The sequence below is a fragment of the Gelidibacter japonicus genome, assembly GCF_010725055.1.
Lineage (GTDB): Bacteria > Bacteroidota > Bacteroidia > Flavobacteriales > Flavobacteriaceae > Gelidibacter > Gelidibacter japonicus.
Window position 1 is genome coordinate 1 of the sequence record NZ_BJKB01000010.1, and the last position, 115,343, is coordinate 115,343.

The window sequence follows — 115,343 nt, forward strand, 5'->3', positions numbered from 1 at the left end:
ATAACATATCCAAGTGTTTGTTAATCAGTAAAAAAGATACGAAAAAAGGAGTGAAAACACTACGGTTTACACTCCTTTTTATCTCTTTTTACCCCAATATTTTTAAGGGGACTTTTTCAGTGGCCTCTCATAATGATGGGCTTTTGCTTTAAAAAATTGAAACGATAATTATATAACTCTTACGTTTACTGCGTTCAAACCTTTTTTTCCTTCTGTTAAATCAAATTCTACGGCATCACCTTCACGAACTTCGTCGATCAATCCAGAAATGTGTACAAAATGCTCTTTGTTGTTGTCGTCTTCAGTGATGAAACCAAAACCTTTGGCATCATTGAAGAATTTTACGGTACCTTTATTCATAATACTTATTAATGTTATTTAAGCCGCAAAGGTATAGTTAATTTATTGATAAATAGGGTATTTAATTTTTTATTTTTTTTATTTTTAAATTTTAGCATTGGTGTTGGGCCGTTTAACTCATGGCGTTATCAATGGATTCCAACATTTTTTGTACGGGTGCTTGATAGTCGAACCAAGTAATATCTTCTTTTTTTCTAAACCAGGTCATCTGTCTTTTTGCGTATCTTCTTGAATTTTTCTTGATTTCAGAAACGGCAAAATCAAGTGGCCATTCCCCGTTCAAAAATTTAAACAATTCGCTATATCCAACCGTGTTAAGTGCATTTAAATGCTGTAAATGCTGCAATGATTTTACTTCTTCCAACAGGCCTTCCTCCATCATTTTATCAACCCGTGTATTGATTCGTTCGTAAATTATGGCTCTTTCTGCGGTCAAACCAATGGTTATGGTCTTAAAATCTCTTTTGATTTTTGATTTTTTTAAAAAGGAGGAGTAGGCTTTACCGCTACCAATGCAAACTTCCAAGGCTCTTATCACCCGATGCGGATTATCGATAGCCATGGTTTCAAATGCTTGTGGGTCCAAAGCTTTGAGCTTGATTTGCAGAGGTTCCAATCCATACTTCTCAAAGGTTTCGTTAAGTGTGCTCCTGATTGAAGGATCTACTGCTGGGAAATCATCCAGTCCTCTTATAATGGCGTCAATATAAAGCCCTGAACCACCAACCATAACGACGACGTCGTGACTCTCGAAAAGTTTACCCAAAGTATAAAGGGCCTCCTTTTCAAAAGCTCCAACGTTATAATCATCTAAAACCGATTTGTGATGGATAAAATGATGGGGTACGGCTTTGAGTTCATCTTTTGTTGGGGCAGCCGTACCAATTTGCATTTCTTTATAAAACTGTCTTGAATCTGCTGATAGGATTTCAGTTTTAAAATGTTGGGCAATGGCGATGCTTAAGGTGGTTTTACCTATCGCTGTTGGTCCAATAATATTTATGATATATTTTTGATTCAAGGCAAATGTGTTTTGATTAACGGTGGTGTTTAAGAATAATCGCTCAATGAATGCCCACAATTATAACAGTATTTTGCGTTGTCTTTATGTCTTTCTGCTGAGCAATTTGGGCATGCTTCTGTGTTGAGATCAATTGCCGGTGGTGTCGGTATTCCTGTGTGTTTACCCTTGTTTTGATAGACATATTCGGCCGATACAATTCCCGTAGGCACAGCAATAATACCATAACCTAAGATCATGATAAAGGAAGCTATAAATTGTCCTAAGGGTGTCACCGGTGTAATGTCCCCAAATCCAACCGTGGTCAAGGTTACGATACACCAATAGACGCTTACGGGAATACTTGTGAAACCACTGGCCTCTCCTTCAACAAGGTACATCAAGGTCCCAAAGAGGATACTTACTATAAATACTACAAATAAAAACACTAAAATTTTTGGTCGACTGGCCTTTATGGAATTGGCCAGCATATTGGAAGCCCCAAGATATCTGGCAAGTTTTAGAATTCTGAATACACGTAAAAGTCTCAAGGCTCTAAGAGCAATAAACACTTGCGTTCCAAAAAAGATTAATGAGATGTATTTTGGAATCGTTGATAAAAAATCAACTATGCCATAGAAACTAAAAATGTATTTAAAAGGCTTCTTTACAGATATAATTCTTAAAATATACTCTATTGTGAAAATGATGGTAATGATCCATTCGGCCACATTTAAAAAAGTGTGATAGCGGGCATCAAAACTTTTAATGCTCTCCAGCATGACAAAAACAATACTTGCAATAATGGCAATAAGAAGAACAACATCAAACAACCTCCCGTTTGGGGTGTCGGCTTCATAGATAATTCTATGAAGTTTGGCTTTCCAATTGGTATTGGGATGTTTATCGTGCATAAGTCCAAAAGTACTAAAAAGATTGCTTATTTTTTCTTTAACACCACTAATGAATTTGCTTGTACGTCCAACACTTTATCCACATAAGCTTTTAATATTGGATAGAATTCTGGGCCATAAAAGCTTTCTTTGAAATTCAACCTGAAGAACAGCATCAATTTCTGATCATTAACAGTGGTTTTTAAAATGAAATCCCCACCGTCGTTTGGTAATCTTTGAAGGATTTCTTCTGGTATTTCTACAATTTCATAAGTATCTCCAAGATCTAATTGAACACTGTAGAGATATGATTTTTTATAACCAAAATCAATGGGATAGGTGCGCTGTTGCAATTTAAAGGGATTTTCCTCGAAAAACTTATATATAAATGGGTTCAAATAAACCATGTCATTGACAGCACCATTGTTTTTTCTTTCAATATGAAAGGTCTCAGAAATTACTTCTGAGTTTTTTGCTGTGACTTGAACTTCACGGTTGCTCATATTGATATCAGATTGAAGATCTGCAATATGATCTATATATGTGCTCTCATTTTTGAAAAATGCCTTCTTTTTGTCCAAGGCATCATAACCCATATACTTTGCTTTTACTTTTCCTGATACGCGATCATTGGCGATTTTTAAATCTACCTGATACTGAATACTTGAAAATGTAGCCGGATCAATAGTAATCCATTCACTTCCTGATTTAAAATCGAGTAAACGACCATACTGATTTAAACATCTAAACGGCAACTCGCCAAAGCTTAAATAGGGATCTGTAGCGTCCAAAAAATACGTTTTTCCATCAATGGTGGCCTGAACAATGAGATAGTTGAATTCAGAGATTACCGGGAATAACTTGGTGGGCAATCCATTATCTCTTGTAGACAATAGTATTGGTCTGACGAAAATACCATGTTCTTCAAGAAGATTGTGAAGTAAAAGATTGATTTCAGAGACTTTTCCAGACTTTGATTTGATTAGGTTTTTTACGGAAACATCATTAAATATTTTGTATTCACCATTCCATACGTAAGTGTCTTGTACATACTTATAAATATCCTGTGCAATGCTCAAAGTGTTGTTTTTGTCGGTTAGAAAATCTCCCATCAATGGTTTTAGCGATGTGCTTTTGCTTATTTGCCTACCGATACTTGCATCCGATCTGAGTTCATTGTCGGCATCTTTCCAAGTCTTTGTAATATTGTTGACGGTGCCATCAAATCCTTTAAACACCCTTAGTTCATACTCAATTCTGGAAAGGTAGTTGTTCTTTGTAGTCATGAAGTCCTCTGCAATAAAGGCTGGGATATTGGACATGACATAAATTGTTTTGGCACAGTCTGCAGAAGAGTTTCTTGGACCACTCAAACAGTTCTTGATCACTACCGATTCTTCTTTGTCGAGTTTTTGATTGCCAACAAGTTTTATGTTGTATTCATAATTTCCTGGAATACTGGTATTGTACTCACTGTACAATTTAGGAATCTCATCCTGAAAATTCCAAGGATAATACTTATAAATAAAAGGAGACTCCAGTACGTAACTGTAGGTCAATACTGATCCTTCCTGGATATTCGGCAATGTGAATTTTACAATAGTATATTTATCATTATATTTTTCCTCAAATATATCATCGGTTTTTAACTCCGTCTTTGTGACTTCGCCGTTTTCGATATTGTAAGTGGTAGCGAAGACTTGAGTTACCTTTTCTTTACGATTGTTATTGTTGAAAAGATAAATTTTTGCTGTCGCCCATTCGAAACCGTGTCTGTTTAAAATTTTGATTTTTCTCTTAATTTCTGTTTTAAGTGAATAGGTGTTCTGATCGATATAACTATTGCCATGTTCATAAATCACCAATGCGTTGGCCGTAGAGTCTATTTCAAAAGTATTGGTTGAAATGTCACTTCTGCTGACTATAAACGAATCGGAATTGAAGCCGGATTGTCCAAATGAGACTGTGGTAAGAAACAGGAGGATAATAGGATAGAGATGTTTCATTTATTAAGCTCAATTATTTTGACCTGTTTGTTTTTTCTAAGATAGCTTTTAATGATGTGCCAAGCATCTTTATTATCTTCCATTGGTGTGATTATCGATTCCAATACTTTTTTATTGATAATTTGAAAATTGAGGTCGTAGTACCCCAAACCTTTAAAAACACCATTTTCTATGAGTAACACACTGCGCTCATCAAGTGCTCTTCCCTTGTCGATTATTAGCAGATCTCGATTTTCGTAACTGTTATTTAAGATCAATTCCTGTATTCGTAAATTGTAGTCGGCGGGGCTTTCTTCTTTTATGCAAGCTCCTTTGCATTCATCTATATGATATTTGAAACAGCTGGTCTTGGAAGTATCCAACCCTACCAATTTTGGACAAAGTTCATAATTTTCAATAGCCTTAAACATAAACTGCTTGCCGCTTTGGTAATTTGAAAAGGTAGTAATGGCTTTTTTTCGACCATCTATATGGTCAATTTTCAAGTTGATATATCCATTATCATCTGTAAATCTATAGAGAGCATGGGTGAAATTAGATCTTCTCATCGCTCTATTGAAAGAGGGTTTGTTTAATTTTATCTCAGCACTTTCCTTGAGCAAAGCCACTAATTCATTACCAGTTACTTCATAGGTCACAGCAGCCACTTGCTTTTGCATTTTTTTTGATTTTGGATTGGTACTTGTAAAATGCTGATTGACCCTATTTCGGATATTCTTGCTTTTGCCAATATAAATAATTTTGCCGTAAGTATCATGAAAATAAAAAACTCCTGTACTGGACGGTAGGCCATCAATCATTGATTTGAGATTGGTTGCCATTTGATATTTAGGCTCTGCCTTAACAGCATCTTGTATTATATGCTTGTTGAGGTCTTTGGCCAATAACAGTTTAAATAATTTGACCGTAGCAATAGCATCTCCTGAGGCCCTATGTCTATCACCAACCGGGATACCTAATGCTCGTGTAAGTTTACCCAAACTATAAGATTCCTGTTCTGGCATGATCTCTTGTGCCAATTCAACAGTGCATAGGGTCTTGCGCTTGAAATCAAAACCTAATCTACTGAACTCTGTGCGTAGGATACGGTAGTCAAATTCGGCATTATGTGCTACGATAATACAATCCTCAGTGATTTCTACAATGCGTTTTGCAACCTCATAAAATTTGGGAGCTGTACGTAACATACTACTGTTAATCCCTGTTAAGTTGACTACAAAAGGTTGAATTTCCCGTTCTGGGTTGACCAGACTGATAAACTGATCAATGATGGTCTGTCCATCAAATTTGTAGATGGCTATTTCAGTGATACCTTCCTCATTGAATTTGCCACCTGTGGTTTCTATGTCTAATATTGCGTAAATAATACTTGCTGTTTAAGGGTATGCTATTAAGATGTCTGTTGCTATTATAAAATCCTACTGAAGATTAATAATTCCTTTCGCCAAAAATATGGCTTCCAACTCTAATCATCGTACTTCCACATTCTATTGCCAATTCATAATCGCCACTCATGCCCATGCTAATGATTTCCAGCTGGCAATTTCCAATGTTAAGTGTCTTAAGCTCATCAAATGTTGTTTTTAGCTTTTTGAATTCTTGTTCAATTTGTTTTTGGTCACCGGTAAAAGTGGCCATCCCCATAACACCTACAATACAGACATTATTAAGTTCTGAAATATCTGGAGATTGTAAAATTTCTTTAGCCTCTTCAACAGTCATTCCAAATTTCGTGTCTTCTTCTGCAATCTTTATCTGAAGCAAACAATTAATCGTCCTATCATGTCTTTTGGCTTGTTTGTCAATCTCTCTTAATAATCTTAGACTATCAACGCCATGGATAAGTTTTACGAATTCGGCCATGTGTTTGACCTTGTTTCGTTGAACATTGCCAATCATATGCCATTCAATATCTTTTGGCATTTGGGCTTCTTTTTCGACCATTTCCTGGATTTTATTTTCTCCAAAAATTCGTTGCCCGGCATTATAAGCTTCCAAGATTTCATCGACCGTTTTTGTTTTTGAAACTGCTACCAAGGTGACATGTTTCGGTAATGTCGATTTAATTTGGATTAAATTTTCTTGTATACTCATTGTGTGTTTGTTATTGGATTATTTGTTGTGATGTTGCTATATGCATCGATTTGACAACAAACAAATTAATTTTTAAAATTCATAAATTGTAACGCCACTTCTCAGTTTGGGTTCAATAAAAGTGCTCTTGGGTGGCATCTTAAGTCCATCATCTGCAATGGTTTTCATCTCTTCAATACTGACAGGAAGCATCCCAAATCCAACCCTGAAATTACCATTATCTATCGAATTTTTCATCGAAACAATGTCTTTTTTGCCATTGATATAGCCAATTCTCTCATCATTTCTTAAATCATTAATCCCTAAAATAGGCTCCAGAATTGTTTTATACAAGATTTGGGTATCCAAAGCATCTAAAGAGCTCTCTATCTCATAACCTGTTTTCCGCAGGTGAAGCGAATAGAACTCACCGTCTAAGTACATGCTGAAATGATGTGTGTTTAATGGCTTATAAGGTGTTTGTCCTCGATTTTCAATCCGATAAAACATATCTAATTGTATTAAAAACTCCTCTTTCGTCAAACCGTTCAAGTCTTTAATGAGCCGGTGATATTCATGGATTCGCAAATCCGACTCAGGGATAAGATAAGCCATGAAAAAGTTATAGGATTCATTGCCCTTATGCGACTGGTTATTTGCTTTCAGGTCTTTATAAAGCAAATACGAAGATGCTGACCTGTGATGGCCATCGGCAATATATATAGTTTCCATCTGTTGAAATTCATATTCTATATTTTTTAATTGCTCGTCATTCTCAACTTTCCAAAGCAAATGAGTGTCTCTATAGGTCGTTGTGAATTCAAACTCGGCACGATCTTTTTGCACCTCTTCAACAATTTGTGCGATAACCTCATTATCAGGGTAGGTTAGGAGCACAGGTTCGGCATTAAACCCCACAGTTTTTAGATAGTCCTTAAAAATTATTTCTCTAAATTCAATGGTGTCTTCGTGCTTCTTGATGACATCGTTTTCATAATCCTCAGCGCTTGCTGCGGCAATAATTCCATTAAAGACTTGTTTATCTCTATCTGTAATTTGATAGACATAATAACAAGGTTTATCATCCTGAACAAAGATGGCGTCTTCTTTAAATTCCAAATATCTATTTCTGACAAGATTATAACGTGCCTCACCAGAAATTTGCTTATCGTATTTGTAGCCGGGATTGACAATGTGCAAAAATGAAAATGGATTGTCTCTCAACCGTGACTCACGTTGTTCCAAAGTATAGCTTTGATAGGCACGAGCAGCCACCAGACTTACTTTATCTCGTGTTGGACGTACAGCTTTAAATGGGATGATGTTGGCCATTTTTTTTAGGATTCAGTTTTCGGTCTCAGTTTTCAATGAATGGGCTCTTTGTTTAAGTCTCAGTTATTAGTCACGTATGAGACTGAAAACTGTGACTGTTTACTTTAAAAACTGCTCCGCGACCTTCTCAGCCTTTCTACTTTCAGAATAATCGTAAAAACCTTCGCCTGACTTGATTCCGAGTTTTCCCGCTCTTACCATATTGACCAACAATGGGCATGGCGCATATTTTGGATTTTTGAATCCGTCATACATCACATTTAGAATGGAAAGACAAACGTCCAATCCAATAAAATCAGCCAATTGCAGTGGTCCCATCGGGTGGGCCATTCCGAGTTTCATAACCGTATCAATTTCTGTTACACCTGCAACCCCATTGTAGAGGGTTTCAATAGATTCATTGAGCATTGGCATTAAAATCCGGTTGGCCACAAAGCCAGGATAATCATTTACTTCAACGGGATCTTTGCCTAAAGTTTTAGAAAGCTCCATAATGGTTTTGGTCACTTCATCACTGGTGTTATAACCACGAATAATTTCCACCAACTTCATAATAGGAACAGGGTTCATAAAATGCATTCCAATCACTTGCTTTGGTCGCATAGTGGCGGCAGCAATCTGAGTTATGGAAATAGAGGACGTGTTGGTCGCCAAAATGGTGTCTTTGGAACAGATGTCATCCAATTGCTTGAATATTTTAAGCTTTAATTCGCTATTTTCTGTAGCGGCTTCCACGACTAAATCGGCAGACTTGACACCTTCGGTCAGATCGGTAAAAGTCGAAATATTACTTAAGGTCTGTTGTTTTTGATCTTCGGTAATGCGATCCTTGGCGACCATCCGATCTAAATTATTCGTAATGGTTTCTATTCCTTTTTTGAGTGAATCTTCATTGATATCAATTAACTGGACTTTAAAACCAGTTTGAGCAAAGGTGTGTGCAATGCCATTTCCCATGGTACCTGCTCCAATTACGGCTATGTTTTTCATTAAAATATAATTTTTATTTCCTCTGTGAGGGACATCATGTTTTTACTTTAGTTGAATCTATGCTTTATGCCACTCCAGAAACGCCGAGATACGACTGGTTCTCTGGAGGTAGTAGTCATCTCATATATTGAATCACGTATTGCCAACTGCTAATGGAAGACGGCTTACGGAATCAAAACTGATCAATTATCATTGTGGCAACACGCAGAGCTTCGGTTCCATCATGAAGGGTGACAATTGGTTTCGTATTATTATTGATGGCATCTGCAAAAGATTCCAATTCATCCAAAATGGCGTTATTATTCGAGATTTCAGGGTTGTCAAAATAAATTTGCTTCTTCACACCTTCAGCATTTTGAAGGATCATATCAAAATCCCCTGGATTTATTGGTGCATCCTTCATTTTAACGACTTCACATTTTTTCTCTAAGAAATCGACCGAGATATAGGCATCCTTTTGGAAAAACCGTGTCTTGCGCATATTTTTTAATGAAATTCTGCTCGCCGTTAAATTAGCCACACAGCCATTTACAAATTCAATCCGTGCATTGGCGATGTCGGGTGTTTCACTAATAACCGAAACACCACTGGCTGAAATATTCTTGACTTTAGAATTGACCACACTTAAGATGATATCGATGTCGTGGATCATTAAATCCAATACTACTGGCACATCGGTTCCTCGTGGATTAAACTCGGCCAATCTATGGCTTTCTATAAACATAGGTTTGTGTATCTGGTCTCTAACGGCCTTAAATGCAGGGTTGAAACGTTCTACATGACCTACCTGCCCCTTTACATTGTTCTGTGCAACCAAAGCTCTGATGGTTTCAGCCTCTTCTACCGTATTGGTAATTGGTTTTTCAATAAAAATGTGTTTGCCTTTAGAAATCGCCAATCTTGCACATTCGTAATGAGACAGGGTTGGCGTTACGATAGAAACCACATCAACGGCATTGATAAGGCTTTCAATCGTATCAAAATACTTATATCCAAATTCGGTTTCAATTTTTTTTGCATTGGCTTCATCAGCGTCGTAAAACCCGACCAAATCGAATTTTTCAGATTGCTTAAGAAGGCGTAAATGAATCTTTCCCAGATGACCAGCACCAAGAACTCCAGCTTTTAACATAGACTATACGTTTTATACAAAAATAGCTTTTTTTTAAGGCAGAAAAAAGGAAATTGGAAAGAGAAAAAAGCTTGATGCATGAAGCTGAATGTTAGAAGTTTGTGACGGAAATCGAGATCCGAATAAATTGTCAAAATTGAGATGGTAAGACCTTTTTTAAGGAATTTGAAACAAACTACCGTGTTAAACACGACAATTTTAATCTGCCTTGGATATATTTTCAAAAAAATTAAAATTTCTCTGTCAGTCGGTGGATTGGGATTTTGAAATTTTTGATTTGGGTTTTGCTTTTTTTTGAAGTAGTTTAGCCAACAAACTTACCACCGCTTTGAAAGATACGTTTAAACATAAGGGCTTAAGACAGCAACTTGTTGAGATTATTAGAGATAAAGGAATTACTGATGAAAAAGTGCTTAAGGCCATCGGTAAGGTGCCAAGGCATTTATTTATGGACTCTAGCTTTTTGGATCACGCGTATCAGGATAAGGCATTTCCGATAGCGGCAGACCAAACTATTTCGCAGCCGTATACAGTGGCATTCCAAACTGAACTCATGCAGATCAAGCCTGGAGATACCGTGCTTGAAATTGGAACGGGGAGTGGCTATCAAACCGCCGTGTTATGTGAATTGGGAGCAAGAGTGTACAGCATAGAGCGACAACTGGAGCTTTTTAAAAGTACAAGTAAGTTTCTTCCCAAACTTGGCTACCGTCCTAAAAAACTCATTTTTGGTGATGGATATAAAGGATTAAAAGAAGAGGCTCCTTTTGATAGTATTATAGTCACAGCTGGAGCTCCGTTTGTTCCAAAACCCTTGATGAGTCAACTTAAAATTGGAGGCCGATTGGTAATTCCGGTAGGAGATCAGGTGCAAACCATGACTTTGTTTATCAGAAACGGACCAAAGGATTTTGAAAAACATGAGTACGGTGAATTCCGGTTTGTACCATTATTAGAGGACAAAAACTGATCGACCTGTGTATGTTAATGCACATCTTGCACGAGTTTTCACAAATCCGTTTGAATTGCAATCAACCAAAAAAGTAAATTCTGTTTAGTGTATCAATGGAACGGCCTTTCACTCTGTATGACCGCAAGCCTCCTTACGTTTAAGAATTATTGTCATTTCAAATAAGATTCTTTTCTTTTGAATTGATTAGTGTTGACACCGAAGAAAATCGTGACCTACAATATGATTTTTATACTTTGTCACAATTGCTATCAAAGTCAAAAGTTCTTTATTCAATAATATTCAAAAATTTTAACCCAAAAATCACGGCGTCGCCTTGATAGCCGTTTTGATAGGAACGCACATAATCCACACGTAAAAATCTGAATTTCTTAAAACCGATATTGTCAATCCCAATGGAATACTCTTGGTAAGGTTTGATGTTTTCTGTAGAGAAGACGTGCGCTCCAATTACGAAATTATAATTGAGCTTGTTCAATAAAGGCACGCGGCTTAAAAGCAACCCTTTAAAATCATGTTCGGCATGCATTTCTGCATAGGAAGTGTTGGTGCTCAACGCATAATATGGCAAATTGTTGAATACATTAAGATAGGTGCTTGAGGTGCCAACGTGCGTTTGATTGCCATTGGGATGGTAATAATCCATAAATCCGATATCCTCGGCATTAAAAAAAGCACCCGCTTTAAGATTATACTTAAAATCACCCTTATTGCCAATGCTAAAGCTTTGGGTCAATCTGGCTTTGAGCTGATCAAAATTATATTGTTTTTCTGAAGCTGCAAATCCTTTTTCATATCCTAAATACAAGGTGGGATATTTGCTGTTTGGGATATTGATCTTACTATCTGGGTAACTCATATATTCCTGACCAAAATTAAAACGAGTATTGAGGTTGAATTTTAAAAGTTGGTGCGTATCAAAAGAGGGAATGCCATAAACATTTGGATTCTGCGGATCATTACTTGAGTAAACGTCGTTCTTATCGTTAAAAAACACTTGATCTGTAGTGTTGATCAGTGCTTTTCTGCGCTCGTAAGCCAGGATACTGTATATATTGATGCCATTTAAAACTTCTTGGGTAAACCCAACTTGAGCAAAGCTTTTGTCGTAGATTTTCATGAAATTATTTTCAAAAAACAAGGAGCTTACTGAGTTGATCAATGGCGAAATGGGTTGGGCATTATTAAACTGCGGTGTTTCAACACCTCCGGATAATATCAAAAATGGCGATTTGATATTGTTGAATTTGTAGATAAAAGAAGCCGTTCCCCTTAGGCGTTCATCGGAAAATCCGTACTGTAATGACGCGTTTGCTGAAAAATAACGACGGTATTTATCTTGGTTTTTTCTGTAGTAAAAACTTAATTTTGAATTGTAGCCTTGGACGGCGTTAAATTGAAAGTCGGAGAGTGGTGAGCTGTACCCAACAGACCAATCTTCAAATGAATTTCGATGATTATATCCAAAGAGAATGTTTTGGATTTTGAATTTATTGTTCTTGCTGTCAATGGAGTCTAAATAGGGTTTTGACTCCCTTAGGGTTTGAATGCTGTCCTTTACCAAATAATCGTTGATTTCTTCATCAGTTAATGGAACGGGTCTGAAGTTATTCCAATAGATAGAATCCTTTTTGTTGGCTTCATTTTCAAAGGATAAAATTTCCTTTCCAAATGTTTTTTTTGTCAGTTCCGTAGTGAAATCATAATTGCTGTAAACTGCCGTAAACCGTCCATCGCCTTTAAACCCGAAGAGTGAATAACTAAATTCAATGCCTTGGGAAATCATAACCCAGATTTGGTCAGTGTCAGAATAGGAGAAGTTTTGTTTGATGGTAATGATTTCTGCCGGCGGGATTTGAGCTTGAATCCCAGTGATGCCTAATTCTAAAGCGTAAATCGTCCACTGATTTTCCACGATATAGATACTTCCAGAAAAGATCCGATCGTTTTCACGTCTCGGAATCACTTTGATTTTATTGATGAGATTGCCTTTATCATCATAAAACACACCTTCCAGCTTATATCTGTAATAGTTAAAAGCGTAATCGGAAATTGGAGAAATGATCTGATTGCCGAGTTCAATGGTGTTGTTGTAAAAGTTGAAATCGACATCACTGGCCGTGTTGAAACTAAAACCGTTATTATCGCCACTTACTTTTGAGGCGATAATCTTCTCCTTCAATTTATCTGGACGCATGTATTCAATTTCGGAAATGGTTTCGGATAGGTACAAAATACCACTTCTTGTAGAATCCAATCCCACCATAAAGTCGTCCATTTCTTGACCAAAGAACTTTTCAGGAGCATTTTTTATTCGGATTAAGCCGCGAGAGTAAAAATTGGCCTTAAAAGCATTGATCTTTTCCAAATTTACTTTTCTTGAAGCAATGGCTTTTCTCATGATGATATCTGCTGGGTTTTCATCAGCTTTGATCACTACTTCATTTAATGAAATTTGTTCTTCAGAAAGAGACGCATCCAAAATATATGGAAATTGTTCGATCTTGACTTCTTTCTTCACTGTTTTATAGCCCAAGAACTGAAATACAATGGTATAAGTACCGGGAGTGTTCAGATTGAGTTCGTAATAGCCCTCATTATTACTGGTGGTTCCGGTGAATGTGTTTTGTACATAAATGTTCACATAGGGTAGAGCATGATTCTTTTGATTTGTTATACGTCCTTTAATTTGAGAAAAGCATGGAGCACATAACAGCATTATTAAGCAAGCGAGTAAATTTTTAGCCATAAAGTTGGAGTTCAGTTCTATAGGCATATTCGGCATTAAGCAGCTTGCCAATAGGTGTTTCAAACTTAGTTATAAATATGGCTTGCGCCTGTTATAGCAATCTTAAATAAATCCATAAGATTTTTGGATCTGATATGATGGGTGTAATAATTACATATTTTAAATACCCTAAAACTTCTTAACTGTAGATTTTTTTAATCCGATCTAAGTTTCTCTTATTATCACGATCCCGAATAGTGTCGCGTTTGTCATAGAGTTTTTTACCTTTTCCTAACGCAATTTCCAATTTCGCGAAGCCTCTGTCATTAATAAACAGTCGTAATGGTACAATAGAATATCCTTTTATCTGAACGTCTTTATGAAGTTTTTTCAGTTCTTTTTTGTTCAATAGGAGTTTGCGTTCGGCTTTGGGTTTATGGTTGTTATAATTGCCAAATGCATATTCATCAATGTTCATATTGATGACAAAGAGTTCACCTTTATCATTAAATTCACAAAAACTCTCAGCGATAGACGCTTTGCTATTTCTAATGGACTTTATTTCAGTGCCGGTCAAAACAATTCCGGCTACATATTTATCCAACAGTTCATACTCAAAACGTGCTCTTCTATTTTTTATGTTAATGTGTTTCTGCATAGGAAGCCAAAGGTAAAACATTTAAGATAACTTTTGAAGAAGAGACATCTGTAATCTTTAAATTTACAGATTCATTTAAAAAAACTATTATGTTACGGAGTGTTTTGCTATGGTTCGTGTTGCTATCATTATTCAATTGTAAGGATAATGGTCCTCAAGTAAATAAAATTGAGTCGGCGGATGATATCATTAAAAAATCAATAGAAGTTGCTGGAGGGAATTTGTTTGACCGCTCCGAAATTAATTTCGATTTTCGGGATATACATTACAGAGCCATTCGTGATCATGGTAAATTCCAATTGGAGCGACGTTTTAGAGATTCGGTTTCCGAAATAAAAGATGTTTTGAGTAATTCCGGATTTGAACGTTTTAGAGAGGGTGAAAAAGTGCAACTAGTGGATTCGTTGGCTAACTTGTACGGGAATTCGGTTAATTCAGTGCATTATTTTTCTGTGTTGCCTTATAGTTTGGATGGGAAAGCGGTGCATAAAACCTATTTGGGGTCAAAAGAAATCAATGGCAAAGACTATCACAAAATCAAAGTCACTTTTTCAGAAGATGGCGGTGGCGAAGATTTTGATGATGAATTTATATATTGGATCGATAAAGAACAATTTTCAGTAGATTATTTGGCCTATTCATTCAAGGAAATTGACGATAGTTTGGGATTTCGGTTCAGGGAAGCCTATAATCCAAGAATAATCAACGAATTGCGTTTCGTTGATTATAATAATTTTAAACCCGCTTCTGCCGATGTCAATCTTGAAAAGTTAGATGATTTGTTTATTGCAGGCAAACTGCAATTACTTTCAAAAATTGAGCTTAAGAATATTCAGGTACACGTTCTTAATTGATAGTCAGCAATTGGTCAGATGCAATTCCGTTGATGATCGTAACAATATAGAGATTCCCATTATTTGAATCTTCAATATCATTGTACTTTTCATGCCCAATCACGGCATTCACAAAATCTGGGATGGTATTGCTATGGCCAACAATCAGAACCGTTTTTCCTTTAGTTGCTTCTTTAAAAGCTTCATCATAACCAGTATTGACACTATAAGTAATAATCTCTAAGCGATTGTTATCAGCGGTTGGTTGTGCGGTTTCCTTGGTTCTATTGAAGTCTGTGGAATACACAGCATCAAAAGGAGTGTGCTGCAAGATGATACTCCAATCTTGGGCTCTTTGATGACCTTCCTGGGTGAGATGGGCATCCTTTTCTGACGGATTACTACGATCTTTCTCGGCGTGCCGAATAAAATAATAGGTCGTGGTCTCCGTATGTGGTTTTTCTTGGGCTAAAGCATTTATTGAAAAAAATGTAATGCAAATAATGACGAGATAGCGTATCATGGGACAGCGTGTTTAGTTGAATGATTATGCCAGTTCCAAGGCGATTTCTATCATCTCCTTGAATGTTGTTTCCCTTTCCAATGAAGTGGTGCGTTCTCCGGTAACCAAGGAATCGGATATGGTTAGGATGCTTAACGCATTTACATTGTGCTTGGCTGCCACCGTATAAAGACCTGCAGTTTCCATTTCAACACAAAGAATTCTAAATTTCGACCATTTTCTGTAAGATTCAAAATCATCGGCATAAAATTCGTCACTGGTCAAAACATTACCAGCCTTTAAAGGGATATTTTTTGCTTTTGCTACCTCAACCGCTTTTTGGAACAAGTCAAAATCTGCTGTAGGTGCGTAATCCGCGCCACCAAAACGCAATTCATTAATACCAGAAGTAGAGGAGGCGGCCATGGCCAAAACAATGTCTCTTAACTTAACATCCGCCTGATAAGAACCAGCACTACCTACTCTTATAAGATTTTTCACATCATATTCTGTGATTAATTCATGGGCGTAGATAGAAATACTGGGAACTCCCATTCCTGTGCCCATTGCGGAAATAGATTTTCCTTGGTAAGTGCCAGTATAACCAAGCATACCTCTAATATTGTTAAAAAGCTTAGGGTTTTGAAAGAACGTCTCGGCAATCCATTTTGCTCTTAATGGATCTCCTGGAAGAAGAATGGTATCAGCAATTTCTCCTTTTTTAGCTTCAATATGTACACTCATGACGGGGGTTAGTTTAATCCTTAAAGATAAAGATTAATATTTAGCTGTGGCTGTTTTATTAGTCATCATTGCAACTCCAGATGAAGTTCCAATTCTGTCAGCACCGGCATCGATATATTTTAGTGCAGTTTCCCGATCCCTGATGCCCCCAGAGGCCTTTATTTTTGCTCGGTCCTTAACAATTTTCTTGATGATCTTCACAGCGGTCAAGGTAGCCCCGCTTTTTGAAAAACCAGTTGAGGTTTTTATAAAGTCAACCTTGGCGTCCAAACAAATTTCGCAGATTTTAACGATTTCGTTTTTAGAAAGTTCACTAATTTCAAGAATCACTTTGAGTGGAGTCTTACCAATTGCGGCTTTTACATCAGAAATATCCTTAAAAACAGCAACGTAGTTTTTACTCCTCAGCAATCCAATATTGATTACCATGTCAATTTCATCAGCGCCGTCGTTAACTGCAGTTTTAGCCTCAAAAACTTTTGCCTCAGTCGACATTGCTCCCAGGGGAAAGCCAACGACGCTCACAATCTTCACAGTAGATTTTGAAAGCAATTGTTTGGCCAATGCAACATAACAACTATTCACACAAACTGCATAGAATTCATATTTCTTTGCATCATTGCATAAATCAATAATCTGCCTTTCCGTAGTGCTTGGCTTTAAAAGTGTTTGTTCAATGAAATGATTGATGGTCATAATTCTTTTATAGGGTTAAGTGTCGCGAAAATACGATAAACGGTTATTTCTTTAAAGTATTTCATCGTTTATTAGACGAATGGTTAAAAAATAAAACGCTAAATCTATTAATCGGCTTGGTCTGAGATTAATAGGTTTTTGACATTTTTGATTTACGCATATCTATAAGATAGCTACGTTGCAGTTGTTTAAAAAGACTACCACAAATTGAGAACTGACTTACATTTATATTATGTTTAACATACTTTATTTTTATATTGTCCTCTAAATTGAATTGAGAGCATCTCTATTCAGTCTGAATGTATCAATTGTTCTAACGTCTATAGATGACTTATATTCGACAGTTCTGTGACAATTAATTGGGAACGAATAAAAGCGGTGAAAAATGGTTTTACATGAGCTCTTTTATTAGATTGCTCTGATGCAGCAGAAAACTGATCTGTTTAGACCTATATTGAAGGAGAATTCATTAATAATAAACCTTTCATCATCTTTTAAGTTGAATTTTATCATAATTTTCATGTCTCCTTCATTCTTTCAATCTCTCATTGTCTTGTTATTACAAGTTATAATATAACTGTTACTACTTTTAACTCATATGAAAAAAAACAGCACTCATCTTTTAAAAGACTTGTGCTGTTTCTAACCAACCAACTATTATGAAAAATCCTCTCGGACTTTTAAGCGCTGACATTGATATGCCAACGTTTGTGATTTCTAGACTTCATCGACCAATTGTTCTTGGTTTCTAAAGACTAGTTTGTCATTGAATGAATCTAATAAGACAATACTGTCAGTAGTAATTCTACCTGCAAGTAGTTCTTTGCTCAGTTCGTTTAATACCTCTTTCTGAATGACTCGTTTCACAGGTCTTGCTCCATATTCTGGATTATAGCCTTTCTCTGCAAGATACGCAATGGCCTCATCGGTAGCATCAAAGGTGATCCCTTGTCTATCCAACATTCTTGTTAAGCCCTTCAATTGTAATTCGACGATATCTATAATGTTTTGTCTTGTTAATGGTGTAAACATAATAATGTCGTCAATTCTATTTAAAAATTCCGGACGCACACTTTGTTTTAAAAGGCCCAATACTTCAATTTTTGCAGACTCAACAGCAGTATCAATATCCTTTGACGCTTCAAAGCGTTGTTGGATGATATCACTTCCCATATTGGAAGTCATAATGATGATGGTGTTTTTGAAATCGGCAAGACGACCTTTGTTGTCTGTCAAATGACCTTCATCCAAAACCTGTAACAAAATATTGAAAGTGTCGGAATGTGCTTTCTCTATTTCGTCGAGCAATACCACAGAATACGGTTTTCTTCTCACAGCTTCTGTTAACTGCCCACCTTCATCATAGCCTACGTATCCTGGAGGCGCACCAATTAAACGGCTGACACTGTGACGCTCTTGGTATTCGCTCATATCAATTCGCGTCATGGCGGATTCATCGTCAAAAAGATATTCTGCCAAAGCTTTTGCCAATTCGGTTTTTCCAACACCAGTAGTTCCTAAAAACAGGAAAGTTCCGATAGGTTTTTGGGGATTTTGCAATCCCGCGCGGCTCCTTCTCACGGCGTCACTTACGGCAATGATGGCTTCTTCTTGTCCAATGACGCGTTTATGCAATTCATCTTCAAGTTTTAAAAGTTTTTCTCTATCGCTCTGCAGCATTTTAGTCACAGGAATTCCTGTCCATTTTGCCACAACCTCGGCGATGTCCTCATAGGTAACCTCTTCCTTGATCAAGGAGCTTCCCGATTGGTTGGCTTGTAACTCCTTCTGAAGTTTTTCAAGTTCCTCTTGGGCTTCCTTGATCTTTCCATAGCGAATCTCGGCTACTTTACCATAATCGCCCTCCCGTTCAGCACGTTCAGCCTCTATTTTGAAGTTCTCAATGTCAGATTTTGTAGTTTGAATATTGTCCACAACTTCCTTCTCGCTCATCCATTTAGCATTCATTTCATTGCGCTCTTCTTTTAAATTGGCAAGTTCAGAACGTAGATTCTGTAATTTGGTTTCATCTTTTTCACGTTTGATGGCCTCGATTTCAATTTCCAACTGCATGACTTTTCTGTCCAAAACATCCAATTCTTCGGGCTTGGAATTGATTTCCATACGTAACTTTGAGGCTGCTTCATCCATGAGGTCAATGGCCTTGTCCGGTAGAAACCTATTGGTAATATAACGTTCCGATAATTCTACGGCACCAATAATGGCCTCATCTTTAATTCGTACTTTATGATGGGTTTCATATTTTTCCTTAATTCCACGTAGAATTGAAATGGCGCTTTCCGTATCCGGCTCGTCAACCATAACTTTTTGGAATCGGCGCTCCAATGCTTTATCCTTTTCAAAATACTTTTGATATTCATCAAGTGTTGTTGCTCCAATGGCGCGCAATTCACCTCTTGCCAAGGCTGGTTTTAGAATATTGGCGGCGTCCATGGCGCCTTGTCCTCCTCCTGCACCAACTAAAGTATGGATTTCGTCAATAAACAGCACAATATCTCCTTCGCTTGAAGTGACTTCCTTGATGACCGCTTTTAATCGTTCTTCAAATTCGCCTTTATATTTTGCTCCTGCAATAAGTGCCCCCATATCTAAGGCAAAAACCTGCTTGTCTTTTAAATTCTCCGGAACGTCACCATCTATGATACGATGGGCCAGGCCCTCAGCAATCGCGGTTTTACCGGTACCAGGCTCTCCAACTAGAATAGGGTTGTTTTTGGTACGACGCGACAAAATCTGAAGTATTCTTCTAATCTCTTCATCACGTCCAATCACCGGATCCAATCTGCCGTCTTTGGCCATTTGGTTGAGGTTCTTAGCGTATTTGTTCAAAGAATTGTAAGTGTCCTCTTGGCTTTGTGATGTCACACGATCGCCTTGACGCAATTCTTCAATACCCGCAGTCAGGGCTTTTTCAGTTACGCCTTGATCTTTGAGCATTTGAGCAATTTTACTATCCGATTTAAACACAGCCAAAAGCAAATGCTCGATGGAAACATAGTCGTCTTTCATCTTTTTGGCGATGATGGAAGCTTCGTTGAGCGATTTATTTGCTTCTCTTGAGAGCATGATATCACCACCAGACACCTTAGGAAAACTCTCTAATTGTTTGTCTAAGGTCTGTTCTAAAAGGTTCATGTTGACATTCAATTTTTTAAGAAGGAATGGCAATACGTTTTCGTCAACTACCGAAATAGCTTTAAAAATGTGCTCGTTTTCAATTTGTTGATGGCCAAAACCTTGCGCAAGTTGTTGAGCATGCTGGATGGCCTCTTGTGATTTTATTGTATAGTTGTTAAAGTTCATAATTTTTCGCCCAAATTCGGGGTATTTATATGTTAGTATTTTTATTTCATTTATTCCGCTCCATATATTTTGAGGGGAAACAATTTTGTATCGTTATTGTTCACGATGGTCATTTCAATTACCTTACCAAGTTAAAGCGCACGACAAAATGTCGCCTAACGTCAATAAAAACGCGACATTTCGTCAGTTTGTAACATATGCGGTTGTTGTTCGACTGTAGTATAAAGTTATTTAAAATTTGGGTGAATGGAGAGCTATTTAGAATATCTTTAACGCACAGGAAAATGGTGGTTTTTGAATAACGAACAAAGAACAAAGAACAAAGAACAAAGAACAAAGAACCAAGACGTATTAATATGAAAAAATGAGAGGTGAGAGATGGCGAACAATATGATGCGTTACAATAAACAACATCAACTGCCGACTGAATACGAATAGGGGCTAATCGCGTTTAATTAGGAGTTTTGAATCTTTACGTAGTTTTGTGTTTGTTTTATGGCCATTCGTGACATAGCTAACCATGGTTTGTTTTTTCATCACAGGGGAGCCAATTTCGGATAATGAAGATCAGAACAATCCATGGCAGAAATCAATCGGAAGTTCAATTTGAAAAATAAATAAAAACAATAAGAAATATATAATACTCATATGGGACTATTTAATAAATTATTTGGCGCTTCAACAAGCTCAGCAACAAACTCAGATCAATCGAAACAGGAAAACGAAACACCTTGGATTAATTTAAACTCCATGGAGCAATTGGATGGCATTGTCGAAAAATCTAAAACTAAGCCACAGTTTATTTTCAAACATTCCACTCGTTGTGGTATAAGCAGGATGGTGATCAGCCGATTTAAGAATGACTATCAAATTTCAGGTAATGAAGCCGATCTTTACTATTTGGATTTGTTGGACTACAGAGCGATTTCTAATGCGATTGCGGACAGATTTCAAGTCATGCACCAGTCGCCACAATTAGTGATCATCAAAAATGGGGTTGCCGTGGCCCATGAGAGTCATAGTGGGATTAATAATATAGATATGGAGAAGTTTATTTCATGAGGACGATCCATTGTGCTTGAATATAGAGAGCTTTAATCAAAATATAAAGTCAACATTATTTTGCCTTGTAAGCCACTGAACAAAAAACTCCCAAAATAATTTTCTGGGAGTTTTTTCATTTTAGTTCCGCATTTTATATGAATTGATAATCTGCTTTAACCTTAGCTTTAGGTCTTCTCCAGTATCATAAACCATATCGGCATTGGAAGGAAAAGGCAATCGCCTGTTGCGCAAAAGTTCCCGGTCCTGGGTGTTCAGTGCCCGTTCATCACCTTTTACCGTGGCGAAGAAATTTTCAAATACAAATTCGCTGCTGATTGGAAACACATCCAAAGTTTGGTTGTTTTTTAAATCGACATACACAACATCGGCAAGCACTTGAGTGGATTTGAATTGGTGATATTCAAAAAACCGTGCTTTTACATGGATGACATTGTCAATTTTGATATCATTTCCTAAGCTGTCTTTCATTACGTTCCCTTTGCTGTCCTTTTGATATTTCCAACCGTCCACAATCTGCTTTTCTCTAAGCATCTGCTTTTCGTTAAATCTTTCCGGAGAAATATTAATACGCTTCAACTGTAGGGCCATGGCATAGTCATAATCGATTCGCTTATCAGGAATGGCATGGTAGACGGTCCAAAATTGATTCAACCCATAGGTGTCAAAGTTCAATAGATCGTCTTCCAATCTCTTTGGGATGATTTGGTCAGTTTGGTTTTCAATGGTTACGATAACATAATCAGATCCAAGATTATGGGCCTCTTGCATTAAATTGCGTACATCTTTATATTTTGGGTTGATACGGTCAATATACTGAAATGTCGCGTAGGCTTCTTTAATGTCCCGTTTATTGTTTGAATCAATTAGCGACAATCCAGTTTCATACATATAAGCCGAAACTTCGTTGCGCGACTGCGCAATAACATGTGAGTAATCTTTAAAGTCCAAACGGAGTGGTTTGTTGCCGATTTGTAAAGGTAAGATGGGTTTGATCTTTTCTTGGCGAGCATTTAATTTGAGATAAATCTCGTAAATGTTTTTGTAATGCTCAGGATTGCCATCTTTTCGTAGGTGTTTGATGGTATTTAAATCACGTTCAACCGCTTTTTCGAATGCGTTTTTGAGCATTACCACAAAATCTTGTTTGCGCTCTTTGTTTTTGTTGTTTTCCAGTTTTCTTAAGGCGTCTTCAATTGCAAAATCATAATTTCCAGAATGAAGTGCTTTCTCGATCTGCTTTTTACCGCTGCAAGAAACAATTAATAAAATAAATATAGTGTAGAGTAATTTTGCTTTCATAAATCTGGTGAATAATTTGTTGAAGTTAAAGGATTCCAAAATACATGCCAAATGTAAAAGTCAGAAGTTGGAAGCTTAGAGCTTGAAGTAATTGATTAAATATAAAAAGCACGAAAATTAGTCGCTACCAATCTCCGTGCTTCCAACTTCGTGCTTCGTGCTTTCAGCTTCCAACTTATTGTTTTTTCTTCTTCTGATTGTAAACAGGCAGCAGTTGTGTTGACACATCGCCAAATCCAATTCTGGTGCCGTCTTTTTCACAATGGCCTCTCATGATGACCGTATCGTAATCATTGATGTATTTCCTTTCGGTGCCGTCCTTCATCTTAATAGGTTTTTCACCTCTCCAGGTCAGTTCCAGCATAGAGCCGTAGGAGTCTTCAGTAGGTCCGGAAATGGTGCCACTCCCCATCATATCACCTGAGTTTATAGGGCAACCGTTAATTGTATGATGCGCCAATTGCTGAGACATATTCCAATACATATATTTAAAATTGGATTTGCTCACAATTGTCTCTTTGGCGTTTTTAGGTCGTATTGCCACCTCTAAATTGATGTCGTATCCTTTTTTTCCTTTCGATTTTAAGTACGGTAAAAGTGGTTTGATCGGTTTTGGACCTTCTACTTTAAAAGGCTCTAAGGCATCAAGAGTGACAATCCATGGCGACATGGATGACGCAAAGTTTTTGGCTAAGAATGGGCCTAAAGGCACATACTCCCATTTCTGGATATCTCGCGCAGACCAGTCATTGAAAAGGACCAGTCCGAAAATGTATTCCTCCGCTTCGTTTACTGGTATGGATTCGCCCAAATCGTTGGCGTCTGTGGTGATAAAAGCCATTTCCAATTCAAAATCGATGGCCATCGAAGGGCCAAAAACAGGTTCAGTGGCACCGTCAGGTAAGGTTTGTCCTTGAGGTCTGTGCACCGGAATTCCAGATGGAATAATTGAAGAGCTACGCCCATGATAGCCTACCGGTATATGTAACCAATTTGGCATCAGCGCATTTTCAGCTCCTCTAAACATCGTTCCCACATTGGTAGCATGTTCAAGACTCGAGTAAAAGTCGGTATAATCACCTACATGAACAGGCAGCTGCATTTCTATTTCATCCAATCTAAAGCAGACAATTTCCTTGTGTTTGAGATTGCTTTTTAAGGTGGTGTTGTTACTGTCAAAAATATCAGCAATTCTATTTCTTACAGCACGCCATGTTTTCCGACCATCGGCAATAAAATCATTTAAGCTATCCTGAAGAAAGATATCGTCAGTCAATGGGATCCCGTCAAAATAACCTAATTGATGAAGAGCGCCCAGATCGATGGCAGTATCGCCAATTCGAGTACCAATGGTAATGATATCGTCCCGGGTTAAAAAGACCCCAAAAGGGATGTTCTGTATTGGAAAATCAGAGTTCTTTCCCACGTGAAGCCACGACGTGCGATCGGGGTTATTTGCTGATATAGACATAGTGTTGCTATTAATTTGTTTTATATTAAATCTATTCAAACCTACATATTTTTTTTAATTTAAAAACAAAAAAACACTTAAAGTTATGTTGTTTTTAAGGAAACTCCAATTCGATAAAATTCAGATGAATAATTCTTTTTTTGGCCTAGTTAACTATTGTATTTAGTATTTTTGGTGAAATTTGTAAAGAAATTATTAAGAATAAGATTCCTGCCTTTGCGGGAGTGACTAAAAATCTAACTTATGCAACGTGACCAACAAATATTTGAGCTCATAGAAGCTGAAAAAGAGAGACAATTAAACGGTTTAGAGCTTATTGCTTCAGAGAACTTTGTAAGCAACCAGGTGATGGAAGCCGCCGGATCGGTTTTAACCAATAAGTACGCTGAGGGCTATCCTGGAAAGCGTTATTATGGCGGTTGTGAAGTCGTAGATGAAGTGGAGCAAATTGCTGTTGATCGTGCCAAAGCCTTATTTGGAGCGGAATATGCCAATGTGCAACCGCATTCTGGAAGTCAGGCAAATACCGCTGTTTATTCTATGTGTTTAAAACCTGGAGATAAAATTCTTGGCTTTGACCTATCGCATGGTGGGCATTTGACTCACGGATCTCCCGTGAATTTTTCAGGGAAACTTTATGACCCTGTATTCTACGGTGTAGATAAGGCAACGGGGTTGATCGATTATAACCATTTGGAAGATACGGCCAAAAGGGAAAAGCCCAAGTTGATCATTGCCGGTGCCTCAGCCTATTCCCGTGATATGGATTTTAAAGCTTTTAGACAGGTTGCCGATAAAGTTGGTGCTTTGTTGATGGCCGATATTGCCCATCCTGCAGGATTAATAGCCAAAGGCATTTTGAACGATCCAATGCCACATTGCCATATTGTTACTACCACAACACACAAAACATTAAGAGGGCCAAGAGGAGGGATGATCATGATGGGAGAAGATTTTGAAAACCCATACGGAATGAAAACTCCCAAGGGCAATTTAAGAATGATGTCTTCCTTATTGGATTCTGGAGTTTTCCCAGGAAACCAAGGTGGACCTTTGGAGCACATTATTGCCGCTAAGGCCATTGCATTTGGCGAGGCTCTGACCGATGATTTTATGCAATACATGTTGCAGATCAAGAAAAATGCTGCGGCCATGGCACAAGCTTTTGTCGCCAAGGATTACCATATTATTTCGGGAGGAACGGACAACCACATGATGTTGATCGATTTGAGAAATAAAAATCTAACCGGTAAAACTGCTGAAGAAGCGTTGACAAAAGCAGATATTACGGTGAATAAAAACATGGTGCCTTTTGATGATAAATCGCCATTTGTGACTTCAGGTATCCGTATTGGAACTGCAGCAGTGACTACCAGAGGTTTGAAAGAAGCTGATATGTCAACTATTGTTGGTCTGATAGATGAGGTTCTAAGAAACCACGATGATGAGGCCAAATTGGATGCTGTTGCCAAAAAAGTGAATGTGATGATGAAAGGGAAACCTTTGTTCTCGTAGTTAAGATATGCCATTGTCAATCAAGCCTGACAGTCCCGATAGCTATCGGGACTGTCAGGTTTTTTATTCTTCTTCAAAAACGACATGTTGGTAAGCACCCAGATCAGGAGCAGCGGTGCGAGACACACTTAAAATATCCAAAGGCACTGAATTTGAAAATGGATTATTTCCAATGACATTGATCGCTGCGGATTCCTGTCCAATGATCAACTTGTTTTTTGACGCATCCATAAAGTCAGGCTCTTGATTGAATATTACGTTCTCATATAAAGCCATGTTGTCAAAATCATAATTTGGATCAGATCCAAACTTGTTATTGGGGTCGTGAAACCTGATTAGGCAATTGGTGAATTTAAAGTTGAAGGCGGCACCTTCCTCTTCTTCCAAAAGAAACTCCGGATTGTCATTTCCAAAAATAATACAGTTGTTGAAATTGGCTGCAGTCAATGCATTGGTGAGGACAGTGTCGTCTTCCAAAATCAAAAAATTATTGAGATATAATGAGGGGAATTGCCTAAAGCTACTGGACCAATAATTGGCAATGGTACAATGGGTAAAGTTATATGTTCCGCCATAAGTACCAGCAAAAGCAGATTGTCCAGCATTGTTCAACACAACATTTTCTGCGGTAATGGATGTGGCGCGTCCTAAGATTCCAAAATTGCTGGAATTATAGATTTTGGAGTTTTTGATTGTTAATTTCGGAATGGTAGCGGTAGGATTGTTTTCCGCTAAAATTCCGATGGTGGCATTTTTTATCGTTGCAAAATTGATATCATTTGCTTTGCTGCCTTGAAATAACCAAATGGTTCCCCATTGCCCTGGAATGTTATCAAACATGGGTTCCAATCTGTCGCTTTCAAAAATGACCTCGTTTGCCATTGTGGTTTGATCAGGACTGTATTGTCCATTGATCTTTAAGGACGCATTATTGGTTACCAACAAGCCAGAATTCGCATGGAAATGGACACGTGCGCCAGCTTCGATGGTTAAGGTTTTGTTTTCGCCAACAGCTGCATAGCCATAAATAACATAAGGCTTATCTTTTGTAAAGGTCAATTCGGCATCGGTTAAAAACCGGCCTTGAACGTTGGTCTCATCAACATTACCATCACCATCTACATCAAAAGTCAATGTTTCCACAATGCCTTGGGCATCTCGATTGGGATAAATAAAAACAGCATCCTTGACCAAGGTCACTAAATCCACTTTTTGAAAGTTGGATCCGCTGTCAAACTCGATGACATCGGTATATAAAAATTGATTGTTTGCAGTTACGACAGTTTGGATATCAAAAGTGGTCTCAATAAAGATATACATGCTGTCTTTTGCCAAAAGCTCTACATTCTGAAATTCTTTACCTGAAATGCCATCAACATTTAGCCTGTAGTTGGACGCTCGGCCTTGACCTAAGCGCAAGTTTGGGATGGAGATGTCTTTATTGCTGCGGTTATAAACCTTCAAATTGTAGGTGCTTGAACCAATATTGGTAAAGACGGTATCTAAATACACTGTATCCTTTGAAAAGGTTAAGGAGCCATCACTTGGTTCGAAATCGAAATCCTTGCGGCATGAACTCCAAAAAATCAAGGTAGAAATAGTAAGAATAAAATAAAAGTTTCTTTTCATTATCGCAATCAATTCATATTGAGATTCAAAAATATGACTTTTGGAATTATGAATCCATAACAACCACTTATTTAATTCCCAAGAGTGGTTTTTAACCTTTTCTCAAGTTTAATACCATGAAACTTTGCTTCAATATTGCAATAGGGTTAAAGGTTAAGCCCCTTTCTTCCAATTGCTGTCGGATTCATTGCAGTTACTTTAGTTTTTATAAATGTTTTAGACACGAACATGACCGTCCGATCAGGCGGTTACGCGAATGGTTATTTGCATTCACATATTCTTTGCCAACTCTTTCACGCGCAGACTTTCAGTCTGGCATCACAAAACTAGGGATTTCCAACCTTTAGTGGTTTATTTGGAATTTGCCTGCCCGTCGGCAGATAGGGAATTTGATTTTGTTTTTGGAATTTAAATACCTCGTGTGCTTGCCTGCCCGTGCCAAGTGGACGGACTCTCAAGGTTCTTGATTCATTGTTTTTGACTTTCCTTTAAAATCTCTCGAAACTCTTCACTATACTCCAAAAACTTATCAATAAGATAAATTCTATTTTCCGGTCGCAAAAGAGAAGATGATATTTCCTTCGATTCGCAGTAGGCAAAAAAGAGATGTTTATAGTCCTTGGTGATGTTCAAATTCAATACTAAAAACTTGTCATTAAAGAATTTGTCTGTTTTGAACAACGCATCAAAATCATCTGAGGTGATGGTAGTTTCGACGGTTTCAGGTTCTTTTGGCGATTTTCTTTTGAAAAGCTTTATGATACTTTCGCCAATAGCTATGAGATCCAAAGGACCTGTATTTAGTTTTTTATACTTATAACCTTGTTTTTCAATATCATTTTTGAATTGTTGCTGAAGTGTATTTGTTAATTTTTCCTCATCCACTTCTTTTGGAGTGATAGCGCCTTGCACTTCTACCTCGTCCAGTTCGTTCACATTTTTTTTGAGCTCAAATACTTGATTGTCCACCAGGTGCATTTCAGTGACCACAAGTTGTTTGGTATGATGAAATAATGAGCTAAAAATCAGCGTATCATTGATTTGTGCGTAAATTTTAAAATTACCGTTGCCATCAGTCGAAGTAATGCTTTTGGAGGTGACATTCATGATTTTAGCTCCCGAAATAGGGGCTTCGGCGTCATAAAGTGTTCCCGTGATGTTCTGTGAAAGCATCAGTGTGGAACAGAGACAAAAAAGGATGGTAATTTTACTCACTAAGCAAAGAGATTGATTACCATCAAATTAAATCATTATAGTTTTTTAAAAGTGATGTATTAAGAGACTTTAACAATCATTTTAATCTTAATTTAACTAAATAGGGTTCTGATTTCTTCGGTAATTCTGGTAGGTTTCATGTATTCTTGGGAAACAAGACACCATTTGGTTTCAGAAGAGGCCAACAATTTGTCGGTGTTCTCATTATAGATCTCAACCATTCGAATACAGGTGAGACCGCCTGATTCTTTAATGTAAGTTTTAAGTTTGAGCACATCACCCAAAACGGCAGGGTTCTTATATTCAATGGTATGTTTGAGAAGAATCCAGAAATAATCAGAAAGCATACTTTTTGTAGCTTTGGCGTGCCAATGTTGTTCTGCAACATCTTGCACCCATTGCACATACCGCACGTTGTTGACATGGTTGAGGTTGTCTAAGTCATCTTGGGTTACGGTAATGTGTATTTCGAAGCTTTGCATATCTATTATATTGGCTTGTTCTAGGACATTCTATTTGTGATTCTGAACATTTTTTTAAAGGCAGTAGTTACTTGACAAACACTTCCACCTCAAACAATTTGTCCCAATCTTTTCCAGTCACAAAAATAGTCTTAGTTTCCGGATTGTAGGCTATGCCGTTCAATACATCTAAAGTGGGATGTTGCTTGACCAGTTTTTGTAGCGGTGAAAAGTCGATTACACCCTCAACGGCACCGTTTGCAGGATTGATGATCAAAACACCATTGCGTTGGTAAATATTGGCATAGATTTTCCCGTCAATATATTCCAGTTCATTCAAACTGTCAATTTTACCAGTATTGGTGTATATCTGAATATAATCATCCTCAGCAAGTGTAGTTGGGTTGAGTTTCCAAATTTTGTTGGTGCCATCGGTTTTATAGATTACCTTTCCATCATTGCACAAGCCCCATCCTTCTTTGCTTTTTCCATAATTGAAGCTGCCCGTTTTTTCAAATGTATCTATATCATATATAAATCCAATATTTTCTTTCCAAGTGAGTTGGTAAATGTTATTGTTCATTATGGTAAGACCTTCTCCAAAGTATTGATTGCCTAAATTGATGTTTTTAAGAATTTCACCTGTTTTGTAATCCACTTTTCTAAGCTTGGACTTGCCGTATTGTCCAGTACTTTCGTATAAAAAACCATCATGAAATTCCAAGCCTTGAGTGTAAGACGTGATATCATGAGGATATTCATTTAAGATTTTATAACTATAAATTTTTGGCGCAACATTATTTAATATTGTCACGTTTGTTGAGGTCTCTTCAGTGGTTTCACCATAAGTGACTGTTGCCGTGATCGTATGCACACCGAGGGTTAAATCAGTAACATTGAAGATTTCTTCAATCGGGGTTGCGTCAATTTTGTAACTTATATTACTGATAGTCTTGTTTTTTGGGTTTTCTATGGACAATTTTAGGGTTTCACCAAGCGCAACGGTATTGTTCTTGGCGTCAGTTTTGATGTTAAAACTACTTTTTTTACCGTTTGGGGTGTCACCACAAGTAAATATTATAAGGCTTAAAACCGTGATTATAAAAAGCTTAGTTGAAGACATAGAGATGATATATTTTTGGGCAAGTTATTTAAATAAATTCAGTTTATAAAATCATTGCAAAAGTAGTAAAAGATTGTATCTTTGCAGTTGGCAAGTCCTACACAACCAGCTCCTGCTGAATCCTCCAGGGCGGGAACGCAGCAAAGGTAAGTGGTCGTAGCGGTGTGATGTAGGTAGCTTGCCTTTTTTTATTCCTGCGAAAGTAGGAATCTCAAAGTTTATTCTTGCGAAAGCAGGAATCTCAGAGCCCAACTTCTTGACTCCCCATAATTCTCTTTTCAATTTCAAATTCATTTTAACTTTATATTATATCGTATTTTTGAACCATTATACATTTTTAATTTTTCATCGTTAACTCATACTCGAACATGTCTAAAGTTGTATTGATTACGGGAGGTTCATCAGGAATTGGCAAATCCGTTGGTGAATTCTTGACCGAAAAAGGATTCATAGTTTACGGTACGAGCAGGAATCCTAAAACGTATTCAGACAGTAAATTCAATTTGGTTAGACTTGATGTTGCTGATGTTGATTCAATTAGGGAGGCCATTAAGACGGTCATAGCTCAACATGGACGTATAGATGTGCTTATCAATAATGCAGGGGCGGGCATTACAGGGCCCATTGAGGAAATTCCCGATACTGAAATCCAACGTAATTTTGAAACTAATTTCTTCGGTCCCATTCGGGTTATAAAAGCCGTTCTGCCACAAATGAGAGTCCAAAAATCTGGTCTTATCATAAATATCACGTCTATTGCTGGATATATGGGTTTACCATATAGAGGGGTTTACAGTGCGAGTAAAGGTGCCTTGGAACTGCTGACGGAAGCCTTCAGAATGGAGGTCAAGGATTTCAACATTCGGATGACCAATGTTGCTCCTGGCGATTTTGCTACCAATATAGCGGCAGGACGCTATCATGCACCGGTATTAGAGGATTCTCCGTACAAAAAAACTTATGGGAACACTTTAAACCTAATGAATGCCCATGTAAGTGAAGGAAAGGATCCAAAATTAATGGCCAATGCTATCTTTAAAATCATTAACACGAAAAATCCAAGAGTACATTACAAGGTAGGTGAGTTCATGCAAAAGTTTTCCATTGTTTTAAAGCGAATCTTGCCTGATAAGGTCTATGAAAAAATGTTAATGAAGCATTATAATCTATAAGGAAACCTTTGAGGTTGGGATGTTGATATGTTTTCATTAAAATACCGGCTGCATCTTTGTTATTAATCGTAACTTTGCACCACTTTAAAACACAACTTTATACAGATTATTATTTATGAAATTTTTTATTGATACTGCTAATTTAGAGCAAATTAAGGAAGCCCAAGATATGGGTATTTTGGATGGTGTCACTACCAACCCGTCGCTGATGGCCAAGGAAGGCATTACAGGTACTGACAATATCATGAAGCATTATGTCAACATTTGCAATTTGGTAGATGGTGATGTGAGTGCTGAAGTTATTGCTACAGATTTTGAAGGCATGGTAAGAGAGGGAGAAGCTTTGGCTGATCTCCACGAACAGATTGTGGTCAAGTTACCGATGATCAAAGATGGTGTAAAGGCTTGTAAATACTTCAGTGATAAAGGAATTAAAACCAATATGACTTTGGTGTTTTCTGCAGGTCAGGCATTATTGGCCGCAAAAGCTGGTGCAACATATGTGTCGCCTTTTATTGGTCGTTTGGATGATATTTCAACTGACGGACTGAACCTCATAGCCGAAATTAGAATGATTTATGATAATTACGATTTTGATACTGAGATTTTAGCGGCATCAGTACGTCATACCATGCATGTTATTGACTGTGCAAAATTAGGCGCTGATGTCATGACTGGGCCTTTGAGTTCAATTACTGGGTTGTTAAACCATCCATTAACCGATATTGGATTAGAGAAGTTCTTGGCAGATTATAAAAAAGGAAACTAATTGCCTCATACATATTAAAAGTGCAATAAAAAGAAGCCGTCTCAAAACTAATTGAAACGGCTTTTTTTATGCTTTGCTTTTGGACAGCTATTCGATAATGACTGTCAAACTCTCAACTCCAAGATAGGTCAAAAAGAATATGGAGTCTATTCCCTTTTATTCGTTGAGGTCTTTTAATTTGTCCTCAAATTTACTGTGGAACATATTGTAAAAAGTGTCCACTATACGCATGTCCTTATCCACCACAATGATTTTGTAAACCGTGTTGAGCACCAAGGTTTGTTTAGCGTTAAACGGGTCTTTGAACTGGTATTCGCTGTCAACAGGAAACTTAAATTCATCTAAGGTTCGTTTCCAATATTTCTTATCGTTATCATTGATATTTATCGCAATAAAATTGATATTGGGATATTTCTTCTTTAAATCTCGTATTTTATAATGACTGTTTTTGTAATGTATTTTCAAGTTTGAAGACCAAAAATAAATGACGGTTGGTTGTGTGATCAAATCACTGAATGTGTGAAGCTCGTTATTATAATTGACCAATTTTACATCAGGAATAACCATTCCTGGCTTCAATTGGTTAATGGCGCTGTACAGTCTTTCTATATAAACTTTATCGTCTTCATTAGTGGTCTTTTGAAGATAGGAAGCAATGATTTGTTTCACCGCACTGGTATCTTCGCACATTGAAATAAAATCACGTGCCGTATTTTTCAATAATTTATTTTTAATGGTATCATTAGTGATCCGCTCGTTCATTAAGTTTAGCTTTTCTAAATTATAAACTACTGAATTTCTGTTGAAGACGGCATCTTCAGGAGCGTTGGCATAAAACTCAGCCAATGCCATGTTGTTGAAGTGAGAGTACAAAAATCGATTGTATATAAAAAAATCGCCCAACGAACCTATATTATAATCGATATCCTTTCTATAATCATAGAAACCTGGAGGTAAATTCTTGTAGTCTTTAAGATTTTTATAGCCATAATAGGCAAATGGATACATTTCCTTGGCGCTATAGTAGCTATAATTGACGCTTGTTTCGGCAACTTTATCAAAAAGAGGAGATAATTTTCTTTTCTCTGAGAACTCAGCGAGTCCATTTAATCGCTCCGTTCGCGAAGAATCAATATAATTTTCAAATTTCTCAGGTTCCATTTGAGAGATATTGATAAAATTGGCTTGATCTGCTTCATTTTCGAGGAAAATTTTGATCAAAAAATTATTCTTTCTTGCTCCATCACCTGTGAAGACCAAAGATTCATCAAAATCAATAGTGTTCAATCGTAACATCACACTATCTTTTGGTTCTAAAAGCACCATTTGATATTGGCCACCGTGAATAAAAGTGTAGAGACCTGATTTTAAAGGGTTTAGTTTGGTAAAAAATCGATTGTCCTTATTTAGGAAAAGAGTGTCAGAGTTTTCCACTTGAGAATTTGGAGAGAATAACAAGACATAATCATTGGTTGGATTGATAATCTCACCTCCAAAATAAGCAGATCTATCAGCCTCATTAGCATCTTTTTTGCAACTGAAAAGTGTTGACAAAAGTATCAATGAAATCGTATAAATTCTCATAAACTAAGGGATTACTGGAGCTGGTTGGAATATAAACAAAAATAAAACTTGTTTGTGCATCAAGCTGTTAAGGCGCTGTTAAATGTTTAGTCATCTATGGGTTTCAATGTCGTATATGCACCATGGACACTGGTGTTTTAATAAAACCTGAGGACCTAACAGACCATTTAAATATAGGTGTTTAAGTTTCATAAAATGATAGGTTTTATCTACTTTTGCAGCAAATTTAATTCACATAAAATGTTATCAGTTTCTAATCTTTCGGTTCAATTTGGCAAACGTGTCCTATTCGATGAAGTAAATGTCAGCTTTAATCAAGGCAATTGCTACGGTATTATAGGTGCGAATGGCGCTGGAAAGTCGACGTTCCTGAAAATCTTGGCAGGAAAAATGGATCCTACTTCTGGTCATGTCCATTTGGAACCTGGAAAACGAATGTCGGTTTTAGAACAGGATCATAACTTGTATGATGAGCATACGGTTTTGGAAACTATCATCATGGGAAATAAGCCATTATATAGTTTAAAATCCCAAATTGATGCCCTTTATGCTGACTACACAGATGAAAACGCAGATAAAATAGGTGAGCTTCAAGTTCAGTTTGAAGAAATGAACGGATGGAATGCTGATAGTGATGCTGCGGCAATGTTATCAAATTTGGGCATTAAGGAGGAATTTCATTATACCCTAATGAAAGACTTGGATGGAAAACAAAAGGTGCGTGTTTTGTTGGCTCAGGCTTTATTCGGCAATCCTGACGTGTTGATTATGGATGAGCCTACCAACGACTTGGATTACGAAACCATCTCTTGGTTGGAGAACTTTTTGGCAAATTATGAGAATTGTGTGATTGTAGTATCCCACGATAGACACTTTTTAGATTCTGTTTGTACCCATATTTCTGATATTGATTTTGGCAAGATCAACCATTATTCGGGGAACTATACATTTTGGTATGAATCTTCCCAGTTGGCGGCAAGACAACGTTCGCAGCAAAACAAAAAGGCTGAAGATAAAAAGAAGGAACTTGAGGAATTTATACGTCGTTTTTCTGCAAACGTTGCAAAATCCAAGCAAGCCACAAGTAGAAAAAAGATGATCGAGAAATTGAACATATCCGATATCAAACCTTCAAGTCGTCGGTATCCGGCAATTATATTTGAACGTGATAGAGAGGCTGGCGACCAAATTTTGAATGTTAACGGACTTGCGGCATCATTGGATGGAGAAGTATTGTTCCAAAATGTGGACATCAATCTGGCAAAGGGAGATAAAGTAGTGGTGTATTCGAAAGATTCACGGGCTACAACAGCATTTTATCAGATTCTCAATGGCAAGATAAAAGCTGATAAGGGGACCTATAGTTGGGGAATTACAACCACACAATCCTATTTACCCTTAGATAATAGTGAGTTTTTTGACAATAAATTAACGCTTGTAGATTGGTTGCGCCAATGGGCAACTACGGAAGAAGAGCGCGAGGAAGTTTACATTAGAGGATTTTTGGGAAAAATGATTTTTAGTGGCGAAGAGGCATTAAAAACAGCAGATGTGCTTTCTGGTGGAGAGAAAGTACGATGTATGCTCAGTAGAATGATGATGATGAGGGCCAACGTTTTAATGTTGGATGAGCCAACTAACCATTTGGACCTCGAAAGTATTACAGCGTTCAATAACTCTCTCTCAAATTTTAAGGGCACTGTCTTATTTACGACCCATGATCACGAGTTTGCACAAACTGTTGGAAATCGAATCATTGAGCTTACTCCTAATGGTGTGATTGACCGTTACATGACCTTTGATGAGTATATGGACGACAAGAAAATTAAAGAGCATAGAGATAAAATGTATGCAGTAAATGCATAAATGGACCACAATAAGAAAAACCCTGAATCACTTCAGGGTTTTTCTATATTTCCAATTCAGCTTTTACGGCTTCTACGATGGGAATCGCATGATCTAATTCTTCTTTAGATACATAAAGTTCTTGAAACCCTTGAAAAGAAGAGCCAAAACCTGCCATCCTTGCAGATTCAGATTCATCCTTCACAATGGCGGTGATGCCAACACTGTCTAATCGGTCCACCACCAATTGAACTATAATGAAGGTCCCTGAGAAAATTCTCACATATTCATTGTCTATCATAATTTCTAATATTAGCAATTAAGATACAAAAAAAAACATCATAAACGACCTCTTCGATGAAGGTGTTTTTAAATGAATGTGGGCTTAAATTTAGATAATGGGAAACGGGCAGTAAGCCCAATTGGGTAGGGCGCCAAGACCATCATTGTCACATGCAACCAACTTGTATATTCGAATTCTTAAGGAGAAGATGATCGATAAAGTTAAAAAGAAATGGTTATAGTATAAAAAACCACTTCAATTGAAGTGGCTTTAAATGTCAACATTTTATTACTGTTTGATTAATTTTTTAATCAATGTGGTATCAGGTCCAAATAAATTCACGAAATACATCCCATTTGGTAAATAGGATACGTCGATCTGACCCGATAGTTCAGATGTTCTCAAAACCAACTTTCCATTGACATCATAGATTTTGAGGTGTTGGATTTTATCCTTCCATCCAATGATCGAGAGATGTGTATGGGCAGGGTTTGGAGCCAACTGAATTTCATTTGATAGTTGGTTGTCTATTATCGACAAGACGGTGTCTTGGACATCACCTGTAAGAACTGTATTGGAAGTGGTTAAATTTCCGTCACAACCACCTTCAGAAATGATTATGTTTTCAACCCAAGTTCCTAATGTTAAGCTAGGTGGGTTGGGCGTAGATGCGCTAGTGTTAGTAAACATTAAATAAGGGTCAACAAAATCGCCATTACCACTGTCAGCGATAAATTCCCAACGGTTATTACTATCGTTCCAGGATAATCTAAATTCGCATGACCCTAAAGCGCCACAACTATTATCACCAATTATAGGTGTTGTTTCAAAGATGTGCCTACCGGTTTCGTCTGTGCCAACATTATTAAATGTGTAATCTTGATCTTCAAATAATGGATGACAACCATTAAAAGTTATTTGAGAAAACCCAAGGTAGGAGAGTAGCAAAAAAGGTAGTACTATGTATTTTTTATTCATATGATGAGGCTTTTAATTAACATTCAAGTTGCAGATTAGTTTCGAGAAGGATAAATTCCTTCTAATGCAATAATAAAAGTTACTGTTAGATACGGTTGCATATTGTTTACAGGCTGATTATTCCCAGTATTGCCTATCATATTGGAATTCATCGTGGTGGTTGTGCCATCCCCAATATACTCTTTGTCCAATAGTTTTGTGTTTGCGGGATAATTATTTGTTGGAGAAGGACTATCTCCTTCCAGATCCACAGCATTTACGGCATGATTATGTGCTGGTAAATTAGCGACCGTAAGACTGTTTGTGACTGTACCTCCTTTTTCACCTTGTGTATAGGTTGGTAATCCTGGTCCATTACCATGAAACATTGGAACGCGGCCTCTTAAATCTGGAAGCGCGAACGTGGTGCGACCATCTCCACCATACATCGTGCCTAATAAGGAAAACAAAGCGGTGTTTTGTGAGATTGGCAATAATTGCCCTTCACATTTCGCCCAACCTCTTGGGGCAAAATTTCCTGCAAACATTCTTATTTCTCCTAAAAACGGTTCTTGTGCGTTGGTGGTGTTACTAAAGCTTAAGCATAGCAATAGACATAAAATTGTAATTGTTCTGTTCATAATATTTGGTTTTTGTATTTATAGCGAACAATTTAAGTTATAAAAATAAAAAAAGAGTACTAAACAGCACTCTTTTTTCTATATCTAACTATTATTTTTTATTTGTTTAATTGTCTATCGAGCCCATTACACGAGACATAAAACTATTGAGTGCTTCCTTGTTGGGAGTACCCTCTTTGATCATTTTATTCACCTCCAATGCTCCATACATATTAGATAGGAGTTCTCCAATAACATCTAATTCTTCATCTTTTAAGGAAGGTACCTCAGTAAGACTTTCCAATGTTTCAATGGTTTCTATAACAAAATCTTCGTCATTGTCCTCAATAAATTGAGTAAGGTGTCTAATTACTGGTAACTTCATTGACTAATTCTTTTAAAACTTCATATTTGTTGGTTTGAACTTGGTTGACGAAAGTTCCATCCTTGAAAATGGCAAAAGTTGGTAAGTTATCTACCGTGGCTAGCTTTCTTGACTCTGGAAACTTTTCCGCATCAGCCATGACGAAGGTCATATTATCATTTTCCGTCGCCAATTTTTTAAATTTAGGTTTCATAATTCTACAATTACCACACCAACTTGCCGAATATTGAACAACTACGGTCTCATTATCTGATACGAGTTGTTTTAAATTATCTTGATCTAATTCTTTTACCATGATTTTAAATTTTATAATTAATGAAACTTCCTGTCCATCGACAGGAAGTTCGGTTCCTTGTCAATTCTAACTACAATTGACTGTAATCTGTTTTATAAATGTTGTCTCTTGGACACCCCCTTAATTTGAAAGGGTTTTCAAGTATTCAGCAGTAGCTTTAGGTGTCGCTTGCATAGCGTCTTTACCTTCTTCCCAGTTTGCTGGACATACTTCACCTTTTTCTTGGACGTGCGTGTATGCATCAATCAATCGAAGATATTCCTTGACGTTTCTTCCTAAGGGCATATGATTGATACTTTCATGAACAACCGTTCCTTCCTCATCAATGATATAGGTTGCCCTGTAAGTTACATTGTCACCCTCAACAGTAACAACACCAGTATCTTCATTATAAGTTTCATTAGTAATATCGAGAATACCTAAGGTAGATGCTAGATTTCTGTTAGAGTCAGCTAAAATTGGGTAGGTCACCCCTTCAATTCCACCGTTGTCTTTTGATGTGTTTAACCATGCGAAGTGAACTTCGGCAGTATCACAAGAAGCGCCAATAACGATTGTATTGCGTTTTTCAAATTCGGCTAAATCAGCCTGGAATGCATGCAATTCCGTTGGACAAACAAAAGTGAAATCTTTTGGATACCAGAATAAAAGTACTTTTTTATTGTTTTTTGTTGCTTCTTCTAAAACGTTTAGGCCGAAAGTATCGCCCATTTCATTCATTGCGTTTACAGTTAAATTTGGAAATTTTTTTCCTACAAATGCCATAGTCTATAATTTAAGATTAATATTATTTTTCAATTACAAAACTATAGAATAGTTAGGGCATTAACTATAGCTGTTGATTATATTAAATTATATTACCATAAATTTTATGAATAACTACTTGCGAGTGGGGAATAGATTAAAAATGGTTTGGAATTTCAATTTTTAAAACTGATCATACCGTTAGAAAAGCCATAGGGCAAACAAAACTATGGGTTTACAGTAGAAAGTTGTCTGATTTTTATTCGGAATGCCGCAAACAATAAGGTCATAAATGGACTTAACCAATTAAATACAGCATAGCCAGCGTAATGAAAGGTGTCAACACCCAAAACGCCACTGTGATACGCCCCACAGGTATTCCAAGGTACCAAAACTGAGGTAACCGTACCACTGTCTTCAAGGGTTCTAGAAAGATTTTCAGGGGCCAATCCTTTGTCTTTATAGGCTTGTGCATACATTTTACCAGGGACGACAATGGCCAAATACTGGTCACTTGCGGTAAGATTGAGTGCTAAACAACTGGCCACTGTACTTGCAAAAAGGCCGAATGTGGTGTGGAATAATTTTAAAAGAGCCTTGCTAATTGCGGCGAGAGCGCCAATGGCATCCATAATACCCCCAAATACCATCGCACAGAGAATCAGCCAAACAGTGTTTAGCATGCTCGACATGCCACCAGATGTGAAGAGGCCCTTCAAGGCTTCATTTTCTGTCGGAATTGCAGTATCAATAGTAATGGCATCCATGAGGCCTTTATAACCTGTTGTAAAATTTAAAGAAGTACCGCCGCCAACGGCCGCAACTATATTTGGTTGAAATAGCAGCGCGGCTAGTCCGCCCAATAGTGTTCCTGCCAAAAGAGCTACCAATGGAGGTGTTTTTTTTATGATTAAAATAATGACTACGGCAGGAACCAAAAATAGCCAGGGGCTTACATTTATTGCCGAATTGAGTGCCGTTAATATTCCTTCGGTATTCGCTGACCCGGTAGTATCAATATTTAAACCGATTACAACAAAGACTATTAAAGTTATGACTAATGTAGGTATTGTGGTATAGAGCATATATCTGATGTGCGTAAACAGATCTGTTCCAGCCATGGCTGGAGCTAGGTTAGTGGTATCGCTCATTGGTGAGATTTTATCCCCAAAATATGCTCCGGAAAGGATTGCGCCAGCTGTCATGCCAAGTGAAACATCTAAAGCTTGGGCAATGCCAATAAGTGCGATGCCGACAGTTGCTGATGTGGTCCAACTACTTCCTGTAGCAACAGAAATGATGGCGCAAATGATTACGCAAGCAGCCAAAAATATAGTTGGGTTCAAGACTTGGAGTCCGTAGTAGATCATCGTTGGAATAATGCCACTGATCAGCCATGTACCCGCAAGAGCTCCTACCATGAGAAGAATGATAATAGCGGTTGCTGTAGACTTAATGTTTTCAGAGACCTCTTCTAACATTTGTTCGAAGGTAACTTTATTAAAGATACCAACAATTGCTGCAACGGCACCTCCCAATAATAATACAAATTGATTAGAGCCACTCAAAGCATCTCCGCCATACATGTATACGTTATAAGCCAACATAGCCACCAGAGCAAAGACAGGAATTAAAGCCTCCCAGATATTTAGTTCTTTGTTTTCAACGATGGAATCATTCTGAGGGTCACTTGGTTTGATGTCTTGGCTCTGCATAAGGAAGATGTCGGTTAAATGTTATAGTACGTAATGTTACGATTTTCGACAAACCTATGCAAATCAATTTGGATGGCTGATTTATATGGTTAGGTGATAGCGAATCGAAAGGGTTTGTTTTTCAATTACATATCTCTCATGTCACTACTGCGCAGATTGGCCTTCCTGTTCTGACTGTAACACTCATTTTTTGGGCCTCTCTGATATTTCGCGATCATTAGTTTGAACGAAATTCTGTTTTTGGAATGTATCATATGACGCTTTTAAGTAACAGTGGCTTCCCTTTATTCCAAAATCTTCAGTTCCTTCATACATTCCTTCATCATGGCATAAGTTCTTTCAATATCGGCATCCAATCCAATCGAAAAACGGATCAAGCCATCACTAAGGCCCATCGCTTTTTGTTCATTCTCAGGAATTTCAGAAGAGGTCGAGCTTCCAGGAGCAGAGAATAAAGTCTTATAAAATCCAAGACTTACCGCAAGATAGCCCAGGTTTCGCTTCTGCATCAATTCCATTAATGCGTTTGCCTTATCCAACGAGCCCACGTCAAGAGTGAACATGCCTCCAAAGCCGTATTTTTTATTCATCATAGTTTTGAATAAGTCGTGGGATGGATGTGATGCCAAGCCAGGGTATACCGTTTTCAAACCGTCTTTTTCAAGATTTTCTGCCAAAAACATGCCATTCAGGCTGTGTTGTTGCATTCGGATGTGTAGCGTCCTTATATTTTTCAAAATAGAGGCAGCTCTTAAACTGTCCATGGTGGGCCCCAATAACATGCAGGCACCATCATTAACATTCCTAAGATCATCGATAAACTCTTGGGTGCCACAAATCACACCTCCAACTGAGTCACTGGAGCCGTTGATGAATTTGGTCAAGCTATGGATGACGACATCCGCTCCCAACTGCGCTGGTGAAATGGACAAAGGAGAAAAGGTATTGTCAACCACGAGTTTTAAATTGTGTTTTTTAGCCAATTTTGCCAATCCGGCAATGTCAGCAACCTCCAATAACGGATTGCTTACCGATTCGCAATACAGCACTTTTGTTTTTGGTGTGATGGCTGCTTCAACCATATCTAATTTTGTGATGTCAACAAATGAGGTCTCTATGTTGAAACGAGGTGTGAAATTCTTTAAAAACGCGTAGGTGCCACCATAGATCGTGCGACTTGAAACAATATGGTCGCCCGCACCACAAAGCTGCATTAAAACGGACGTAATGGCACCCATACCAGAAGCCGTTACATTAGCTGTTTGGGTACCTTCCATCGCAGCTAGGGCTTGACCTAAATAAAGATTGGAGGGTGTAGAGTGACGTGAATATAAATAGCAACCATCAGCATTACCCTCAAAGGTGTCAAACATGGTCTTTGCGGAAAGGAATGTGTAGGTTGAAGAGTCGGAAATTGAAGGGTTAACCCCTCCAAATTCCCCAAAGTATTGTAAATCTTGTATGTTATTTGCCGGTTTAAATGCCATTATATGATTTTTTTTAAAGTTTTAATAGATTCAAATATCTTCAATTTTAGAAGATTTATCAATATTTATTATGATATTTAGATTTTCTATCTAAATAATTCTTGTTTGGTAGATTTTTATAAATCGTTTTATACATTTGTTTTATTTCAACTGAAAAATTTTCTTTTATGAATTTTGATGCCATTGATAAAAAACTTCTCAAGCTTCTACAGACCAATAGCAAGCGGACCAATAAAGAGCTCTCCAATATACTTAACCTGTCAGTAACAGCGGTATATGAACGCATTAGAAAACTGGAAAAGGAAGGTGTTATTTCAAATTACGTGGCTTTAGTTCAAAAAGAAAAAGCGAACAAAAATTTTGTGGCATTTTGCCACGTCAAACTTGTTCAACACACTCAAGATTATATCATTAAGTTTGAAAAAGAGGTTGCAAATCTTGCAGAAGTGATGGAATGTCACCATATTAGTGGTGATTATGATTATCTCTTAAAGGTCATTGTTTCAGATATGGAAGACTTTAGAGAGTTTATGGTCAGCAAGTTAACATCCATCAACCATATTGGTAGTACACACAGTATGTTTGTGATCAATGAGGTCAAACATACTACTGCAATAACTATTTGATTCAAATGCATTCAGTTACCTACAAGCTCACTGAATTTTTCTTGATTTTTATAATCTTGCCTGTAAGTTTTGCCTTAAATTATCCGTTTATAATCAAAGCATTCCTTGCGGTTATTGGATTTGCATATGTGATTTATATCTTATTAAAGGTGGAGGGTAACAAATTCAGAATTGCTCCAAATCTACAATGGAAATTATTTTGGAAGCATGTATTTTTTAAACTGTTGATTATTGCTTTTCTAACGGTTGGATACATGTTGCTCACCGCTAAATCAGATCTGTTTCATGTGCTTTATCGAAAGCCCGATCTTTGGGTTCTCTTTTTGTTTGCCTATGCTATGTTCTCAGTTTATCCCCAAGAATTAATTTACCGCACCTTATATTTTCAACGGTATGCTTGTCTTTTTAAAAGCAAGTCACTTTTTATTTTTGTCAATGCCATAGTGTTTTCGTTGGCACATTTGTTTTACAGAAATTCTTTGGTCATCTTAATGACTTTTTTGGGAGGCATTCTATTCGCTCTGACTTATTACAAAACGAAATCAACACTTTTAGTCTCTATTGAGCATGCCATATATGGATGTTGGCTGTTTACGGTCGGAATGGGGCAAATGCTTGGATTTCCTGATTGAGTGTTACGGTTTAAAACTTAAAATTCAAGATTGATAAAATCGCGGGTCGTAATTCGGAAAAGGTCAATCAAAATCGTATTTTTGTACTCAATTTTAACAAACATCAAAAAACAATTTTATGAATTCATATGATGTAGCCATTATCGGCTCTGGCCCTGGAGGATATGTAGCAGCAATCCGTTGTGCACAATTAGGCATGAAAACTGCAATTATAGAAAAATATGCGACTCTTGGTGGCACCTGCCTTAACGTTGGTTGTATTCCCAGTAAAGCCCTATTAGATTCTTCTCATCATTATGAAGATGCCGTTAAGCATTTTGAAGAACATGGTATTGATATTCCTGGCGATATAAAAGTAAACCTCGAACAAATGATTTCCCGCAAACAAGCGGTGGTTGATCAAACCACTGGCGGCATCGATTTCTTGATGAAGAAAAACAAAATTGATGTTTATCAAGGTTTGGGATCTTTTAAGGATGCAACCCATATTGTTATTAAAGGAGAAAAAACGGAAGAGATTGAAGCGAAGCACACTATTATTGCCACAGGCAGTAAGCCATCCAATCTGCCTTTTGTTGATCTGGATAAGGAGCGCATCGTAACCTCTACCGAAGCATTGAAGCTTAAAGAAATTCCAAAGCATTTGATTGTCATTGGAGGCGGCGCAATTGGCTTAGAACTTGGACAAGTATATAGAAGATTGGGTGCGGAGGTTACTGTCATTGAGTACATGGATCGTATTATCCCTACTATGGATGCTGGATTGTCAAGAGAGTTGAATAAGGTATTAAAGAAAGCCAAATTCAGTATCAATGTATCGCACAAGGTAAAATCTGTTGAACGCAAAGGTGATGAGGTTATTGTAAAGGCAGATAATAAAAAGGGAGAGGAAGTTGAGTTTACGGGCGATTATTGCCTGGTTTCAGTAGGTCGTCGTCCTTATACGGATGGATTGAATGCTGAAGCAGCAGGTGTCAAACTGACGGATAGAGGTCAAGTTGAAGTCAATGAGCATTTACAAACCAACGTTAAAAATATTTATGCTATTGGCGACGTAGTAAAAGGAGCGATGCTCGCGCACAAAGCTGAGGAGGAAGGCGTTTTTGTAGCGGAAACCTTGGCTGGACAAAAGCCACATATCAACTATAATTTAATTCCTGGTGTGGTTTATACTTGGCCAGAAGTGGCCGCTGTTGGAAAAACAGAAGAAGAATTAAAAGAGGCGGGAGTGGAATATAAAGTAGGACAGTTTCCAATGCGCGCTTTGGGTAGAAGTAGAGCAAGTATGGACTTGGACGGGTTTGTTAAGGTCCTTGCTGATAAAGAAACCGATGAAATTCTTGGAGTTCATATGATTGGAGCCCGTGCGGCCGATATGATTGCTGAGGCTGTTGTTGGGATGGAATTTAGAGCGTCTGCCGAAGATATTTCACGTATTTCCCATGCACATCCAACTTATACAGAAGCACTTAAAGAGGCTGCATTGGCTGCTACTGATGATAGGGCATTACATATTTAAGTATAGGATAACCAAATGGATGATAAAGAGAAAGCGAATGCAGATGCATTCGTTTTTTTTATTTATACTTCTTGAAGTAAATCTATAATCCGAAGTTTTTTAGTGTAATCAGTTTCATTGACGTCTCTGATCAGGCAATAGGCGTTTACTGCTCTTTCTTTTACCTTTTTGAAGAGCTCTTTCGTGGTACAAGGACCATATTCCTTAGAATGTTGAATATAGTAGAATTCATGCTCCGCGATAAGTTCTGATGCTTTTTTTAGGTACTTTTCTTTCAGATATTTTTGAACGTCGTCTTTATTGTTTATTGAAGCCTTATAATTGGTGGCATTTATAAAAAAAGAATAATCCTCTGATGCCTTCTGGTTCAAGACCAGTACATCCTTATCTTTATAAAACGCCTTGATCAACACAATCCCATCTTCAGTGGTAATGGACAGGAAATTGGAATTTATAAAACTCCATCTTGTTTTCGTGACTTTATCATTCTCAGAAATGACCAATTCATTATTTGGTTTAAAAACGTACATTGCCTTGGCATCTTCAATGCCATTGATCAAAACCCATTCCTGGTTGATAAACTGATTGTCGTGATGCAATGTGTAATCAAAAGGCTCTAAGTTTGGGACAATATTATATAAATAATTTCTCAAGGCGATAAATTGAAAAGGTTAACTAAATCATCTAAATCTTATTTAATTTTATTAAAGCTACATTTTATTTTTCAAATCCCATCATTTGAACGATTTAGGGAAGTTTTTTTAGATGAAATGTAAATATCAAGTTGTTTGACATACTCAAAAGTCGTTTTGGGAAATGAAAAAGGGCGAAACTGAATGGTTCCGCCCTTTGCGATGAATAAGATGATAGTGCTTGAACGACATGGCTTCCAAAACCTCAAACAGGTTCAAACTGCCGGTCTGTTGCCTGGATCGTAAATTAATTATTGGGACACTTTGTCAACGACAATTCGATCTTCTCGATTAGCCAGTTTCCATGCGGTGTAAAACACTAATTTTGCTCTGTTTTCCAACAAATCATATTCAATTTTGTCTGGTGTGTCGGTTGGTCTATGGTAGTCATCATGCGTACCGTTAAAGTAGAATATAACCGGAATATTGTTCTTTGCAAAATTGTAATGATCTGATCTGAAATAAAAACGGTTTGGGTCGTTATCATCATTGAAAGTATAATCCAAAGTGATGTTTGTGTATTTATTATTGGCTTCCTCAGAAATGTTGTGAAGGTCTGTACTCAATTTGTCAGAACCAATTAAATACACATAATTTCTATCACCTTCACGTTTAGGATCCGTTCTTCCAATCATATCGATGTTAAGATTGGCAACGGTGTTTTCCAATGGGAAAACAGGATCCACATCGGTATAATAACTTGAGCCTAAAAGTCCTTTTTCTTCTCCCGTAACGTGTAAGAACAGGATAGACCGCTTTGGTCCATGGCCCGCATTTTGGGCTAGCTTGAACGCTTCTGCGATTTCCAAAAGAGCTACGGTTCCTGAGCCATCATCATCTGCACCGTTGTATATTTCGCCATCTTTAATGCCTTCGTGATCTAAATGAGCAGAAAGCACTATAACTTCGTCTGGTTTTTCAGATCCCTTTATAAATGCCAATACATTTTCAGAATTCACATCTTCAGAATGGCTGGTCACTTTAATTTCTAAATTGGTTGCAATGTTCTTTGACGTTTTATTTGTTTCAATATCATTTAAGAGTGCCTTTCCTAACTTGTCACTGATTAAAATCTGAATCATTGCATCTTGCTTGTCTTTTAGGGCAATACGACCATCACGACCAGATCTTGCAGCAGCCTGCATAAAGTTAGAGACCATCTTTAAGTATGCTTCATCCATCACCAATAAAACCTTGGCCCCTTTGGTTTTGGCCACTTCTCTTTTTGATGAAAGTGCCTGTCTTCCTACTGACCATTTTGTATCTTCCTTGGAACCAGTAGTCACATAAGTGCCATCTTCATTTTTAGGTTCCCCCGATTTGATCAAAACAATTTTATCTTTTACATCCAAACCTGTATAACTTGAATAGTTTTCAGATTCAATCCCATAGCCAGCATATACAATATCAGACGCGGTTATGGTCTGGGAGGAAGCGGCACCGGCAGTCACAAAATCAGCATAGTTTTCAAATTTGACGCCGTTGACTGTGATATCAGTTTCTGGAGACTTTTGATTGATCAAAGGCACCTCCTGAAAGTAATCACCTTCCGAGATAGGTGAAGGAATTCCTAGCGCAACGTATTGTTCCTTTAGAAATTCGACCGCCATTTTTTGACCTTTTGAACCCGTATCACGACCTTCAAATTCATCTGAAGCAAAGGTGTATAATAATTCCTTTAGCTCATCAGAAGTAATGGTATTGCCATATACCGTAGGATCAACTGAAACAATTGTTTCGGTCTTTATGACCTGTTGTTGGCTTGTTCCGCAAGCAAAAAGGCTCAGTGCAATACTTGCAATAATAAATGACTTTTTCATTAAAATGTAGATTATATGTAAGTGAAATGCGATAATACGAAAATCGCAAGAATTTAAGTTTTAATCCTCAATTCATTTAACAAACTTTAACAATGTGCCATGGGATTATTTTTGAATTTGAAGAGATGTTGCCAGTATGGTTTTTTAGGCACTTATTTTTATTAGATCTGATCTCAATTATTTTTTGATTTTATCGACTTCAAGTCGTTCATCGCAATTGGCAAGATACCATGCGGTTGAAAAAATAAGTTGTGTTCGCTTTTGCAATAATGGATAGTTGATTTTGTCTGGCGTATCTGAAGGCTGGTGGTAATCTTCGTGTTCACCATTAAAATAAAATATGACCGGAATATTTCTATGGGCAAAATTATAATGGTCCGATCGGTAATAATAACGGTTGGAGTCATCTTCAGCATTATATTTGTAGTCCAATATTAACTTTGAGAATTGGTTGTTTGCTGCTTCAGATATATAGTGCAGTTTTGTGCTCAATCTATCCGCACCAATAATATAAATGTAATTTTCTTGTTGCTTTTCTTCATGGATTCGGTCAACACGTCCAATCATGTCAATGTTCAAATTGGCTACAGTGTTATCCAAGGCATAAATGGGGTGTTTTACATAGTAATTGGAGCCTAAAAGCCCAGACTCTTCTGATGTCAAATGCAAAAAAAGAATGCTTCGTTTAGGTCCATATCCATCTTTTTTGGCCAGTGCAAAAGCCTGAGCCATTTCCATAACGGCAGCTGTACCTGAGGCATTGTCATCTGCGCCAAAATAGGTCTTATCCGTGAGGGTACCGAGATGGTCTAAGTGTGCAGAGATTATTATGACTTCTTCAGGATGTTCTGAACCTTCAATATAGGCAACAACATTTTGGGTGCTTGGACTGCTCTTTGAAAAATACGATTTTGGAATTCTTTGATAGTAATTATCAAAACCCAGAGGGGAGGGGATATCATTGTCCACATAAAAGTCCTTGAGGAAATTTGAAGCTCTGTGAAACCCTATTTTACCTGCTTCCCTACCTTCAAAATCTTCTGAAGATAAAGTGTATACATGAGAGCTTAATTCTTGTGGTGTAATGGTACGACTGTATTTTATGATGGTTTCTGGATCCTCAAAAACAATGCTTTCTTTTAGGTTTTCAATTTTTTGGGTGTATCTGATATTCGCACAAGAACCAACAAGTGTTAGTGCAGAGGCGATGAGGAGAGCTTTCATTTATAAAAGATTAATTAGCAGCCAAATAAAACAAAAAAAAAGGGAATATAGAAGTCTTCTCCCTTTTTTATGACGTGTTTCAATGGTTTGTTTTTGTGAATTTATTGGTCTTCCAAGTCCTGAATATCTTGAAAGTCTTCGGTTTCCAGTTCGGTTGTGCCATCATCAATATCCACATTGTCAATATCCAACTGTTCCAAAATTTCTTTCGAATCCTCAATAGAGGCCTCTTCCTTTAATTCCAATTCCTCAAGGTTTCCTACTTCGGCCGTGTTAAAAATCGATTTGTAGGTGGTTAAAACCAACGATATAATCGTCAATAAAAAGATCAATTGCACGGTCTTTTTTGGCATTTGTTTTCGTTTTGAAATATAAAAGGCCGCAAAGCCGAAAATTAAGGCGGATAGGGCAGGTAGATAGGCAAATTGTGACAAAGGGGTCACGGCCATGACCAAAGCTAAAATCGATGCGATAAGTCCTAAAACAATAAAAAGTTGTCTCATAGTTTAATTTTTTAATCCGGTTGCTGATTTAATTTTAAGTTCGCCGTTGCCCACCGGGATTTTAAATTTTGCATATACTGGGACTTTGTTGGCATCAGCTGTAAGGTATAATAGGTTGTCATTTGAACCGCCTTTTAGTATATCCTTGTTGTTAAGGGATAATGCCAGTTTATAGCATTCCTTTTTGCCAATGGCAGTGGCAATGGTCTCCTTGCTTATATATTTAACATTGATAACCATTTCTTCGTTATCAAAAATAACCTTAAAACTTTTAACATCGCCAATCTTGGCTTTATGAAGGTCCAAATTTCGGATATGATAGATGGTTGATACGATATCTTTGGTACCGCTATTAATTTTAAGCGTAGCAGTCTTATCAAAAATTTCACCTTTGTCATTTTTTTTACGCATTAAGCTTTTGACCGAATTGGTTTTATGGCTGAAAGTGTATTGCATGAATTTATAGTAGCTCCCTTCATTGATGTCTCTTTTATATAAATATGGGGTTAAACTCGTTGGACTGACATAACTTTCGTAAAGGTCTCGAATCTTGAAAAAACCATCCCATTTGGAATAGGTGGCTGCTGTACACTTTAAATGTAAAAGTGTCGCATTGGATGTTTTGACCTGGCCAGTTTCCATATTTACTTGTGCAATTTCAGTCATTAATCCAGACATGTTATAAGAGGCTGTAAAGCTTAACTTTTCTCCCACGGCAATGGTATTGTTTTGCGCAAATAACACTGGGCTGAAATTCAAAACTATAATAAAAAGCAATTGTTTCATGTCTAAAAATTAGATGCTAAAGATATTTATATAATCATAAATAAATCCTGTTTTATTAATAAGGTTTTGAGCGAATTTATGCTATAGCCCAACAGTAATGGGAATTGTTAAATAAATCCCAATGTGGCATACGCATTAAGGTTTAGTGCTTTTGAGATATCCAATGGGAAGTAATAAATGTAATTTTATGGTAGAACTAATAATAACTTTAAAATTTCAATATTATGAACTCAGATCAATTTGAAGGTAAATGGAAACAAATTAAAGGTGAATTTAAAAAGAAATATGGAAAAATCACCAATGATGAATACACCGAAGCCGAAGGAAACTTCGATAAGTTAGCCGGAAAAGTGCAAGAACGCTACGGTAAATCAAAAGAAGAATTAAAAAAGGAAATCGATAATTGGTAGGATGCCATTATTGATTCAAAGAAAAGTTCTCAAGCCTATTGTTTGAGAACTTTTCTATTTTATAGGGTTTTGTGCGGAATTTTTTGGAAGCCGGTTACAATTTGTTGACAATTTTTAGCTTGACGAAATCAGGTTCAAGTGATGGCGGATTTGTTTGACAATGCACTAAAATACCTTATGAAAACATTCCGAATAGGGCATAGCAATCACGATACCTTTTTAGCATGATTATTTAAACCCAATAAATGACCAATATCATAGTTACTGTTTTAGGTATAGTGTATCTTGGTCAATAAAACAAATATCATCATGTACATAACATTAGACCAAAAGGCCAGCAAATCGATTCTTAAAAACGAGTATTTAGGACATTTATCCTATATCTATCAAAATAGACCGTTCGTTGTTCCCATTACTTATTACTACGATGCCGAAAGGAATGTTATCATTTGTTATTCGGCTGAAGGTCACAAAATGAACGCAATGCGTAAAAACAATGAAGTAGCACTAAACATTGTGGATGTTGATCATCTCACCAAGTGGAAATCCGTAATGGTCCATGGTAAATTTGAGCAACTCTTTGGTAGTGACGCAAAGTCTTATCTTCACGTTTTTTCATTGGGAATCAAAACGCTTATTGCCGAGAAGGAATTGATCGAGTTGAGTTTTATCAGTGAGTTTTCAAGTAAGGCCATCAACGAGAACATCCCAATGATTTTCATCATAAAAATTGAAGAAATTACTGGTAAGATGAGAAAGGGCTAAGCTGCGCGGTAATTGTCGTATTCTTGGACAAAATCAGAGATATGCTTTTAAAAATTAAAGTCAACAGATTTATAGATTTTAATTAATTTAAGAGTACAACAGTTTTGTAAAAAAGTAAGATATAAAATTGGTGCAAACTTTATTATAAAAAAAAGGACTTTCAATCGAAGTCCTTTTTTTATGTGTGGTAATTTTAAATCTGAACAGGCTATATCGAATTACTTCATGATCCGCGTCAGATGGAAAAATTTCTTGTAACTCTCAGGGATTGTATTGATATCCAAAAGTGAATTAGGTTCCATATACGGATAGATCTCGTCATAAGTTTTGACATCGTAAAGACCTACTCTTTTACTGATATGGTTCCGGGTCAATTCGCTCGGATCATTTAAACCGGCCGCCGCAACGAGTTCTAAAAAGCTGTGTATTGTCGCCTCATGATATCTTTTGGCTCTAGGCCATTTATCCTCAACTACCAATCCCTTTACCAAGGATGGATTTTGCGTTGCAACGCCTGTTGGACAGGTGTTCAAGTTACATTGCAAAGCTTGGATACATCCTACGGCCAACATCATTGCTCTTGCACTATTGCAGCCGTCCGCACCCAGAGCGATGGCTCTGGCCATATGGAATCCTGTAATGATTTTTCCGGCTACAATAAGTTTGATTTCCTCTCTTAATCCAAAACCTACCAAGGTGTCATGAACAAAAATAAGACCTTCACGAAGCGGCATTCCCATTGAGTTCGAGAATTCTACCGGAGCAGCACCTGTACCACCTTCGCCACCGTCAATAGTGATGAAATCGGGAGTTATACCTGTATAAATCATTGCCTCACAAAAATCCATAAATTCTTGTTTTCTCCCTAAACATAATTTGAATCCAATCGGCTTTCCGTCACTTAAATCTCTAAGGCGCTTGATGAAATGCATAAACTGGATAGGATCTGAAAACGCGGTATGCGAAGGTGGCGAATGAACAGAAATACCAGGTTTTACGTGTCTTATTCGGGCAATCTCTTCGGTATTTTTTGCAGCGGGCAATATACCACCATGGCCTGGTTTTGCTCCTTGTGATAATTTTATCTCAATCATTTTTACCTGAGGCCTCGTCGCATTCTCCCTAAAAGTAACATCATTAAAAGAGCCGTCATCATTGCGACATCCAAAATAGCCTGTTCCAATTTGCCAGATGAGGTCGCCACCATGCTCCAAATGATAATCACTAATTCCTCCTTCACCGGTATTATGGGCAAAATTACCCATTTTGGCACCTTTATTCATGGCTAGGACGGCATTCTTGCTCAAAGAACCAAAACTCATGGCCGAAATATTCAATAAGCTTGAAGAATAAGGTTGTTTGCACTCTTTTCCTCCAATGAGTAATCTTGGAAACTCTCCGATTTCTTTTGGGTTTTGTTTTGCATACATGGAGTGTTCCAGCCATTCGTAACCTGAATGGTATATGTCCATTTGGGTTCCGAAAGGCTCGGTGTCGGTTTGGCCTTTGGCCCGGCGATAAATTAATGATCTTAGGATACGATTCAATGGTCTTCCTTCGGTATCGGTCTCAACAAAATACTGCATGATTTCCGGACGGATGGACTCGAGCATATATCGGGCACGACCAATTAAAGGAAAATTTCTACGGATGGTATGACTCTTTTGAAAGATGTCAAAAACACCCAATATTATTAATGGGAGTATGATAACAAAAGCCCATAAAATTGGGCCCCAAAATAGAGCAATTCCAACGATTGCCACTACTACAATAATCGAAATTAAAATAAATTTTTCGCGAACTTTCATCTCTTAAATGGATTTAAAATGCAAATATACTATTACAAAATTGGATTGCATACTAAATCGAAATAGTTTAAATAAATTTCTGTATTATTTAATTCAATTGACGCAAAAGACTTAAAAAAGTTCCATTATTTTGCTCATTTTTTTAAGTTTTTTATTTGAAATTGGTTACCTTTTGAATGCGATATAGTGGCTTTGTTTGGGTGTTTTAGCCTTACCATAGGATGTCATTATAGTTGTATCTCTAATACCGTCACATATGATTGCTGCCATCACTCTTTTTTTAGTGGTTTCCATTTCAGCCTTGATTACAAAAATCGCTACTATTGCGTTGGTCCATACCGGTCTCTCCACCGATAGTGCGAAATTCCAGTCGCGCTCAGCATATACAGGCGTTGGATTCACCACATCGGAATCTGAAAACATAATGAACCATCCTGTAAGAAGACGAATTATTTTCAATTTGATGATTATTGGTAATGCGGGTATTGTGACGGTCATGTCGTCACTGATATTAACATTTATATTGCCCGAAACCTTGGCGTCAAAACTATACGGCTTGTTGACTGTTGTAGTTGGGATGACTGTGATTTGGTTGGCTATAAGAAGTAAGTGGATTGACATTGCGCTTTCTGCACTCATTACTAGGGTGCTGAAACGTTACACCGATATCGATATTCAGGATTTTGCAGCGATTTTGCATTTAAAGGATGATTTTAAAATTAGTGAGAAGTTGATTGATCACGGTTCTTGGATGGTCAACAAGACCATAAGGGACCTTAATTTAAAACATGAAGGTCTTATCATATTGGGTGTTGATAGACGTGGTACTGGTTACTTAGGGTCACCTAATGGTGATGTCATGATATTGCCGATGGATGTGATAACCGTATATGGTAAATCAGCAGTGATTGTCAGTGTGTTTAAGCGAAAACGGGATTTTAGTGCAGAACTAGAACACAAGGCCTTTGTGAAAAAAGAGGAAGAACGTCTTGAAGCCCAAATACATCCTAAAAAAGATGGATGATAATGCATTAATTTAACAAAACTTTGAGGTAAATCCAATGGTCTGTCCAACCTGGATTATATCTTTGCAGGATGTTAATATGAATCATTTCTTTTGGAACGAAATATGGACTCATATCCAGATTTTGCACCAATAGGACTTGACCCAATCAGTAAAAATCGCCCATAAATTTTATCGTCGTATTGATGACACCAAAACTTTCAAATTCGGTCTTGTACCTCATGAGCTTTTCTGCAGGTCTGGTAGTGGCCAATTTGTATTACAACCAGCCTCTTTTAAACCTTATTTCGGAAACTTTTGGAGCTACTGAAGCTGCGGTGAGCAATGTGGCATTAGCAACACAGCTGGGCTATGCCTTTGGCTTGTTGTTTATTGTACCGTTGGGAGATAAACTCTCTAATCATAAAATTCTTCAATTTGATTTTATCCTTATGATTCTTGCACTTATTGCGGCAGGAATGTCCCAAACACTATTGGCTTTGATAGTCAGCAGTTTTTTTATAGGATTTACATCTGCAATCCCACAATTGTTTATTCCAATGGCAGCTCAAATGTCTGATGAACAGGGGAGGGGCCGTGCCATTGGTATCGTCATGAGCGGATTGTTGATTGGTATTTTGGGCAGTCGCATTATCAGTGGTTTTATTGGTGAAGAGTTTGGTTGGCGGGTCATGTATTACGCGGCCACAGTGTTGATGGCCATCCTGTTTGTCATTTTGAAGTGGAAGCTCCCTAATTTGAAACCAAATTATAATGGAAGCTATGGTGCTTTAATGATGTCTCTTTGGCATTATTTTAAAACAGAACCGTCATTACGTTTAGCGGCTTTAAGAGGGGCATTGGGTTTTGCCGGTTTAAGTGCGTTTTGGACAACTTTGGTTTTTCTTATGGAAGATTCCTTTGGATATGGAAGTGGAGTTACTGGAACCTTTGGAATCTTTGGAATCGTTGGAGCGCTTGGTGCAATAGTGGTTGGTAAATTAAGCGATAAAGTCAGTAAAAACAAAATCATTTTTTATTCTGGGATTTTGTTGGTGATTTCATGGGTCATTTTCTTGATGTCAGCTCAGTCCATTATAGGATTGATATTAGGTGTTGTTTTGGTGGATTTGGGATTACAGGCCTTACACATTACCAATCAGAATATTATTTTCTCGAAAAACCCTGATGCTCGTAACCGGGTCAACACTATATATATGGTCGGATTTTTTATAGGTGGAGCAATAGGTACCACCCTGGGCGCGATAGCTTGGCAACACTTGGGATGGAAGGGGGTAAGTTGGCTCGGCACACTTCTATCGGTTTTAATATTAATTGTACATCTTGCGTACAGTAAAAAACAATACAAAAACTCATGAAAACTACACTTAAATTGCTCGTCGTTTTGATCATATTAAATTTCCAAAATACACTGAATGCACAAGATTGGGAAACTCCAATGATTGAAGGCTATGGTAAAATTGTCCATTATGACGAGGCGCAGAACCAACCCGACCCATCCAAAGAATACAAAATAGTGTTTCATATCAAGGATGGGAAGGAGCGTGAGGGTGTTAACGAAGGTCTTTGGAAAATAGCAAGACTTATTAATCTTATGGGGAGTTATAAGGTGCCTCAAGAGAATTTAAAGATTGTTGCCATTATCAGCGGAACTGCAACACCGTTTGTGTTAACAGACAATGAACATCAAAGGAGAGAACAAAGAACCAACCCAAATCTTGACTTGTTAAGTAAGTTGAAACAACATAACGTAAAAATTTTAGTTTGCGGACAAGCTTTGGGCAAACATAGAATAGACCCAACTAAAGATCTCAACCCTTATATTGAGATGACGACATCGTCTCTCGTGGCGCTGCCCACTTATCAAATGGAAGGCTTTGTGCCTATGTTCTAGCAACTTTGATAAATCATCGTTTCGGAAATTATAACAAAACTTTAATAAATATTAGTTCGCTATGTTATGAACTAAGCGTATCTTTATGAAAAAGTTACAAATGGCCATTTCAGAAGAAAAACTAAAATTGATTGAAGAGATAGGTCTTGGTTTGGAAACAAGATTGCAAATAGCACCGCTTGCCGCTCGAATTTATGCTTTATTGACCTTGTCTTCCTATGAAGGATTGACCTTTGAGGAGATTCGTGAAATTGTGGGCTCCAGTAAAAGCTCGACATCGGTAAATTTGAATGTTTTAATACAATTAAAGCATATTGAATATTATACAAAGAGTGGTGATAGAAAACGTTATTTTAGAATCTCTAAATACTATCAATTGACCACATTAGAAGCAAATCTTCAATCATTGGAGAATGAAATCCATTTGGTTGAGAAAATTAATTCATACAATAAAATACATTTTCCAGAGAAATTCACAAATGAAAAATCCCTGGGGGATATTACGACAGACTATTTGAAAAAGATGCAAGCACTTGTTGCTGTTACCATTGAGAAAATCAAAGCTCATCAAGCTTCCGAAACATGATTAAATATCATTAACGGGATCGCTTTCAAGAGTAAAGTTTAACATTGGTTTATAATTATATAGTTCGTGATGTTATGAACTAACACTAAATTTATAGAAAACTCTTGATGTTAATGGAAATCTTAAAGTGCTGGGTTTTTTGAGGCACAGAGTTTTTCAATGAGGTTAATCAAATAATACTATTTCCTCTTTATTTACAGGAAGTTTGCTTATTGAGTAGTTGGATTTTGCTTAAGAATAATACCAATCAAACTATTCAGAATAAGAACAAGAATCAAAAACATAGAAATTAAATTAAAAACAACATAAACAATGAAAATTAAAATAGCCACAATCGCCCTTATCGCTTTCACTATCATGGGCTGTAATACTGGGAAGAAGACAAATTCAAATTTAGAAACTTCTGAAAATAACACCGACACAGCCGACTCAAAAAGTACAAATCAAGAGATGTCTATTGAAAATACGAAATGGATCATCACTACTTTAGACGGTCGGGACATGTCAGACCGTGAAAAGAATGGTCAGATTATTTATTTCACCTTAAACTCTGAAGACAATAGTGTCAATGGGTTTTCAGGATGTAATAGCTTTATGGGTACTTATACCTTGGAAGAAGGCAATCGGATTTCATTTTTGCAATTGGGGTCTACCCGAATGGCTTGCCCAGACGCCAAAATCAATGAGTCACAAATATTGAGCATTTTTGAAAATGCCGATAATTTCACTATTTCTGATGGTAAGTTGGCGCTTAATAAAGCAAAGAGGGCCCCATTGGCAGAATTTAAAAAAGGAGAAATGGACATTGATCCCATTGTTGGAAAATATTGGAAGTTGAAAACCTTGGAAGGCCAGAATATCACAATGGCAGACAACCAAGAACGTGAGATTTATTTCACATTAAAGTCTCAAGATAACAGAGTGACGGGATTTGCTGGTTGTAACACTATTAATGGAGAATATACTTTGGAAGAAGGCAATCGTATTCGGTTCAAAGGCATGTTGACCACTTTAAAAGCTTGCCCAGATGTTGATGTTGATGAATCAGCATTTCTTAAAGTCTTTGAACTTGCAGACAATTACACCATCGTAGATGATGTGTTGAGTTTAAACGTAGGCAGAAGAGCGCCTTTAGCAGTATTTGAAGCGGTTTATTTTGACTAACCTATTTAAAGGGATAGGACCAAGGAGTTTCGATAAAGTTTTATCGAGTTCAATTTAAAATCATGTAAATTATTAATCAATTTAAAACTTGAAAAATGAAGACAACCTTAAAAAAACTTAAAGACATCAGTTCGGAAAATTGTATTACCATCATCATGAATTCCCATAGGACGAAGCCTGATTATCTCAAAGACGAATTAATACTTAAAAACCATATCAAAGAAGTTGAAACACGACTTTTGGCAGATACGACCAAAAAGGATGCAACGAAATTAATTGACAAATTGCATGCGCTGGCCAAAGACATTGATCACAGTCGTAATTTGGACAGCTTATTGCTTTTTGTGAACCATGATGTAGCGGAGTATACACGATTGCCAATAAAAGTTGTAGATCGGGTAATCATTGATAATACATTCGCTACAAGAGATTTAGTGCGGTCTATCCACGCTGAATCCAACTATTACTTATTGGTTTTAAGCCAAGATAAAGCACGGTTGATTGAGGCATTAAATGACAAGGTCGTAAAGGAATTTGGATCGCCATTTCCTATGGAAAACGAACAGTCTTTTACCAAAAACAAAACTCAAGCTGCTGCAGCATCACGACAGTCAAGTTTGATTGGTGAATTTTTCAACAGAGTAGACAAGGAAGTGAATAGTATAAGAAAACAAAATCCGCTGCCAGTTTTAATTTCCACTGTTGAAGAAAATTATTCTGAATATTTAAAAGTCGCAGATGAAAAGCAGAGTATTTACGATACCTATTTAAACAAAAACAGAATGGCCGAAAAAGATCATGCCATCGTTTCTGAAGCTTACAGAATCATTGAAACCTACAATATCAAAAGAAACAATGATCGGAAGGCAGAATTGCTAAAAGCAGTATCTGAAAACAAATTCTTAAGTGACACTAATGACATTTGGAGAGCCATCTCCCAGGGGAAAATACAAACACTTTTTATCGAACAGGGTTTGTTTCAACCCGCTATTTTAGAAAATGACAAAATTGTGTATGTGTCAGAAGACCAAAGAACGGATAAAGATGTCATCGATGATATTTATGATGAGATGATTGAGATGAATATGGATTTTGGCGGTGATGTTGTATTCCTTCCCAAAGGAGAATTAGATAAATTTAACGGATTTGGCGCTGTTACGCGTTATTAAAAGTTTTGCAAATTAAAATAGGCATTGGTTTTAGTGAGTTCTTAAGCAAATGCCAATTTATTTTGTTTTCGAGTTTTTCGAGAAGTGTTGTCGATGTTGACACTTTTTATTGAAGAATGCTTGGCAACTTAATTTAATAGCTAATTGTCTGTAAGTCGTTTACAATCAAGTCTTTGTTCCCTGCCTACCGGCAGGAAGGTATTAGCATAGCGATCTTGATTCTATATCGAAAAAATGATTAATATTTAAATACTTTAAAAATGGATGTTCAGAAAAAATATATAGTAATTACCGGAGGAGCTGGTGGAATAGGGCAGGCGTGTGCTCAAGCTTTTAAGGATCAACCAATAATTATAACCGATTACTCACAGGATCAAGTTGATAAAACAGTCGCATCTTTGTTAAAAGACGGCTTTGATGTGTCTGGAATTTCTTGTGATATAACCGATAAAAATGATATAGATAAGCTTATCAAATTTGTCTCTGAAAAAGGTGGCCTAAAAGCTTTAGTCCACACTGCTGGTGTCAGTGGTACGGTTAAGGACCTGAAAAAAGTGTATACCATCGATTTGGTTGCCACCGAACTTTTGATTGATGCCTTTTACGAGCTTGCCGAAAAAGATTCGGTAGCAGTATTGCTTTCTTCCATGATGGGTCACGCCGTTCCTGCAAACGCAGAATATGATGAGGCACTTATCAATCCGCAAGCAACAGAATCCTTTGATATTGTAAGTAAGTTTGTGGACGGTTCATCAGACACGATGTACAATTTTGCAAAACGAGGTGTTCATTTGCTCACCCATAAAAATGTGAGTAAGTGGGGCGGAAAAGGTGCGCGAATAGTCACTGTTTCTCCTGGAGTCATTGAAACCCCAATGGCCTTGAAGGCCGCCGCAGAACATCCTGAACGAATGGAAAAGATAAAAGCGGCAACACCTTTAAAACGAAATGGTCAACCGAAAGATATTGCAGGAGTTGTTCATTTTTTAACCACTGATGCCGCCAGTTTTATTACGGGTACCGATATTTTGGTGGATGGTGGTGTTATTCAAAACATTAAAAAAATGGGATAGATTTTTTGTGATTAAAACACATCGTTATGGAGCATAACAAGATCATATGGACTGTAGGGCATTCAACCAGAACTCTTGAAGAGTTTTTGGCCTTGCTCAATAGTGACGAGATAGCACTGCTCATCGATGTACGACGCTTTCCTGGTTCGCGAAAATTCCCACAGTTTAATACAGAAACTCTTGAGTCCGCTTTACTTGAAAATGGAATTGATTACAGACATATAGAAGCTTTGGGTGGACGACGCAAGGCTTCCCAAGATTCTAAAAACACGGTATGGAATCACCCGTCCTTCAGAGGTTATGCCGATTATATGGAAACTTCTGAATTTAAGGATGCTTTCAAAACATTGGAGTCCTTGGCTTCTGAAAAAAGATGTGCCATCATGTGTTCTGAAGCCGTTTGGTGGCGTTGTCATCGTTCAATGATTTCAGATCAATTAAAAGCAAATGGTTGGAACGTCATTCATATTATGGGAGAAAATCAGCATCAAGAGCACCCATACACAAAACCGGCAAAAGTAGAAGATGGGCAACTGTTCTATCATTAAATAATAATGTCAATTAACGTCTCATGACAAAGAAAAATATTTTACTTACAGGTGCCTCCGGAACGGTGGGTTTTGAAGCTTTGAAACAGCTTATAGAAAAAGATAGATACACTATTTCGGTTTTTGATAAAAAGACAAAGCGTTCAGTAGAGAAATTAGAACCATTTGCCAATCAAATTGATCTTATTTATGGGGACATTTCAAATCCGAAGGACTTAAAGTCTTTTAAAAATATAGATGTAGTAATTCATTTAGCTGCTATCATTCCTCCATTGGCGGATGAGCATCCGGAGCATGCCAAAAAAGTAAATACGGAAGGTACCCATCATCTTATTAAACAATTGGAAGCGCATTCCCCAAAGGCATTTTTTATGTACAGTTCCAGTATTTCAGTCTATGGCGATCGTATTGAAAATCCGTATATACATGTTGGCGATACCCTTACTCCGAGTGAAGGAGATGCTTACGGCGAAACAAAAATCGCCTCAGAAAAATTAGTCGAAGAAAGCCATTTGGATTGGACCATTTTCAGGTTGGCCGCCATTATGGGCAATCATAAAATGAGCAAGTTGATGTTCCATCAGCCTTTACATACGGCTTTGGAAATTGCTACGCCACGAGATACGGCCCGCGCCTTTGTGAATGGCATTGAGAAGCAACAGGAGCTGTCCAAAAGGATTTTTAATTTGGGAGGAGGCGAAAGTTGCAGGATCAGTTATGAACATTTTTTGGAACGTTCTTTCGCAGTTTTCGGATTGGGAGCGGTCGATTTTCCGAAACATGCGTTTGCAGATAAAAATTTTCACTGTGGGCTTTATGCTGATGGCGATGATTTAGAGAATATTGTCCAGTTTAGAACGGATAGTTTGGAGGATCATTTTGAAATGGAGGCTAAAAAAGTATCCTCACTTAAAAAAACTGCTGCGACACTTTTTAAAAAGCCCATAAAATGGTTTTTGCTAAAAAAGTCAGAACCTTATCAAGCTTTTAAAACAAAAGATGCCAAACAAATGCACCATTATTTTAATCTAAAATCAAAACCATGAATATCTTAATTCTATATCTATCCTTTTTAACAAGCTTTTTCGGTAACGACAATCCGCAGTTGACCATTCACGTTCAAAATATTAAATCCTTAAAAGGCGAAATAATTATTGGCGTCTTTAATACGGATAAGGACTTTTTGAAAGACGGTGTGGCTATCAAAAATTATACAATCACTGTTGATAAAGCCACTGAAACTATTGTGATCAAAGATTTGCCAAAAGGTGAGTATGCCGTGTCCTTATATCATGATGAAAATTCTGATAAGGAGTGCAACCGTAACTTCCTTGGAATTCCAAAGGAAGGTTATGGCTTTTCAAACAATGTAAAACCAAAGTTTTCGGCGCCGTCCTATGAGGACTGTAAGTTTACATTGGCAGAAAATAAGGTCTTAGATATTGCATTACGGCACTAATCACAAAGTAATCCCTTTATTATCGCTAAGCTGATTCACGTCATTGATATGATCTGTTATTCGATTTAACTTAGCTTTTAATAATCAACGACTTAGAAGTTTAAATTAATACATTAAAAATTAAAATTATGGAACCAACTTTCTTAAAATCAATCAAAAGCGCCATCAAACATTGGTATATTCCTTTACTTGTAGGGATATTTTTTATCATTGTCAGTGTTGTGGCATTTACTTCGCCAGGAAGTTCACTGCTCACCTTGTCCCTTCTTTTTGCCTTATCGTTTTTATTTGGCGGCATTTCAGAGACGGTCTTTTCAATAGTCAATAGACACCAGTTGGAAAATTGGGGCTGGTCTTTGGCATTCGGGATTCTTACTTTTATTGTAGGAATTTCCCTCATGAGCCATCCTGCACTTTCTATCAGCGTCATGGCATTCTATATCGGCTTTATCATCCTTTTTCGATCGGTTTCTGCCATCGGATTTGCTATGGACGTCAAACGATATGGCGATAAAAATTGGGGCGTATTATTGGTATTGGGAATTTTGGGAACTATTTTTTCCTTTATCCTTATTTGGAATCCAGTGTTTGCAGGAATGAGTATGGTGGTCCTGATAGCATTGAGCTTCATGTTTGCAGGACTCTTTAGTATAGCTTTAGCGTTTCAGCTTAAAAGATTGCACAAATCGTCTAAAAAGATATCTGCAGAACTGAGAAAGCGTTACGACGATTTAGTGAAAGATATCGATAGGGAGTGGTACTCATAATACTTGGTGTCCTTTGTAAATAAATGAATCAAAGGCGCCGTTATCACAGTGGCTACAAAAGAATCTTAACGAAAAAATCAATAATTATCTTTCAGGAGATTTGATTTCCTGACTTTAATTGCCAGTGTAAACCTAAAAAAATCAGATATGAACATAAGAAGAGCAACTTTAGAAGACCTTGAATCAGTGCACCAAATCGAAACTTTAAGTTTTAACGATGGAAGTTATCCAGCATTTGTTTTAAGGCAGTTGTTTGATATTTCCGCTGAGTACTTTTTGGTAGCTGAAGAGGAGGGAAAGGTTATTGGTTATGTGCTGGGCAATATCAATAAAAACACAAATCAGGGATGGGTGCTGTCATTAGGTGTTCACCCTGAAGCGCGAGGTAAAAAACTGGGAAAGCTCCTCACAAAAAAACTTGTTGACCTCCTTGAGAATGATTTAAGCACCGAAATCTGTTTGACGGTTCATCCCGATAATGCATCGGCGAAAAAAATATATGAGGATCTTGGATTTAAATCGGTGAAAACTTTCGATAATTATTATAATGATCTTGAAACACGGTTATTAATGAAGAAGCAACTCATCACTTTAAGATTTAACGCATAAGCAACATCATCTATGAAACCTTCCATTTGCATTGTTTTAGTGCTGACCTTGTTTTTTAACTGTAAAGACAGCGAAAAAATGAATGTTACTGAAGAAAAGTCCTCCGAAAGTTCTCAACTATTCTATAACGGCGATATCATTACAATGGCCTCCGATCAGGAAGAATATGTAGAAGCAATAGTTGAGGAGAATGGCAAGATTGTTTTTGTTGGAAGTCAGAAAGATGCCGAATCAAAATATGGATATGCCAATAAAATAGACCTTAACGGAAAAACCTTATTGCCAGGGTTTATCGATCCGCACAGTCACTTTGGGATGGTTTCCAATACGATGGGGCAAGTTGATCTTAATCCAAAACCAGTAGGAACGGTGGTCAACATTGACGATATTTTAAAGAAATTAGAAGCGTTCAAAGAGGAGCGCAACATTCCAGACGACGAATGGATTTTTGGTTGGGGTTATAATGATGGTCAATTAGCTGAAAAATGCCATCCTACCAAAAGAGACATTGATAAAGTATTGCCAAATAATCCAGTGTATTTACAACATACCAGCGGACACATGGGTGTTGCGAACAGTTTGGCCCTTGAAAAATTGAATGTCAATGCAGAAAGCAAAAGTCCTGAAGGTGGCAACATCGAGCGTTTTCCAAATTCAAAAGAACCGACTGGATTGGTGCAAGAAACCGCCATGTATCCTTTTGTAGGCAATATGCTTGAGATTTTGGCGAAGGATCAGGCAACCTATTTTGGGACAACACAAGAGTATTATGCGTCCAATGGCATTACTACCGCACAAGACGGAATGACCGATAGAAATACGATTCGATTTTTTCAATCGCAAGCCGATGCGGAAAAATTAAACATTGATCTGGTCTCATTGGCAGGTTATGCCGAATTGGATAGCAATGTTCAAGACAGTTCTCTGCATTTCAAAAAATATAAAAACGGTTTTAAAGTTCAGGGCACAAAAATCGTAGCCGATGGCTCTCCTCAAGGAAAGACGGCATATTTCACGAAGCCTTATCTGACTGAGGTTCCAGGTTGCCAAGATGATTGTCGAGGCTTGCCAAGTTTATCACAAGAAACTATAAACGCCCTGTTTCTTACCGCTTATGAAAATGAAAATCAATTGTTCATTCATTGCAATGGCGATGCCACTGTGGATATGATTGTTGAAGCACATGAACATGCCTGTAAGCAATTAGGCCAAGCTTTGGATAAAGACCGGAGAACTATAATCATTCATGCACAGTTTGCGCGTCCAGACCAGCTGGAAATATTTGTGAAATACAAGATGGAACCGTCATTTTTCACCAATCACGCGTTCTTTTGGGGTGATGTCCACGTAGAAAATTTAGGAAAAGAACGAGCAGATTTTTTAAGTCCGATGGTTTCCGCCAAGAAATTAGGTTTAAAGCCCACAAATCATTCCGATGCTACGGTAACACCAATCGATCCGATTTTCACGATTTGGTCTGCAGTAAATCGCGTGTCACGTTCAGGAACCATCATTGGTGAAGGTGAGAGAACAACGCCATACCTAGCTATACAGGCCATTACCAGCAATGCCGCCTATGAGCTTTTTGAAGAGAACTTAAAAGGCTCTTTATCTGAAGGTAAATTGGCGGATTTCGTGATTTTAGATAAAAATCCTCTAAAAGAGGAACCTATGGACATCAAAAACATTCAGATTTTGGAAACGATAAAAGAAGGAAAGACGGTGTTTAAAAAGAAATTGGATATCGCTTCAAAGTAGCGTTTCAATAATGTTCTTAGTTTTTTCATTACAACCATCGGTAAGCAACAACAATAATGATTTAAAGATAGACCTACAAGGTTTTGAAAACCTTGCAGGATGGAAACCTTGCAGGATTTAAACCTTGCAGGACGGAAACCATTATTGTTATCCCAATAAATAATAACAATAATAAATAATCAATCATACAGTGGAAATATCAAAACTATTTGACTTAAAAGGAAAAACTGCCATAGTCACAGGCGGTGCAAATGGAATAGGGAAGGCAACAGCGTTGTTATTGGCAAAACACGGTGCCAATATATCCATCGGCGATTTCAATTTGGAAGATGCCAAAAAAACAGCTAAAGAAATTGAAGCCTTGGGGGTCAAAGCAATTGCAGTGTCCTGTAATGTTTTAAAGGACGACGATTTAGTCAATCTTATAAACACTACGGTAAAGGAATTGGGTGGCATCCACATTTTAATAAATAACGCTGGCGGTGGTGGTGGCGGTCGTGAAAATCCGTTCAAAATCTCTGTTGACGATATCAAACGCGATTATGAACTCAATGTTTTCAGTGGTTGGAGGTTGTGTCAATTGGCAGTGCCACACATGAAAAAGGAAGGTTATGGCTCTATTGTATTTACAACCTCAATGTCAAGCATAAATAAAAGTCCAAACATGAGTGGTTATGGCATTTCAAAAGCAGCAGTCAATCATACCGTTGCCAATTTGGCCCATGATTTTGGACCTGAAGTACGCATCAATGCCGTTGGTCCAGGAGCAACTCGAACGGCGGCTTTAGAGAGTGTATTGACCCCAGAAATTGAAGCCACCATGTTAAAGCATACGCCAATCAAGCGTTTGGGAACTGCAGAAGATATTGCTGGTGCGATGTTGTATTTTGCGGCGCCAATTTCGGAGTGGGTGAGTGGTCAAACACTTTTTGTGAATGGCGGTGGAGAGCAAACCTTAGAATAATCAATTTAAATACGATTGAGGCACAGCAAATTTTAAAACATACTTATATTTGCCGCGGTCGAAAATCGTAGAGAGTTCTGCTTTATGATTTTCGACTGTGATTTTTAGAGATGATCTAATTTTATGGTGATTGGTGCGCAAGTGATAGGCATTTTTATCATAGAAACAAAGAAAAGCTATACCTCGATAAAACTATGCAACCAATGGCTAAATTATTAAATAATCGATGGTTTTTATTCATCGTAATTTCCCTCACTTGGGGAAGTTCCTTCATTTTGGTTAAAAAGTCTTTACTCGGATTTTCTCCATATGAGATTGGTGCCATTCGGGTTGCTATTTCAGGATTGTTACTTAGTTTTATTGGTCTCCCGGCCATTTTTAAAATGCCTCGTAAAACCTTGTTTTGGGTGATTGCTGCAGGATTCTTCGGAAATTTTTTGCCCATGTTTCTGTTTCCTATAGCCCAACAGAAAGTGAGCAGCTCATTAGCGGGAATTCTAGACGCCTTGTTTCCTATGTTCGTTTTAGCCTTTGGGTTTCTGTTTTTTGGAATAAAAAGCAGATGGTCTCAAGTGTTGGGTGCGGTCATAGGGTTTTTGGGAGCAGCAAGTCTTATTTATTTTTCTGAGGCCAATACCGACAGCTCTCAATTTTGGTACGCCATGATTGTGGTCTTGGCAGGTGCTTCTTATGGAATCAATGCCTTGTTGATAAAGGAGAAAATTCCCAATCTATCTTCCATCAAATTAACTGCCGCCGTGTTTACGTTTTGGGCTATTCCTTCCTTTGTCATATTGTTTTTTACGGACCTGTTCCAAAATTTTGAATGGACTCCAGAAAGGACTGAAGCCATGGGTTATCTCGGATTTTTAAGCATTTTTGGCACTGCAGTAGCAATGTCTTTATATTATAAACTCATTCAAAATACATCGCCTGTTTTTGCAAGTTCCGTGAGTTATGTATTGCCTATTGTAGCTATCATCTGGGGGGTATTGGATGGAGAGAAATTTACATTTTGGTATCTCATTGGCGCTGTTTTGATTGGAATAGGAATCTACCTCATTCGTGAAAAGAAAAAAGAACCGTATTTGGCGCCTCCCAAATAATCGTGTTGTAAGCATATGTCATAAGTCTTTGTGCCTTACCTGTTTCTTCAACGGCGTGGTATAGGTGTAGCGGAGATTGCTGAGTTTGTCTAAGCATCTTACTTCTGTATTGGAAAACAATGTTTAACATCCTGTTTCTCGCCGCACTTTTAAAAAAGAACTCAAGTTTTATGATTTCTTTATGGTTGATAATTTGCGAGAACATTCAAATTTCATTATATTATCCGTTTCAGAAAAATGACGCCAAAACTTCGGTTTTGCTCCTTGATTTTCAGGAGGCTTGCGTTATTTTTTTTTGCTGCAATACCGCAGCTTTCAGCAAAAAATTTAATTATTAATTGTCTGTGAATCATTCTTGGATAAGTATGATGTTTACAGGCGTAAAATCTATAAATATATATGAGTATCAAGCGAAAAACGAACAGAAAGCGCGTTGGAATCATTGGTGCTGGTCCGAGTGGATTGGCACAACTGAGGGCTTTTGAAGCCGCAAAGCATGCAGGATTGGAAGTGCCAGAAGTGGTATGCTTTGAGAAACAGAGTAATTGGGGCGGCATGTGGAACTATTCTTGGCGTACCGGTGTCGGAAAATATGGGGAACCTATCCATGGCAGTATGTACAAGTATTTATGGTCTAACGGTCCAAAAGAGTGTTTGGAGTTTTCGGATTATTCATTTGATGAGCACTTTAAAAAACCAATCTCATCCTATCCTCCAAGACCTGTATTGTTTGATTATATCCAAGGACGGATCAAGAAGAATAAAATTCGTGATTATATCCGATTTGACACCACTGCACGTTGGGTGAATTACAATGACGAAACTGAGAAATTTGAGGTGGTTTTTGACGATTTGAAAATTGATAAAACTTACACCGAAGAGTTTGATTATCTCGTGGTGGCTTCGGGACATTTTTCGACACCAAATATGCCTTATTTTAAGGGTATTGAACAATTTCCAGGCCAAGTGATGCATGCGCACGACTTTAGGGGTGCCGACCCATATAAGGATCAAGATATCTTAATTATAGGCAGTAGCTACTCGGCAGAAGATATTGGCGTACAGTGCCACAAACACGGTGCAAAATCAGTGACTTTGAGTTATAGAAGCAATCCGATTGGTGTCAATTGGCCAGAAGGAATCAAGGAAGTGCCGTTATTGACACATTTTGAAGATGATATCGCACACTTTAAAAATGGTACTACCGAAAGATATGATGCGGTTATTATGTGTACGGGATACCAACATAAATTTCCGTTCTTACCAGATCAATTTCGTTTAAAAACCAAAAACAATCTCTATCCGGATCATTTGTATAAAGGTGTTTTCTTTAATAATCTACCCAAATTGATTTATCTAGGAATGCAAGACCAGTATTATACTTTTAATATGTTCGATACCCAAGCTTGGCTTGCAAGAGATTATATGATGGACAGGTTTGAGATGCCATCAAGAAGAGAGCGACGTGTGGATATAGACCGATGGTTGGAAGCCAACGATAAGTTGGAGACCAGTTTTGACCATGTCGATTTTCAAGGTGCTTATATCAAAGATTTGTTGAATCTTTCCGATTATCCGGACTTTAATGTGGATGAGGTAGGAGTAATGTTTAAGGAATGGCTTAAAGATAAAGATGAAAATATTTTAACCTATCGCGACAAAACCTTTAGAAGTGTTGTGACCGGTACGATGGCAGAAACACACCATACCGAATGGATGGATGAGTTGGATGACAGCAAGGAACGGTATTTATATCAGGAAGAAAGTGAAGAGGCTTTAGAGGAAGTTGTTGAAAAACAGCCAGTATAAGCTTGCTGAACTTTAGATCGCCAAATACATAATATTTAGGCCTCACAATTGCCGATGCTTTCGGAACTGTGAGGCCTTTTTTTAACGGTAAATCCACTATAGGATAGAAAAAATATCTTAATTTAACCAAATAAACGCTGTCTTGACTCTATGAATTGGATAATATTCGCAGAAATTGCCTACGCACTTTTGGTGATTTTCGTTATTTTGAGAGTGCTGCTTGATACGCGGAGCAGTACAAAAGCTTTAGCATATATCCTTTTTATCATCTTTGTCCCGTTTATTGGAATGATATTTTATTTTGCGGTGGGAATCAATTACCGTAAACGAAAACTTTATTCTAAAAAAATTGTTGACGATGAGCCTTTCCGGAAAAGTATTAAGGAGAGAATGAACATCTATTCAGAATCCATAAGCAATTCAGGATTGGTAGCATCAGAATATCAGAACTTATCTGAGTTTATTCTTCGTTCAGGATTCAGCCCGTTAACAGCAAACAACAACGTAAAATTACTTGTCAATGGCGAAGAAAAGTTTCCAGAATTATTAAGAGCCTTAGAAAGTGCCAAATCGCATATTCATTTAGAGTACTATATTTATGAAGACGATTTCACGGGTAATTCCGTAGCAGATGTCTTGATCAAAAAAGCACAGGAAGGCGTTGAGGTCCGATTTATGTATGATGATTTTGGCAGTCGCCTCGGAAGGGCATTCATCAAAAAATTGGAAGATGCGGGGGTTCAAACGATACCTTTTTACAGAATTATCTGGTACGCTTTTGCCAACCGCCTCAATTATCGAAATCACCGGAAAATTATTATAATTGACGGTACAATCGGATTCGTTGGAGGCATCAATATGAGTGATCGGTACCGAAACGATTTGAAGAAGGACAATCATTTATATTGGCGTGACACTCATTTAATGATTGAAGGCCAAGCCACAGCTTATTTACAGTATTTGTTCCTGTGCGATTGGAATTTTTGTAGCCCAAACCGTTTCGAATATGACAAGGTTTATTTTCCTGACCAGACCAAACATGAGACTATAGAAGATGATGTTGTGCAGATAGCTGCTTCAGGACCGGATAGTCCACAGCCCGTTATTTTTTATTCATTATTGGAGGCTATTGGCTCTGCAAAGAAGAATATTTATATCGCAAGTCCGTATTTTATTCCTGGGGAAAGTTTGATGGACGTCTTGATCATCGCCGTTCAGAGTGGGTTGGATGTCAAAATTGTAATTCCTGGAAAATCAGATTCCAAAATGGTCGACGCTGCAGCACGAGCCTATTATACCGAACTACTTAAATTTGGTGCCCAAATTTACAAATACAACAAAGGCTTTATTCATGCTAAAACTATGGTTATTGACGATAATCTTGCAATAATAGGGTCGGCAAATATGGATTACAGGAGTTTTGACCTCAATTTTGAAGTCAATGCCATGGTGTATAGTAAAGAAATCACCAAGCAGCTCACTGCGGTATTTGAAAAAGATTTGAACGATTCTGAACTCATAGATGCGGAACAATGGCTCAGCCGTCCTAAATACATGAAATTGTGGGAAAGAATGGTGCGCCTGTTGTCGCCTTTTCTCTGAAAATCAAAGGAGTTTTGGGACTTCCTTTGGTTGTTACTGTGTTGTGATATCTGGAATGAAGGGAAGTTTTCAAGAATAAATCAAGAAATTCATGATCCGTCGGTACGGGTGGATAAAGCCATAAGGTTCGAATAAGAAATTGTGTTGTCAATCGAAACAAGCATCAAAATATTAAAACCCACCGATGGGAATAAATTAAAATAGAAAACATGAAAAATTTAAAAAATCAAGTTGTTATAGTCACAGGTGGAGCGGCTGGAATAGGAGGAGCCATCACGACGGTTTTGGCAGAAAGAGGTGCAAGCATTGTAGCGGTAGATCTTAACGAAGAAGCGGGCAAGGAAAAAGCAGCATCAAATCCAGAACAGATTGCCTTTTTAAAAGGTGATATCTCGAAAGAATCGGTCGCTAAGGAGGCTGTTAAAATGGCTATTGCCAAATTCGGGAAGTTGACTGGATTGGTTAATAATGCACACGCTTCAAGACAAAAACCTTTGATGGAACTGACAGAAGAGGATTGGGCATTGTCTATGAATACAGGATTGACCGGGACGTTGAATTTTATGAAAGCTGCCTATCCTGAACTTAAAAAAACAAAAGGTGCCATTGTCAATTTCGGATCAGGTGCCGCATTGCTCGGACAAAAAAATCAGGCAAGTTATGCCGCAGCCAAAGAAGCTATCCGCGGCTTGTCGCGTGTGGCAGCCAATGAGTGGGCAGGGGATGGCATAAGAGTTAATATTGTATGCCCGCTAGCATTTACAGAAGGTGTTGCTCAATGGAAAGAAGCCCATCCTAAACAATATGAAGAAGTAGCAGGGAAAAATCCGATGAACCGCTTTGGCGATCCAGAAAAGGATATTGCACCGGTTGTGGCATTTCTTTTAAGTGACGACAGTCAGTATATGACCGGACAGACGCTCATGGCAGATGGTGGCGATATTAAACTAACCTAATCTCATGCTGGCAAACAATGAGGTTTTATGCCCTCTCCTTACGCTTAAGAACTTATCAGTTCTATGATATTTAGACATTAATAAGAAATCATGCAAGAAAAACATATAGTCATAATAGGAGGTGGATTTGCGGGAGTGAATTTGGCTAAGCACTTGGGAAATGAGAGAGGGCTGAGAGTCACTTTGGTCGATCGGAATAATTATAATTTTTTCCCACCCCTATTGTATCAGGTATCTACGGGAATGTTGGATATTTCGAGTATTTCCATTCCATTTCGAACACTTTTTATTGGCAATAAAAATTTGTTTTTTAGGATTGGCGAATTGGAAGAAATAGTTCCGGACGAGCAAAAAGTCATACTATCTACAGGCGAAGTTCGCTACGATGCCTTGGTTCTCGCCACAGGTACGGAGAGCAATTATTTTGGGATGGAAAACATCGAAAAAAATGCCTTGCCGATGAAAACGGTTAATGATGCCATTAAATTGAGAAACTATCTTCTTATGGAGGGTGAAAAGTACACTTTTTGTACCGATGAGGTTGAAAGGCGCAAAATGCGAAATATCGTGATTTCTGGCGCCGGACCGTCTGGAGTTGAAATTGCGGGGATGATAGCCGAAATGCGTAAACGAAAACTTCGGGAAATTTATCCAGAGTTGGAGAATGAACGATTGAATATCTATTTGGTAGATGGTGCCCAAACGGTTCTTTCATCAATGAGTGAGACATCGCAAAAATATACCTTGAAAATGCTAAAGAAACTGGGCGTCATTGTAAAGTTGAATACCATGGTTTCTGATTTTACAGACGACAAAGTGATTTTCAAGGATGGTGAAGCCATTGAAACCAAAACCCTAATCTGGACGGCAGGTGTAACTGCATTGAAGTTTAAGGGTCTCCCTAAAGATTGCTATGGCAAGGCCAACCGACTTCACGTTGACGCCTTTAATAAAATGGAGCATTGCGAAAATATCTATGCCATTGGCGATACCTGTATTCAAACAACCGATCCCAATTTTCCGGACGGACACCCGCAATTGGGAAGTGTAGCACAGCAACAAGGAAAGGCCTTGGCGGATAATTTTGTGGCCATGACGAAAAACAAAAATCTAAAACCATTTAGGTACATAGACAAAGGCGCTATGGCCATTATTGGCGATCAAAAGGCGGTAGCGGATATGACCTTTCCAAAAATCACACTTACAGGGTGGTTGGCATGGTTTTCTTGGTTGTTTGTACATTTATTTTTGTTGGTAAGCTATAGAAATCGGTTTCGGACCTTCTGGAATTGGTTCAATGCCTACTTGGGCAAAGGACAATCTCAAGGCATTATGATTGGAAAATTCCCCAAAGGTGCGCCTATGTCAAATAAATTTGAAGAGTAAGTCCTATTTGAAAATTCAATGGTTCTTTGGATGTTAGTTGGTCCGATGAGGTTCGCTATGGCGTTAAAATTGCTTTTGGCCATATAGCTCTCAAAATTCTTACTCGCACTTGCCTTATACATGGTGTCAAAAGTTTGCCGTTGTTAATAATAATTTCTCAAAATTCAATTTTTTACGAAAATCGATTCCCGTTTCTTTAGCTTTTTTCCATTGAAAGTGTATCTTTGAATGTCAATACACATTACAAAGCCTATTTCACGTCGATGATAAAAAAACTAATCGTTACGCCACTTCAGAAATTTGTTAAAATTGAAAGTTTTAGTGGCATCTTGTTAATGTTTGCCACGGTCATTGCCCTTATTTGGGCAAATTCACCTTTTGGAGAATCCTATCGAGAACTTTGGCAATATGATATTGGCATTATTACCAAATCGTTTGAGTTTTCACTTCCGGCTGTTCTGTGGGTTAATGATGGATTGATGGCTATATTCTTCTTTCTGATCGGATTGGAAATTAAACGGGAATTGGTCATCGGCGAGTTAAATACGACCAAAAAAATAGCCTTTCCACTCGTTGGAGCTTTGGGCGGCATGGTGATTCCTGTAACTTTGTTTTTGGTGTTGAACCAAAATCCGGAAACCGTAAAAGGATGGGGGATTCCCATGGCTACAGATATTGCTTTTTCCTTGGCTATTTTGAACGTTATAGGAAAGCGTGTGCCCTTGAGTTTGAAGATTTTCCTTACTGCCTTTGCCATTGTAGATGATATTGGTGCTGTTTTGGTCATTGCCGTGTTTTATAGCGGTAATATCAACACCACCCTTTTATTGATTGCCCTTATCTTGTTGGGCGTTTTATACCTAATTTCATATAAAGGGTATTATTCAAAATACACAATGCTTATTTTAGGAGTGGCTGTTTGGTTCTTATTCTACTTTGCTGGCATACATCCTACCGTGGCCGGTATTATGTTGGCCTTTTCTGTTCCTATCAGACAAAAAATAGATACATCGACATTTTTGGAACATTTGGAAATTGTATTCAAAGATATTAAGAGTTCAATTGTACTGCGTGAACCTATACTTTCAAATGAACAATTAGAGAATATCAATGATTTACAAGACTGGACTGCTAAATTCCGGTCGCCTTTACAAAATCTGGAACGTAGTTTACACGGCTGGGTGGCCTACTTTATCATTCCGATTTTTGCCCTTGCCAATGCGGGTGTAATGATTGATAGTTCTGTAGAATTGGATACCGCATTAGTCCTAAATATTATCCTCGCGTTGATCATAGGTAAAAGTGTTGGCGTAACATCATTTGTCCTGTTGGCGAAAAAGATTAAAATCATTGAAGTACCTAAAGACATCAACTTCAAGCAAATTGTAGGTGTTTCATTTCTTGCAGGAATAGGATTTACTATGGCAATTTTCATTGCGAGTTTAGCTTTTGTCACCCACCCAGAATATATTGATTCTGCTAAGATAGGTATTCTCATAGGGTCTTTTATTTCAGCTATTATTGGTTATGTGCTGTTAAAGATTGCGACCAAAAAACCAGCTAAATTGGTATAGAAATATCGATCTACACATGAGAAAAGTATAACTCCGAGTCTTTTTAATTGATATTGATTTTTATTATACCAGTGAAAAACAGATGCATTGTAGGGTTGTATCAGAATACTTTAATTTCACTCTATAGTGTCTCCTAAATTTTAGAACGAGCTTTTCATGACTGAGTTTTTCGAAACATACAAGTTGCATATCTTTTATGGAGCCAGTGTTATTGCTGTTGTGATTATACTTCATTTAATCACCAATATCTTGAATAAGTGGCTAATAAAGAAGGAAGCTCAAAAGTTTCTTGGAGCCCCAGAAAAACCAATTAAAATATTAAAACGCACCTTGAACATCCTTTGGATTGTTTTAGGGCTTATCGCTTTTAGTTTTATTTTTGTTGAAAAGGAAAAACACGAAACTTTAGTAGGTTACTTCCAATTAATTAGCTATTTGGGAGGTGTTGCAGTGATTACTATTGTATTGGCAACACTTTTAAACCTATGGTTTAAACATAAGATTCAGGAAAAGACGCTTTTGGGCTATGATCCTACAAGTTTTAAATTCTTGCGTTATGTGGTTGTTTTTATAGTCTGCTTTATAGGTGTGCTTTTCGGATTAATGGCGTTTCCTTCATTGCGAGGCGTAACGCAAACAGCACTGGGCGGTGCGGGAGTTATCGCACTTATTGCTGGAGTGGCATCTCAAGAAGCCCTGTCTAATTTGGTGGGAGGTCTATTTATCATTTCATTTAAGCCATTTAAGATTGGAGATGTGATAAAACTGAGTGATACCATGGTTGGAACAGTCACTGATATTACACTGCGGCATACCATTATTCGAAATTTTGAGAATAAGATGATCGTGATTCCAAATGCTGTCATCAATAAGGAGAAGTTGATCAACTATGATTTGGGAGAGCTGAAGTGTTGTGAACATATTCACATGGAGATTTCATTTGACAGCGATATTGATTTGGCCAAGAAAATCTTAGCCGAAGAATGTGAAAACCATCCGTTAATTTTGGATAACCGTTCTGAAAAGGATAAAATTGACGCGAAACCTATTATTCGAACGGCGCTCACAAAAATCAATGATTCTTCATTGACCATAAGAGCATGGGCCTGGGCTCGCAATTATAGTGATTCATTTTCCCTAAAATGCGATGTTTTGGAAAGCACGAAAAAGCGCTACGATAGGGAAGGTGTTGAACTGGCATTTCCTACTAGGACTGTTTATTTAAACAATGATATGGAAAAGAAGGAAAAGGATGAGGTTTAAGTCATAGCTTTAAAAACTGTCTTATAAAAACAGATCCGTGATTTAAATATCATCCTCTCTTCCTAATAAAGCACTACTTTTTTTAGATTGAAAAGTGTTTGTGCCATCTCAATAGCTTAATTCCTATTAAACTATATAGAACAGCCAGGGCCAGTCTTTTTGACTCCTAACTTTTGTAAAATGGTTTCCAATAAGCACCATTTAGTAAATGCCGATTGAATTAAATTCACACCTATAAAAACTGTAAACCACATCCAATTCGGATTGACGTAAACAGTGAGTACAACACTTAATAATACCATTGTACCTACGATAACTCTAAAATAAGTATTTAACATTTTATTTGATTTTTTAAGTTTAAATATGTCTTTCTATTGGAACCACAACTGCTCTTACAGCATTGCTGGTCTCTACTCTCGAATTGAAATCTGCGATTGCATTGAACAATTCGTCAATGTTTTCATCTTCTGTAAACGAGAAAAATAAACGGGATTCATTACTGAACTTTTCGCTGGCAAACCAACTTGAAGTCATTACAACGGATGATCCATTCTTGTATCCGTCAATATCAGAACTACTGAAGTTGTGAATATTCGCATTTTTGAAGAGCCTCAGAACATCCTTTCTAAACTCTTCGACTGATGTAACGATTACTAATTTCATGATTTTTTTATTTATATTTCTTCTTCTCTATCATATAATACACCAATGGCACGACCAACAAGGTCAACACCGTGGACACAATGGTTCCTCCCATTAAAGAAATTGCGAGTCCCTGAAAAATCGGGTCGAATAGGATCACAAAAGCACCTATAACCACCGTTCCTGCTGTTAGGAGGATAGGGGTTGTTCTTACGGCACCAGCTTCAATAACGGCTTGTTTCAAAGGGACACCATCCGCAGTCCGTAAATTGATGAAGTCAATTAATAAGACCGAGTTCCGTACCATAATTCCAGCCAGAGCAATCATTCCAATAAATGAAGTTGCCGTGAAAAATGCGCCCATGATCCAGTGGCCCAGTATAATTCCTATTAAGGATAACGGAATGGCCACCATCATGACAATCGGTGCTTTAAAGTTTTGGAACCAACCTACGATTAAGATGTAGATCAAAATAATGGCACCTAAAAAGGCAATTCCTAAATCTCTAAATACTTCTAAGGTAATTTGCCATTCGCCATCCCATTTCACCGTATAATTATCTTCAAAGTCTGGCTGACCTAAATACATTTCATTAAGTTCATAACCTTCTGGCAATGGGATTTCCTTTAATTTGTCCTCCATGCCTAAGATGGCATAGGCAGGACTTTCCAAATCGCCAGCCATATCGGCTAATACATAGACCACGCGCTTTTGATTTTTACGATAAATACTCTTAGCTGCTATGGTTTTATTTATAGTCACCAAATCTGCAATGGGGATCATATTTCCTTGGATGGATTTCACTTTTAGCTGTGAAATATCTGAAATAGTTGATTTTTCCTTTTCATCCAAAGCCAATATCAAGCCCACTTGATTGCTGGCATCTTCATCATACAAGGTGGTAATGGCGTTGTTTGATAAGGCCATATTCATTGTATAAGTAATTTGCTGTGGGGCTACGCCGTATAGCATGGCTTTCTCCTTGTTAATAACAAACTGATATTCAATTTGATCATCTTCAACCATCCAATCGATATCTACGACATCATCGGTGTTTCTCAGAATCTCTTGAATATGATCAGCAATCTTTATTTGCTCGTCATAATCCGGACCATAAACTTCAGCGACAATGGTGGACAGTACAGGAGGCCCTGGTGGAACTTCTACCAATTTTACATTCGCATTGTATTTTGCTGCGATTTTTTGAATGTCAGGACGTAACAATTTCGCAACATCATGACTTTGCGCTTTACGTTTGCTTTTATCAATTAAATTCACTTGGATATCGGCCATATTACTGCCGCCTCGCAAATCGTAGTGACGTACCAATCCATTAAATGTGATTGGAGCAGAGGTACCAATGTAATTTTGATAATTGACTACCTCTGGTCGTGTCGATAAATATTGGGAAATTTCTTGAGCTACAACCCCGGTACGTTCCAAGGTGGTGCCAGCTGGCATGTCAATGACTACTTGGAATTCATTCTTGTTATCAAAAGGCAGCATTTTTACAGCCACCGAATTGGTGAAAAACAGCAACATTGTTCCCATTAAAACCGCAAATGTTCCTACTAAGAATAACCAACGTTTTCCTGTGCTTTCTAATAAGGGCCCCTCTAATTTGTTGTAAATTTTATAAATAAAGGTTTCTTCCAAAGGTTTTTCAACTTTTTCAGCCTTTCCTTTCCGATCTTTTTCCCTTAAGAAAATATATCCCAAATAAGGCGTAATGGTCAATGCCACAAAAAGTGATAAGATCATGGCAATAGATGCTCCAATTGGCATAGGTGCCATATAAGGACCCATTAATCCGGATACAAAGGCCATTGGTAAAACAGATGCAATAACAGTTAACGTTGCTAAAATGGTTGGGTTACCTACTTCGTTAATGGCGTATAAGGCGGCCTGTTTAAATGGCAGACGCTTCAACTTAAAGTGCCTGTGCATATTTTCTGCAATAATAATGGAGTCATCCACCACAATACCCGTTACAAACACCAAAGCGAATAGCGTAATTCGGTTGAGTGTGTAATCCATCATATAGTAGCTCAGCAAAGTCAGGGCAAAGGTAATTGGCACCGATAAAAAGACGACCAATCCACCACGCCAGCCCATGGCAAGCATCACGACAAGTGTGACGGCAAAAATAGATCCTATCAGGTGCCACAGTAGTTCTGAAACCTTTTCTGATGCTGTTTCGCCGTAGTTTCTTGTGATTTCAACATGGACATCATCTGGAATTAAAGTGCTGCGTAAATGCTCTACTTTATCAATGATGACTTCGGCAATTTTCATGGCATCTGCACCTTTTCGTTTGGCAACGGAAATGGTCACTGCTGGATAGTCTGATTTGAAATCCGAAGCTTTCTCACTGCCTTGCCCAAAACCTAAACTCACATAGTTTTTTGGAACTTCTGGACCATCGACAACGTCTGCTATTTGCTTTAAGTAAATCGGCTGATTCTGTTGCACCCCAACAACGAGGTTTTCAACATCTGTAACTGTTTCTAAAAATTTTCCGGTGTTTACAAGGAATTCAGTGTCGCTCTTATCAAAACTCCCAGAGCTCAATTGACTGTTGTTCGCTTTGATCATTTCGGAAACCGAAAGAAAATCCAAACCGCTTGCCGCTAGTTTATCTTTGTCTAATACGACACGCAATTGGCGTTCTCTTCCACCAATCTTATGGGTGATGGCAACGTCGTTCACTTTCTTAATTTCACCTTCCAACTCTTGTGCCAACTGGCTTAATTGGTAATCGTCATAATTTTCACTCCATAAGGTTAAACCTAAAATGGGTACATCGTCAATAGCACGGCTTTTAACCAATGGAAACGTAACACCTGGCGGCATTTTATCCATATGCTTATTGATTTCGTTGTATAATTTCACGAACGAGCGCTCAATATCTTCACCCACATAAAACTGAACGATGACCATTCCTTGCTCTTTCATTGATGTAGAATACACATATTCAACACCTTTGATATTTGAAATTAATTGCTCTAAAGGCTTGATGACTCGCGATTCGACCTCCGTTGGACTCGCACCTGGATAGCCCACAAAAATATCTGCCATTGGCACATCAATCTGTGGTTCTTCTTCACGCGGAATCAAAAACGAACTGTACACACCAACCACGGTAAATACAATCATCAAAAGCACTGTGAGCTTTGATTGTATAAAGACTTTTGCAATTTTGCCTGCGATACCTTCTTTCATTGTATTGTTTTTTTCATTCCCACGAATGTGGGAATCTCAATGTTATTTTCTTTATTTTCTTTATTTTGCGCTACTTTTTGCTCATACTTTTTAGGTTTATAGAACCTTTTATGAACGTAAAAAGCCAGGCAATGCGTTACAATCTTTTTTACCATTTATGGAAAAAAAAAGGATTTCTCACTTCTATCCTTAACGCACTAAGCCGTTGTTGCAATTCTCTTTTTGATGATAACTACAAAGGTTGAAACGTTGTAGAGTCAGACTGAAAACTGCGATTGTTTACTGAACACTGATTTTTGCGCCATTAAACAATTTTCCTTCAGACGAAACGATATAGGATTCATCTGCCGATAATCCTGACAAAACCTCCACTTGATTGCCAAACGTTCTACCTAAACGTAACCATCGTAATATGGCGGTATTGCTTTGGCTTACCGTATAAACACCGGATAGTTGTCCGTTTGTAATGATGGCTTCAGATGGGATTAAAACCAGTTCTGTGGACGTTTGTTTTTCAATTGGAAATTGCACGGTAACAAACATTCCTGAAAGAATGTTGGCGTTTGTTTTATCTAAAGCGATCTTTACTAAATATTGGCCTCCTGTGTTTTTTGCAGAAGAACTCACTTCAGTAACGGTGCCTTTAAGCGTTTCATTGATGGATTTCACCAAGACACTCACTTCAGTATTCTTCTTAATTTGGGAAATTTCTGTCTCAGGAACACTGGCAATGACTTCAAATTCACCTGGAGTTTCAAGACTAATTAATGGAACTCCTGGGTTGGCCATATCGCCTGTTTCAATATTTTTACTCGTCACAATTCCACTGAAAGGAGCGGTAATATTACTGTAGGCAAATTGTGCATTGATTTCATTTTTCATTTGATTGGCAGATTCCAAGCGCGCTTTTGCCATTTCATAATTGGCCGTCATATCATCCATTTCTTTTTGTGAGACACTGGCGCTAGCAAACAAGTTCTGAAAACGGTTATAATCTTTTTTCGCATTGTTGAAAGCAACTGTGGCTTCTGTAATACCAGCGTTAACCTGTGCTTGTTTAGCTTGTAAATCGGCATTGTTGATAGATACCAATAACTGTCCTTTCGTTACCTTGTCGCCAACATTGACGTGTACTTTATTGACATAACCCATCATTCTCGTGCTCAAATCGGCACTGTTGGTGGCTTGGATCTTTCCACTTACCGATAAAAATGGATTACTGCCATTAGTTGCTACTTGATTCACAACTACTGGAATTGCTGGAGTGGTATCAGCAACTGCTTTTTGGTCTTTGCTACCGCAACTTGTTACAAATAGAGAGGCTGTAACGATGACTAAGAGATAACTATATTTTTTCATTTTTTTATTGGTTTTTATTTGATACCTGCAAAGTGTTTAGAACCTTGCGGGATAAGTTAGTTTCTGACTAAAAACTACGACTGTCTACTGCAGATTTTTATTAATCTTTGGTTAAGAATTCTAAATATGCTTGTGCATAATTGTATTCGAAAATGGTCTGATAATATTCCAATTGCTTTTGGGCGAATTGCGTTTCGGCCATTAGTAAATCGGATGTTTTTTCTAATCCTTCCTTAAACCTATTGGTTCTGATTCTCAAGGATTCTTCAGATTGTTTTAATGAGAGACTGGTGAGCCTTAATTTGTTTTCAGCATCTAAATACGCCCGTCTAGCTTTATTTAATTCCAAATTGCTCTGAGATACATATTGTGAGTATTCCAACTGCGATTTTTCAAATTCTGCTTTACTCTTTTGTGCTTTACCAATCCTTTTGGACCCCTGAAAAAGATCCCATGATAACTGTGCGCCAAACAAATAACCATTGGCATCACCCTGAAAAATCTTATCATCGTACAACTCATAACTACCAAAGGCGTTTAATCGTGGCAGGAATGCCATTTTATCGGCTTTGTTCATAGCCTCGTAGGCATTTGTTGCCAATTGCATGGCTTTTATATCTGAACGGTTCTCTGAAATGGTTTTGTTTTCCATAGCTGAAACAGAAATTGTTAAACTATCGGTTGGAATGTAAACCACGTAAGCATCGTCATTCATTAAAAATGATAAATAATTGGATGCATTTTGTACATTGCTTTTTGCCGTCTGTAATTGGTTGAGGACTTCGGTGACGCGGACTTCAACATTAAGCACGTCGGCACGTTGCAGGTAACCTTGTTTGAAACTATTGTCGGCTAATTCTTTGTTGGCATTGGCGGCATTTAACGCTTGTTGTAAAACGTCCACCCCTTTATATGCCAATTGCAGTTGCATATAAGCTTTATCGACTTCAAAAGCTAAATACTCTGAAGTTCTTTCAGTTTTCAATGCCATGGCCTCCATTTTTGATTTGGCAGCTTTACGTTGGTACATGCCATCCAAATTGATGAGAGGCTGCTGAATTTCAAATTTGGTTGCAAAACTCTCAACTTGAGGAGGATTGTTTAACAAAGCCGGATTGAAATCGTTCTGTGTTAATATGCCCTGATTTAATTTAGAACCAAATGCCATTAACGGATTAGTGGTTGCAATTCCGGTATGACTTGCCGTAATATTAGGCAAATAGACCGCATTGGTTTGCCGGTAATCTGCTCTGGCCTCAATAAATTCCTGTTCAGATATTTTTATTGAGGTATTATCTTCACTCACCTTGTTCAAAACCTCGGATTTTGAAATTGGGATAACTTCCTGTGCCTGAATCACTGAAATGCTACCCAAGAAATAAAAAGTTAGTATGAATAATTTGGTTTTCATGTTTATGATCATTTATGCTGCAAAAATAGGTTGAATAAGGATGTTGGTCAGTAACCTATGTTACCTTAAAAAAAACACCCTCTATCAAGGGTGCTTTTCCACTTTTAACCAATCAAAAAATTGATAACCACATCAATTTACTTTTCTCGTGCCTCCATGTCCTACAGCCACAATAAGCATTATTTTTATACTTAAATAAATGTATTTGAAAAACTGTATGATAGGATTCATCATTTTAAATCTTTGATATTTTGAAATTCTTTGTGTCATTTTATTACGCTTTAAGTTTTATACTACCCGCTACCCGCTACCCACTATTCCGGAATCAACCATTTCAAGTTTGATTCCTATTCCGGAATCAACCATTTCAAGTTTGATTCCTATTCCGGAATCAACCATTTCAAGTTTGATTCCTATTCCGGAATCAACCATTTCAAGTTTGATTCCTATTCCGGAATCAACCACCAAAATGGTTTCATTTTTGCTTTATAGATAAAGGCATGGTGTAAAGTTAATTTCAACCAATGTCCTGCTAAACCAATCTCACCAAAGGTTTTACTAAGTACCCTGCCTTGTGTTCTTGGATGTTTTTCATAATCTGGAACAATTGGGAAAGTAGTGATGCTGACGCCACTTCCTGTCATGAGGCCAAAGCCAGCCGAAGCAATGCAAGCAGCACCCATATTTCCCATGGATCCTCTATGATTTAAAGATTCTTCACCCTTTTTAATGCTATCTATAATATTATTCGCGACCAATTTAGCGGTGATTCCCGAAGGCATTCCTGTTCTTGGGGGCGCTGGAGTAATATCGGTTCCGTTTTTGCTTTTTCGAGGTTTGGAAATGCTGTGCGGTGGAGCGAAAGCAATGCCTGGAGCAAAAATATTTTTATACGTTGGGTTCTGATATGTTTCTGGCCAATCTTTAACCGACCATTCGTCGTAAGGCCTTGGTGTATAATCGGCATCAACAATCATAAAACCTTTAAACAGTTTTTCGGTAATGTCGTTTTCATGTTTGTCATAAGCCTTAAAACCATGACCTGAAAACGCAGGAATGAGCATTGCAAAATCATAGGCTTCAGACTTGTACTCTCCTTCAAGGTTTTCGTAATGTGCAATGCCATCTTCAATTTTGTTGACTGCAGCCCCTAATATCCATTTGATACCGCGATCTTCAAAGATCATTTCAATCAGTTCATGAGATTTCATGGTCATGCTTCCGTATTTCAAAAGCATACCATCCATCCCAAAATCACCTAATTTATATTCGTTGGAAATCCAGGTTACTTCTGCCATATCACGTACTTTATGACGGCGCAATTCTTCTTCGACATTTAAAATATACTCGAAGGCAGCACCTTGACACGTCGATTTTGCGTGCCCCGTTCCAATTAAAATCTTGGCTTTTTTACCCTGCTTCATTTCTTGAATTAAGGCATTCAATCCTTCCCATGCATGATCTGCATGGGTATAAGTGCACACGGAATAGGCTTTGTTCTGGCCAGGGATCAATCCTTCTGTACCTTCAAAATTCAGTTTTGGCCCTGTCGCATTAATTAAATAATCGTAGGTGACTTTTTCTTGCTTCCCTTTCTCATCCCCAACTACATATTCCACTAAAACATAAGGGTTTCGTTCAACCATATCGCCTTCAGGATAAAATGAAACCGCTTTGGCTTGCTTAAAACCAATGTTCTTTCTTTTATATAAAGGCGCTAATGGAAATAATATTTTCTCAGATTTCATCCTACCAACTCCTACCCATATATTGGACGGAATCCATTGATAATTACTGTTTGGCGAAACAACCATTACTTCATGCACTTTTGGCAATTTTCTGCGTAGATGTGATGCGGCTACATGCCCGGAAATGCCTGCACCAAGAATAACTATTTTAGCCATTTTTTTTATGATTTGCTGTGAAATTAACCTAATTATAAAATCTCTGAAATGACCTGCATCAGTTTCATTAACTGATTTAAGATCAGGCTAAAGGTTGTTGTTTTAAACGAGCTACACAGTAACTTGAGTTACATAGTCAAATGGAGAAGAGGATATCTAATTACAAATCGTCAAACCATGTATTTTACAGGTTTTATCTGTCGCTTTGAGAGCCACCTGAAAACAAAAATGTCTCATTATATAATGGCTTAGCGCGTAGATGAAAATTTATTTTTATCAGTGGATTTTAGTACCCTAAGGTTTGTATCCTTTATAATAAAAATTTCGTGTTCATGCCTCGAAGGCACGGTTTGAGGTTCTTGATTAGTTTGGTTGATAGCGACACAGTTTTTGGACTTCATCCAAGACACGTTGAATCCTTATATCTGATAAGCCGATATTGTTTAACTTGTCGGAGGCATTGAACAGTTCCTTGACCAAAATAACATCGTTTTCTATAAGAAGATGTTTTTCTCTTTTGCTTAAAGTGGTCAACGTAGTTACTGGGTATAATGCCAACGAATCAATGTTTGCTTTCAGGCCATTATTTTTAGGATAATCCCAACTCAATAAGGTTAATCCGACACAATTGGCGTAGTTTACGGCATCTTCCGTAAATCTTGTATTGGTAACGAGCCAACCTTGTTTTAAATGAGTTTTGTTTTCTGGATTTGTATTCCATTCTTTTTGAATATCCAAAAACCTTGAGTTAATATACAATGGCACTTTAACATTGCTTTTAGCTCTTGCATCCGAGTGAAATTTACATTCGATGGCATATATACATCCATCTTTTTCGGCTAGTACATCAATTTCATGAGTGACACATTCTCCTTTTAATATCACACCTACTTTGGTTGTAAAACCTTTTTCTTTTAATAATGCTCCAATCAAACGTTCAAAAGGATAACCCGTCGGACCTAATTCGAAAATAGCACGTTTTAGACTGTATCGCGATGCAGAAATTTTATTTTTCTGTTTTAATAGACTAAACGCTTTTTTGTATATCGCATTAGATGACATCCCATCATAAAGATCAACTTGGATTTTGCTGACAATAGTATCTGCCATGTCGTTATCGGCACCTGCCGATTGAAGTGATCTTCTCAACTTTTTAAAAGAAAAAAGTTCAGTTTCTCCATTGCTTTTCTTAATGTAAACCTGCTTTTCCATATCCTGTTAATAACTTGAAATCTTAAAATGTTGTCCTATCCCCAAAATAAACAATTAATAATTGGTGTTTGAAATAGGTAGGTAATCCTTGAAACCATGATAAAAGTAGAGAAACCATTCAAAAGCTGCTTAAAATATAAAAGTCAATACATGGTAAGACTCAAATTTGCACGATCTAAATCGAAAATACCGAGATCATTGCGATCGCCGAGTAAAAGATATAGCATACCAAAACCTTATCAAGAATATATTATCTTTATTATTGATTGCTCAATATGATAAGAATCCATATTCAGCGTATTTGACGCTTATTTTCGGGCTTTATTGGCTTTCTTTTTTGGACCACTTACTATTCTTGAAATAATCCCTTTATGCTCTGTAAACTCGGCTACCAAGACACCTGCCAAGTGGATTACAATAAACGCGACCAGATAATAAACACCAAGAACATGAATGTCTTCCATTGGCTTTTTCAACTCTTTTGGTCCCAATTCTATGATAAGTCCGGTAACTAACGAAACAATCACACAGACATAAAAAATGATATAGGTCCATTTCTGAAATTTCGCTTTTGTGGATATATTTTTAGCTAACGGATTTTGGATCCTCATTTGTCCAAATGCGGGTAGAATAAAACGGATACTAAATAGTCCTACCAATACATAGCCGATGTAAATATGCCAATCCCACATGGGTTGTCTTATCTTTTTAGCTAAGGCAATGCCTTGTTCCTCTGACAACACCTGGCCAGTATCGTTTAGGTACTCTTGTATGATGGCTGCCATATTGAATTTATTCATCCACGTTAATCGCAAGAAAATTGTAATTAATAAGAGCAGAAATGAAATGGCTATTGCCCAATGAATGATGCGGTATGTTTTAGAATATTGTATTTTTTTCATGATGCTTGTTTTTTAAGTTGAAACATCGCTCGGTGTTATAGCCCTGCTTTCGTTTTAATACTTAATCCTTCCTTTTTTATATAGGAAAAAGCTACAAGTGAAAAACTTAAAGTCACCAACATTCTAAAAACCATGGCCTTTATGGTTTTTTCTTCGTGAACTCCACCATTATAAATATAAAACTGTAAGGCTATAAAAGCAATAATTAAGATAATTAAAGCAGTAATTAACACCTTAAAAGTCCATTTTTTTCTTTTTAAGAAACCATAAACAGCACTTAAATATAAAATGCTGCACATAAAGTTCGCCCACACTATAAATAACACATAGTTTCCTTCTTTGGCTCTAATCCCAAACCAATCAAAAATTACAGAACTACTTAAGAATAAGGTAAGTAATGCAAATACTGATAGAATAATAGCACTTATGGTAGTGATGATCTTTCTATGTTTCATTTGATATCGAATTATCGGCTGGCTCCCCAAGCCACCATTTTGGTTTGACTGGTTTTCTGACTAATCCAAATTTTTTAATGGTATGCGATTCAATATGGGTCATTAAATCTTCCACAGAATCCGTTACAAACAGCAATTCCATATCCTCTGGACTGATACTTTCATTTTCAGACATCAATTGAATATGTTCACATAATTCCTTATGATATTTTGAATCGAAAATGACTATTGGAAAATCGTAGATCACTTTGTTTTGAATAAGTGTTAAGGCCTCAAAAAGTTCATCTAAGGTGCCAATGCCTCCTGGCATGACTACAAAAGCATAAGAGTATTTTACAAGAATCACTTTTCGTATAAAGAAATACGGAATGTCAATCCATTTATGAAGGTACGGATTTGGTTTTTGCTCGAAGGGTAGAATAATATTACAGCCTACAGAATTGCCTCCAGCTTCAAAGGCCCCTTTATTGGCGGCCTCCATAATTCCAGGTCCACCACCCGTCATCACCGTAAACCCTGTTTTTGCCAAAGCAGCGCCAATTTTTTCGGCATTTTTATAATGCTCTGAATCTTCTGTGAATCGAGCAGATCCGAAAACGGTGACACATGGTCCAATAAAATGCATTTTTCTAAAGGCCTTTAGAAAATTGAAGAACACTTTAACGGCAAAGGTAAATTCCTTAAAACGCGATAGTGGACCTCTAACAAACAAGGACTCATCTTTGGATAGCATTATTTTTTTATCCATCTCCATATATTGTATTTTAGGTTGTTTTTTTATAGCTCCAAACCGCTAAGCCATTCATAACAATAGCATAAACCAGAGTTTTGATTAGTTGTGGTAAAATATCCATAAACCCGGAGCCTTTCAGCATGACCATCCGCATCACTTCGACATAGTATTTTATGGGGTTGAACTCGGTAATTATTTGGGCCCATTTAGGCATGCTTTCTATAGGAGTAAACAGTCCGCTCATTAAAATAAAAATGACCACAAAAAACCAAGCAATAAACATGGCTTGCTGCTGGGTGTCGGTGAAATTTGAGATAAACAAACCGATACCCAAAATAACTAAAATGTAAATGGAGGTATAAACATACATGAGTAATAAGCTTCCCACCATGGGCACATCAAAAATAATTTTTGCTATGATTAATCCGATACTTAACAAGGCCATTCCAATCACCCAAAACGGAAAGAGTTTCCCGATGATGAATTGACTTTTCTTAATGGGGGTGACATTAATTTGTTCCAAAGTGCCAATTTCTTTTTCTCTGACAATATTCATTCCTGAAAGAAAAAGAGTGATCATGGTTACTAGTAATACCAAAATACCAGGCACCATAAAAGTTTTATAGTTTAAGGTTTCGTTATACCAAAACAAAGGAATCGTATCGATATATACAGGTTGAATTTGAGCATCCGAAATTTGTACCAAATCTGTTCTTATATTCTTATTATAGCTTTGTATGATTTGGGTGATATAGACATTTTCAACACCCGCTGCCGCACCATCAATGGCATTAATGGTAACCCCTAGGTTGACATATTTCTCTTTTTGTAAGTTGCGCGCAAAATGACGGGGAATTTCTAAAACAACATCGATTTCTCCGTTTAACATGGCCGAACTTGCATTCGCCTCAGATGTAAAATCAGTCAAGACATCAAAATATGTTGAAGCGTTGAATTTTTCTATCAATGCTCTTGATGTTGACGAATGATCGTTATCAATATAGCCAAATTTGATATTCTTAACCTCAAAAGTGGCGGCATTGGAAAGAATGACCAGTTGGAGTAGTGGTAGGACAAAAATAATAGGAAGCATACCTTTATTTCTAAAGATTTGCTTGAACTCTTTTTGTATGATGTAAAGTATTGTTTTCATCTTAGTTCCCGCGAAAGCGGGAATCTCTTTTTTAATTTATACCTACCTACAAGCTTTTTAAAACCTTGCAGGATGGCTATTTCTTCTATTGTTCAGTTAACTAACCATTACCAACTTCCCACTGCCAACTATTTAAAGAACAAAGAGAATAGAAAATAGAATAAAGACCTCTAATGTTAATTTGTCTTTTTTCTTTTCTCTATTTTCTATTATCTAATTCTCACTCCAACCTAATCTTATATTTCTTCACACTCAATGCGATAAAAAACACCGTCATTCCCAATAAAATCAAGGTTTCTTTCCATATAAATTGCATGCCTACACCTTTCAGCATAATGGCTTTTAGAATAATGATAAACCATTTTGCAGGGATGATATTGCTTATAATCTGGAGTGGCATTGGCATGCTCGAAATAGGAAAAATAAATCCGGACAACAAGATCACGGGCAACATCAATCCCATTAAGGAAATCATCATTGCGGTTTGCTGTGTTGCTGAAATCGTTGAAATTAAAATACCCAACGCCAAGGAGGTAATGATGAATAACACACTTTCTAAACCTAATAATATAAGACTACCTTGTACAGGCATATTAAAAATGAAAATGCTCAACATTACAATGACTATGGCATTGATAATCGATAGAAATATATAAGGCACTACCTTTCCAATAATCACTTGAAATGGTCTTAATGGAGATACTAAAAGAATTTCCATTGTGCCCAATTCTTTTTCCCTAGTTATGGAAATGGACGTCATCATTGCTGAGACCAGCATCAAAATGATGGTCATTACTCCAGGAACAAACATGTACACACTTTTTAGTTCTGGATTATAAACCATGCGGGTTTGGGGAATTATTTGATAAGCAATGGTGATGTCTTTGTTTAATTCTTTTTGATACTGCTGAAGGATGGCGTTGATGTAATTGGTAATCGTATTGGCGGTATTGGGGTCTGTGGCATCAGTAATGACTTGAATGGTTGCTTTGTGGTCCTTGATCAGGTTTTTACTGAAATCTTTTTCAAAATTTAGAACAGCCTTGACTTGCCCTTTCTGGAAAACCGAAGCGATATCAGCTTCACGAGTGATCAATTGTTTAATGCTGAAATACTTTGAGGCTGCAATCTTATTGATAATTTCTTCTGTAGTGTTATCCTTTGAATGATCTAAAATGGCAATATCCACATTGTTGATTTCATTGGTAATGGCAAAACCAAACAGTAAAATTTGGGCAATAGGCATTCCGAAGAGAATAAACAATGAGCGCCTATCCCTAAAAATATGGTAGAATTCCTTTTTTATAAAACCTATGAATCTTTTCATCTCACTCCCTGCGAAGGCAGGGATCTCTTTTATTTTCATTCCTGCGAAGGCAGGAATCTCCCTTTTTGTTAATAATTTTAGTTGTTACACAGAGTTACACCGAGTTACACAGAGCTTTTAAACTGCAAACCGCGACTGCGACTGAAAACTCCTTCTCACCCCCGTGCCAGCTTCAAAAACACATCATTCATACTTTCAGCCTGAAACTGTTCTTTAAGCTTCTTTGGTGTGTCTAAGGCTTCAATTCTTCCATCGACCATTATAGATACCCGGTCGCAATATTCTGCTTCATCCATATAATGGGTGGTCACAAAAACGGTGGTGCCTTGATTGGCTGCCTTATAGATCATTTCCCAAAATTGACGCCTGGTGATGGGGTCTACGCCTCCTGTAGGTTCATCTAAAAACACGATTTTTGGATCGTGAATTAAGGATACTGAAAACGATAGTTTTTGTTTCCAACCCAAGGGTAGCGAACCTACTAATTGGCTGGCTACATTTTCAAGTCCCAACTCCTCAATTAGAGCTTCTGATTTCTCTTTGATTCTTTTACGTGATAAACCATATATTCCACCAAAAAAGGTAATATTTTCTTTAACTGTTAAATCGTCATACAATGCAAATCTTTGGCTCATATAGCCAATGTTTCTTTTGATGTCGTTGGGATTGGTCAATACATCAAATCCTGCTACAGTAGCCTTTCCAGACGTTGGATTTGAAATCCCGATCAGCATTTTTATGGCTGTAGTTTTTCCTGCACCATTGGCGCCCAAAAACCCAAAAATCTCACCCTTTTTAACATCAAAAGTGATGGCATCTACAGCTGTAAAATCACCAAACATTTTGGTTAATCCTTCTACTTGTATGACTTTATTGTTCTTCATTTTTAGTTTAAACCTACACGGTTTTCCTCCTTCGGCGGACAGGTAGACCTTGTAGGATATTTTTCGTGCCTTGCAGGTTATTTTGCCAGCTCCATAAAGGTGTCTTCAATAGTGGCGTCCGTTTCATGAATTTCAATATTCTTCAGATTTTTAGATTCTAAATAGTGCTGCAATTCCATCGGTTTAAAATCTGTTCTACTATCGGTATAATGCACAAACTCACCAAAAGGATAGACACTATGGTTAAATTCATAGTCCTTTAGACTCGTAATCAATTGATACATATTATGTGCACGGACGTTGTAAATTGGCTTTGGATAATGCTTCACAATAGCCTCTGGAGTGTCAATCTCCATAATGTTTCCGTCTTGAATTAAAGCCACTCTATCACATAGAGCGGCTTCATCCATATAGGGGGTGGACACCAAAATGGTAATCCCTTTTTGTTGTAAACGTTTTAGCATTTCCCAAAATTCCTTTCTTGAAACGGGATCCACGCCTGTGGTGGGTTCGTCCAAAAACAAAACTTTGGGTTTGTGGATTAATGCACAACTCAAGGCTAGTTTTTGTTTCATTCCTCCGGAAAGTTTCCCGGCACGACGATCTTTAAAAGGCTCTATTTGTACATAAATATCCTTTATCAAATCGTAGTTTTCATCGATGGTCGTTCCAAAAATAGTAGCGAAGAAGTTTAAATTCTCCTCAACCGTTAAATCCTGATAAAGCGAGAATCTTCCCGGCATATAGCCCACATTTTTACGAATCTCCTTATAATCTCCAACCACATCAAAACCGGCGACAGTTGCTGTCCCCTCGTCTGGAAATAAAAGCGTGGTTAGAATCCTGAATAATGTTGTTTTACCAGCACCATCAGGACCAATAAGCCCAAAGAGTTCATTTGGTTTGACGTCAAATGAGATGTCATGTAAGGTTTTTACGTTTTTATAGGATTTTGATATGTTGGAAATTGAAATGCCCATTTATTTGAAATAATCGTAATATCCATAGATGTTTTCCTTGATGCTGTTTTTAATTTTTGAAGCATCTTCTACCGATTCAGTTTGTGTAAGTGCGGCAATTTTTTCGATCAATGGGTGTAACCAAACATGTAAATTGTCATGTGCAGGACCTTCCATTGTACAGTTTTTTACCACATAATTTTTGTCCTCATTGAGTAATTCGGCCAATTTATGATAATCCGCCAATGAACTTGTGGCCTGTGTATTGAAGGTGTGTTGAAGTTTCTTAACACCTTCATTGGTGGTAAGGTCTGACTCCCATTTGTCGCCATTGTTCAATTCAATCTCTTCAGTCCAAGCATTGCCATAAACATCAGAAGCGTCTTCTTCGTGATGTTCATTTACGGCATCAACTGGGTGTTCTACCGCATCTGAATGTGTGATAGTTTCTTGGTTTTTGTTGTCCTTACAGCTTACTAATGCCAATAGACCGATGGTAAAAATTAAATGTTTCATTGTTTTTGAATTTAGTGGTTATTATTTATTAATTAATTATTTCAATTATGGCGATTCCTGTTTACATTCTGCCTTTTTTGCCTTTCATGTGTTCTTCCATCCAAACAGGTTCTTCTATATTATTGTCATAGATATATGATGCGATTTTTTCTAAATCTTCAGTCGGTAATGGAAGTTTGGGCATCACTTTAAAGCGTCTAACAGCACCAGGCATCAAGGAATTCTGTTCATCCGGATTTTGAATCCAATTGACCATGGCGTCTACAAACTCTTCTTTACTGTCATAAGCTCTCAAGTAATGCATTTTTACGGCTTTAAATGGTGGTGCCAAAATATCATCGTGGGATTTTGCATGTGGATTATGGCAGGCATAACAATTAGTTTTCATAAGAATGTACGAATCATTTTCCTGCGGACCTTCAATTGATAAATCAACACCATATAAATCATTTGAGACTACTGTATATTCGTCTTTTTCTCCTGATGAATTACAACCTGATATAAGCGTTGTAATACTTAATAATAAAATGATTGTCTTAGTCATGATTTTGTGTTGTAGATTAATTCGAAAATAAACCTTTGTTAAAAAACTTATTTCAGCATCAGTATTTCCGTTTATTAATTATTGTTAGTGACCCACATTTCAGCAGGCATTCCAATTTTTAGACTTCCATCATTGACTACATCCACTTTTACTGCATATACCAATGCCACGCGTTCTTCTTTTGTTTGGATGATCTTTGGTGTGAATTCCGCTTCCGAAGCAATCCAACTAATTTTACCTTTGTAAGATTTCATCGTATCTGCATCATCAATTTTGACGGTTACCTCTTGTCCAATTTTAATGTTGGCCAATTGTGTTTCGCTGATATAAACTCGCAACTGCATGATGCTTAAATCGGCAATTTTATATAGCGGTTTGCCAAATACCGTGATTTCATTTGGCTCGGCATATTTGGTTAAAACGGTGCCATTTATCGGATTGATGATTTTACTTTTATGCACTTGATCATCAATTTGTTTTAATTGGACATCAATACTTTTCAGTTCATTGACCACAGGTGCGTTTTGGATTTCCACACTGCGGATTTGATTTTTGATAACGTCAATTTGGCCCTGAACATCATCCAGTTGTTTTTGGGTTCCAGCATTGTCCTTTATCAAGTTTTCTGTTCGCTCTCTATTGGTGTTGGCGGTTTTTAACTGGGCATTCAACACATTGATTTGAGATAGTACACCTTTTGATCTAGAGCTGATGACTGCTTTTGAAACTTCTAATTGTTCTCGTTTTAACGCTAACGGAATGGTGTCGATATACCCTATGAATTTATCCTTCATAATCTGATCACCTTCACTAACCTCTAACTGCATCAGTTTTCCGGTATTTTCAGCGGATACTGTTATTTCAGTGGCTTCAAAATTGCCGTAACCGTCTGCTTTTCCGTTGGAATCGCTACAGGAAAATAGGGTAGTGGCCGCTATGCTTAAACCTATTATATAATTGTAATACTTCATGCTTTATGTTTTTGGTTTCCGGCAGATCTCGCTGGACATTTTTTCTTGTTTTGTTTTCCGTAGATTTAGCTGATGAGCGCAGATTTTTTGTGCTTTTATTTTCTGTGTCTGTCTGAGTTATTTTCGGTTTTATTTAAAATCTGATTTTACTTTCCTGCGGATCTCGCTGATTTCCGTTGATTTTTGGTGTTATTCTTTCTGCGTCGATCTGCGAAACTTGCCCGTTCGTTGGGTGGGTCTGCGGGGCAACTATTACTGCCCTTTAATGACATTGTAATTTGCTTTTGCCAATTGTAATTGAATTTTATGTTTTATCAAGGTGTTTTCGTCTTCATATAAATTGGTGAGTTCCGTTATGTATGCCGATGAGGTGATGACACCGTTTTTGAGTTGGGAATCTGCCGATTTAAGAACCTCTTTTCGAAGATCGATAATCTCTAAATCTGAGGCGATAAACGCTTCAATCTTTTCGATTTCCTTTTGTTGTTGATTCAGTTCGGTGTTGGTATTTAGTTTGAACGTTTCGGTTTCAGTATCTATAATGTCTTTATTGATTGATAGTGATTCGCGCAGCTTTTTGTTGGAATTCCAGTCGAAGACATTCCAATTCAATTTGACACCAACCGTATAAAAGGCTTGGAAGGAATTATCGAGCATATTTAATCCCGGATTGCCATACCCGCCCGTTGCAAAACCGAGCAATTTTGGTGCATTTTGTTTAGTGACCAATGCTTCGTTGCTTTCAATTTCATCTTTTTTAAGTTGGAACAATTCCAACTCAGGCCGGTTCAATTCTGTTGTTGACGCTGTTTCTACCAATGTATTTTGAAAATGGACCGATGCATTCAACGGTTGACCAATAATGTCAGCAAGAGTTTCAATGAGGGATAGTTTATTGCTCTCGACTTCAGTTAATTGCTGATTTATTTTTAATAATTCGGCTTCCAGAACTTTATCAGATGATGGTAAAATCACACCGTATTTAATTCCTGAGGTCACTTCGCTCAATTTGGCCTGTAATTGTTCTTGTTTTGCTTTTAACAACAAATGGGTTTCCTGCGATAACAAAATGGAAAAATAGAGCTGATTGATCTTTTGTTTTAGCTGATAGAGGTTGACTTCAACCTGTTTCTGCTTGGTTTTGAGTTGTGATGATTTTACAGCTAATGAGGCGTCTGTAGCTCCACCATTATAAATAAGTTGGTTGACCGATAATGTGGCACGGTACTGGTCTTTATTAAGCGGTTCGATGTTTGAACTTGGGATGGGAACTTCAATCACGTCAGATTGATAGGTGGCTTGGGCATCAAAACTTAATTGTGGTCGTTTTGTGTTGGAAACCACTTCTTTTTCTAATCGGTTTTGCACTTCTAATAATTCAGATTGCTTGGCCAAAGGATAATTGACGATAGCGAGATTATAGCATTCCTGTAGCGTCATGATTTGTTGAGAAAACATAACGCTCGTAAATAGTCCTATGAAAACAATTAGCAATCGTTTCATTTTATTGATGTTTTGATGGAATTGATAATAAAATTGGCAACTTCAATTTTTCGGCTTTCTACAAAGGCCTTATACGACTTTTCGTCTTTTTTTGTAAGCGCTTTAACCAATGGTTTTCCTAAAAAAGGAAAGATGTTAAGGGCAAGGATATTCACGAATAGTTGGTCGGCATCTATCGGTTTTAAAATACCTTCCCTAATTTCAGAATCGACTTTTGTCTTAAATTTTTCGAGATTTGGGAAGCCTGTATTGTCTTTAAGTTTTAGAATGAAATCTTCATTTCTGTTGAGCTCATTGATGATAAAATTTGGGAGATACGGATGTTTCATCATGAATGATGTATAATCACTTGTGAATTTTCTTATTTTATCTTCAATGGAAGAATCATCGTTTAATATAGCATTCAGCTGTGGCGCTAAAAGCGAAAATGCATTTTTAAAAACAGCTTCAAAAAGCAATTGCTTACTTCTATAGTAGTAGTGAAGCATCGCCTTATTAATGCCAGCCTTATCGGCTATTTCCTGCATTCTTGCACCATCCATGCCTTTTGATTGAAATACGTCTTTGGCAGCGTCCAATATTTGATGTTCCGTTGTTTCCTCTTTTTTCATTTTAACTAATGGGTTTAACCAAGTGGTTGGCAAAGATACATAAAATAATCAAATGGTAAATAATTCGATGATTTTTAACCTGTATTTTATGAATTTACGGGTTCAATTTCCTTTTTATCAGCTCAATTACGAACACTCCAATGCACCCACCAATTATTGAAACCAACATGTTCATCGTGAATAACGCACGATTTGCCTCGCCAGTGGCCATTATTGATATCGGATCAAAACCAAGACGCCCGAAAACCTTGATGAAAAAAATACTGCCAAACACACCTGCCATGGTGTTTCCAATAACTCCCAATGAATATTTTTTGTTAATCGCTGCGAAGACATGAGCCCCTATAATGCCCATGAAAATGCTGATGATTGCTATGAGAGTGTCTGTCATAACCTGGGATTTCCTGTCCTATTAATGTTCACCATAACCCACATCATCCAGCTTGCCTCGAAAAACCCGGTATTGAACAAACATATAGATTCCAACCAAAACTGCTGCAATGACAAACCAATACACGCCAACGGATAGGCCGTATTCGTGGGCTGCAACATTATATACGGTTAAGGAGGGATTCACCTTGTTGGTGGATGGCAAAACTTTCGGGAATATCGAAACTACAGTAGAGGCTAATCCCCCGAGCAAAAACAGCGTTGAAAATAAAAAACCTAAACCATCTTTATTAAATGATCTTACCTTAAACAATCCAAGGAGTCCCGTAAATGTAATCATCGGAAACACAATGAGCCATGGATGCTCCAAAAAGTTACGAAATGGATTAGGATCAATGATGTGCCAGGTTAATAAGGAGGTTAATACCAGTGCCAACAGTACAAAATTCAGATTGAAAATTACTTTTTTAAGTTTTGGGTTTAAGTCGGAATTAGTTTTGAAAATTATCCAATTGGCACCATGAATTGCCAAGGACACCACGCCAACCAAGCCTAACATTAAGGTAAACCAATCGATTACTCCTAAATGTTCCGAATGTGGACTAAAACTTGAATTCCACAAAGGCAAAAAGAAATAATGCGGTTCATGTGCAGGGACACCATCGGTAACCATACCTAAATTTACTCCTCTTACGATATTCCCCAATGCGATTCCGAAGAAAAGGGCCAACAATAAACTTGCAATTCCAAAGGCTTTGTCCCAAATAGCTTCCCACATTCTGTTCTTGATCTGTCCACGCAGTTCAAGGCCAATTGCCCTGAAAATAAGTAGCCATAAGATCATCATCAATGGCAAGTAAAAGCCACTGAATGATGAGGCATATAAGGTTGGAAACGCAAAGAATAAGACGCCGCCGACTGCTATGAGCCAGACCTCATTGGCATCCCAAAATGGACCAATAGCGTTTGTGATGGCTTTCTTGTCTTTTTCGGTTTTCGCAAAAAACAAATGAATGATGCCTGCACCAAAGTCATAACCATCCAATATAACATAGATGGTTAACATAGTCATTAGAATGATATACCAGTATAATTCCATATTTAGATGTGTTTTGAAGTTTCTGGACCTTTGTGGACGATTTTCACGGCCAGCATGATAAACAATAGTCCCAATAATGCATAAAGTCCAATAAAGCCGAGCAAGGTGAACAATGTATTTCCTGATGAAACAGTCGGTGAAATTCCATCTGCGGTCCTCAAGAGGTTATATACCAGCCAGGGTTGCCTTCCCAATTCGGCAGTATACCATCCCGCGGTGTTGGCGATATATGGGAAGGGCAGCATAAACATTAATGCCCAGAGTACCCATTTGGTGGTAAAAAGTTTTTTTCGATACAATTGGATGCCTGCAATAAGCAATAATCCAATAAAAATGGTACCTAAACCCACCATAATATGGTAGGAGTAATACAATCCAGAAATGTTTGTTGGATAGACACTTTCATCAAATTCATTGAGTCCCTTTATCTGTGCATCCCATCTTTGGTAGGTTAAAAAGCTCAATACGTTGGGCACTGCAATCTTATTATCGAGTTTTTTGTTATCAACATCGGGTTGCCCGATTAAGATAATCTCAGCGCCACCATCTTCGGTTTCAAAAATACCTTCCATGGCAGCGAAGGTTACCGGTTGGTGCTTGGCCACATTTTTAGCAGCCCAATCTCCTGTTGGAAAAGCGACTAAAGTACTGGAGATCAATCCAAAAATAACGCCGGTTTTTACGAAGAGTTTTCCAGATTCACTGTGCTTGTTATTTAATAAATAAAAAGCCCCAATAGACGCCACAACAAAAGAAGAAGTAATGACAGAACCCATTTGATTGTGCAAGAAAGCAGGCATCAACCAAGGATTAGAGAACAGTGCACCAAAATTGTTAAGTACGAATTTTCCATTTTCCAAGATTTCATAGCCTACAGGGTATTGCATCCATGAATGTGTGGCAATAATCAAATAGCCACTTGCCCAAGATCCTAAAAAGACCAGAAAACCGGTTAAGAAATGAAGTTTCTGACCCATTAATTTTTCTCCAAACAGAAATAGACCCAAAAACGACGATTCCAAGAAAAAAGAAAACATTCCTTCCATAGCAAGGGTTTGGCCAATAATGCCTCCCGTAAGCTCTGAAAACTTAGCCCAATTGGTTCCGAATTGAAATTCCATGGGAATTCCGGTGACGACACCCATTGCAAAATTGAGTGCAAATATTTTCATCCAAAATTTGGCGGCATCATTATACTTATCAATCTTGGTTCTTAAAAATCGCCATTTAAAATAAACAATCATCAAGGATAATCCCATGGTCAATTGTGGAAATAGGTAATGAAAAGTGATCGTGAAAGCGAACTGCATCCGATCATAAAAGAGCATGTCTTCCATATTGAAAAGCGTTAAGCATAAATTTATTCTCTATAATTTGATCTCACTCCATTTTAAGCGGTTGACTTGGGTATCAGTAGTCCCTTGGTTTTTCAGTAGGTTATAGAATTTTTAACTAACGTTTTTTTTACAATAAAAATAAAACCTTTTTTTAAGACCGTGTTTCTAACCTCTTATAAATTCCTTGAAATTCAAATTTTTATAAAATTTTATTGTGAAAGCTTCATAAAGGTAATATATAGATGCTGTTCTTTTCCTATGTTTGTTGTATAATTGTATCGTGCTTTACTGCTTAATTATTGAATTAATCAGTTTAATCTTTTACGTTATCGCCAACTATGGATGCCATTATCAATCAACTTATAGAAGAGTTTCAGTTGCCACTTCATAATCCCGTACTGATCTTTTCTTTGATTCTATTTATAATTCTCTTGGCACCTGTCGTGTTGCACAGGATTCGGATTCCCGGGATTATCGGGTTGATCGTATCAGGTATTATCATTGGGCCAGCTGGATTGAACATCTTGGAGAAAAGTCTATTTGTGGATGTTTTCTCCACTATTGGGCTTTTATATATCATGTTTATTGCAGGATTAGAGCTTGATTTGAACGAATTTAAAGCGACAAGAAATAAAAGTTTATTATTCGGGTTTTTTACCTTTACAATCCCCATTGCCATCGGATTTCCGGTCTGTCATTATATTTTGGGTTTTGATTTTAATGCCAGTCTGCTTACCTCAAGCATGTTTGCTACCCATACTTTGGTGACCTATCCTATTGTAAGTAAACTTGGTATTTCAAAAAATCCTGCTGTCGCAATTACGGTTGGAGGTACAATTTTAACCGATACGGCAGTTCTTATTATGTTGGCGGTGATTTTAGGATCACACGATGGTGGACTTACTCAGGAATTCTGGATTCGTTTGGGCATATCGCTGGTTTTGTTCTCGGTGTTTATGTTTATGGTAATTCCAAGAATTGCAAAATGGTTTTTTAGAAAATTGGAGAGTGAAAAGCATTCGCATTATATTTTTGTTCTGTCAGTAGTTTTCTTCTCGGCGTTTTTAGCAGAGATAGCGGGTTTGGAATCTATTATCGGAGCCTTCGTTGCAGGTTTGGCGCTTAATAAGCTCATTCCGCATTCTTCCGCGCTGATGAACCGGATTGAATTTATAGGCAATTCGCTTTTTATCCCGTTTTTCCTTATAAGTGTGGGGATGATCGTGGACATCAGCGTTATTATGAGCGGACCTATGGCACTGATAATTGCAGGAACACTTACTGTGGTGGCTATTTTTGGAAAATGGATGGCGGCATTTTTGACCCAAATAGTCTTTAAATTTACAAAAGGACAACGGCAATTGATTTTTGGATTGAGTAGTGCGCATGCTGCGGCAACTTTAGCTGTAATTTTAGTAGGATACAAAGCAGGAATTTTGGATGACAATATCCTTAACGGAACGGTTGTATTAATTCTGGTCACTTGTATTATAGCCTCATTTGTTACCGAAGGTGCTGCCAAAATGATCATCCGAACTTCCGACGAGGAAGAGAATATCCAACTGACGAGCCCATCGTTTCAAGAAACCATTTTAATTCCTATCGCCAATTTGGTGAAAATTGAAAAGGTTTTGGATTTTGCTGTTTTAATAAAAGACAAGAAATCGGGAAATCCGCTATCCATATTGACTGTGGTTCCCAACACCGCTGAAGCAGAAAAAATCATCCATAAGGCAAAGGAAGGACTGGAAAACTATTTGAAGGAAACAACCGCATCTGATACCAATGCAACGGTTATGGCTACCATAGACCATAATGCCGCAAGTGGCATATCTCGTACCGCAAAGGAAATCATGGCCGATATCATTTTGTTGGGTTGGCCTCAAAAGACCGGGTTTTTAGACAAATTGATTGGAGACAAGATGGAAAGTATTTTACAAAATACAGAAAAAACACTTTTCATTTGTGACTTTGAGATTCCTTTGGTGAGCCACAAACGGTTATTTGTAATTGTACCACCAAACGCAGAATATGAAGAAGGTTTTGCGCATTGGGTCAATAAAATCGCAAAACTGTCAGTAGAATTGTCCATTCCAATCCATTTAAATTGCAACGAGGCTACCCATCAATCGGTATTGAAGTTTGCGAAAGAGAATAAGGTCACCATGACCATGGAGTATAAAGAATTCAGGGATTGGGATGATTTTCTAATTATTTCCAGAGAAATTGATGATACTGATCTGATCATTTTAGTATCTGCCCGAAAAGGCTATATTTCATATTTTGGACATATGGATAGGATACCATTAAAGTTGGAAAGACACTTTCCAAATTTAAGTAAAATGGTGATCTATCCACAGTAACCGGGCAGCACCTTACATACGTCTAAAATTTTTACAAATATTATGATTGCTTGATGAGTTTTGGTGTTATAAATCCGCAGCACCCCAGGCCATGATACTTTTAATAAGACTTTAACACGATAAGGTAACAAAGGTTACATAAGAACTACTTTCTTTAGCTTATGTTTGTTCCTATCGTGAAAATTAAATCTTACATAGCAGTAGTTTTGATGGTTATCTTTCTGGCAAAGTTTGCTGCGATAGATGCGAATGCATTGAATATTATATTCAGTGGAACCTCGACTACTTTTGTAAATCCATACTGTAAGAAAAACACTTCTGATCAAAAAACAAATGGGCTGGATAGTTATTCGTCCCAAGATCAGATTGAAACACAGATCATAACTTTAAGTGGAAATTGTACCACTCCGTTTCAATTTGAGATATTCTCTTGGGAAGTGGATTTTTTTGATCCTATTCTTGTTTTTAACGACCATTTTACTTCCAAATTAAGTTATCGTTACTTAGATAGCATATCTCCGCCTCCTCGGATGGCATAAATTCTTTTTTTTTCACATTTTAAAGTCGGTAATTTCATTGCAGTCCATTTTTGAGGCTTGCTGATAATTGTCTGTTACACAATGATACCGCACAAAATCGAATAATCCTTATTCACATTTTTTGTAATGACGAACAAAATTTTAATCAGTCGCCGTTCCATACAGCTATTGCGCATTTTGGTAAGCGGCATATTTTTAGTGGCGGGTCTCAATCACTTGCTCAATATCGAAAAAACTGCCCAACGCATCGAGCAGGCGAGCTTTAAGGGAATTGCACTTTTATTTGGCAATCCAGAGTGGCTCATCATCCTATCGGGTATGGTCATGCTGGGCGCCGGCTCTTTATTTCTAATTGGTTATAAGACCAAATGGGCAGCTATTATTTTGGTGGCAGTCCTAATTCCTATTACACTAACGGTCCAAGTAGGACAGATTACAACGCTTGGCCCACTATTTAAAAACATTGCAATATTAGGTGGACTTCTTTTTTTTATACTGAACGACACCGATCAACCTTTAAAATAAATAACTATGAAAACTTATATTTTTAGTTCACTATTTTTAATGCTTAGCCTGTTTAGCAACGCTAATTTGCAAGCACAAGACGTGGACAACAGCAAAAACAATTACGTGGTGCTCACTACAAAAGTGCCGCAGTTACAACCCATCATACTAACGGCAGAAGCGTTAAAGGCAGAGGAAGGAGACGCATTTGGCGACTTTAAGGTCATCATCTGTGGGAAGGACATTGGACAAATTACTGATTCTGAAAAAATAAATGAATTTATTCTTAAGGCCGAAAAAGCTGGGGTCCAGATCATAGCTTGTGGCTTCTCGCTCAACAAATTTAAAGTCGATAAAACAAAAGTTCCAACGGGCATGGACATCGTGGAAAACGGCATCTTATACAATTTTCAACTTCAAAAAAAAGGATATAAAAGCTTAAGTCTATAATTATGAGAAATTTTAAAACAACATTTTTGACAACTTTTAGCTTTTTGGGACTACTGGTACTATCAGTTTCCTGTAAATCTGAAAAAACGAATACAGTGACAGAAAACAAAGACATCACTAAGGACACCATGAGTATTACTATTCTTCAAACCGCCGACATTCATGGCCAATTGGATGCACATCCCGAATTGTTTTGGGAGAATGGCGAAATCATCTTTAAAGAACGTGGTGGGATGGCCCATATCAAAACTTTATTTGATCAGGAACGCCAAAAAAATCCGAGTCGCACTTTAATTATTGATGGTGGTGATTTGATTCAAGGCAGTGGATACGCCGCTTTGTCTGAGGGTAGAGTGATGTCCAATATCGTGAAGAACATGGGGTATGATGTAATTATTCCAGGAAACTGGGAAGTGGTTTATGGTAAGGACATCATGATGGAAGTGATGCAGGATTTTGATACGGAGATTATTGTTCAAAATATGTACCACGAAGATGGGAAAGAACCTCTATTCCCGGCCTATACCATAAAAGAGATTGAAGGCGTGCGTTTAGCGTTTATTGGTATCAATGATCCGGATGTGCCAGTGCGGCAAAACCCGATTTTCAGTAAAGGCATTGCATTTAGTGGCTTGGATAATAGTGTGAAGCAATTAGTGGACGATATTAAGTTCAAGGAAAAAGCCGATGTTATTTTCTTGGTCACTCATATTGGCATTTTCAAACAGGTTGAATTGGCCAATAGTCCAATTGCTGAGCACGCCGATTATATTTTGGGGAATGACACCCATGAGCGTGTTAGAGAAATGATCCAGGGTAAATACGCTAAGGTTACTGAACCAGGTGCCTTTGGGTCATTTGTAGGGAAATTGACCCTTCATTTTGTGGATGGGAAGTTGGTGGGTGATGATTACCAACTTATTGATGTAGATCCAGAAGTGTATCCTGCCGATAAAGCGATGCAAGCACTTGTAGACAAAGAGAAAGCACCATATCAAGAGCATCTTGAAACTGTAATTGGGTATACAGAAGCGCCTATTTATAGGTACTTGACTGTAGAAAATCCGATGGATAATCTATTCACAGATGCCGCCCGCTGGAAAACAGGCGCAGATATTTCCATCTCAAACGGATTCCGTTTTGGTAATCCTATTGTTCCTGAAAACGGAACGCCAGCACCAATCACACGTGCTAATTTATGGAACTTACTTCCTGTAAATGAGAATGTCAAGACAGGAAAAGCTACCGGGAAGCAGATTAAAGACTGGTTGGAAAAAGAGATGCATAACGCTTTTGCACAAAACCCGACCGAACGTTTTGGTGGGTGGCTGGTAAGATTTTCTGGAATGGAGGTGGATTTTAAAAGCCAAAATGATAGAGGTGAGCGTATTGCCAACATTACCGTAAAAGGCGAAGAAATGCAGGATGATAAATATTATACAATTTCTGCGTGTGTCCGTCCAGGCGATCCAATTGATAACTTATGTAGAATGTCGGATGTTAAAGATGTAAAAGAAATGGATTATACAATTCACGAGGCTGTAGAAGAATACCTTAAAAAGCATTCGCCAGTATCTCCAAAATTGGACGGTCGTGCGTATTGCGATTATTTAGGGGTCTATTCTTTTTCGACAGTACCTGGAACCAATTATGAATTTCAATAAAAATTAAAAGCAAATGAAAAACGATAAAACAGAAAAGAACAAAAAGAAAACATGGATACAATACGGGATTTTTGCCATTGTAGCCATTACGCTTTATGCCACCGGATTGCATACTGAAGTGATTGGATTTGCTCAACGTGGGATACTTGCCACCGGTTTGATGAATCCGAATGTGAAAGAAATTACGGAAGTGCGAGCAAAGGATAATGAAACTGGTGCACTTCCAGAATTTGAAAAGGCAGATTTTAGCTTAAAATTGATGGATAGAGATGGTAATATTACTTCATTGGACGCATTGAAAGGGAAGGTCATTTTTATGAATTTATGGGCCACATGGTGTCCTCCGTGTATTGCAGAAATGCCGAGTATTGATAAGTTGCATAAAGACATGGGCGATGAAGTGGCGTTTGTCATGCTTTCATTAGATAAGGATTTTGAACTGGCCAAGGCTTTTGATAAACGTAAAGGGTATAATATGCCAATCTATGCGCCAGCGAGCAATTTACCTCCAATGTATCAGTCGTCAGCAATTCCGACCACCTATGTTATTGATGCCAAAGGAAATTTGGCGTTGACACATAAAGGAATGGCGGATTATAATGATGAAGGATTCAAGAAATTTCTAAGAAGTTTAAAATAGTAGTATTTTATCAGTAGGTGTTCATACGACGGGGCTTGCCTCTATCGAAGAAACAATTTCCTATTCATACCTCGTGGGCCATTCCACGAGGTTCTTGATTTCCAAATGGGATGGAGGGTTTTAAACTTATCTGTCGCATTTGCAAAATACTTTAGATTTATACTCGCCTAAAAACAATTTTTATGATAAGTACACCAGTCTGTTCTTCTTTTCGTATTTTACTTCTGAAGTTAATTTAAATCGGATAGATATGAACTTTTGTTATAAAGCAATTATTTTATTGTTTATTGCTTCTTTCCCCATACAAAGTTGTGGCCATTCAAACGGAAATAAAAATATGAAAAATTCAGTTCAAGATTCGACGTCGAGTTTATTGAAGGCTGTTTCTGAAAAGAATGCAACTCTTGTGGCTAAAATTTTAGGTACACAACCAAATCTGGAAATTAAGGATAGTAAAGGAAGAACGCCTTTAATGATTGCTACCTACAATGCTGATAGTAAAATAGCTGAACTATTGATCTCTGCAGGTGCCGATGTGAACGCACAGGACGATCTACTGAACACTCCCCATTTATATGCTGGTGCAAGTGGCGACATGTCAATTTTAAAAATGAGTCTGGCCAATGGTGCCAATTTTGATGTTTATAATCGCTATGGTGGAACTGCACTGATACCAGCAGCAGAGAAGAGGCATTTGGAGGTTGTAAAACTACTTTCTGAAATACCAGGTTATCCTATTGATCACGTCAATAGGCTCGGTTGGACAGCTTTAATGGAAGCGATTGTTTTGGGTGCAACTGGAGAAACTCAGGTAGCTATTGTTAAAGTCCTTGTCGATGCTGGGGCTGACGTCAATATTGCGGATCATGATGGTGTTACACCGCTTCAGCATGCCAAGAATAGAGGTATGGACAAAATCATTAAAATATTAATCGAAGCAAAAGCCCATTAAAACACAAAGAAATGGATAAAATAAATGACAAAGACCTGCAGCATTTGCGTCGCTGTGTAGAATTGGCACGAGAAGCACTTTCCTTAGGTAATCAGCCATTTGGCTCCGTACTTGTATCTGCCGAAGGTAAGGTTTTATATGAAGGTCGAAACGAAATAGTGACCACCGGCGACCGAACACGCCATCCGGAATTTGAGATTGCTAGGTGGGCAGCAACCCATATGACACCAGAAGAACGTGCTAAGGCGATTGTTTACACCTCGGGCGAGCATTGTGCTATGTGTTCCGCTGCGCACGGTTGGGTCGGCTTGGGCCGGATTGTGTACGTCAGTTCTGCTGAACAATTGTTGTCTTGGCTAGCGGAATTGGGGGTTCCCGAATCTGCTGTAAATTTGCTGCCAATCCATAAAGTGGTTCCTAATATCGAGGTGAATGGTCCTGTACCTGAGCTTGCTGAGCAAATCCGAGAAATGCACTTCCGATTTCACAAAGCTTGAAATCAAATTAATGATCGTAACAAATCAGAATCCCTGATAAGGTCTAAAGTTGAAAAGTTTTTGTTTTACCGCAAAGATCGCTAAGCGTTTCGCCAAGGTCGCAATCCTTATCCAGTTTTAAATAAAGCCAAAACCACGCCTGATTAGACGGAAAGGTATGTACTTAGGGTTATCTATTTTAAACTAGTAAATTTTGACACTAACTTGCCCGAACAGTGGGGGCGGGTTACAGGGATTTTCAAAGATTCCTTCCTAATTACTGAAAAAAAATAGTTCGCTATCTATTTTACAAACCTGACTGCCGTGTTGCAGGTGCAACAGACTTTCAGTCCGTTTAAAAAAACCTATAAAATGTTTTTAGGGTTGGCTGCCTATTGATCAGGGATAAATATGGACTTCAGTCCATAATGATATAGTCTATTTACTTCTTAAAACCTCGCATTTCCTTGCGATTATTCCTTGAGTTCCTTACAGTTAAGTTTTCGAATGTTCTTTATTTTTAAACGAAAATGAATTACTTATCCGTTGCGAAAAATCATTCCAAGAAGGCCTCACGCTTTTTAGTAATTGACCAATACAACCTAATAGGCTCTAAATGAAGCGTCGTGTTCTTTTTTTATAATCTTGATATTCTGGAAATCTTCGGCTCAATAATTTTTCTTCATAAACCGATTTATAATAAAACAGGATCAAAAGCGAAAGGGTGACCGAAATCTTATAGAGTGAAGACCCGTAAATGGCATATCCAAACCCAGAAAAAATCAAAGCAGTATAAATGGGGTGTCTTGAGATGCGGAACGCACCATTGGTAATAAGTTTTCCAGAAGCCACTGGCGATGGGAAGGGAGAAAGCTTAGTATTTAGTTGTAAAAGGGCTATGGCACCAAATAGTATGGAAAAGCCCAACAAAACTAAACCCGAATAGCATAGCCATTCGGGTAGTTGAATATCAGATATGCGTAGGGGCAAAAAATACGCTATAAAAAGCAATACCTGTACCGCTACAAAGGCATAATCCTTAAAAGATATATTTTGCTTCACTTTTCAAAATTCTTCTAAACCTATATCATTTTATTAGCCCTGAATTTAGAGAGATCAGGGCTGATAATGAAGAATTAAAGGTGTTTTTTGGCGAGATAAAAATCGACTTTTTCGAGTGAATCGTCCGCTAATCTTGCGTTAAGTTCGTCCAAGGTTTTTGGTGGACCGACGATGACTTTATCTCCTTTTTTCCAATCTAATGGCATGGATACCTTGTGTTCATCCGAAATTTGTAGCGCTTCCAAAACTCGTAGAATCTCATCCATATTTCTTCCTATATTTAAAGGATAATACATGATCAGGCGAATTTTTTTACTTGGATCAATAAAAAACACGGCACGAACTGCGGCAGTTTCACTTTCATTGGGCTGTAGCATTCCGTATAGTTTTGCTACTTTCATATCGATATCTGCGATGATGGGAAAATCAAAGTAAACACCAGTGTTTTCCCTAACATTTTGAACCCAACCCATATGAGAGTGGATACTATCGATACTTAAGCCTAACAATTCAGTGTTCAGTGCATCAAACTCACTTTTTCGAGTCGCAAATCCGCTCAATTCTGTGGTACAAACTGGCGTGAAATCGGCAGGATGTGAAAACATGACCACCCATTTATCTTTTGCAAAATCTGAAAATTTTATTTTCCCTTTGGTTGTAAGAGCTTCAAAATCTGGAGCAGTATCACCAATTCGAGGCATTGAAGTTCCTTGTTGTAATTCTAAATTTGTTTCCATAATTATATTTTAACTATTGTTTTTTATCTTTTATAAATTTAAGCAATTATTACTTTTTTAACCAATTACACAGGTTGCATAAATTATAATTGGCTATATTTTAACATCTCATGGCCACATATCTTTGGTGTTGCTCTACTTTGTAAAATATAGTGAACAAAAGGTGTCCATATTAACAAACCCGAATAGCATAGCCATTAGGGTAGTTGTATGTTGTACAAAAATAAAGATGAATAAAATTTTACCAAAGGCAGAAATCACTTCATTTGAAGGCCTTAATCCATTTTAAGTTCAATCTTTAAACTCTTCAATGGCCTTGCTTAAATCATAAATTGTAGCGTTTTTAAGTTCATTTTCTAAAATGCTACTACCTGCAGTACTCCGATAGCCACCAGCACAATGTACAACAACAGGTTTGTCGGTCGGAATTTGACTGGCGGTGTCACGCAACTCATTAAGAGGATGCTCAAGCGCATTTTCGAAAAACTTACATTCATTGATCTCACTTTTATTTCTAATGTCAACAATAGTGTAGTTTTCTGGATGTTTTTTAAAATCCTCTAGGTCCAATTGATCCGTTTTGACCAGGTTTTCATTGGAAAGCGTTATGACTTTTAGGACCTGTTTTTCGTAGCCTATTTTTGCTAAACGATTTAAAATCTTGTCCTTGTTTTCCTTTTTGTCAATAACCAAGGTGAATTTTTCATTAGGTGCAACAATGGATCCTACCCAAGTTTCAAATTTGTCGATTTCTGATTCGGCTTGAATATTAATACTGCCTTTTAAATGACCTTTTTTGAAGATCGCTTCATTTCTCATGTCAACAATAAGACCTGTGGCCGTCGTATTTTCAATAAAAGGAATTTTTTCAATATTAGGATTTAACCTATCTGCACCCACTTTATTGATGTCCACATTAAATCCGAAATAGGATGGAATAAAGGGTTGACCATCGAGTAGGGTATTCATGAATTGCTCCTTGGATTGGTCTTTAAACGCCCAATTGCCCATGCGTTCGTCACCCAAAGTACTACTGGCAGCTTCGCTCAAATTTTTTCCACACAGAGAACCTGCACCGTGTGCCGGATACACAATCGTATCATCAGGTAATTCATTGAACTTAGTTGTAACGGTTTCGTACATCATTTCCGCCAATTCTTCACGTTTAGCAGTCATGTTACCCACATTTTCTCGTAGATCTGGACGACCAACATCACCAATAAATAGTGTATCTCCTGTAAACATCACGGTTTTATCACCTTCTGTGGCAACTATCGTAATACTGTCTGGAGAGTGTCCAGGTGTATTGATGGCCTTCAAAGTAATTTTGCCTAAGGTGATGCTGTCACCGTCATCAAACGTTTGGTGAGGATAATCGGCACCCAACTTTTTGCTGTTGTAAATAGTAGCTCCTGTCTCGTTATGGATTTCAAGGTGCGAGCTCACAAAATCGGCATGAGGATGGGTCTGGATAATTGCCGTTATTTTTGCGTCATTGGCTTTTGCAAAATCATAATACTGTTGAGGATCACGCTCTGGGTCTATAACCGCCATCTTACCTTCACTTACTATGGCATAAGAATAATGGGAAAGGGGTCCGTATTCAAATTGTTTGATATTCATAATGTTCAAATTTTTTTAAATTTAAAAAGTTATATCAACTTTCTTTAATTATTGATTACTTATTGGATAATTTGCTGTGTCAGCTTTTTAAAACTGCAAAATTGAAAGTTTTGGGTTGTTTTGAATGGTGTAATATGATCTGAGGTGAGGCATTTTATTTTTATAAAGTGGGGTTCAAATACCGATGTCAATGCATTTTCGTCATATCGAGAAATATCCAGACCGCTACATTTGGTAGGTCCTAAGTTTGAAAAAGTTCCGATAATTAATCTGCCGCCTACAAATTTATTGACAATGGCTCTGTACTTTTTAATCTGATCTGTGGATGTCAGAAAATGAAAAGCAGCCCGATCGTGCCATAGGTCGTAAATTTCTGTAGGTTCAAATGAAGTCACATCGCTCACAATCCACTGTACCTTCTTGGCATTTATGCCCAAACGTTTCTTTGCTTTTTCAAGGGCTTTGGCAGAAATGTCTAACACGGTGATATTTTGATAGCCTTTTTCAAGGAGAAAATCGACCAGTTTGCTATCACCGCCACCAATATCAATGATTTTAGCAGTTTTGGCAATCTGGGATTCCTCGATCAATTTCAAGGAAATCTCTGGTTTTTCTTGAGTCCAGCTAACTTCGCTTGGAGTTTTGTTCTCATACACAGATTCCCAATGCTCTTTGGTATTCATTGTCATATATTTATAATTGGGCCAATCATATTAACGGGTTTAGCTACCTCTGATTTGTGACTAAATTTTAAAGTTATTCCAAAGGTGTGCTTCTGTTTTCTTCTTAGAAGTAGTCCGTTTTGAGTAAGGCCAAAGATAACAATTTTGTGGCAGAATTAAGACAATCATAGATTATAGAATACTAAACGGACCTTGGGTTAGCGTATTCAGAAATGATAATTAAAAGTCTTACATTGATGAAGAATTATTCATGCTTCGAACGTTTTCGTTGAGGATCTTGACTTTTTTCTTCTGAGTTTTTAAAAACAACTCCATTCCGGTCCTAGTGGAATGTGAATTATAACAAGGCTCCATTGATAACATCTCGAAATGAGGTTCGAAATAGTTAAGATATTCTGTTTTGTTTCCACCAAACGGAGGTTTATCAGTATTTAAAGGGACATTAAACAGAAGGCCTACAATTTTCCCGTTTTCCAAGAGTAATTCAGCCGCTTTTTCTGTGTATGAAGATCTTAAATTGGGATTTAGGGCGCAAAAAAAGGTTTGTTCGATGATTAAGTCAAAAGACATTTTTAAATCGAAAAAGTTCTTATGGATCAGATGTGCCGATGGGAATGAGGGCACCCGCTGTTTGATATTATTTAATGCTGTTTTGGACAGATCCACAACATATACATTATTGAATCCTTGATTGTGTAGGTATTCGGCTTCATATGAATTGCCTCCGCCAGGAATTAGTATCTTTAGATCTTTATTGGTCAACTGATCGAAATATGTTTTAAGTGGCGGTGAGATTTCTCCCAAATCCCAGCCCATATCCTTATTTTTATAACGCGTGTCCCAATACTTTTCAGATAGCTCCATTAACCGTTGGTTTGAATGACGTTGATGATTTCGTCTTTCTGAAGCACACCAGATTGTCTCCAAACTTGTTTTCCGTCCTTAAAAAGTATCATAGTAGGAACACCTCTAACTTGATATTTAGCAGCTAATGCTTGATTTTTGTCTACATCTATTTTTATAATGGAAATACCATCACCTAAGCTGTCCTTGACTTGTTTTAAAATTGGGGCCAACATTTTACATGGACCACACCATTCTGCGAAAAAATCGACTAAAACAGGAGTGTCTTGATTTATTAATTCTGAAAATTTGCTCATAACTAAAAGGTTTTATTTATCAAAAATAACCCTCCAAATACCTCTCACTTCATTGACGTCATACTCCAATGCTTTATCTTTTGGATATAAGATGGTCAGTTTTTTGAGTGTGGAAGGTTCAATGTTTTTAGGCTGTCCGTGGCATTGCAAGCACATAGCGTTGGTCAAGATAGGGTAGTAAACGTTTACTTCAGCAGCTGTTTGAGTGACCAACGGCATTGGAGGTTCTTGGTTTGCAATGCTATTTTTGTAGATTTCAATATGTTCCAATTCTTCAGCGCTTGCTTGATTATTCTGATTTCGAGGTTTGTCTGAAACGCGTTTGAGTCGCACTTGTTGCACTACTGCCATACTATCTGTTAATGGATAAGCCTTTTCATTACAAAATGACAAAGCGCCAAGTGTTCCGTCATTTTGGATGGCTTGCATTAAATTCTTGCCTAAAACAGCTTGTGCATTTAATGCGTATTCCAAACCCCGTGCAGCATAATCGCTACTATCGATGTCAGATAATGACGATGTCATTTCCTGATTGCTTTGCAGTTCCTCTTTATCTTCTACGGTAATGCTCTTCGTTTTTTTACCATCATTACAGCTGTAAAAAGAGACCAATAGGACGATGATGACAATTATTTTTTTCATTTCTATACGTTTTTACTTCGAAAGTTTATCAGTGGCACAACTTACAAAGGATTTTGCTTTTGAGATTGAAGAGTTGCTGTCTTCAACTGTCGGATAACCAAGCTGTTTTAATTTTTCTTTGACCTGGAGCAAATCGCCTTCATTCAAATAATTGAAGGATAGTTTACTCTGGTCTAAATCTATTTGCAAATTATTAATGTTTGTTATGGTTGAAAGCTTAGTGGTAATAGTATTTGCACAGCCACCACATTTTAGATTTTGTACAACTATTGAAGTGTTCATAATTTTTAATTATAATTTAAGTTGTATCCTTTTTTGGGTTTTCGTTCCGAAAATTATTCAGAATACATTCATAATTAGGTTTTGTTTTTTGTGATTGGTTTACAATGTTGAAGGACAGGTGTACTCTGATACAGAAATGCCTGCTTCTTTTATCTGGTTGAATCCACCTGCCACGTCAATGATATTATGGATGCCTCTACTTTTTAAAATAGATGCCGCGATCATGCTTCTATAACCGCCCGCGCAATACACATAAAATGTTTGGTTGCGTTGAAATTCTACCAAATGCTCATTGATATAATCTAAAGGCGTGTTGTTGGCGTTTAATACATGTTCAGATTCATATTCCCCTTCTTTTCTGACATCGAAAATGGAAACTTTATCTGTAGCGATAATTTCTTTGAATGTCGTGGCTTGGATTGAGGTTACGGTATCATATTCGAATGCCTCTTTTTTCCAAGTTGTAAAACCACCTTTAAGATAGCCCAACGTATTATCAAACCCAACCCGTGACAATCTTGTTACGGTTTCTTCTTCTCTTCCTTCTGGGGTGACCAATAAAATAGGTTGCTTAACATCCGCAATTAGAGCTCCGACCCAAGGCGCAAAACCGCCGTCCAACCCAATAAAAATGGATCTCGGAACATGTCCCTTTGCAAATTCTTCCTGACTTCGGACATCTAATATAATGGCACCAGATTCATTGGCAGCAGTATCAAATGCGTCTGCTGATAAAGCTTGGGTGCCTCTTCTTAAAATATCATCAATGTGTTCATAACCTTCTCTGTTCATTTGAACATTAAGTGGGAAATAGGATGGAGGAGGCAGCAATCCATCGATTACTTCATCGATAAATTCTTCTTTGGTCATATTGGCCCTCAAAGCATAGTTCATCTTTTTTTGATTGCCCAGAGTGTCTACGGTCTCTTTCATCATATTTTTGCCACAAGCAGAACCTGCACCATGTGCTGGATAAACGATGACATCATCAGCTAGGGGCATAATCTTAGTACGTAAACTTTCGAATAAAAAACCAGCTAAATCCCTTTCTGTTAAAACACCCATTTTTTGTGCTAAATCAGGTCGGCCTACATCACCCAAAAACAAGGTGTCTCCACTGAATATCGCATGATCCTTCCCGTTTTTATCCCTTAAAAGAAAGGTTGTGCTTTCCATGGTATGCCCCGGAGTGTGCAAGGCAATTATGGTAATATCCCCAAGTTTGAATTCTTGATTGTCTTTAGCAATAATGGCATCAAAGGAGGGATTGGCATTTGGTCCATAAACAATTTCTGCCCCAGTTTCTTTGGCAAGAGTAACATGGCCACTAACAAAATCAGCATGAAAATGGGTCTCAAAAATATATTTTATTTTGGCAGCGTCTTTTCTTGCTCTATCGACATATGGTTTTATTTCTCTTAATGGATCTATGACTGCGACCTCTCCGTTACTTTCAATATAATAGGCGCCTTGTGATAAACAACCTGTATAAATTTGTTCTATTTTCATAGTTTAAAAATTTCTGTCCACGATGCTCTTTGAGGAAATTTCAATAATCGTTTGAGTATTGGTTTGACCTGGGTTTGGTGAGTAAAATTTGTTCAAAGGTATAAACTCTTATTAGTTTTTGCAGTAACCTAGGTTACAAATTGATGTTTTACTTTAAATTCCATGTAAAATATAAAGATTGCCATGACAAAAATGAAATAACCAAAAGCCTTCTTTAATTTTTCACCATTTATGAAATTGCTTAAATAACTTCCGATGAAGATACCTACAAAAGATAGACCTGTAAAAAGTGCTAAAAATGCCCAATCTATGCTCATTGTTAAGGCGTCTCCCAAAAAGAAGCCCAATAGTGACTTGAATGCAATTATTATCAACGAAGTGCCAACAGCAACTTTCATTTCCACTTTTGCTAATATCACCAATGCTGGAATGATCAAAAATCCACCACCGGCACCAATCAACCCCGTAATTCCACCAACAAGTAAACCTTCAAGTACAATTAAAGGATAGTTGTATTTGGTTTTCTGGTTTTTGTTAATATCGATTTTGTTGTTTTCTTTAAGCATTGAAAACGCGGCAGGAATCATCAATAACGCGAAAAAACCAAACATTCCCATACGTCGTGTAAATTCGAAATCGCCAATTGTAAATAACAATTCAGGTAATGCCGGTATCACAAAATACCTAACTAGCGTAACACCGAGTATTGACGGAATGCCAAATACAAATGCGGTTCTCCAATCTACGTAACCATTACGATGTTGTTTTACCCCACCAACCAGTGCACTGGCACCTACAATAAATAAGGAATAGGCTGTTGCAGCTTTCTCATCAATTGAAAATAAATAGGCCAAAACGGGTACTGCCAAAATTGAACCCCCACCACCAATAATACCTAATGAAACACCAATTGCCAATGCACTTATATATCCAAAAACCTCAATTAATTCCATACGTTGTAACTTATGCAACAAAAATACCCCGTTTACATTGCAAGTGAGGTAACATGGGTTACATAATTCTTATAATTTTATTATTTTTAAATAGTTTCTCCCAAGCTCTATCTTGCCAAGTTGCTCCATCTTTTTTAATAATCTTGAGATGACTACGCGAGAAGTGTACAGGTCATAAGCTATTTCTTGATGCGTGCTATTTATAATATCATTTTCATTGACACGTACCTTTTCGAGTAAATACTGTGTCAACCTTTCATCCATTTGATAGAAGGCGATACTGTCCAAGGTCATCAGTAATTCATTGATACGGTTGTGGTAACTTTCAAAAACAAAATTGCGCCACGATTTATATTTTGCAGTCCATTCTTCCATTTTACCAACTGGCACCATGATTAATTTGGTATCCGTTTCTGCTATGGCTCTGATTTCACTTTGCTTTTGACCCAGACAACAGGTCATGGTCATGGAACAGGTTTCACCTTTTTCTAAATAATAAAGCAAAAGTTCGTCGCCCTCGTTGTCTTCGCGCAATACTTTAATAACTCCAGAAATTAACAATGGCATGGATTTTACATATTCTCCAATTTCCATCATT

General features: G+C 37.5%; 110 protein-coding genes and 1 other RNA gene (1 of these 111 running past the window's edge). 41 read left to right on the forward strand and 70 right to left on the reverse strand.

The features are described from left to right. Window positions 1-168: 168 nt before the first annotated feature. The 9 genes from G6N06_RS11080 to G6N06_RS11120 form a co-directional block, all read right to left on the reverse strand. Complete coding sequence (locus G6N06_RS11080) at window positions 169-360, reverse strand: cold-shock protein (protein ID WP_027126706.1); 192 nt, start codon at window positions 358-360, stop codon at window positions 169-171. 112 nt (window positions 361-472) lie between these two features. Next, window positions 473-1,381 carry a tRNA (adenosine(37)-N6)-dimethylallyltransferase MiaA gene (miaA, locus tag G6N06_RS11085; protein ID WP_163516818.1) on the reverse strand — a complete coding sequence of 303 codons (909 nt, stop codon included), beginning with the start codon at window positions 1,379-1,381 and terminating at the stop codon, window positions 473-475. Between the two features lie 29 nt (window positions 1,382-1,410). Further along, window positions 1,411-2,274, reverse strand: coding sequence for an ion transporter (locus G6N06_RS11090; RefSeq protein WP_163516819.1), 864 nt, complete (start codon window positions 2,272-2,274; stop codon window positions 1,411-1,413). A gap of 26 nt (window positions 2,275-2,300) precedes the next feature. Next, a complete protein-coding gene (locus tag G6N06_RS11095) occupies window positions 2,301-4,259 on the reverse strand; it encodes a DUF3858 domain-containing protein (protein WP_163516820.1) in 1,959 nt (652 codons plus the stop codon). Then, window positions 4,256-5,623: an exonuclease domain-containing protein gene (locus G6N06_RS11100; RefSeq protein WP_163516972.1), complete on the reverse strand. Its 1,368-nt coding sequence runs from the start codon at window positions 5,621-5,623 to the stop codon at window positions 4,256-4,258. The genes G6N06_RS11095 and G6N06_RS11100 overlap by 4 nt, the downstream gene beginning before the upstream one ends. Window positions 5,624-5,687: 64 nt before the next feature. Further along, complete coding sequence (locus G6N06_RS11105; RefSeq protein WP_163516821.1) at window positions 5,688-6,353, reverse strand: YggS family pyridoxal phosphate-dependent enzyme; 666 nt, start codon at window positions 6,351-6,353, stop codon at window positions 5,688-5,690. A 72-nt stretch (window positions 6,354-6,425) separates the two neighbouring features. After that, window positions 6,426-7,664 (reverse strand): DUF1015 domain-containing protein, encoded by a 1,239-nt coding sequence (locus tag G6N06_RS11110; RefSeq protein ID WP_163516822.1) that lies wholly within the window; start codon window positions 7,662-7,664, stop codon window positions 6,426-6,428. Window positions 7,665-7,763: 99 nt separating this feature from the next. Continuing rightward, entirely contained in the window at window positions 7,764-8,654 is an 891-nt protein-coding gene (locus tag G6N06_RS11115) for a 3-hydroxyacyl-CoA dehydrogenase family protein (RefSeq protein WP_163516823.1), read from the reverse strand. 172 nt (window positions 8,655-8,826) lie between these two features. After that, window positions 8,827-9,786 (reverse strand): Gfo/Idh/MocA family protein, encoded by a 960-nt coding sequence (locus tag G6N06_RS11120; protein WP_163516824.1) that lies wholly within the window; start codon window positions 9,784-9,786, stop codon window positions 8,827-8,829. 328 nt (window positions 9,787-10,114) lie between these two features. Between G6N06_RS11120 and G6N06_RS11125 the strand changes: the two genes are divergently transcribed. After that, window positions 10,115-10,756, forward strand: coding sequence for a protein-L-isoaspartate(D-aspartate) O-methyltransferase (locus G6N06_RS11125; protein WP_163516825.1), 642 nt, complete (start codon window positions 10,115-10,117; stop codon window positions 10,754-10,756). 268 nt (window positions 10,757-11,024) lie between these two features. Here the strand turns inward: G6N06_RS11125 and G6N06_RS11130 are convergent, their stop codons facing one another. After that, complete coding sequence (locus tag G6N06_RS11130; RefSeq protein ID WP_308469756.1) at window positions 11,025-13,541, reverse strand: DUF5686 and carboxypeptidase regulatory-like domain-containing protein; 2,517 nt, start codon at window positions 13,539-13,541, stop codon at window positions 11,025-11,027. A 142-nt stretch (window positions 13,542-13,683) separates the two neighbouring features. Further along, window positions 13,684-14,142 carry an SsrA-binding protein SmpB gene (smpB, locus tag G6N06_RS11135; protein ID WP_163516827.1) on the reverse strand — a complete coding sequence of 153 codons (459 nt, stop codon included), beginning with the start codon at window positions 14,140-14,142 and terminating at the stop codon, window positions 13,684-13,686. 89 nt (window positions 14,143-14,231) lie between these two features. Here smpB and G6N06_RS11140 point away from each other — a divergent pair, with 89 nt between their 5' ends. Beyond that, on the forward strand, window positions 14,232-14,996 hold the full coding sequence (locus tag G6N06_RS11140; RefSeq protein WP_240338045.1) for a DUF6503 family protein: 765 nt from the start codon (window positions 14,232-14,234) through the stop codon (window positions 14,994-14,996). Here the strand turns inward: G6N06_RS11140 and G6N06_RS11145 are convergent. From G6N06_RS11145 to clpB, 4 genes are all read right to left on the reverse strand, one after another. After that, the gene (locus G6N06_RS11145) at window positions 14,989-15,498 is read right to left on the reverse strand and encodes a SixA phosphatase family protein (protein WP_163516828.1); all 510 of its coding nucleotides are present in this window, start codon (window positions 15,496-15,498) and stop codon (window positions 14,989-14,991) included. The genes G6N06_RS11140 and G6N06_RS11145 overlap by 8 nt on opposite strands. Window positions 15,499-15,522: 24 nt before the next feature. After that, complete coding sequence (deoD, locus tag G6N06_RS11150; RefSeq protein WP_163516829.1) at window positions 15,523-16,221, reverse strand: purine-nucleoside phosphorylase; 699 nt, start codon at window positions 16,219-16,221, stop codon at window positions 15,523-15,525. 33 nt (window positions 16,222-16,254) lie between these two features. Beyond that, the gene (gene deoC / locus G6N06_RS11155; RefSeq protein ID WP_163516830.1) at window positions 16,255-16,917 is read right to left on the reverse strand and encodes a deoxyribose-phosphate aldolase; all 663 of its coding nucleotides are present in this window, start codon (window positions 16,915-16,917) and stop codon (window positions 16,255-16,257) included. Between the two features lie 717 nt (window positions 16,918-17,634). After that, complete coding sequence (gene clpB / locus G6N06_RS11160) at window positions 17,635-20,241, reverse strand: ATP-dependent chaperone ClpB (protein ID WP_163516831.1); 2,607 nt, start codon at window positions 20,239-20,241, stop codon at window positions 17,635-17,637. A gap of 648 nt (window positions 20,242-20,889) precedes the next feature. Here clpB and ytxJ point away from each other — a divergent pair. Beyond that, on the forward strand, window positions 20,890-21,303 hold the full coding sequence (gene ytxJ, locus G6N06_RS11165; RefSeq protein WP_163516832.1) for a bacillithiol system redox-active protein YtxJ: 414 nt from the start codon (window positions 20,890-20,892) through the stop codon (window positions 21,301-21,303). A 120-nt stretch (window positions 21,304-21,423) separates the two neighbouring features. Here ytxJ and G6N06_RS11170 read toward each other — a convergent pair whose 3' ends face one another. Continuing rightward, window positions 21,424-22,605, reverse strand: a complete 1,182-nt coding sequence (locus G6N06_RS11170) for a hypothetical protein (protein ID WP_205334761.1) — start codon at window positions 22,603-22,605, stop codon at window positions 21,424-21,426. 175 nt (window positions 22,606-22,780) lie between these two features. After that, complete coding sequence (fahA, locus tag G6N06_RS11175) at window positions 22,781-24,076, reverse strand: fumarylacetoacetase (RefSeq protein WP_163516833.1); 1,296 nt, start codon at window positions 24,074-24,076, stop codon at window positions 22,781-22,783. Window positions 24,077-24,319: 243 nt separating this feature from the next. Between fahA and glyA the strand changes: the two genes are divergently transcribed. Next, on the forward strand, window positions 24,320-25,591 hold the full coding sequence (glyA, locus tag G6N06_RS11180; RefSeq protein ID WP_163516834.1) for a serine hydroxymethyltransferase: 1,272 nt from the start codon (window positions 24,320-24,322) through the stop codon (window positions 25,589-25,591). Between the two features lie 63 nt (window positions 25,592-25,654). Here glyA and G6N06_RS11185 read toward each other — a convergent pair whose 3' ends face one another. The 4 genes from G6N06_RS11185 to G6N06_RS11200 all read right to left on the reverse strand — a co-directional run bounded on the left by G6N06_RS11185 (window position 25,655) and on the right by G6N06_RS11200 (window position 30,019). After that, the gene (locus G6N06_RS11185) at window positions 25,655-27,220 is read right to left on the reverse strand and encodes a right-handed parallel beta-helix repeat-containing protein (protein ID WP_163516835.1); all 1,566 of its coding nucleotides are present in this window, start codon (window positions 27,218-27,220) and stop codon (window positions 25,655-25,657) included. 468 nt (window positions 27,221-27,688) lie between these two features. Next, window positions 27,689-28,435 carry a carboxypeptidase-like regulatory domain-containing protein gene (locus G6N06_RS11190; protein WP_163516836.1) on the reverse strand — a complete coding sequence of 249 codons (747 nt, stop codon included), beginning with the start codon at window positions 28,433-28,435 and terminating at the stop codon, window positions 27,689-27,691. A gap of 92 nt (window positions 28,436-28,527) precedes the next feature. Next, a complete protein-coding gene (locus tag G6N06_RS11195; RefSeq protein ID WP_163516837.1) occupies window positions 28,528-28,917 on the reverse strand; it encodes an acyl-CoA thioesterase in 390 nt (129 codons plus the stop codon). A gap of 67 nt (window positions 28,918-28,984) precedes the next feature. Beyond that, window positions 28,985-30,019: a glutaminyl-peptide cyclotransferase gene (locus tag G6N06_RS11200; protein ID WP_163516838.1), complete on the reverse strand. Its 1,035-nt coding sequence runs from the start codon at window positions 30,017-30,019 to the stop codon at window positions 28,985-28,987. Window positions 30,020-30,107: 88 nt separating this feature from the next. Between G6N06_RS11200 and ffs the strand changes: the two genes are divergently transcribed. The 3 genes from ffs (at window position 30,108) to fsa (ending at window position 31,960) form a co-directional block, all read left to right on the forward strand. Beyond that, window positions 30,108-30,206: signal recognition particle sRNA small type (gene ffs, locus G6N06_RS11205), an RNA gene on the forward strand. 181 nt (window positions 30,207-30,387) lie between these two features. Further along, complete coding sequence (locus G6N06_RS11210) at window positions 30,388-31,191, forward strand: SDR family oxidoreductase (RefSeq protein WP_163516839.1); 804 nt, start codon at window positions 30,388-30,390, stop codon at window positions 31,189-31,191. Window positions 31,192-31,306: 115 nt separating this feature from the next. Next, complete coding sequence (fsa, locus tag G6N06_RS11215) at window positions 31,307-31,960, forward strand: fructose-6-phosphate aldolase (protein WP_163516840.1); 654 nt, start codon at window positions 31,307-31,309, stop codon at window positions 31,958-31,960. Window positions 31,961-32,116: 156 nt separating this feature from the next. Here the strand turns inward: fsa and G6N06_RS11220 are convergent, their stop codons facing one another. After that, window positions 32,117-33,544: a redoxin domain-containing protein gene (locus G6N06_RS11220; protein WP_163516841.1), complete on the reverse strand. Its 1,428-nt coding sequence runs from the start codon at window positions 33,542-33,544 to the stop codon at window positions 32,117-32,119. Window positions 33,545-33,784: 240 nt separating this feature from the next. Here G6N06_RS11220 and G6N06_RS11225 point away from each other — a divergent pair, with 240 nt between their 5' ends. Continuing rightward, window positions 33,785-35,410, forward strand: a complete 1,626-nt coding sequence (locus tag G6N06_RS11225) for an ABC-F family ATP-binding cassette domain-containing protein (RefSeq protein ID WP_163516842.1) — start codon at window positions 33,785-33,787, stop codon at window positions 35,408-35,410. A gap of 43 nt (window positions 35,411-35,453) precedes the next feature. Here the strand turns inward: G6N06_RS11225 and G6N06_RS11230 are convergent, their stop codons facing one another. From G6N06_RS11230 to G6N06_RS11265, 8 genes are all read right to left on the reverse strand, one after another. After that, window positions 35,454-35,690 carry a DUF2007 domain-containing protein gene (locus tag G6N06_RS11230; RefSeq protein WP_240338046.1) on the reverse strand — a complete coding sequence of 79 codons (237 nt, stop codon included), beginning with the start codon at window positions 35,688-35,690 and terminating at the stop codon, window positions 35,454-35,456. Between the two features lie 270 nt (window positions 35,691-35,960). Next, window positions 35,961-36,650, reverse strand: a complete 690-nt coding sequence (locus G6N06_RS11235; RefSeq protein WP_163516843.1) for a T9SS type A sorting domain-containing protein — start codon at window positions 36,648-36,650, stop codon at window positions 35,961-35,963. A gap of 35 nt (window positions 36,651-36,685) precedes the next feature. Then, window positions 36,686-37,270, reverse strand: coding sequence for a phage tail protein (locus tag G6N06_RS11240; RefSeq protein WP_308469754.1), 585 nt, complete (start codon window positions 37,268-37,270; stop codon window positions 36,686-36,688). Window positions 37,271-37,376: 106 nt separating this feature from the next. Beyond that, a complete protein-coding gene (locus tag G6N06_RS11245) occupies window positions 37,377-37,634 on the reverse strand; it encodes a DUF6952 family protein (RefSeq protein WP_163516844.1) in 258 nt (85 codons plus the stop codon). Further along, window positions 37,615-37,929, reverse strand: coding sequence for a thioredoxin family protein (locus G6N06_RS11250; protein ID WP_163516845.1), 315 nt, complete (start codon window positions 37,927-37,929; stop codon window positions 37,615-37,617). Before G6N06_RS11250 ends, G6N06_RS11245 begins: the two co-directional genes overlap by 20 nt. Window positions 37,930-38,049: 120 nt before the next feature. Beyond that, a complete protein-coding gene (locus G6N06_RS11255) occupies window positions 38,050-38,694 on the reverse strand; it encodes a peroxiredoxin (protein WP_163516846.1) in 645 nt (214 codons plus the stop codon). A 206-nt stretch (window positions 38,695-38,900) separates the two neighbouring features. Continuing rightward, complete coding sequence (gene nhaC, locus G6N06_RS11260; protein WP_163516847.1) at window positions 38,901-40,388, reverse strand: Na+/H+ antiporter NhaC; 1,488 nt, start codon at window positions 40,386-40,388, stop codon at window positions 38,901-38,903. A gap of 284 nt (window positions 40,389-40,672) precedes the next feature. Beyond that, the gene (locus tag G6N06_RS11265) at window positions 40,673-41,875 is read right to left on the reverse strand and encodes an aminotransferase class I/II-fold pyridoxal phosphate-dependent enzyme (protein ID WP_163516848.1); all 1,203 of its coding nucleotides are present in this window, start codon (window positions 41,873-41,875) and stop codon (window positions 40,673-40,675) included. A 167-nt stretch (window positions 41,876-42,042) separates the two neighbouring features. Between G6N06_RS11265 and G6N06_RS11270 the strand changes: the two genes are divergently transcribed. From G6N06_RS11270 to lpdA, 3 genes are all read left to right on the forward strand, one after another. Beyond that, entirely contained in the window at window positions 42,043-42,501 is a 459-nt protein-coding gene (locus tag G6N06_RS11270) for an Lrp/AsnC family transcriptional regulator (RefSeq protein ID WP_163516849.1), read from the forward strand. Between the two features lie 5 nt (window positions 42,502-42,506). After that, window positions 42,507-43,133 carry a CPBP family intramembrane glutamic endopeptidase gene (locus tag G6N06_RS11275; protein WP_163516850.1) on the forward strand — a complete coding sequence of 209 codons (627 nt, stop codon included), beginning with the start codon at window positions 42,507-42,509 and terminating at the stop codon, window positions 43,131-43,133. Between the two features lie 118 nt (window positions 43,134-43,251). After that, window positions 43,252-44,652: a dihydrolipoyl dehydrogenase gene (lpdA, locus tag G6N06_RS11280; RefSeq protein WP_163516851.1), complete on the forward strand. Its 1,401-nt coding sequence runs from the start codon at window positions 43,252-43,254 to the stop codon at window positions 44,650-44,652. 62 nt (window positions 44,653-44,714) lie between these two features. On the opposite strand, the gene G6N06_RS11285 is transcribed toward lpdA, so the two are convergent. From G6N06_RS11285 to G6N06_RS11305, 5 genes are all read right to left on the reverse strand, one after another. Then, entirely contained in the window at window positions 44,715-45,305 is a 591-nt protein-coding gene (locus G6N06_RS11285; protein WP_163516852.1) for a hypothetical protein, read from the reverse strand. A gap of 290 nt (window positions 45,306-45,595) precedes the next feature. Beyond that, the gene (locus G6N06_RS11290; protein ID WP_163516853.1) at window positions 45,596-47,164 is read right to left on the reverse strand and encodes a M28 family metallopeptidase; all 1,569 of its coding nucleotides are present in this window, start codon (window positions 47,162-47,164) and stop codon (window positions 45,596-45,598) included. Between the two features lie 177 nt (window positions 47,165-47,341). Further along, entirely contained in the window at window positions 47,342-48,388 is a 1,047-nt protein-coding gene (locus tag G6N06_RS11295; RefSeq protein WP_163516854.1) for a M28 family metallopeptidase, read from the reverse strand. Between the two features lie 101 nt (window positions 48,389-48,489). After that, the gene (locus tag G6N06_RS11300; RefSeq protein ID WP_205334762.1) at window positions 48,490-48,891 is read right to left on the reverse strand and encodes an FUSC family protein; all 402 of its coding nucleotides are present in this window, start codon (window positions 48,889-48,891) and stop codon (window positions 48,490-48,492) included. A gap of 3 nt (window positions 48,892-48,894) precedes the next feature. Beyond that, complete coding sequence (locus tag G6N06_RS11305; RefSeq protein WP_163516855.1) at window positions 48,895-49,677, reverse strand: DUF3108 domain-containing protein; 783 nt, start codon at window positions 49,675-49,677, stop codon at window positions 48,895-48,897. A 224-nt stretch (window positions 49,678-49,901) separates the two neighbouring features. Between G6N06_RS11305 and G6N06_RS11310 the strand changes: the two genes are divergently transcribed. Together G6N06_RS11310 and G6N06_RS11315 are read left to right on the forward strand one after the other, a co-directional pair. Beyond that, window positions 49,902-50,087, forward strand: a complete 186-nt coding sequence (locus G6N06_RS11310) for a CsbD family protein (protein WP_163516856.1) — start codon at window positions 49,902-49,904, stop codon at window positions 50,085-50,087. A 309-nt stretch (window positions 50,088-50,396) separates the two neighbouring features. Beyond that, window positions 50,397-50,852 carry a pyridoxamine 5'-phosphate oxidase family protein gene (locus tag G6N06_RS11315; protein ID WP_163516857.1) on the forward strand — a complete coding sequence of 152 codons (456 nt, stop codon included), beginning with the start codon at window positions 50,397-50,399 and terminating at the stop codon, window positions 50,850-50,852. A gap of 218 nt (window positions 50,853-51,070) precedes the next feature. On the opposite strand, the gene G6N06_RS11320 is transcribed toward G6N06_RS11315, so the two are convergent. Next, window positions 51,071-52,660 carry an FMN-binding glutamate synthase family protein gene (locus tag G6N06_RS11320; RefSeq protein ID WP_163516858.1) on the reverse strand — a complete coding sequence of 530 codons (1,590 nt, stop codon included), beginning with the start codon at window positions 52,658-52,660 and terminating at the stop codon, window positions 51,071-51,073. A gap of 256 nt (window positions 52,661-52,916) precedes the next feature. On the opposite strand from G6N06_RS11320, the gene G6N06_RS11325 reads away from it, so the two are divergent. The 21 genes from G6N06_RS11325 to G6N06_RS11425 all read left to right on the forward strand — a co-directional run bounded on the left by G6N06_RS11325 (window position 52,917) and on the right by G6N06_RS11425 (window position 75,371). After that, window positions 52,917-53,684: a TrkA C-terminal domain-containing protein gene (locus G6N06_RS11325; RefSeq protein ID WP_163516859.1), complete on the forward strand. Its 768-nt coding sequence runs from the start codon at window positions 52,917-52,919 to the stop codon at window positions 53,682-53,684. Window positions 53,685-53,869: 185 nt separating this feature from the next. Next, window positions 53,870-55,042 (forward strand): MFS transporter, encoded by a 1,173-nt coding sequence (locus G6N06_RS11330; RefSeq protein ID WP_163516860.1) that lies wholly within the window; start codon window positions 53,870-53,872, stop codon window positions 55,040-55,042. Continuing rightward, on the forward strand, window positions 55,039-55,578 hold the full coding sequence (locus tag G6N06_RS11335) for a DsrE family protein (RefSeq protein WP_163516861.1): 540 nt from the start codon (window positions 55,039-55,041) through the stop codon (window positions 55,576-55,578). Before G6N06_RS11330 ends, G6N06_RS11335 begins: the two co-directional genes overlap by 4 nt. An 85-nt stretch (window positions 55,579-55,663) precedes the next feature. Further along, on the forward strand, window positions 55,664-56,164 hold the full coding sequence (locus tag G6N06_RS11340) for a GbsR/MarR family transcriptional regulator (protein ID WP_240338047.1): 501 nt from the start codon (window positions 55,664-55,666) through the stop codon (window positions 56,162-56,164). Window positions 56,165-56,476: 312 nt separating this feature from the next. After that, complete coding sequence (locus G6N06_RS11345) at window positions 56,477-57,328, forward strand: META domain-containing protein (RefSeq protein WP_163516862.1); 852 nt, start codon at window positions 56,477-56,479, stop codon at window positions 57,326-57,328. A 95-nt stretch (window positions 57,329-57,423) separates the two neighbouring features. After that, window positions 57,424-58,497 (forward strand): AOC03_06830 family ribosome hibernation factor, encoded by a 1,074-nt coding sequence (locus tag G6N06_RS11350; protein ID WP_240338048.1) that lies wholly within the window; start codon window positions 57,424-57,426, stop codon window positions 58,495-58,497. Window positions 58,498-58,757: 260 nt separating this feature from the next. Then, window positions 58,758-59,570, forward strand: a complete 813-nt coding sequence (locus G6N06_RS11355; protein ID WP_163516863.1) for an SDR family oxidoreductase — start codon at window positions 58,758-58,760, stop codon at window positions 59,568-59,570. 26 nt (window positions 59,571-59,596) lie between these two features. After that, a complete protein-coding gene (locus G6N06_RS11360; RefSeq protein ID WP_163516864.1) occupies window positions 59,597-60,118 on the forward strand; it encodes a DUF488 domain-containing protein in 522 nt (173 codons plus the stop codon). A gap of 23 nt (window positions 60,119-60,141) precedes the next feature. Beyond that, window positions 60,142-61,164 (forward strand): NAD-dependent epimerase/dehydratase family protein, encoded by a 1,023-nt coding sequence (locus tag G6N06_RS11365; RefSeq protein WP_163516865.1) that lies wholly within the window; start codon window positions 60,142-60,144, stop codon window positions 61,162-61,164. Beyond that, window positions 61,161-61,577 (forward strand): DUF2141 domain-containing protein, encoded by a 417-nt coding sequence (locus G6N06_RS11370; protein ID WP_163516866.1) that lies wholly within the window; start codon window positions 61,161-61,163, stop codon window positions 61,575-61,577. The genes G6N06_RS11365 and G6N06_RS11370 overlap by 4 nt, the downstream gene beginning before the upstream one ends. 128 nt (window positions 61,578-61,705) lie before the next feature. Beyond that, window positions 61,706-62,344, forward strand: a complete 639-nt coding sequence (locus G6N06_RS11375) for an HdeD family acid-resistance protein (protein WP_163516867.1) — start codon at window positions 61,706-61,708, stop codon at window positions 62,342-62,344. 147 nt (window positions 62,345-62,491) lie between these two features. Then, window positions 62,492-62,953, forward strand: coding sequence for a GNAT family N-acetyltransferase (locus G6N06_RS11380; protein ID WP_163516868.1), 462 nt, complete (start codon window positions 62,492-62,494; stop codon window positions 62,951-62,953). A 12-nt stretch (window positions 62,954-62,965) separates the two neighbouring features. Then, entirely contained in the window at window positions 62,966-64,711 is a 1,746-nt protein-coding gene (locus tag G6N06_RS11385) for an amidohydrolase (RefSeq protein ID WP_163516869.1), read from the forward strand. Between the two features lie 190 nt (window positions 64,712-64,901). Further along, window positions 64,902-65,675: a glucose 1-dehydrogenase gene (locus G6N06_RS11390; RefSeq protein ID WP_163516870.1), complete on the forward strand. Its 774-nt coding sequence runs from the start codon at window positions 64,902-64,904 to the stop codon at window positions 65,673-65,675. Window positions 65,676-65,878: 203 nt separating this feature from the next. Continuing rightward, a complete protein-coding gene (locus G6N06_RS11395) occupies window positions 65,879-66,781 on the forward strand; it encodes a DMT family transporter (RefSeq protein ID WP_163516871.1) in 903 nt (300 codons plus the stop codon). A gap of 399 nt (window positions 66,782-67,180) precedes the next feature. Continuing rightward, entirely contained in the window at window positions 67,181-68,590 is a 1,410-nt protein-coding gene (locus G6N06_RS11400) for a trimethylamine monooxygenase (protein ID WP_163516872.1), read from the forward strand. 150 nt (window positions 68,591-68,740) lie between these two features. Further along, window positions 68,741-70,192, forward strand: a complete 1,452-nt coding sequence (cls, locus tag G6N06_RS11405) for a cardiolipin synthase (RefSeq protein WP_163516873.1) — start codon at window positions 68,741-68,743, stop codon at window positions 70,190-70,192. 209 nt (window positions 70,193-70,401) lie between these two features. After that, window positions 70,402-71,148 carry an SDR family NAD(P)-dependent oxidoreductase gene (locus G6N06_RS11410; protein WP_163516874.1) on the forward strand — a complete coding sequence of 249 codons (747 nt, stop codon included), beginning with the start codon at window positions 70,402-70,404 and terminating at the stop codon, window positions 71,146-71,148. A gap of 90 nt (window positions 71,149-71,238) precedes the next feature. Then, a complete protein-coding gene (locus G6N06_RS11415) occupies window positions 71,239-72,534 on the forward strand; it encodes an NAD(P)/FAD-dependent oxidoreductase (RefSeq protein WP_163516875.1) in 1,296 nt (431 codons plus the stop codon). Window positions 72,535-72,797: 263 nt separating this feature from the next. Continuing rightward, the gene (gene nhaA, locus G6N06_RS11420) at window positions 72,798-74,108 is read left to right on the forward strand and encodes a Na+/H+ antiporter NhaA (protein WP_163516876.1); all 1,311 of its coding nucleotides are present in this window, start codon (window positions 72,798-72,800) and stop codon (window positions 74,106-74,108) included. Window positions 74,109-74,264: 156 nt separating this feature from the next. After that, window positions 74,265-75,371 (forward strand): mechanosensitive ion channel family protein, encoded by a 1,107-nt coding sequence (locus G6N06_RS11425; protein WP_163516877.1) that lies wholly within the window; start codon window positions 74,265-74,267, stop codon window positions 75,369-75,371. A 131-nt stretch (window positions 75,372-75,502) separates the two neighbouring features. On the opposite strand, the gene G6N06_RS11430 is transcribed toward G6N06_RS11425, so the two are convergent. From G6N06_RS11430 to G6N06_RS11540, 23 genes are all read right to left on the reverse strand, one after another. Next, entirely contained in the window at window positions 75,503-75,709 is a 207-nt protein-coding gene (locus G6N06_RS11430) for a YgaP family membrane protein (RefSeq protein WP_163516878.1), read from the reverse strand. 19 nt (window positions 75,710-75,728) lie between these two features. Continuing rightward, a complete protein-coding gene (locus G6N06_RS11435) occupies window positions 75,729-76,034 on the reverse strand; it encodes a hypothetical protein (protein WP_163516879.1) in 306 nt (101 codons plus the stop codon). Between the two features lie 7 nt (window positions 76,035-76,041). Continuing rightward, window positions 76,042-79,236, reverse strand: coding sequence for an efflux RND transporter permease subunit (locus G6N06_RS11440; protein ID WP_163516880.1), 3,195 nt, complete (start codon window positions 79,234-79,236; stop codon window positions 76,042-76,044). 279 nt (window positions 79,237-79,515) lie between these two features. Then, a complete protein-coding gene (locus G6N06_RS11445) occupies window positions 79,516-80,595 on the reverse strand; it encodes an efflux RND transporter periplasmic adaptor subunit (protein ID WP_163516881.1) in 1,080 nt (359 codons plus the stop codon). 100 nt (window positions 80,596-80,695) lie between these two features. After that, window positions 80,696-82,006: a TolC family protein gene (locus tag G6N06_RS11450; RefSeq protein ID WP_163516882.1), complete on the reverse strand. Its 1,311-nt coding sequence runs from the start codon at window positions 82,004-82,006 to the stop codon at window positions 80,696-80,698. 300 nt (window positions 82,007-82,306) lie between these two features. Beyond that, window positions 82,307-82,474 carry a hypothetical protein gene (locus G6N06_RS11455; RefSeq protein WP_163516883.1) on the reverse strand — a complete coding sequence of 56 codons (168 nt, stop codon included), beginning with the start codon at window positions 82,472-82,474 and terminating at the stop codon, window positions 82,307-82,309. Beyond that, window positions 82,453-83,910, reverse strand: a complete 1,458-nt coding sequence (locus G6N06_RS11460) for an NAD(P)/FAD-dependent oxidoreductase (protein ID WP_163516884.1) — start codon at window positions 83,908-83,910, stop codon at window positions 82,453-82,455. The genes G6N06_RS11455 and G6N06_RS11460 overlap by 22 nt, the downstream gene beginning before the upstream one ends. 363 nt (window positions 83,911-84,273) lie before the next feature. Continuing rightward, on the reverse strand, window positions 84,274-85,122 hold the full coding sequence (locus G6N06_RS11465; RefSeq protein ID WP_163516885.1) for an ATP cone domain-containing protein: 849 nt from the start codon (window positions 85,120-85,122) through the stop codon (window positions 84,274-84,276). Between the two features lie 308 nt (window positions 85,123-85,430). Next, on the reverse strand, window positions 85,431-86,024 hold the full coding sequence (locus G6N06_RS11470) for a cytochrome b/b6 domain-containing protein (protein ID WP_163516886.1): 594 nt from the start codon (window positions 86,022-86,024) through the stop codon (window positions 85,431-85,433). Between the two features lie 35 nt (window positions 86,025-86,059). After that, complete coding sequence (locus G6N06_RS11475) at window positions 86,060-86,479, reverse strand: hypothetical protein (protein WP_163516887.1); 420 nt, start codon at window positions 86,477-86,479, stop codon at window positions 86,060-86,062. Then, window positions 86,469-87,227 (reverse strand): LOG family protein, encoded by a 759-nt coding sequence (locus G6N06_RS11480; protein ID WP_163516888.1) that lies wholly within the window; start codon window positions 87,225-87,227, stop codon window positions 86,469-86,471. The genes G6N06_RS11475 and G6N06_RS11480 overlap by 11 nt, the downstream gene beginning before the upstream one ends. Before the next feature lie 16 nt (window positions 87,228-87,243). Then, window positions 87,244-88,365, reverse strand: coding sequence for an ABC transporter permease (locus G6N06_RS11485; RefSeq protein ID WP_163516889.1), 1,122 nt, complete (start codon window positions 88,363-88,365; stop codon window positions 87,244-87,246). 220 nt (window positions 88,366-88,585) lie between these two features. Then, window positions 88,586-89,692 (reverse strand): ABC transporter permease, encoded by a 1,107-nt coding sequence (locus G6N06_RS11490; protein ID WP_163516890.1) that lies wholly within the window; start codon window positions 89,690-89,692, stop codon window positions 88,586-88,588. A 155-nt stretch (window positions 89,693-89,847) separates the two neighbouring features. Then, the gene (locus G6N06_RS11495) at window positions 89,848-90,576 is read right to left on the reverse strand and encodes an ABC transporter ATP-binding protein (protein WP_163516891.1); all 729 of its coding nucleotides are present in this window, start codon (window positions 90,574-90,576) and stop codon (window positions 89,848-89,850) included. A gap of 77 nt (window positions 90,577-90,653) precedes the next feature. After that, window positions 90,654-91,556: an ABC transporter ATP-binding protein gene (locus tag G6N06_RS11500; protein ID WP_163516892.1), complete on the reverse strand. Its 903-nt coding sequence runs from the start codon at window positions 91,554-91,556 to the stop codon at window positions 90,654-90,656. Next, a complete protein-coding gene (locus G6N06_RS11505) occupies window positions 91,557-92,051 on the reverse strand; it encodes a hypothetical protein (protein ID WP_163516893.1) in 495 nt (164 codons plus the stop codon). Between the two features lie 61 nt (window positions 92,052-92,112). Then, window positions 92,113-92,595, reverse strand: a complete 483-nt coding sequence (locus G6N06_RS11510) for a c-type cytochrome (RefSeq protein WP_163516894.1) — start codon at window positions 92,593-92,595, stop codon at window positions 92,113-92,115. A 74-nt stretch (window positions 92,596-92,669) separates the two neighbouring features. Then, on the reverse strand, window positions 92,670-93,566 hold the full coding sequence (locus G6N06_RS11515) for an HlyD family secretion protein (RefSeq protein WP_163516895.1): 897 nt from the start codon (window positions 93,564-93,566) through the stop codon (window positions 92,670-92,672). Window positions 93,567-93,818: 252 nt separating this feature from the next. Next, entirely contained in the window at window positions 93,819-95,069 is a 1,251-nt protein-coding gene (locus G6N06_RS11520) for a TolC family protein (RefSeq protein ID WP_163516896.1), read from the reverse strand. Further along, a complete protein-coding gene (locus G6N06_RS11525) occupies window positions 95,066-95,680 on the reverse strand; it encodes a TetR/AcrR family transcriptional regulator (RefSeq protein WP_163516897.1) in 615 nt (204 codons plus the stop codon). The genes G6N06_RS11520 and G6N06_RS11525 overlap by 4 nt, the downstream gene beginning before the upstream one ends. 94 nt (window positions 95,681-95,774) lie before the next feature. Beyond that, window positions 95,775-96,071: a hypothetical protein gene (locus tag G6N06_RS11530; protein ID WP_163516898.1), complete on the reverse strand. Its 297-nt coding sequence runs from the start codon at window positions 96,069-96,071 to the stop codon at window positions 95,775-95,777. 21 nt (window positions 96,072-96,092) lie between these two features. Further along, a complete protein-coding gene (gene cydB / locus G6N06_RS11535; protein WP_163516899.1) occupies window positions 96,093-97,169 on the reverse strand; it encodes a cytochrome d ubiquinol oxidase subunit II in 1,077 nt (358 codons plus the stop codon). 2 nt (window positions 97,170-97,171) lie between these two features. Next, window positions 97,172-98,506: a cytochrome ubiquinol oxidase subunit I gene (locus G6N06_RS11540; RefSeq protein WP_163516900.1), complete on the reverse strand. Its 1,335-nt coding sequence runs from the start codon at window positions 98,504-98,506 to the stop codon at window positions 97,172-97,174. A 338-nt stretch (window positions 98,507-98,844) separates the two neighbouring features. Between G6N06_RS11540 and G6N06_RS11545 the strand changes: the two genes are divergently transcribed. The 7 genes from G6N06_RS11545 (at window position 98,845) to G6N06_RS11575 (ending at window position 106,115) form a co-directional block, all read left to right on the forward strand. Further along, a complete protein-coding gene (locus G6N06_RS11545; protein WP_163516901.1) occupies window positions 98,845-100,869 on the forward strand; it encodes a cation:proton antiporter in 2,025 nt (674 codons plus the stop codon). A 665-nt stretch (window positions 100,870-101,534) separates the two neighbouring features. Next, the gene (locus G6N06_RS11550; RefSeq protein ID WP_163516902.1) at window positions 101,535-101,933 is read left to right on the forward strand and encodes a DoxX family protein; all 399 of its coding nucleotides are present in this window, start codon (window positions 101,535-101,537) and stop codon (window positions 101,931-101,933) included. Window positions 101,934-101,939: 6 nt separating this feature from the next. Then, complete coding sequence (locus tag G6N06_RS11555; protein ID WP_163516903.1) at window positions 101,940-102,362, forward strand: sulfur reduction protein DsrE; 423 nt, start codon at window positions 101,940-101,942, stop codon at window positions 102,360-102,362. Between the two features lie 2 nt (window positions 102,363-102,364). Then, entirely contained in the window at window positions 102,365-104,026 is a 1,662-nt protein-coding gene (locus G6N06_RS11560) for a bifunctional metallophosphatase/5'-nucleotidase (protein ID WP_163516904.1), read from the forward strand. Window positions 104,027-104,039: 13 nt separating this feature from the next. After that, window positions 104,040-104,666 (forward strand): TlpA family protein disulfide reductase, encoded by a 627-nt coding sequence (locus G6N06_RS11565; RefSeq protein WP_163516905.1) that lies wholly within the window; start codon window positions 104,040-104,042, stop codon window positions 104,664-104,666. Between the two features lie 337 nt (window positions 104,667-105,003). Further along, window positions 105,004-105,618, forward strand: coding sequence for an ankyrin repeat domain-containing protein (locus G6N06_RS11570; protein ID WP_163516906.1), 615 nt, complete (start codon window positions 105,004-105,006; stop codon window positions 105,616-105,618). An 11-nt stretch (window positions 105,619-105,629) separates the two neighbouring features. Continuing rightward, entirely contained in the window at window positions 105,630-106,115 is a 486-nt protein-coding gene (locus G6N06_RS11575; protein ID WP_205334763.1) for a nucleoside deaminase, read from the forward strand. Window positions 106,116-106,706: 591 nt separating this feature from the next. Here the strand turns inward: G6N06_RS11575 and G6N06_RS11580 are convergent. The 11 genes from G6N06_RS11580 to G6N06_RS11630 form a co-directional block, all read right to left on the reverse strand. After that, window positions 106,707-107,156: a methyltransferase family protein gene (locus tag G6N06_RS11580; RefSeq protein ID WP_163516907.1), complete on the reverse strand. Its 450-nt coding sequence runs from the start codon at window positions 107,154-107,156 to the stop codon at window positions 106,707-106,709. A 74-nt stretch (window positions 107,157-107,230) separates the two neighbouring features. After that, window positions 107,231-107,893, reverse strand: a complete 663-nt coding sequence (locus G6N06_RS11585) for a peroxiredoxin (protein ID WP_163516908.1) — start codon at window positions 107,891-107,893, stop codon at window positions 107,231-107,233. Window positions 107,894-108,184: 291 nt separating this feature from the next. Beyond that, entirely contained in the window at window positions 108,185-109,516 is a 1,332-nt protein-coding gene (locus G6N06_RS11590; protein ID WP_163516909.1) for an MBL fold metallo-hydrolase, read from the reverse strand. A gap of 59 nt (window positions 109,517-109,575) precedes the next feature. After that, window positions 109,576-110,205: a class I SAM-dependent methyltransferase gene (locus tag G6N06_RS11595; protein WP_163516910.1), complete on the reverse strand. Its 630-nt coding sequence runs from the start codon at window positions 110,203-110,205 to the stop codon at window positions 109,576-109,578. A gap of 222 nt (window positions 110,206-110,427) precedes the next feature. Beyond that, window positions 110,428-111,063 (reverse strand): methyltransferase domain-containing protein, encoded by a 636-nt coding sequence (locus G6N06_RS11600; protein ID WP_163516911.1) that lies wholly within the window; start codon window positions 111,061-111,063, stop codon window positions 110,428-110,430. Then, the gene (gene trxA / locus G6N06_RS11605; protein ID WP_163516912.1) at window positions 111,063-111,359 is read right to left on the reverse strand and encodes a thioredoxin; all 297 of its coding nucleotides are present in this window, start codon (window positions 111,357-111,359) and stop codon (window positions 111,063-111,065) included. Before trxA ends, G6N06_RS11600 begins: the two co-directional genes overlap by 1 nt. Before the next feature lie 12 nt (window positions 111,360-111,371). Next, window positions 111,372-112,001, reverse strand: coding sequence for a Tll0287-like domain-containing protein (locus tag G6N06_RS11610; protein ID WP_163516913.1), 630 nt, complete (start codon window positions 111,999-112,001; stop codon window positions 111,372-111,374). Window positions 112,002-112,013: 12 nt separating this feature from the next. Beyond that, window positions 112,014-112,283, reverse strand: a complete 270-nt coding sequence (locus tag G6N06_RS11615; protein WP_163516914.1) for a heavy-metal-associated domain-containing protein — start codon at window positions 112,281-112,283, stop codon at window positions 112,014-112,016. Between the two features lie 99 nt (window positions 112,284-112,382). Continuing rightward, window positions 112,383-113,792, reverse strand: a complete 1,410-nt coding sequence (locus tag G6N06_RS11620; RefSeq protein ID WP_163516915.1) for an MBL fold metallo-hydrolase — start codon at window positions 113,790-113,792, stop codon at window positions 112,383-112,385. Between the two features lie 128 nt (window positions 113,793-113,920). Then, the gene (locus tag G6N06_RS11625) at window positions 113,921-114,745 is read right to left on the reverse strand and encodes a sulfite exporter TauE/SafE family protein (protein ID WP_163516916.1); all 825 of its coding nucleotides are present in this window, start codon (window positions 114,743-114,745) and stop codon (window positions 113,921-113,923) included. Window positions 114,746-114,814: 69 nt separating this feature from the next. Continuing rightward, window positions 114,815-115,343, reverse strand: the 3' portion of a protein-coding gene (locus G6N06_RS11630; RefSeq protein WP_163516917.1) for a Crp/Fnr family transcriptional regulator. 104 nt of this gene lie beyond the right edge of the window; only the last 529 of its 633 coding nucleotides appear in the window; the start codon falls outside the window, past its right edge — the gene reads right to left on this strand; it ends in the stop codon at window positions 114,815-114,817.

Bases quoted from the DNA above. Each gene is read 5' to 3' on its own strand.
- G6N06_RS11145 (WP_163516828.1), bottom strand. From the start codon at position 15,498: ATGATACGCTATCTCGTCATTATTTGCATTACATTTTTTTCAATAAAT.
- G6N06_RS11600 (WP_163516911.1), bottom strand. From the start codon at position 111,063: ATGGAGCTATCTGAAAAGTATTGGGACACGCGTTATAAAAATAAGGAT.
- G6N06_RS11425 (WP_163516877.1), top strand. From the start codon at position 74,265: ATGACTGAGTTTTTCGAAACATACAAGTTGCATATCTTTTATGGAGCC.
- G6N06_RS11575 (WP_205334763.1), top strand. From the start codon at position 105,630: ATGGATAAAATAAATGACAAAGACCTGCAGCATTTGCGTCGCTGTGTA.
- G6N06_RS11265 (WP_163516848.1), bottom strand. From the start codon at position 41,875: ATGGCATTTAAACCGGCAAATAACATACAAGATTTACAATACTTTGGG.
- G6N06_RS11330 (WP_163516860.1), top strand. From the start codon at position 53,870: ATGACACCAAAACTTTCAAATTCGGTCTTGTACCTCATGAGCTTTTCT.
- glyA (WP_163516834.1), top strand. From the start codon at position 24,320: ATGCAACGTGACCAACAAATATTTGAGCTCATAGAAGCTGAAAAAGAG.
- nhaA (WP_163516876.1), top strand. From the start codon at position 72,798: ATGATAAAAAAACTAATCGTTACGCCACTTCAGAAATTTGTTAAAATT.
- G6N06_RS11465 (WP_163516885.1), bottom strand. From the start codon at position 85,122: ATGGAAAAGCAGGTTTACATTAAGAAAAGCAATGGAGAAACTGAACTT.
- G6N06_RS11585 (WP_163516908.1), bottom strand. From the start codon at position 107,893: ATGGAAACAAATTTAGAATTACAACAAGGAACTTCAATGCCTCGAATT.
- G6N06_RS11515 (WP_163516895.1), bottom strand. From the start codon at position 93,566: ATGAAGTATTACAATTATATAATAGGTTTAAGCATAGCGGCCACTACC.
- G6N06_RS11240 (WP_308469754.1), bottom strand. From the start codon at position 37,270: ATGAACAGAACAATTACAATTTTATGTCTATTGCTATGCTTAAGCTTT.
- G6N06_RS11615 (WP_163516914.1), bottom strand. From the start codon at position 112,283: ATGAACACTTCAATAGTTGTACAAAATCTAAAATGTGGTGGCTGTGCA.
- G6N06_RS11435 (WP_163516879.1), bottom strand. From the start codon at position 76,034: ATGAAATTAGTAATCGTTACATCAGTCGAAGAGTTTAGAAAGGATGTT.
- G6N06_RS11200 (WP_163516838.1), bottom strand. From the start codon at position 30,019: ATGTCTTCAACTAAGCTTTTTATAATCACGGTTTTAAGCCTTATAATA.
- G6N06_RS11400 (WP_163516872.1), top strand. From the start codon at position 67,181: ATGAGTATCAAGCGAAAAACGAACAGAAAGCGCGTTGGAATCATTGGT.
- fahA (WP_163516833.1), bottom strand. From the start codon at position 24,076: ATGTCTATATCAGCAAATAACCCCGATCGCACGTCGTGGCTTCACGTG.
- G6N06_RS11610 (WP_163516913.1), bottom strand. From the start codon at position 112,001: ATGAAAAAAATAATTGTCATCATCGTCCTATTGGTCTCTTTTTACAGC.
- deoD (WP_163516829.1), bottom strand. From the start codon at position 16,221: ATGAGTGTACATATTGAAGCTAAAAAAGGAGAAATTGCTGATACCATT.
- G6N06_RS11225 (WP_163516842.1), top strand. From the start codon at position 33,785: ATGTTATCAGTTTCTAATCTTTCGGTTCAATTTGGCAAACGTGTCCTA.
- deoC (WP_163516830.1), bottom strand. From the start codon at position 16,917: ATGACCATCAATCATTTCATTGAACAAACACTTTTAAAGCCAAGCACT.
- G6N06_RS11080 (WP_027126706.1), bottom strand. From the start codon at position 360: ATGAATAAAGGTACCGTAAAATTCTTCAATGATGCCAAAGGTTTTGGT.
- G6N06_RS11445 (WP_163516881.1), bottom strand. From the start codon at position 80,595: ATGAAAAAATATAGTTATCTCTTAGTCATCGTTACAGCCTCTCTATTT.
- G6N06_RS11320 (WP_163516858.1), bottom strand. From the start codon at position 52,660: ATGAAAGTTCGCGAAAAATTTATTTTAATTTCGATTATTGTAGTAGTG.
- G6N06_RS11290 (WP_163516853.1), bottom strand. From the start codon at position 47,164: ATGAAAAAGTCATTTATTATTGCAAGTATTGCACTGAGCCTTTTTGCT.
- G6N06_RS11475 (WP_163516887.1), bottom strand. From the start codon at position 86,479: ATGAAACATAGAAAGATCATCACTACCATAAGTGCTATTATTCTATCA.
- G6N06_RS11370 (WP_163516866.1), top strand. From the start codon at position 61,161: ATGAATATCTTAATTCTATATCTATCCTTTTTAACAAGCTTTTTCGGT.
- G6N06_RS11415 (WP_163516875.1), top strand. From the start codon at position 71,239: ATGCAAGAAAAACATATAGTCATAATAGGAGGTGGATTTGCGGGAGTG.
- G6N06_RS11380 (WP_163516868.1), top strand. From the start codon at position 62,492: ATGAACATAAGAAGAGCAACTTTAGAAGACCTTGAATCAGTGCACCAA.
- G6N06_RS11245 (WP_163516844.1), bottom strand. From the start codon at position 37,634: ATGAAGTTACCAGTAATTAGACACCTTACTCAATTTATTGAGGACAAT.
- G6N06_RS11375 (WP_163516867.1), top strand. From the start codon at position 61,706: ATGGAACCAACTTTCTTAAAATCAATCAAAAGCGCCATCAAACATTGG.
- G6N06_RS11095 (WP_163516820.1), bottom strand. From the start codon at position 4,259: ATGAAACATCTCTATCCTATTATCCTCCTGTTTCTTACCACAGTCTCA.
- G6N06_RS11525 (WP_163516897.1), bottom strand. From the start codon at position 95,680: ATGAAAAAAGAGGAAACAACGGAACATCAAATATTGGACGCTGCCAAA.
- G6N06_RS11115 (WP_163516823.1), bottom strand. From the start codon at position 8,654: ATGAAAAACATAGCCGTAATTGGAGCAGGTACCATGGGAAATGGCATT.
- G6N06_RS11490 (WP_163516890.1), bottom strand. From the start codon at position 89,692: ATGAAAAGATTCATAGGTTTTATAAAAAAGGAATTCTACCATATTTTT.
- G6N06_RS11410 (WP_163516874.1), top strand. From the start codon at position 70,402: ATGAAAAATTTAAAAAATCAAGTTGTTATAGTCACAGGTGGAGCGGCT.
- G6N06_RS11565 (WP_163516905.1), top strand. From the start codon at position 104,040: ATGAAAAACGATAAAACAGAAAAGAACAAAAAGAAAACATGGATACAA.
- G6N06_RS11120 (WP_163516824.1), bottom strand. From the start codon at position 9,786: ATGTTAAAAGCTGGAGTTCTTGGTGCTGGTCATCTGGGAAAGATTCAT.
- G6N06_RS11430 (WP_163516878.1), bottom strand. From the start codon at position 75,709: ATGTTAAATACTTATTTTAGAGTTATCGTAGGTACAATGGTATTATTA.
- nhaC (WP_163516847.1), bottom strand. From the start codon at position 40,388: ATGCAGAGCCAAGACATCAAACCAAGTGACCCTCAGAATGATTCCATC.
- G6N06_RS11355 (WP_163516863.1), top strand. From the start codon at position 58,758: ATGGATGTTCAGAAAAAATATATAGTAATTACCGGAGGAGCTGGTGGA.
- G6N06_RS11185 (WP_163516835.1), bottom strand. From the start codon at position 27,220: ATGAAAAGAAACTTTTATTTTATTCTTACTATTTCTACCTTGATTTTT.
- G6N06_RS11345 (WP_163516862.1), top strand. From the start codon at position 56,477: ATGAAAATTAAAATAGCCACAATCGCCCTTATCGCTTTCACTATCATG.
- lpdA (WP_163516851.1), top strand. From the start codon at position 43,252: ATGAATTCATATGATGTAGCCATTATCGGCTCTGGCCCTGGAGGATAT.
- G6N06_RS11195 (WP_163516837.1), bottom strand. From the start codon at position 28,917: ATGCAAAGCTTCGAAATACACATTACCGTAACCCAAGATGACTTAGAC.
- G6N06_RS11365 (WP_163516865.1), top strand. From the start codon at position 60,142: ATGACAAAGAAAAATATTTTACTTACAGGTGCCTCCGGAACGGTGGGT.
- G6N06_RS11220 (WP_163516841.1), bottom strand. From the start codon at position 33,544: ATGAGAATTTATACGATTTCATTGATACTTTTGTCAACACTTTTCAGT.
- G6N06_RS11305 (WP_163516855.1), bottom strand. From the start codon at position 49,677: ATGAAACAATTGCTTTTTATTATAGTTTTGAATTTCAGCCCAGTGTTA.
- G6N06_RS11315 (WP_163516857.1), top strand. From the start codon at position 50,397: ATGTACATAACATTAGACCAAAAGGCCAGCAAATCGATTCTTAAAAAC.
- G6N06_RS11140 (WP_240338045.1), top strand. From the start codon at position 14,232: ATGTTACGGAGTGTTTTGCTATGGTTCGTGTTGCTATCATTATTCAAT.
- clpB (WP_163516831.1), bottom strand. From the start codon at position 20,241: ATGAACTTTAACAACTATACAATAAAATCACAAGAGGCCATCCAGCAT.
- G6N06_RS11480 (WP_163516888.1), bottom strand. From the start codon at position 87,227: ATGGATAAAAAAATAATGCTATCCAAAGATGAGTCCTTGTTTGTTAGA.
- G6N06_RS11530 (WP_163516898.1), bottom strand. From the start codon at position 96,071: ATGACAGACACTCTCATAGCAATCATCAGCATTTTCATGGGCATTATA.
- G6N06_RS11510 (WP_163516894.1), bottom strand. From the start codon at position 92,595: ATGACTAAGACAATCATTTTATTATTAAGTATTACAACGCTTATATCA.
- G6N06_RS11385 (WP_163516869.1), top strand. From the start codon at position 62,966: ATGAAACCTTCCATTTGCATTGTTTTAGTGCTGACCTTGTTTTTTAAC.
- G6N06_RS11090 (WP_163516819.1), bottom strand. From the start codon at position 2,274: ATGCACGATAAACATCCCAATACCAATTGGAAAGCCAAACTTCATAGA.
- G6N06_RS11595 (WP_163516910.1), bottom strand. From the start codon at position 110,205: ATGACAATGAATACCAAAGAGCATTGGGAATCTGTGTATGAGAACAAA.
- G6N06_RS11250 (WP_163516845.1), bottom strand. From the start codon at position 37,929: ATGGTAAAAGAATTAGATCAAGATAATTTAAAACAACTCGTATCAGAT.
- G6N06_RS11360 (WP_163516864.1), top strand. From the start codon at position 59,597: ATGGAGCATAACAAGATCATATGGACTGTAGGGCATTCAACCAGAACT.
- trxA (WP_163516912.1), bottom strand. From the start codon at position 111,359: ATGAGCAAATTTTCAGAATTAATAAATCAAGACACTCCTGTTTTAGTC.
- G6N06_RS11130 (WP_308469756.1), bottom strand. From the start codon at position 13,541: ATGCCGAATATGCCTATAGAACTGAACTCCAACTTTATGGCTAAAAAT.
- G6N06_RS11560 (WP_163516904.1), top strand. From the start codon at position 102,365: ATGAGAAATTTTAAAACAACATTTTTGACAACTTTTAGCTTTTTGGGA.
- G6N06_RS11505 (WP_163516893.1), bottom strand. From the start codon at position 92,051: ATGAAACATTTAATTTTTACCATCGGTCTATTGGCATTAGTAAGCTGT.
- G6N06_RS11395 (WP_163516871.1), top strand. From the start codon at position 65,879: ATGGCTAAATTATTAAATAATCGATGGTTTTTATTCATCGTAATTTCC.
- G6N06_RS11590 (WP_163516909.1), bottom strand. From the start codon at position 109,516: ATGAATATCAAACAATTTGAATACGGACCCCTTTCCCATTATTCTTAT.
- G6N06_RS11255 (WP_163516846.1), bottom strand. From the start codon at position 38,694: ATGGCATTTGTAGGAAAAAAATTTCCAAATTTAACTGTAAACGCAATG.
- G6N06_RS11540 (WP_163516900.1), bottom strand. From the start codon at position 98,506: ATGGAAGACATGCTCTTTTATGATCGGATGCAGTTCGCTTTCACGATC.
- G6N06_RS11300 (WP_205334762.1), bottom strand. From the start codon at position 48,891: ATGAGACAACTTTTTATTGTTTTAGGACTTATCGCATCGATTTTAGCT.
- G6N06_RS11545 (WP_163516901.1), top strand. From the start codon at position 98,845: ATGGATGCCATTATCAATCAACTTATAGAAGAGTTTCAGTTGCCACTT.
- G6N06_RS11310 (WP_163516856.1), top strand. From the start codon at position 49,902: ATGAACTCAGATCAATTTGAAGGTAAATGGAAACAAATTAAAGGTGAA.
- G6N06_RS11550 (WP_163516902.1), top strand. From the start codon at position 101,535: ATGACGAACAAAATTTTAATCAGTCGCCGTTCCATACAGCTATTGCGC.
- G6N06_RS11460 (WP_163516884.1), bottom strand. From the start codon at position 83,910: ATGGCTAAAATAGTTATTCTTGGTGCAGGCATTTCCGGGCATGTAGCC.
- G6N06_RS11210 (WP_163516839.1), top strand. From the start codon at position 30,388: ATGTCTAAAGTTGTATTGATTACGGGAGGTTCATCAGGAATTGGCAAA.
- G6N06_RS11275 (WP_163516850.1), top strand. From the start codon at position 42,507: ATGCATTCAGTTACCTACAAGCTCACTGAATTTTTCTTGATTTTTATA.
- G6N06_RS11470 (WP_163516886.1), bottom strand. From the start codon at position 86,024: ATGAAAAAAATACAATATTCTAAAACATACCGCATCATTCATTGGGCA.
- fsa (WP_163516840.1), top strand. From the start codon at position 31,307: ATGAAATTTTTTATTGATACTGCTAATTTAGAGCAAATTAAGGAAGCC.
- G6N06_RS11170 (WP_205334761.1), bottom strand. From the start codon at position 22,605: ATGAAAGCAAAATTACTCTACACTATATTTATTTTATTAATTGTTTCT.
- G6N06_RS11520 (WP_163516896.1), bottom strand. From the start codon at position 95,069: ATGAAACGATTGCTAATTGTTTTCATAGGACTATTTACGAGCGTTATG.
- G6N06_RS11570 (WP_163516906.1), top strand. From the start codon at position 105,004: ATGAAAAATTCAGTTCAAGATTCGACGTCGAGTTTATTGAAGGCTGTT.
- cydB (WP_163516899.1), bottom strand. From the start codon at position 97,169: ATGGAATTATACTGGTATATCATTCTAATGACTATGTTAACCATCTAT.
- G6N06_RS11105 (WP_163516821.1), bottom strand. From the start codon at position 6,353: ATGAGTATACAAGAAAATTTAATCCAAATTAAATCGACATTACCGAAA.
- G6N06_RS11270 (WP_163516849.1), top strand. From the start codon at position 42,043: ATGAATTTTGATGCCATTGATAAAAAACTTCTCAAGCTTCTACAGACC.
- G6N06_RS11500 (WP_163516892.1), bottom strand. From the start codon at position 91,556: ATGGGCATTTCAATTTCCAACATATCAAAATCCTATAAAAACGTAAAA.
- G6N06_RS11555 (WP_163516903.1), top strand. From the start codon at position 101,940: ATGAAAACTTATATTTTTAGTTCACTATTTTTAATGCTTAGCCTGTTT.
- G6N06_RS11625 (WP_163516916.1), bottom strand. From the start codon at position 114,745: ATGGAATTAATTGAGGTTTTTGGATATATAAGTGCATTGGCAATTGGT.
- G6N06_RS11230 (WP_240338046.1), bottom strand. From the start codon at position 35,690: ATGATAGACAATGAATATGTGAGAATTTTCTCAGGGACCTTCATTATA.
- G6N06_RS11440 (WP_163516880.1), bottom strand. From the start codon at position 79,236: ATGAAAGAAGGTATCGCAGGCAAAATTGCAAAAGTCTTTATACAATCA.
- G6N06_RS11325 (WP_163516859.1), top strand. From the start codon at position 52,917: ATGATTGCTGCCATCACTCTTTTTTTAGTGGTTTCCATTTCAGCCTTG.
- G6N06_RS11485 (WP_163516889.1), bottom strand. From the start codon at position 88,365: ATGAAAACAATACTTTACATCATACAAAAAGAGTTCAAGCAAATCTTT.
- G6N06_RS11495 (WP_163516891.1), bottom strand. From the start codon at position 90,576: ATGAAGAACAATAAAGTCATACAAGTAGAAGGATTAACCAAAATGTTT.
- G6N06_RS11450 (WP_163516882.1), bottom strand. From the start codon at position 82,006: ATGAAAACCAAATTATTCATACTAACTTTTTATTTCTTGGGTAGCATT.
- ytxJ (WP_163516832.1), top strand. From the start codon at position 20,890: ATGGGACTATTTAATAAATTATTTGGCGCTTCAACAAGCTCAGCAACA.
- G6N06_RS11335 (WP_163516861.1), top strand. From the start codon at position 55,039: ATGAAAACTACACTTAAATTGCTCGTCGTTTTGATCATATTAAATTTC.
- G6N06_RS11350 (WP_240338048.1), top strand. From the start codon at position 57,424: ATGAAGACAACCTTAAAAAAACTTAAAGACATCAGTTCGGAAAATTGT.
- G6N06_RS11620 (WP_163516915.1), bottom strand. From the start codon at position 113,792: ATGAAAATAGAACAAATTTATACAGGTTGTTTATCACAAGGCGCCTAT.
- G6N06_RS11295 (WP_163516854.1), bottom strand. From the start codon at position 48,388: ATGAAAGCTCTCCTCATCGCCTCTGCACTAACACTTGTTGGTTCTTGT.
- G6N06_RS11110 (WP_163516822.1), bottom strand. From the start codon at position 7,664: ATGGCCAACATCATCCCATTTAAAGCTGTACGTCCAACACGAGATAAA.
- cls (WP_163516873.1), top strand. From the start codon at position 68,741: ATGAATTGGATAATATTCGCAGAAATTGCCTACGCACTTTTGGTGATT.
- G6N06_RS11340 (WP_240338047.1), top strand. From the start codon at position 55,664: ATGAAAAAGTTACAAATGGCCATTTCAGAAGAAAAACTAAAATTGATT.
- smpB (WP_163516827.1), bottom strand. From the start codon at position 14,142: ATGCAGAAACACATTAACATAAAAAATAGAAGAGCACGTTTTGAGTAT.
- G6N06_RS11235 (WP_163516843.1), bottom strand. From the start codon at position 36,650: ATGAATAAAAAATACATAGTACTACCTTTTTTGCTACTCTCCTACCTT.